This window comes from Methylosinus sp. LW3 (genome assembly GCF_000527115.1).
Classification (GTDB): domain Bacteria; phylum Pseudomonadota; class Alphaproteobacteria; order Rhizobiales; family Beijerinckiaceae; genus Methylosinus.
The window spans coordinates 115344-208830 of record NZ_AZUO01000005.1 but is presented as its reverse complement, the minus strand read 5'-3'; the positions used below and the strand labels follow the sequence as shown (position 1 = coordinate 208830).

Here is a 93487-nt window from a genome sequence, read left to right as displayed (position 1 = left end):
TACGCCCTGCATCCAGGGCGTAAACGCGGAGGAGAACAGATAGCGGCTCGTGCGCATAGGATGCAGCCATTCGAGCAGGGCTGCAGTCCACGGATTGGCGACGCCTCGAACGAGCGGGCTCGAGAAGGTCGAGTAGAGCCGCTCGTATATTTCTGACACCTGACGGACTCGCTCGAAAGCGTCATTGGCCGCCCGAAATCTCAAATCCTCGACCTTTCGCCTTTCGAAGCGAACCGAAAATTGCGGCTTGCGGCAATCGGGATCGCCCGAAGGATTGTCGATCTTCATTTCGTAAAGGCCGGGCGCGAGTGCGTCGAGCTCATGAAGGCTTTCGAGGATACCGCGGTGCTCGAGGCGCGCCACCTTTGCCGAGACGAAAATGCCGAGATGGCCGACATGCGGATTTGTCAGGTAGACGATCCTTTGTCCGGCCGCCTCGAGATCGCGGGTGTCCTTGTAAACCACCGGGATCCATCCCAACGCCTGATGCGGCGGAGTGATGTTGTCTCCGTAGGAGGCAAAGATCACGAGTGGGTTGCGAATACGGCGAAGATCAGCCACGCAGCCCTCGCAAACAGGAAATTTTCCTTCCTCGATCTTGTTGCCGATAAATAGATTATCGATGATGGCGATGATCTCTTCACGACTCAAGAAATAGAAGCCGTTCCACCAGCGCTCGAATTCGAGAAAGCGCTCGCGCTCGCCGTCGACATTCGAGAACAGGTTTGCATATTTTTCAAAGACAGCTTCAGGCTTCAAGTTCTCGAAATTCTGGACGAGCCAAGCGCCGTCGAAACGGCCGTTCCCGAGATCGGCCAGCAGATGGGCTGACCACGCGCCTCCGAGAAGGCCTCCGGCAAAGCGCATTGGGTTGACGCCCGATTCGCCCGCCCAATAAGAGAGCGGCGAGCCATTGAGCACGGCAGGACCGACTAGCCCTTCGCAATCGGCCGAGAGCAGGGTGATGGCCCAGCCCGCCTGGCAGTTGCCATAAAGGACGGGGGGCTTGCCGGGGTGGCGCTTGGCGACCTCCTCCACGAAGCGCCTCAACGCGTGCAGCACGTCGGCGAGCCTTTGATCGAGACAAGGCTCGGAAAAGAAGCTCACGAAATAGACTGCGTGGCCTTCGTGCATCGCCATGCCGATTTCAGAGTCGCGCTTGAAACCACCGATGCCGGGCCCGTGGCCGGCGCGCGGATCGAGGATAACGACCGGCGGCTTCGACTCGTCGAGACAGTTTTCGAGACAGGCGTCGCCGATACGGGTGATGCGCAAGAGTGCGTAATTGGCGGGCGTCTCGAAGCGGCGAGCGTCGAACAGCATCTCGTAATCGAAGTCGAGCAGAGGCGGCTTGCCCGCGCGCTCATGGGCGATCATGTTGTCTGCGCGCTGCCGTAACGTATCAAAGAACAGGATCGAGCGTTCGATCAGGTCACGCTGATAATCCAGCATCTCTTGCGCAAAGTTGGTAGCTCGCGCCCGAGGAGAGTCTCGCTGCAGCTGCTGCTCGGCGTGGCGCACGGCCTCCGGAACGGGCAGAGTATTGTGAGCCGATTTCACACTGGCGCTTGCCGATCCGAGAGTCGTTCGATCCACTTTTGGCCTCCAAGACTCGAACCGCGTGGCGAAGAAGTCGACCAGCGCAAGAAGGCTAGCGCTACGCGCCCTCGATAGCCAATCGGGGATTAGCCGGCGAACGGAGCGATTTTGTTCATGTCCCTGGCCTCTCGAGCTCTGCCGCGGGCGATTTATTGGCGCTTGAAAGAAAGCCTGATATGCGCTGGCTCGGATGAGGAGGGCATGTCGACGTTCACATCGATCAGATAGTTCGTCCTCGGAGCTATGGTGAAATAGTTTCCGTAGGTCAGGGCGCCTGCTACCGTGAAGGGCTCGAGCTTCTTCTGCTCTGCGGCTAAGCCTACCTCCGCGACTTTCGCGGTGACATCCGCATCAGTGATGCGACTGGATGTCGCAGCGTCGAAGAGTGCGACCGTCAAGTGATAGGCATTTTGCGACCGGGGCGGGCCGCCATGCATGGTCGCTTCTGGATGCTGCTTTTCGTGACCGCGAATGGTCGCGGCCGGGATGATCGCGTAATAGAACGTAATTCCATGGTCGGTCATATGGCCGGCGCCATCCTCCGCCAGCGAGCGAAACGAGATGAGCAGGGCAGTCAACGTCGCAACAACGAACGGGAAAAGGCGTTTATTTTCCTGCGTCTCCATGGCTCTCATCTCTCCAGAGGCATAAGCTTGTCGCATGCGCCCCTATTCGAATAGCTGTCGCGCGTGGTCGCCGATGCGCCCGTCGCGGTTTCGCAAGACGCGGGAAGTGTTTTTTTGGAGAAGTAGTTCGCATTTTTGGGCCGTCTACTCGCCGGGTAAACGTAAATTCAGGCCGGAAATCAATGACATTCGCGGCGGTCTCCCGCGCCCGTCCGGCCCCCTGCGCGCTTCGATCGAGCTCGAGCTTCTTGCGGCGGCCAAAACAGCGTATATTTCATACGGGCTGGAGAGCGTCGATGTTCCGCTGGCTGCGTCTCTTGATTTCCGTTCTGGCTCTCCTGGCTGTCACGGCCGGGGGAACAGGCGGCGCGACGGCCGCGTCGACCCATCACCATGATTGCGCTTTGATGGCCATGGACGATTCCCCGTGCGAGGGGGATATGGGTGTCCTGCCGCCGTGCCACGACTCGATGCTATGCGCTGGCCTGCAGATCCTGCCTCCTCCGCATTTCAGTATCTTGGATCGCGTGGTCGAGCTTCGCTTCGTATCGCAGGTGGAAGGCTTCTCTCGTCCTTCCGGTCTGCGCCCGACTCCGGACCTTAGACCTCCAATCGCCTGAAGCTTTCACCTTCGACCGAAGTCTGTGTCGCCGAGCGGCAGCTCGCGCGCGAGACACTAATGGCGCTCGCCGTCGTGTTGCGCCCTGTCGAAAAAGAACCGCTCGAAAATCATTGAGGTCGAACGAGCAAATCTGCGATTCCAAATCGCAGATAACGAGGACGCATGTCTTTACGATGTCCTTATAACACATTGATTATATTTGGTACTCCATCTTGAAGATGCGACTGTCGATGGCTACTTCGTAGTCGTTCGCCGGTTTCGATTTCTGAACATCGAAGAGGCGTCTCTTCCAAGATGCCGAATCGCGTAGGCAGCAATCCGATGAGGAGTGAAGCACATGATGAAAATCGTTAAGTCGCTGGCATTGGCGTTTGTCATTTCGGCGATCGTCCTCCCGCCAGTGGTCCGCCCCGCTTCGGCGCAGCAACTTGCGGCCCTGTCGACACAGGACTGGTATCAACGCATCGAGTCGACGCGAAAGAAAGCGCAGGGTCATCCCTGGGTCAGCGCGATCATCAAGAAGATCGACGTGGGCTCGGGGGAGTTGACGATCTCCCATGGAGCCATAGCTCACGCGAAGATGCCGGCTATGACCATGACGTTTCCGGTGCGAGACCCGTCCGATCTGACGGCCCACGAGACCGGCGATCACGTCCAGATCCAGGTCGCAGACGACGGCGGAGTCATCAAGATCGTGCATGTCAAAAGCGGCAAACGTCGCTGAGGTCTCGCACAGGCCCATTCCGTTTGGAGCGGGCCTGCTCTTCACAAAAGATCGCGAGAGAGGCCGTAAGGTCGGTGAGTTTCGACAGACACCAGGCTGGATTGCGGCGCAAGGGGAGGCAACGGTTTTTAAGCAAAATCCAGCTCTCTTGAAAATTGTTTCATCGGAAATGAATGCGAGAGGATCGCATGACTATCACACAAGTTTCCAAGGAGTCCTCGGCATCTGGCCGAACAGAGCCGATGATCAAAGGCGACCAGGAGAAAGCCGTGGCCACGTCGATCGTGCAATCCGAGCTCCCGAGACCGGCGAGTGGCGAAGCCGTCGCTATCCCTTCGACGCAACGTCTCGAGCTTCGCGTCGGCGGCATGACCTGCGATCATTGCGCTGCGACGGTGGAGAAGGCTCTGGCGAAGATCGCGGGCGTCGTCGCGGCTCGGGTGAACCTCGCGACCAAGCTCGCGCGGATCGATTACGAGCCGACGATCGCCAAGATTAGCGATATTCTGCAAGCAATTCGGTCCGCCGGCTATGTCCCGGACGCGGCGGTGGTGCGATTGCCGATAAGCAATATGCATTGCAGCTCGTGCGTGGTTCGGGTCGAGCTGGCGTTGCGCAACGTGCCCGGCGTCATTTGGGCGAGGGCGAATCTCGGCCCGAATGTCGTAGACGTCGAATATCGTCCAGACAGCGTCGATTTCTCGGCGCTACGCAAGGCGATCGAGTCGGCGGGCTATCGCGTGGCGGAGCCGAAAATCGAGCTCGGGAGCGAAGCGCTCGATCCGGCCGAAGCGGCGAACGAACAAGAATACCGCAGTCTGATGCGCAAATTCTGGTTCGCCGCCGTGATTTCGGTTCCTGTGATGGCGCTGAGCTACCCCGATCTCATCCCGGGCCTGCGCGAGTGGATGCCCATGGGGAGCGACACGCGGCGCATTGTCTGGGCGCTGCTGGGCGTTCTGAGCCTGCCAGTGCTCGTCTGGGCGGGATCACAATTCTTCACCGGAATGTGGGACGCGCTGAAACATCGCGCGGCCAATATGCATACGCTGATCGCGATAGGCATCAGCGCCGCCTACGCTTATTCGGTCGTCGCGATCGTGTGGCCTGGTTTCTTCCCCGAGATGAAGCTCGCGGAGGTATTCTGGGACGTGACCGATGTAGTCGTCGCGCTCGTCGTCCTCGGCTTGGCCCTCGAGATCAAGGCCAAGGGTCGAACCTCGCAAGCGATCAAAAAGCTCATCGGCCTTCAAGCAAAAACGGCGCGCGTGGTCCGCGACGGCGCGGAAGTCGATTTGCCGGTCGAAGAGGTCGTCGTCGGCGACACGGTCTTGGTACGACCGGGCGAGAAGATTCCGGTCGACGGCAAAGTCGCAGCCGGAGCGAGTGCGGTCGATGAATCGATGATCACCGGCGAATCGATGCCGATCGAAAAGCAGGTTGGTTCCGAAGTGATCGGCGGGACGCTCAACAAGACGGGGAGTTTCCGATTCGAGGCGACCAAGGTCGGCAAGGATACGGCGCTTGCCAACATCGTTCGAATGGTAAAGGATGCGCAAGGATCAAAGGCGCCCATTCAGCGCGTCGTCGATGCGGTGTCTGGCTATTTCGTGCCGAGCGTCATGATCCTCGCGATTCTCGCAGCGATCGTCTGGTACGACTTCGGGCCGGAGCCGCGCGTCATTTTCCCGATCGTCGTGCTCGTGACGACTCTGATCATCGCATGCCCCTGCGCATTGGGCCTCGCCACGCCGACGTCGCTCACTGTCGGCATCGGCAAAGGCGCCGAGAACGGCATTTTGATCCGTTCGGGGGATGCTCTTCAGGCATCCGAGAAACTCGACGCGATCATTCTCGACAAGACCGGGACGATCACCAAGGGCGAGCCGGCCTTGACCGACGTCGTCGTGACGCAAGGCCACGACGCCCCGACTGTTCTACGCCTGACGGCGTCGCTCGAGCGCGGCTCGGAGCACCCTCTGGGCGAAGCAATCGTCAAAGGGGCCGAGGCGCGCGATCTCGTTCTGTCTGAGACAGAGGGCTTCGCCGCCATTCCGGGTCGTGGGGTGAGCGGCCAGATCGATGGCCACGCCATTCTGTTCGGCAACGCCAAGCTGATGCGCGACCGGGGAGTGGCGATCGAGACGCTGCAGGTGGATTGGGAGCGTCTCGCGAGCGAGGGCAAGACCCCGATGTATGTGGCGATCGACGGCGCCGCAGGCGGTCTCATCGCCGTAGCCGACACCGTAAAGTCCGACTCCAAAGCAGCGATAGAGGCTTTGCAGCGGGCGGGCATCGAGGTCGTCATGCTCACGGGAGACAATGAGCGCACCGCTCGCGCCATGGCCCGGCAGGTGGGCATCGAGCGCGTCCTCTCCGAGGTCCTGCCCGACGACAAGGCGCATGAGGTGCAAAAGCTCCAGCTCGAAGGCAAATCCGTCGGCATGGTCGGCGACGGCGTCAACGACGCCCCGGCTCTGGCGCAAGCCGACGTCGGCTTCGCGATCGGCACAGGGACGGATGTCGCAATCGAAGCGAGCGACGTGACGCTGATCAAAGGCAGTCTGATGGGCGTGGTCACCGCGATCGAGATCAGTCGCGCGACAATGAGCAATGTGCGTCAGAATCTGTTCGGCGCATTCGGCTACAACGCGCTCGGCATTCCGGTGGCGATGGGGGTTCTTTATCCCTTCATTGGGCTTTTGCTGTCGCCGTTGATCGCCGCTGCGGCCATGGCGTTCAGCTCGGTGACGGTTGTCACGAACGCCAATCGCCTGCGTTTATTTCAACCGAAGAGGCTATGAGCCGTTCGCCCGTTTGCTGATTTGAATTCGGTTCGGCCACGAGGGGATGCGAGATGTTCGACATGAGGCGCCATCAGCGGTGTAGTGGCTGTTCTGGACGAGCGAGGGCGGGGGCAGTCGGCGTTCTGGCGAATGTCGTGCTCGCCGGAACTATGTATCTCGCTTCGGTCATTGGCGGGTTCGCAAAGGACGACTCGTGGACGAGATGTCGCCAGGGCGGCTTCGACGAACGCATCGCCGGCTGTTCAGAGGTGATCGTCAGCAAGAGTAAGGAAGCAAAGCGCAATCAGGCGATGGCCTATGCCTACCGAGGCGACGCGTATCGCGCCAAGGGCGAGTTGGATCGAGCAATTGCCGACTATGGCGCAGCCATCGCGGCCAAGCCGAACACCGCTTCCATCTTTCTGGGTCGAGGCGAGGCTTATCTGGCGAAAGGAGAGTTCGATCGTGCGATCGCCGATTTCGACAGGGCCTTGACGCTCGACGGCGATCTGGTCGCCGCTTATCTGGGTCGCGCCAAGGCTCACCGAGCCGAGCGCGATTTCGACAAGGCCATATCCGATTTCGATGAGGCGATAAGGTTGGAGCCGAACGCCGCCGCGATCTATCTGGATCGGGGCGACGCTCATCGAGCCAAAGGCGAGTTGGACGGAGCTCTCGCCGACTACGACCGCGCGATAGAGCGCAATCCGGAGACCGCAGCCGCTTTCCTGAGTCGGGCGGACATCTACCGAGAAAGGGGCGATCTCGAGCGCGCGAGGGGCGACCTCGAAGCCGCTTTGAAGCTCGACCCGCAACTCGATCGCGCGAAAAAAGAGCGCGAGGACATCGATGCGCTCATTGCTCGGCGGTCGGTTCCCGCTCCGACTCGGGCCGAGCCGGCCACTCCTCCCGCGTCCGTTCCGCCGACACGCATGAGCGCGGATCGCTGGATCGTGACCTCGCTCGGCGTGGCGCTCATAGGCTTCATCGTGTGGTTCTTCTGGCTGAAGCGGACCAGAGGCGTCCGTTCGTCCGAGACGACGGGCGGCTATCAAGAAGCGATGATCCTGGTCAAGGGCGGCTATACGCCGGACACGATCATTGTCACGCATGGCCGTCCCGTGCGCCTGAATTTCCGCAGAGAGGAGACGGCGTCGTGCTCCGACAAAGTGATCTTCGCGGATTTCCAGAAGAGCGCCGACCTGCCGACGGGACAAACGGTCTCTGTAGAGCTGCTCCCGAAGGAGCCGGGTGAATTCGGCTTCGGATGCCCGATGGGCATGTTCCGCGGCCGCCTGATAGTCGAATAGGGGGAAAAGATGTCACACGATCATTGGCAGCATGGAAATTCGAGTGGCGACCAATCCGGCGGGGGGCTGTTGCGATCACGCGCGGGCTTTGTCCTGATCGGGTTTCTGTTGATCGGGGGCTTTCTACTATTCACCGAGCATCGAGCGCATGTGCTCGGCTTGCTGGTCTGGCTCCCCGTGCTCGCTTGTCCCCTCATGCATCTCTTCATGCACGGGGGACATGGCGGTCACGGCGGTCACGACGATCATGGCCCGCGCGAGCAGTGAGAGGAGGGCGCCGATGCATTCCGATACTCCTGCCTACGGCTTGTGGGGCCTCGCGTTCATCAACTCGGTCGTGTTCATCATGTTCGCCTACAGCTTCTTCAAGCCACGCACGAGCCGCGACTGGCGGTCGTTCGGCGCGTTCAGCGCGTTTCTCGTTGCGCTTTTCACGGAGATGTACGGCTTTCCGCTGACCATCTATGTTCTCTCGGGATGGCTGCAGAGCCGTTTTCCCGACGTCGACTGGTTCTCGCACGATGCCGGCCACCTGCTGGAAATGTTGTTCGGATGGCGCGTAAATCCGCATTTTGGGCCATTCCACATTCTGAGCTTCGTTTTGGTCGGAGGAGGATTCATACTCATCTCCACTGCATGGAGCGTGCTCTACCGGGCGCAGAAGCGCGGCTCGATCGCGGTCAGCGGCCCTTACAGCTACGTGCGGCATCCGCAATATGTCGGATTCATACTCGTCATGCTGGGTTTCCTGCTGCAATGGCCGACGTTGCTCACGCTCGCCATGTTTCCCGTGCTCGTCGTCATGTATGTGAAGCTCGCCAGGGCCGAGGAGCGCGAAGCGCTCGCGGAGTTCGGCGAGACATATCGATACTACATGTCGGGAACGCCCGCCTTTTTCCCGCGTCTCGATCGGTTGTTCGGTGGCCGCTCTCGGGACGACAGGATCGGATGACGCCACGACGATCGAATGGCTGGCGGTCGTGGGACGCGGTCGAAGCGGTGGGCTTCGACCGTCCGGCTATAGGTCTCGGCGGATCGACGCCGCGGCGGAAGGGAAAGGGCGCATCCTTTCGCACAGTAGCCGTGAGACTTGATGGCCAAGGGGTCCGAAGCCAAGGGGCGCGAGCTCCTCGCGCATAATCCGATTTCGGCGCTCGGATGAGCAGTGACCGAGCGTTTCAATGTGAAGCCGGACGCCGGTTTGGCGAGCCTCGCTTCCGGAGCGAATGAAATGCTCAGGCGAAGCGCGACATTTAGCGGCGGCGCCGCAATCCTCAATTCGCTAATCGTCGTAAGATCACGCCCCCTTTTTGTCAGGCGGTCTAGCGGGCCTTGCTGCGTGGTCCAGCCGCCGGATTCCCGGCTGGACGCCTTTGCGGGTTGCTTCAGCTTCGCCGGGGAATCGTCCGAAGACGATAATCCATAGCCAGTTCAGAGGACATGCGAGCATGGCGACGATCAAGATGATGTCCCACCATGTGACGCCGAAGGCGAATAAAATCAGCCCGGCAAGGAGGATGGTCGCTACTGGGCAGAGCCACGCGTGCTCGCGGAGAAAATCTTTCATCATGTCGTTCGCCCTTCTCTCCTCGGTTACGCCCGCGAAAACCGAATGAAATGGCAAGGCCGACACTCTTCGGGAGGTGATTTGCTCCCAGGGACAATCGACGTTCGCCGTCGATCTGGCGCGTGCCATCAGTTGGCTTTCACGCCGGCTATTTCAAGTCGCAACGACGCCGTTCGTCAGAAGAAGCTTGTCGAATAGAAATACTTGATTGGGGTCAGGAAATTCACCGTGTCCGGATTTCCCATGGTATTCACAGCGTGATAAAATGTCTCGAATAATATTGAGACGCGCCGCCTTTTTATCGTCGGCCTTCACGACGATCCAAGGAGCGAACACGCTGTGGGTTCTCAGCAGCATCTCGTTGCGGGCTTCGGAATAATCCTGCCAACGATTCAAGGCCTTTTCGTCGACAGGGCTGATCTTCCATTGACGCAGCGGGTCTTCCCGTCGGCGTTGCAGCCGTTTTTCTTGCTCATCGCGCGAGATGTCGAGATAATACTTGATGATTTTGACGCCGCAATGCACGAGCAATTGCTCGAACATCGGCGCGGTCTGCATGAACTGTTCATATTCCTCGTTGGTGCAGAAACCCATGACGCGTTCGACGCCGGCGCGATTGTACCAGCTGCGATTAAAAATCACGGTTTCGCCACTGCTCGGCAGATGCGCCACATAACGTTGGAAATACCATGATGCCCGATCATGGTCCGATGGCTTGCCGAGCGCGACGATCCGCGATTCGCGTGGGCTGAGGTGCTCGGTGATGCGCTTGGCCGCCCCGTCCTTGCCGGCGGCGTCCCGACCTTCCAAAATGACCAGGATCTTCTGCTCTAACTTGATCACATGTCTTTGGAATCTCACGAGCTCGACCTGAGCGGCGTGCAGCGCCTCGCGGTAGGCGTCATTTCCGAATTCGGTTTCACTGTTGTTCGGTTTCATTGAATACTCCTATGCCCTCGCATTGCGGGAGGATTCACGGTGAAGTCGCAGGCGCGACCGTCCTTGGCTCGTTTAGGAGGCAATGGCCTCATATTTGTACATGAGGCTGCTGCTCTCCAGCGGCATGACGCCCGAGGTTAGCTTTGCGACGAAACGACACCGCCCACAGCGCCGGTCTTGTCGAGCCAAAAGATGCGCGGTCTCGCGAACAGGAAGCGCAGGTCCGAGCCCCGAACCAGCCAGAACAGCGCAAGCGATCCGATCACTCCAGCGACAGTGACAATGAGCGACATCAGCCCGACGTTCGTGACGAGCCCAAAATGGACCAGCGCAAGGCGACTTGCGGCCATTGGCAGAAAGAAACCGAGGTAGATAACAATTGAATTGCGGCCGCAATAGCGAAGCGGGGAGAAGAACTCATACGTTGCCATCAGCGCGGACACGCCAACGACCGCGCAGGCGCCGGAGAGCCCAAGCGCAAGCGAGACGAAAGGCCGCGCCGAATGCCCGTCGAACACGAGGAAGCCGTTGACTAGCGCCCATAGAGTGAGTGCGGCGGTCGCGGAGAGTGGTCTTAGCTGGACAGTGCTCGCGAGCCCAAAGATTCGTGATGCGAGCAGATAGCCTGAATAGAAATAAACGAAACGGCTCGCAAACTCGTCCACGATCAAGATACCCGTGTCGGGACTTGAAATTTCGAGGGCTGCAGCGATCGTCAAAATGACCCGGGGAGGAACTCGCCGGAAAAGCTTCGTGAGGACGAAGAACACCGGGAGCAGATAGACGAACCACAGCGTGCCGAAGGGTTGGATAAAAATCAGGAGATATTCCTGCAAAATCTCGCGCGGTCTGAATTCGGAGACGAGCGACGGGACCTTGACGACGAATTGAATGCTCGCCCAGAGCACATAAAAGTACACGAAATGCGCGACCTTACGGTCGAGATAGATCTTCCAGTCACGGTCGATGACGTTCGCGAGAAATAATCCCGAAATCAAGAAAAAGCCTGGAATCCGAAAGGGTTTGGCGAAGAGGACCAGATAGTGCATGAAGCCTTCTCTCCCGACCGCTGCCTCGACGCCGAGAGTGGAGTGCATCATTACTACGAAAATTATGCAGAACCCTTTGGCATAATCGACCCAATCGACTCGTTCCCTAACGGGGCTCATGGAGTTGATCCGTTCCTGACTCTGAGCGCCTGCCGCACCAGCGCTTCGTTCCAATATAGTGCAGCGCCTTAGCCAGTGGCTCCGTCGCCAACAAGGTCACGACCTTTGGATATCGCTCGGGGACGACCGGCGAGTGCGTCCTTGCTTCCAGACCGATGCGGCTTCGTGTTCGAAATCCGCATCGAGTTCGATTCTCCTTTCGTCCAATATGACGTATTTCAGTCACCAAACGGTTGACTGCCCTATCAAGGCGGCAGAAAACAATCGAACGATATCGAGCCTCTCGTTCGCTTTCACTTTCAGAACTGCGAACCCATTCTCCTCTTTGTGAAAAGTCACTCGTTCGACCGAGCCGACGAGCGTTTTCCGCGGAGAGGCGGTTTCCGATGCCGTTTCAGACTTCGAGGCGAGGCCCTGCCGCTTCGAATTTCTTTGGGCCGCTCGATATTCTGACCGTTGCTAGAAGAGGCAACGCCGCCGGCGACGCGTCGACGACGCGATACTCGACGCCACAGCGCGGAACGGCGCCTTTCCGACGGCGCAGCCCGTCGCGCACATAGGCGCGCGCCTCGTCCTCCGATCCGAATTCGCGCGCGAATGTTCGCCCCCGACAGCCGATCCGGCCGAAGGAGACGCGCACGATCCATGCTCCGAACAAATCGCGCCCTGCCTCGACGCGCCACGAACGATGGCGGTTCGCCTCCGGATTTCGGCCCTGCAACGCAATCGCGATCTCGTCCATCGCCGCCATGCCGGCCCTCCACGCTGCCGCTTCGCATTCGCACACGAATGAATCACGAATGGGAATCCGGAGCAAAGGGAGAGGGGACATGGCTACCGCTAGCGCCGTCCGCGCCGACAAGGGTGCGTCGCCGAGGCTCCCGCGCGTTCCGCGCGCCCTTGCGGCCCGGCCGTCTCGCGGTCGGCCGACGGCGTTTTGGGAAAGGAGAAGGAGAAATCGAGCTCTCCGCTCCGCCCGCCCCGAGAAAGGGACGGAACGCCATGAGCCATGACCCGGAAATCGAACAGCTGCGGGCGAAGACCAATTGCGCCGCGCTGCTGGAGCGCTCGACGCCGCCCTGGCGGCTCGATCGCCGAGAGAGCACGAAGAATTGCCTCAAATATCGACGCGGACAGGGAGAAATCCTGATCGTCAATCACGAGGGCCGCGGCTGGTGGGATCCACAGAGCGACGCGAAGGGCGACGTCTTCGATCTCGTTCAGCATCTCGATCCCGCCCTGAATTTCGGCGAGGTCCGCAAGGTGCTGCGCCGTTTCACCGGAATTCGGCCGATTTTTCCCGCCGCCGATATCGAGAGAAGACGCTCGCGCGGCGAGAAAGCCGCGCCTCTCGCGATACCGGTCAGATGGGCGCGGCGGCCCCGGCTGCGGCGCGGCTCGCCGGTCTGGCGATATCTCACCGAGGAGCGTCGCCTTCCCCCGAGCGTCCTGGCCCGAGCCGTCGCCGCCGATGCGGTCCGAGAAGGACCCTATGGCAGCGCCTGGTTCGCGCATCGCGACCATGAGGGAAACGTCAGCCATATCGAAATCCGCGGCCCCGACTTCAAAGGGTCGGTGACGGGCGGCGACAAGATCCTGTTCCGCTTGCCCGGCGGTTCCGAGCCGCCGACGCGCTTCGCCCTCGCCGAGGCGCCGATCGACGCGCTCAGCCTCGCCGCCTTGGAGAACATTCGCGCCGACACGCTGTATGCGGCGACCGGCGGCGGCATGGGTCCGAAAACGATCTCTGAGATCGAGGCGATCGTCGCGCGCCTCGCGCGCATCCCGGGCTCGCGCTTCTGCAGCGCGGCCGACGCCAATCCCGCCGGCGACCGCTACGCGGCCCGCCACCAGCAGATCGCTGCAGCCGCCGGCGTCCCCTTCGAGCGACTGCGTCCGCCCGTCGAGGACAGCGACTGGAACGACATGCTCGCCCAGAGAGAAAGGACCACGCCATGACATTGCACCGCGCCTGGATGCTGCTCAAATCGGGCGGCCGGCTCGACCTGCTCGATCCGAAGCCGGACGCCTGGACCGACGAGGATCTGGCGATCGGGCTGTCGCGCACCTATCGCTGGGGCGGATATTCGGCATGGGACCTGCCGCTCAGCGTCGCCCAGCACAGCCTCGCCGTTCTGGCCTTGCGCGAACGCGAAGGAAAGCTCACCCCCCGTGAGTCTCTGCGCGAGCTATTTCATGATGCGACCGAGGCTTTGGTCGGTGGATTCGACCCAATCAGCCCATTGCGGCCGCATCTCGGCGAGGGCTTCGCACGGCTCGATCGGCGGCTGCAACAAGCGGTCGATCGACGCTATCGCCTGCCGCAGTGGACCGACGAGAGCTACGCCCTCCATAAACGCGCAGACCGACAGGCGGCGGCGAATGAAGCCTATCATGTCGTCGGCTGGAGCCGCGACGACATCAGATCGAGCCTGCAGATCACGCTCGATCCGCTCGACGACGACCCCTTGCCCCTGCCGCCCGGCGTGGCGCCCTGGGAGCCGTGGCCGCCGAAGCTCGCCAGCGCACTATTCCTTCAAAGGCTCGGTGAGATCGGCGACGCGATCGACGTCGCCGACGCCGTCGACGAATTCGCGATGGACGACACGCTCGCGCAACTGGCCGAAGCCTTCTTCCAGCTGCCCGAGGCGACGCGCCGTCATTGCCGACACATCCCGACCGGCAAACGGGACCTGGACACGCTCGTTCAGGTCGAAGCCGACGACGGCTCGCAATCCGTCGAGGGCGTCGTCGTCGACGGCGAACGCAACGACACGGGCGCCTTCTACTTCGACGATCACTTCGTCGTCTTCACCACCATCGACACACAACGCGGAGAACTCATCCGCTGCAATGGAGCGAACTGCCATGTCGAGATACTCTGACATCGATCCGCTCGCCGGCATGGAGGAGTGGGACCGCTTCGAACCTTGCTTCGACGAGCCCTCGGAGCCGCAGCCGCCCGCCGACGCCTTCGACAAGGCGGCGGCGACGCTCACGCCCGCGCAAGCGCAGGCCGCCGCGCATTTCGGACCGATCCTCGTCCTCGCGGGAGCCGGCACCGGAAAGACCTCGACGCTGACGGCGGCGGTCGTGCATCGCATCGCCGTCGAGCGCATTCCGGCTTCGCGCATCCTCGCCGTCACCTTCACCAACAAGGCCGCCGCCGAAATGGCGTCGCGCATCCGCGCCGCGCTCGACGGCCTGGCGGCTCCTTCCTGGCTCGGCACCTATCACGGGCTGGCGGCCCGTCAGCTCCGCGATGCGCCGGAGATCGCCGAGCTTCGGCCGAATTTCGACATCGTCGACGCCGACGACAGCCGCCGTTTCGTCAAGCGCGTCATGAAGGCGCAAGGCCTCGATGGCGAGGAGAGCGGCGACGCCAATGCACGCGATCCTCTGAAGATCATGTGCAACCGCGTCGCGAAGTTCAAAGACAATCTGATCACGCCGGCCGGCGCCGCCGCCTGGGTCGAAGCCAAGATCGCCAAAAGCGATCGTTCCCGCGAGCCGGTCGATCCCCATACATTGCGCGCCGCCGCGCGCGTCTACGCCGATTATCAGCGCGCCCTGCGCGAGGCGAACGCCGCGGATTTCGGCGACTTGCTACTCTGGCCGACCCTCGCGATGCGCAAGGACGACGCCTATCGCGCCCGCTGGGCGTCGCGCTTCGATTGGCTCGCCGCGGACGAATATCAGGACGTCAATTTCGCGCAATACAGTTGGCTGAAGTCTTTCGCCGCCCTGCACGGACGTATATTCTGCGTTGGCGACGATGATCAGGCCATTTACGGCTGGCGAGGCTCAGACATAGTGTATATCAGGCGGTTTCACCAAGACTTCCCGAGCGCTTTGCAGGTCCGTCTCGAAGAGAACTTTCGATCGACCGGACACATACTCGCCGCGGCAAATGCGGTCATCGCACGGGACAAGAAACGCCTCGGCAAGACACTCTACACACAAAAGGAGCAGGGCGACAAGATCGAGATCGTCGCCTACCGCGACGCCCAGGCCGAGGCCGCCGGCGTCGTCGAGGAGATGCTCGCCCGCCACGCCGAGGGAACGCCCTGGCAGGATATCGCCATCCTCTATCGCGCCTCCTTCCTGTCGCGCGGCTTCGAAGAAGCCTTGATGCGGGCTCGCATACCGCATGTGATCGTCGGCGACGTCGGCTTCTATCAGCGCGCCGAGATCAAAGATGCCCTCGCGCTCCTCCGTCTCGCGGCGACGCCCGACGATCGCCAATCGGACGAGGCCTTCCGCCGCGTCATCAACGAGCCGCGCCGCGGCTTCGGCGCGAAGGCCATGGAGACGGTCGAGGCGGAAGCCTCGTTCCGAAATGTTTCGCTGCTGCGCGCCCTGGACACCGCCGAGCTGCCGACGAAATGCCGCGCGGCCGGGTTGCAGTTCGCCGACCAGTTGCGCCGCATTGGCGAGGATCGCTCTCACACGCTCGCCGATCAGATCTCGCTGCTGCTCGACGCCACCGGCTATCGCGCCATGCTGCGCGACAGCAAGGCCGAGAGTTCGGAAGATCGGCTCGAGAACCTGCAAGAGCTGATCTCGCTCGCCGGCGAGTTCCACACGGCGCGCGAACTCCTCGACCATGCGGCGCTCGCCACCAGCCGCCCCGGCGAGGACGAAACCGACCGCGTGCGCCTGATGACTCTGCACAAGGCGAAGGGCCTCGAGTTCCCGCATGTGTTTCTCCCCGCTTGGGAGGCGGGGGTGTTTCCCTCGGATTACGGTGACGCCGATGAAGAGCGCCGGCTCGCGTACGTCGCGCTGACGCGCGGCATGCGGCGCGTCAGCATTTCCTACTGCGCTTTCCGGCGCGGCTTCGGAGCGCCGTCGCTATACGTCGATGACATACCCGACGAGCACTGCGTCAGAGGACGTCTGCGCGATGCAGAGCGGCGCCGCGGCGCACCACGCCAGCCAGTCGATTGGCGGAAGCTCCCGAGCCACCTGCGGCGGTCGTGAGCACAGTCCGCAAGAAGGAACGAGAACCAAAAATCATTGAAGACAGAAGTGCCGCCTGCGCGCCCATCGCCGCAAGGAGTTGTCGCCGAGGCTCCCGCGCGTTCCGCGCGCCCTTGCCCCGACGGGCGTGAGGCGGCCTTCGGGGACTGTATCGGAGAAAAGCATCCACGATCCGAGGAGCAAATCATGAATATGATATCCGCAACCCCATCGCCCCGGACAGGCGCGACGCTGCCGGCGATCTCGCAACAGATTTGGCACGAAAAATACAGGCTGAAGACACCCGCCGGAGAGCCGATCGACCTGACCGTCGAAGACAGCTGGCGCCGCGTCGCGCGCTCGCTCGCGAGCGTCGAGAACGATCCCGCACAATGGGAAGCAATCTTCGATTCGGCGCTGCAGGATTTCAAATTCCTGCCGGGCGGCCGCATCCTCGCCGGGGCAGGTGTCTCGCGCCGCGTGACCCTCTTCAACTGCTTCGTCATGGGAACGATCGAGGACGATCTCGACGCCATCTTCTCGCATCTGCGCGAGGCTGCGCTCACCATGCAGCACGGCGGCGGCATCGGCTATGACTTTTCAACGCTCCGCCCGAAGGGCGCGCTCGTCAAAGGCGTAGGGGCCGACGCCTCTGGCCCCTTGTCCTTCATGGATGTGTGGAATTCCATGTGCGGCACGATCATGTCGGCCGGCACGCGGCGCGGCGCCATGATGGGCGTGCTCCGCTGCGATCATCCCGATATCGAGGCGTTCATCGCCGCGAAAGCCGACAAGACTCGCCTGCGCAATTTCAATCTCTCCGTCCTCGTCACCGACGCCTTCATGGAGGCGGTCGACGCCGACAAGCATTGGCCGCTCGTGTTTGGCGGCGAGGTCTATCGCACAGTCTGGGCTCGCGACCTCTGGGACCAGATCATGCGCGCCAATTACAACTACGCCGATCCGGGCGTCATTTTCATCGACCGCATCAACGCCCGCAACAATCTCTATTATTGCGAGACGATCGCAGCGACCAATCCTTGCGGCGAGCAGCCGCTGCCGCCCTACGGCGCTTGCCTCCTCGGCTCGAACAATCTCGCCAAGCTCGTGCGTGACCCATTCACGGAACACGCCCATCTCGACGAGGGCAGTCTCGCACACCTCGCCAACGTCGCCGTGCGCATGCTCGACAATACGATCGACGTTTCGGAATTCGCACTCGCCGAGCAGCGTGAGGAAGCTATGGCGAAGCGGCGCATCGGTCTCGGCGTCACCGGCGTCGCCGACGCGCTGGCCATGTGCCGCTTGACCTACGGGACGCCGGAAGCGGCCCAGCAGGCGGCACACTGGAATCGTTTGCTCAATCGGCACGCCTATATCGCGTCGATTGGTCTCGCCAAAGAGAAGGGCGCCTTCCCGCTCTTCTATCGAGACGCCTATCTCGCTGGGGAGACGGTTCGCAATCTCGATGACGACATCAAAGCTGGCATCTTCGAGAATGGCATTCGCAACGCCTTGCTCACCTCGATCGCGCCGACGGGAACGATCTCGCTGTTCGCGGAAAATGTCTCCTCGGGGATCGAGCCGATATTTGATCTCACCTATCTCCGCAAGGTTCGCCAACCCGACAATTCGTTCGTCGAGCAGGAGGTCGAAGACTACGCTGTGCGGCTCTACCGCGAAAAATTCGGCGCTGATGCGCCGCTCCCGGAATATTTCGTCACCGCGCAGACCTTGACGCCCGCCGATCACATTCGCATGCAGGCCGCGATCCAGGAACACGTCGACGCTTCGATCTCGAAGACGGTGAATTGCCCCGTCGATATTTCTTTCGAAGACTTCAAGACGATCTACCTGGACGCCTATCGCTCCGGATGCAAGGGCTGCACGACCTATCGTCCGAACGAGATCACCGGCTCCATCCTGTCGACCACCACGCCAGCGGCGGTCGTTCCCGCGCCGCCGCATCCGGCGATCGCGCCGCGTCAGGAGAAGCTCGCCGGCGCCACGTACAAGCTGCGGTGGCCTGAGAGCGAGCACGCTCTCTATGTCACGATCAATGACGTCGAGGAGAATGGGGAAAGGCGCCCCTTTGAAATTTTCCTGAACTCCAAGGACATGCAGCATTACGCCTGGGTCGTCGCGCTGACGCGCATGATCAGCGCCGTGTTCCGTCGCGGCGGCGACGTCGCTTTCGTCGCCGAAGAGTTGAAGGCCGTGTTCGACCCGCGCGGCGGGCATTGGAGCGAGGGACGTTATGTCCCTTCCCTCATCGCCGCGATCGGCTCGATCATCGAACGCCACATGATCGACACCGGCTTTCTTTCCCCTTCCGAGCCGTTGGTCGCGCATGTGCTCGACGAACCTTCTGCCACCCGCCCGCTCGGTGCGCTCTGCCCGAAGTGCAGCCAGCCAGGTCTCGTAAAACAGGACGGCTGCATGACCTGTCGTCACTGCGGCTGGTCGAAATGTTCTGGCTGAGGTCTCCCCGCCGGCCTTATAGGGAGATGTCCCATGAACGACCCGATCCTGCGGCCGTCCTCGATCCTCGCCGATCGCGACAACCAGATCACACCAGCGCGGCGCAAGTCCCGCAGGGCGCAGCACGATCGGTGTGAGCCGGTCGAAATCGTCCCCGCCGTGCCCGATCGCGCGCTCAACGCCCATCTCTGGGTGCGGCATCCACTGGATTGGTACGTCGAGGAGAGTTGGGTCGATCATCGCTTCTTCGAAGAGGAGGGCTTCGAAGGTTCGATCTGCGATCCGGCCTGCGGACTCGGACGCGTCGTCGAAGCCGCGAGAGCCGCGGGCTACAATGACGTTTGGGGCGAGGACCTGGTATCTCGCTCCATGTTCTGTGACCGTGTCGCCGACTTTCTGTCCGACGAGCCGCCGGACCAGACGCCGGACAATATTTGTTGCAATCCGCCATTTCGAAAGTCGCGGGAGTTCGTCATTCGGGCGCGCGAGATCGCGAGACGCAAAGTCGCGATGATCCTGCCCCTCTCCTGGATCAGCGGCGACCGCCGCTCCAGATGGCTGGAGAGAACATTTCCACGGCGCGTGCTGATCATATCGCCGCGACCGTCCATGCCGCCGGGGCCGGTCATTCTCGCCGGCCTGAAAGCCCGCGGAGGACGAACGGATTTCGCGTGGTATATTTGGGAGAGGAACTATGTCGGTGAACCATCCTTCGGATGGCTGAGGCGAAAGCGATGAGCGAAACCGGCGGAAAGAAACGACACTCTCTCACCGCTTTTGCAGCGACGATCCGCGTCGTCCAGCAGCTCCTACGGACAGCCGGTCCGAGAAAATGCGGAAATGTGCGCCAATCCGAGTTCGACTCGGTGCTCGATCAGCTCGACGAACTGTGCGATCTGCTCCAATGGCTCGAACGCAACAAGGCGGACTTTCTCGCCTGGCGAGAAGCGAGACGAGACATCAAAAGCCAGTGAAGCAATGAGCTGCCCCTAGCGCGAGCGTCGCCGCAAGGGGCCGTCGCTACGCTCCCGCGCGTGCCGCGCGCCCTTGCCCCGACGTCCGCGAAGGGGCGTTTCTCCGCCTGTTTCGAACGAAGAATATCGCAAAAGAGTGTGTTGGCGACGCGACCAAAGCGGACGCCGCCACCATTCGGCGAAACTCGTTCGGCGCTCTGCATAGAAGGAGATCACTATGCTTTACGAAGCGACCATTCAGATTCTCGTCGATGTGAACGACGAGGCGGAAGCCTGCGATTGTATCGCCGAAGCGATGCGCCCGCTGCTCCGACAGTTCTCTCCCCGCTCTGGAGTCATCGATTGGCGCTACACCGCCGATGGAGCGCCCACTCCCGACGATGGGCGAGGCTTCGAATACGCGCTCCAGCGCGTCGAGACGTCTGGCTTCACGACCTCGCAACCCGCCGGAGAATCGGAGATCGCAAAATGAGGACTCGCTTCGTTCTGCAAGACGGCTCCGTGGCGATCTTCGAATGCGTCGCGCGTGATGGGAGAGCACGGGTGATCGTCGATAAGGGTCGCCTCGATCGAGTCGCTCATTACGCGCCCGGAATTTCCGATGAAGAGGCGATCGCGGCCGTCGACGCGTTTCGCGCGTGCGAATACGCAGAATTCCTGCAATGGGCGGCGCGTAACGAGATCGAGGTCGACGCCTCGCAATACCCGCCACCACGACCGATCGCTCTAGATCGCTGAACGATCGACCCCGCATCCGGGGCAACGCATTTCATGGACCCGGTCTCACGCCGGATCGCTTTCGCATTGTCAATTCAAAAAGGAGGTCACGATGGGCTGGCTCTATATGCGATCGCTCGAAGGGCACGACGGCCCCCGCGCATATCTCGACGCGCAGTTCACCTACGAGAGGCCGGAGGTGGTTTCCAAGGTGCTGAAATCGGCGTTCGTGACGCCGCGCGTCTATTACGCCGCGGTGGAGTGCTTCACCAGGTCGACGGGATCGCGCGTCGTCTGGGCCTTGGTCTGCCTCGTCCACTACAACCCCCGGGATCGAGAAGGTTTCATCTTTGGATACAAGGACGTCGATGAAACTATGGGGCCGTGCGAGACCGAATGTCCAGAGGCCATTCTCGATCTTCTGACGGAGACGGATAGCGAATACGCGCTCGATTGGCGCAAGTGCTGTCGAGAGCACGCCGCCGCGCGACGCGCGAAAGCCCAGAAGCCGGTCCCGCGCCCGGGACAAACGATCACTTTCGATGAGCCGGTGCGCTTCGCGGACGGGCTGAGCTTCACGACCATGAAAGTTGTCGCCAATCGTCCCGGCCGGCGTCCCGCGGTCCTCTACCAGGATCCGGAGAACGGCGGATACTACCACATCCGCAACATCAAAAACCTCAGTTACCGCCTTGGCGCGGCCGAGCAACGCGAGCAGCTGGAGATATTCTGATTGCGAGAAACGCAGCGCGAAGATTCGCGCTCGCCATTTCTAACGTCGATCCGACGAGAGATCACCCGCGACAAGCCCGGCGCCTTGCGCCGGGTTTTCGCATTTTGGAGGCGCCACAATGGCCGATTATCACACCCCGACAGTCATTCAGCAGAACATCCCGGACAAGGATATCTCGGCGTTCGAGCGTCTGCTCCTGGACGACATCTTCTCCGTCGAACGTCATGGCGACGAGCTGTATTTCTTCTCCGAAGACGGGCCTTCGACGTTCCTGACCGTCGAGCGAGTGACGCTCGAGGCCGCCCTCCTCGCGTCGCGAGATCGGCCGAGCTCGATCGCCGAAGAGATCAGCGCTCAGCTCGCCAAATGCCCGATCGAGGAACCTGTCGTAAAGCTCGATCTCAGCGCTGTCTCTTGGGAATTCATTTTGCAGGACATCGTTCGGCGCTCCGACGCTCTGTCCTATCTGACCGTCATCTCGTCCTTCACCTGCACAAAGATGCGCCGCGACGGCTTCGGCGGCATGGCTGTCCTCATCACCAAAGATGCCGTCGTCGGCAAGTCGACGCACGATATTCTCGACGATCTCGTCTTTGAAGCGGGGCTCGGTGTGGCGAGCCGACACGCTCCTGCGGCGAAGGAGAATTGTCATGACTGAACAATCATGGATAGGCGCCGTTACTCGTCGCCAACGCGTTCGTTTGTGGCGGCTTCGCGTGCGATCTCTCCTTCAGCGCCTCCATCGGGGACTTCTCTACGGCCTCGGGCGTCTCTCGAAAGAAGACGCCCAGCTGATCTTCATCGATTGTCAAAGGTTCGCCGGTTGGCATCCGCTTTTGATCCTTTCAGACGACGATGTCCTCAAAGAAATTAGCGAAGCTTTCGAGGACGACCCGTCCCTTGCCGACCTCGTCAGCGCCGCGTGCGCGCACGTCTCATACAAATGGGAGAGCGCCGGCGATGAACTGTATGAAGCCCGTCGATGGGCCAGGAACCTCGTCGAGGACTACGCGCGCGACAACGACATCGTGCTGCGCTCGCGAGAATCGAATTCCGACCAAGACGACGACGAGCAACTCGCGTGGTCGTGATGACAGTCGGCGGCGACGAGAGCGCGCCCCCTTTCTGCAATTGCTTTCTGCAATTTCATCCAAGGAGCATCCACCATGGCTATCCAGTATGCAAAAACCGGAAAGATCATCCCCAAGCGGTTCACCCTCGAAGAGATCGAGGAAGCGTCCGAGCTGATGCAGGGCTTTTGTGTCGCGTGCGGGGCGGTGAGAGAGTGCTGTGAGCCAGACGCGCGCCGGTATGAATGTGAGGATTGCGGCAAGCGGCACGTCTACGGCGCGGAAGAAATCATGCTCATGGGACTCGTGGTCGAGTCGTGATCGACGTCGGCCGCTCATGTGTCGAGGGCTCCTCGCTGCATGAGCGGATGACATAGCAGACGAGCGAGCGCCGCAACAAGAAAAGGAAGACGCCGAAAAGAGGAGATTTGAAGCCGCCATCCCGCATGCCCGTCCACCGCCGCAAGGGTCCGGCACGAGCGCCCGGGCCGAGGCCCGCCCTTGCCCCGGCGGCCGTGATGCGGGGCGTCGAGGTTCGTTCCGAGACCAGAATGGAAAGGACGAACCTAATGAACAATTTCAAGAAGCACAAAGCCCACGCGCCGACGCGTCGCGATCACTATCGAGAAGTGACGGACCGCATCGTCGCCGCTCTCGAAGCGGGCACGCCTCCCTGGCGCAGGCCCTGGGATCCCAGAAAATCGGGTGCGCCGCTCTCGCCGATCAACGCTGTAACGGGGCGTCGCTATCACGGGATCAACGTCCTCTTGCTCGGCATGTCGCAATTCTCCTTCGCGAACGGCGATCCTCGTTTTTGCAGCTACAAGCAGGCGAAGGACAGGGGCTGGCAGGTGCGCGCCGGCGAGAAGGGAACCACAATATACTTCTACAAGCAGCTCCAGGTCGAAGATCGCGACGCGCCTTCGGATGGAGAAGAGCACACGCGCAACATCCCGCTGCTTCGCTCCTTCACTGTTTTCAACGGCTCGCAGATAGACGGTATTCCGGCGTTTACGCCGCCCACGATCGAAGAGGCGCCATGGCGTCGATTCGACGCTGCTGACATTATCATGCGCAACAGCGGCGCCGTCATCCGTATCGGCGGTGATCGAGCCTTCTACCGTCCGGCTACTGATACCATTCATTTGCCGCCGAAAAACGCGTTCCGTTCGCCGGAAGGACTCGCGTCGGTCGAGATTCATGAGCTCGCCCACTGGAGTGGAGCCCGAAGCCGTCTGAACCGAGATCTGTCAGGAGAATTCGGCTCCGCGAAATACGCGTTCGAAGAGTTATCGGCCGATTTAGCAAGTTGTTTCGTCAACACGGAGCTCGGGCTGCCGACTGAAATCGAGAACCATGCGAGCTACGTGTCGTTCTGGCTGGAGCGTTTGAAGAGCGACAAGCGCGAAATCTTTCGCGCAGCCGCCGCGGCACAGAAGGCGGCGGATTTCTGCCTCGCCTTTCATCCAGACTTCGCTGAAAGCCACAGCGACTCGGATGAACAGGACGCCGCCGATAGCGACGCGCCCCTCGTCGAGGCCGCGTGATCGTCATGACACGCGCCATATCGACGAGCCCCGCAGGCGGCGAGCCTCCGCATGCTCGTTCTCGCCCCGAATCCTCCATTGCTCCTGATCTCAGGAGCTACGACCACATATTGATTGCGTTATCTGGAGGCAAAGATTCCGTAGGAACACTCCTTTATCTTATCGACGAAGGCGTCGATCCCACGCGGATCGAGCTGCATCATCATGACGTCGACGGTCGCGGGCCGCCGACGTTCGATTGGCCGATCACCGCAGGCTATTGCCGAGCGATCGCCGAGGCCTTCGGCGTTCCACTCTGCTTCTCATGGCGCGACGGTGGCCTGCGCCGCGAGATGTTGCGTGATCGCGAGCCCACCGGGTCGGTGATGTTCGAGACGCCGGAAGGAGGCGTCACGACGGTCGGCGGTCGCGGTGTTCCCGGCACACGTCTGCGGTTTCCGCAGGTGACGGGAGACTTGCGGCTACGCTGGTGTAGCCCCGTCGCGAAAATCGACGTGATGCGAAGCATGATCTGCAATTCGCCGCGCTTTCTCGGCAAGCGCACGCTCGTCGTCACCGGCGAACGCGCCGAGGAGAGCCCAGCGAGGGCGCGCTATCTGACGTTCGAGCCGCATCGCACCGACACACGCGGCGGTCCGCGCCGGCCTCGTCATGTCGACCACTGGCGTCCGATCCACGGCTTGGAGGAACGACAAGTCTGGGATCTGCTCCGGCGTCACGGCGTTATTCCGCACGTCGCCTATCAGCTCGGCTTCGGCCGCGTCTCATGCATGCACTGCATCTTCGCCTCGCCCGATCAGTTGGCGACGATCAGGTGGATGGAGCCGAAACGCTTCGAGACGATCGCCGAATACGAACGCCGCTTCGGCTGCACCGTCAAACGCGACGCTTCGATCCATGCCGTCGCCGATCGCGGCAGACCCTATCCGTCCGCGCTCGCTCGGTCAGACCTGGTCCAGCTCGCCATGTCCGAGCATTGGTCGCCACCGATACGCACATCCACCGAACGCTGGCGTCTGCCCGCCGGCGCCTTCGGCGACGCCGCCGGTCCCGGCTGACGCCCGCAGTTCTCGGCTTCCCTTTTTCCCAATCCGTTTCTCGCCTCCCAGAGGAGACATCGCCATGTCCCGCTCCTACACGCATGTATGGATGCCCCCGTTCGCGCAAGCAGTTTTCGAGCGGTTTGATCGCGTGATCGGGTGCGGTCATGTATCAGGCCTTCAGGTGCGGCCTGATATGGCCGCTGGCCGGTATGGAGATGCGCGGACCTGGCGCAGATCATTTTGACGGGCTCGTGGCCCTATGTGTGTATTTGCGTTTCCGGGTCCGGATCTGACCGATCATTTGACCTTACCGTTCGTCGTCCTCCTCACACGCCCGACGTTTCCCAAGCTGCTTCGTACGATCGTCGATCAGGACGCCGCAACCGCGGGAACTCGAAAATCTTGTCCTTTCGTCAACATGGCCCAGCTTGATCGGGCCATCTTATTGGCGAGCGCGATCGCCACCAGCATCTTTGGTTTGCGCGCCAGCATGCGCTGTAGCCAGCTTCCCTCCGGCGGCCCCTTTCGCAAGGCCGAGCAAACGACGGCCATCGCGCCGGTGATCAGCAGGCGCCGAATGTCGCGCTGGCCCATCTTCGAGATTTTTCCGAGAACCTGCTTGCCTCCGGTCGAATGTTGCCGAGGCACCAATCCGAGCCAGGCGGCGAAATCGCGCCCGCGTTTGAAGACATCCATCGGCGGCGCGAAGGTCTCGATCGCCAGGGCCGTGATGGGGCCGACGCCCGGCATCGTCTGCAGACGTCGTGTCGTTTCCCCACACGCAGCTTCGTGGATGGCCACCTTCTCGAGCTCGGAGATCCTTTTCGACAGCCCTTCAATCTGATCGAGGAAGACGCGCGCCAGCTCCACGACGAGAAGCGGAAGCGAAGTTTCTTGACCCTCGACGGCCTCCTCTAAAACTTTCAAATTCGCCGTTCCCTGCGCGGCAACGACGCCGTGCTCCGACAAATGGCCGCGGAGCGCGTTGATCAGCTGCGTACGCTGCCGCACCAAGAGATCCCGCGTGCGGAAAAGCATGGCGCGCGCCTGCTGTTCCTCGGATTTGACCGCGACGAAGTGCATGGTCGGTCGAACCGCAGCCTCGGCGATCGCTTCCGCATCGGCTGCGTCGTTCTTTTGGCGCTTCACGAACGGTTTGACATAGACGGGTGGGATCAACCGAACCTCGTGGCCAAGATCGCGGATGGCCCGTCCCCAGTGGTGCGCGCTCCCGCAGGCCTCCATGGCGACGACGCAGCGCGGCTGCTCGGCAAGGAAGCCGAGAACTTTCTCCCGGGAGAGTTTCTTGCGGAAAGCCACGCCGCCGTCGACGAGGGCGCCGTGCACTTGGAAGGACCGCTTTGCAAGGTCGAGACCGATCATGCTAGCCAGTTTCATGGATGCTCTCTCCGTTCGTGGGATGCGAAATCATTACCACCCTGGCACATTCGATGCCGTCAGGAGGGGGCATCCACTCCATCATTTTTCCTGCGTTCTTCCGCTCGGTCGCGCCGAATTTCTGCCATCGGCTCTCACTCTCTATGAGCGATATGCCGAGGAGCTCGACGCCAGATATGAGCGCATCTGCTTCACCGTGAAGGCCTGCGACCTCGATCGAGGAAGTCTTCGCATCGTCTCCGGCGAAGACGGCGATCCCGAACAGGTGATCGCATTCGTTCAGCGCTGCGCGAGGACGTTCGGACTGACCGGCCTATGGGGCTTCCACTGGAGTCAGGGCTGCGTGTTCCCCTCGTTCGACGCATTCGGCGGCGCGGCCTGCCTGCTCGATCTCGGCGAGCAGCGCGTCGTCGACAGAATCGACTGTCGACGCTGGCTCTCGGATCGTATCGCGCGCGACATGAAACCTGCGGCTCGCGTCGTCCGGCACCATTCGTGAGCCGGCGCAAATCATAGGCTCGAAAAGACGAAAAAAGAAAAGGAGGAACGAGAAAAGGAAGGCGTTACCGCGAACGAATGGCCGCCGCAAAGGGTGGGTCGCTCCGGCCGCTTCGCTGGGCCGGATCGATCCCGGCGCACGAGGCGCCGCCTTTGCCCCAGCCATTCGTCCTCGGTTCGGGATCGGGGTCTTCGAGAAGAAGATCGAGAGGAGACTCCGATGCAACAGTTCAGCACGACTGGATCCGAAATTCGCGACGCCGCCACTGCGGCGGCGTTCAGTCTCGACGCGTTCGATCACGAGGCCGCACGCCGCGACGGCTGGGTGATATCCGATTGCGGCAATTATCGCGACGACGCGCCGCACATCGAGCTGCAGAAGTTCGACAACCCGGAGCAAGGTCCGCCGAAATTTCACGACGACAGAGAGGCCTGGGCGCATGTCGTCGCGCGGGCGCGAGCAGGCTCCGCGCTGCATATCCGCGCCCTGGACCTCGTCGATCGACGCGAGCGCTTTGCCATCGAAGCCGCCTTCGGACCCTGGTGAGTCCGTCCCGAAGCTTCCCCTTCGCACATTCGTCCTTCTGCCCACGCCCGGCCGCCCATCGCGCGCCGGGCTTTTTCGTGCTCGCCGAAAGGTTTTCTCGCCATGGCAAAAGACAGCAATCAGTTGACGCTTTCTCTGTTCGATTCCACCAGCCTCTCCGGGGGATTGACGCTCGACGGCGGAAGTTTTCGCCCCTCGACCGATATCCCCGAAGAGAACGAAGCGCCGGCCGTCGCGGAGGCGCCTGCCATTCCCGCGCAGGACTTCGTGCTTCGCGGCGACCGCCAGCTCGCCCACGGCTGGAAGGCCCGCGCCGCCGACAATCTCGCCGCCATCCGGCTGGCGCTCGACATCGAGGCTGAAAAGCGGAATGCGACTTCGGAGGAGCAGGACGTCCTGAGCCGCTTCGTCGGCTTCGGCGCGCGCGACCTCGCCGACATGATGTTCCGCCGCGCCGGCGAGACCTTCGCTGAAGGCTGGGAGGATTTGGGCGAGGAGCTGGAGCGGCTCGTCCCGCGCGAAGAGCTGGCGAGCCTCGCCCGCGCCACGCAATATGCCCATTACACGCCGGAGTTCATCATCCGCGCCATCTGGCGCGCCGTCCAGCGCATGGGCTTTTGCGGCGGCTCGATCCTGGAGCCGGGATGCGGGACAGGGCTCTTCTTCTCCCTCATGCCGGAAGCGCTCGCCGGCAAATCGAGCCTCACCGGCGTCGAGATGGACGCCACCACCGCGCGCATCGCGGCTCAGCTGTTTCCGAACGCCTGGATCCGGCGCGAGGATTTTACCAAGGCCCGCCTCACCGAGAACTTCGACCTCGCCATCGGCAATCCGCCGTTCAGCGACCGACGCGCGCGAGTCGACGGAGCCGAGCGCCTCGACCTCTCGCTGCATGATTATTTCATCGCGCGGTCGATCGAGCGGTTGAAGCCGGGCGGCCTGGCGGCCTTCGTCACCAGCCGCTGGACCATGGACAAGGTCGACGACAAGGCGCGCGCCCATATCGCCGCCATGGCCGATCTCGTCGGCGCGATCCGGCTGCCCGAGGGAGCCATGAACGCCGCTGCCGGAACCGACGTCGTCGTCGACATTCTATTTCTGCATAAGCGCGCCCCCGAGCAGGAGCCCGCCGGCGCGCTTTGGGACGGCCTCGCCGAAGCGGTCCCCGCCGAGGATGGCGAGGAGGCTCTCTCGATCAATCGGTATTTCATCGAACATCCCGAGATGGTCATGGGGCTCCACGCCCGGACCAGCAGCGCCTATGGGCCGACCTACACCTGCCTGCGAAAAGACCCCGCCGCGCTCGCCGACGAGATCGACGCCGCCGTCTCGCGCCTGCCGCGCGGAATCCATCAGCCGAGCGAGCGATCGGCCGCATCCGCGCCGAACCGTCCCGCCCTTCGCGTCGGGACCGCGGCCGAAGGCGCGACGATCAAGGAGGGCAGCTTCGTCGTCGTCGACGACGCGCTGATGCAGATCATCGACGGCGCGCCGCGCAAGATCGAGGTGCGCGGCGGCAAGGGAGGCGAAGGCATTCCCGCAAAGCACGCCCGCATCATTCGCACCCTCATTCCGATCCGGGACGCCATCCGCGAGGTCCTGCGCGCCCAGGAGGCCAATGAGCCCTGGGGGCCGGCCCAGACGCGTCTGCGCATCGCCTACAACAGCTTCCTGCGCAATTTCGGTGCGATCAATCTCACCACCATCAGCGAGACGACGGATCCGAAGACCGGCGAGGCGCGCGAGACGCAGCGACGCCCCAATCTCCAGCCCTTCCTCGACGACCCCGACGTCTGGCTCGTCGCCTCCATCGAGGACTATGACGTCGAGACCGGAATCGCGAAGAAGGGGCCGATCTTTTCCGAGCGCGTTCTGCACCCGCCGGCGACGCCGACGATCGAGAGCGCGGCCGACGCCCTCGCCGTCACGCTGCACGAGCTCGGCCATGTCGATCTCGACCGCGCCGCCGAGTTGCTCGGCCGCTCGCGCGACGAAACCCTCGCCGAGCTCGGCGATCGCGTCTTCCTCGACCCGCAGACCACGATAGAGGGTTTCGAGAGCTGGCAGACCGCCGACGCCTATCTGTCCGGCCCGGTGCGCACCAAGCTCGCCGCCGCCATCGCCGCCGCCGCGGGAGACGCGCGCTATCGGCGCAATGTCGAGGCGCTCGGCCCGGTCCAGCCCGAGGATCTGAAACCGTCGGATATTTCTGCGCGGCTCGGCGCGCCCTGGATCCCGATCGACATCGTCATCGGCTTCGTCGCCGACGTCATCGGCGTGAAGGCGTCGATCCGCCACACCGTCGAGATCGCCTCCTGGACCGTCGAGCTCTCCGCCTTCTCCGGCCGCGCCGAGGCGACCTCCGAATGGGGCACGGCGCGCCGCAACGCCGGCCTGCTGCTCGGCGACGCGCTCAATTCGTCGATCCCGCAAATCTATGACGTCTGGAAAGAGGACGGCCGAGAGCGGCGCGAGCTGAACGCCGCCGAGACCGAGGCGGCCAAGGAGAAGCTCGCCAAGATCAAGACCGCCTTCGAGCGCTGGGTCTGGACGAATGTCGAGCGGGCCGAGCGGCTCACCCGCATCTACAACGACCAGTTCAACAATCTGGTCCCACGGCATTTCGACGGAGGCCATCTCCAACTTCCCGGCGCGAGCAGCGTCATCAAATTCTACGACCACCAGAAGCGCGCCATTTGGCGCATTATCAGCGCCGGCAAGACCTACATCGCCCATTCGGTCGGCGCCGGAAAGACCTTCACCATCGCCGCCGCCATCATGGAGCAGAAGCGGCTCGGCCTCGTCGCCAAGGCGATGCTGGTGGTTCCCGGCCATTGCTTGGCGCAGACCAGCCGCGAATTCCTCCTGCTCTATCCGAACGCGCGCATTCTGGTCGCCGACGAGACGAATTTCTCCAAGGACAAGCGCCAGCGCTTCCTCGCCCGCGCCGCCACGGCGCAGTGGGATTGCATCATCATCACCCACAGCGCCTTCAAATTCGTGCCGGCGCCCGCCGCCTTCGAGCAGTCGCTCATTCAGAACCACCTCGCCAGCTATTCCGAATTGCTCGAGAAGATCGACGGCGACGACCGCATCTCGCGCAAGCGCATCGAGCGCATGAAGGAAGGGCTGGAAGCCAAGCTCGAATCCTTGCAGAGCCGCAAGGACGATCTCCTGACCATCGGCGAGATGGGCGTCGACCAGCTGATCGTCGACGAGGCGCAGGAGTTTCGCAAGCTCTCCTTCGCCACCAATATGACGAGCCTGAAGGGCGTCGATCCCGACGGATCGCAGCGCGCCTGGGACCTCTTCGTCAAATCCCGCTTCGTCGACGAGAAGAATCCCGGCCGCGCCCTGCTGCTCGCCTCCGGCACGCCGATCACCAACACGCTCGGCGAAATGTTCACGCTGCAGCGCTTCATGCAGCCGGAAGCGCTCGAGGAACGAGGCATTCACGAATTCGACGCCTGGGCGGCGACCTTCGGCGAGACGCGCACAGAGCTCGAGCTGCAGCCGTCCGGTCTCTACAAGCCGGTCACGCGCTTCTCGGAATTCGTCAATGTCGCCGACCTCATGGCCATGTATCGCTCGGTCGCCGATGTCGTGCTCAAATCGGACCTACGCCATTATCTCCGCCTGCCGGCCATCAAAGGCGGCAAGCGCCAGATCGTCACGGCCGAGCCGAGCGCCGCCTTCAAGGCCTATCAGAAAATCCTCGCCGAGCGCATCGCCGTCATCGAGAAGCGCAAGACCAAGCCCGAGAAGGGCGACGACATTCTCCTCTCCGTCATCACCGACGGCCGCCACGCCGCCATCGATCTGCGCTTCGTCGTCCCCGGCCATGCCAATGAAAACGGCAACAAGCTCAACACGCTGATCGACAACGTCTATTCGATCTGGCGCGAGACGTCTGACCGCCGCTACACGAGGACCGACGGCGTCCCCTACCTCCTGCCGGGCGCCGCGCAGATGATCTTCTCCGATCTCGGCACGCTCAATGTCGAGGCGACGCGCGGCTTCTCGGCCTACCGCTGGATCAAATCCCGCCTCGTCGCGCTCGGCGTTCCGGCCGAGCAGATCGCCTTCATGCAGGATTTCAAGAAGTCGAGCGCCAAGCAGCGTCTCTTCCAGGACATCAACGCGGGCAAGATCCGCGTCATGATCGGATCGTCCGACACGATGGGCACCGGCGTCAACGCCCAGCGCCGCCTCATCGCCCTCCACCACCTCGACGTTCCCTGGCTCCCCTCCCACATCGAGCAGCGCGAAGGCCGCATCGAGCGGCAGGGCAATGAGAATGACGAAATCGGGCTCTACGCCTACGCCACCAAGGGCAGCGTCGACGCCACGGGCTGGCAATTGCTCGAACGGAAGGCGCGTTTCATCGAAATGGCCATGTCCGGCGACCGCAGCATCCGCCGGCTGGAGGACGCCGGCTCGCAGGTCAATCAATTCGCCATGGCGAAGGCCATTGCATCGGGCGACCCGAGGCTCATGCAGAAGGCCGGGCTCGAAGCCGAGATCGCTCGACTGGAACGTCTGCGGGACGCGCATTTCGACGATCAATACGCAGTCCGCCGCACGATCTCCTCGACCGAGGCCTCGCTCCGTCACGCCGAAAAGCGGATCGGCGAGATCGAGCAGGACATCGCCAAGCGCATCCCGACCCGCGGCGACGCCTTCCGAATGGAGGTGGACGGCCGCCAGTTCGTCGAACGCAAGGACGCGGGCGCCGCCCTGCTCAAAAGCATCCGCGCCAAGGAGTTCGAAGGCAAGGGCGGCGACTGGCGCGTGGCCAACGTCGGCGGCTTCGATTTGTCCGTAACCGCCAAACCTGTGGCGCGCCAGAAGCTCGCGGATGTCGAGTTGACGATGCAGCGCGCCGGCCAACATCTCGACATCGAATATTCGCATGATCTGACCGCGCTCGGCGTCATCTCCCGCCTCGAATATGCGCTGAGCCGCTTCGAAGTGGAGTTGGCCGAGCACAAGCGCACCATGCACGACGCCGCCGAACGCCTCCCGGCCTATCGCCGGCGCCTCGATGAAGCTTTCGCCTACGAAGACGAGCTCGACGCGAAACGCGACGAGATGGCGGCCCTCGACGCTTCGCTCGCGGCGAATGATGACGGAAACGCCGAAGCCAGCTCCGCGGCCTGACGCTCCCCGGCGGCTCGCGCAGGGCGCCCAGACCTCGCGACGATCACGATCGAGATGGAGCGACGCGCTCACCGTCGCGGCTTCACGGCCGCTCGCGGGCTCGGGCGGCGATGGTCCTGGTCCGAGCATCTCGGCGCCGGCGATCCGAAGGAGCCCGCATCCCCGCTCGCCGCGCCCGCCCCATTCCAATCAGGAGACCTTCGATGCTCCCGACCGCAATCATTCGATCTCTCAGAACACCGCAACTGACGGCCGCCGACTTCACGCCGACCAAGTTCCATTCGGCCGACGACAAGGCCTGGTTCACGAACGCGCTGCTGAAATTCCTCGCCGACGACTGTCCGAGGAGCGGCTTCACCGATCGACTCTATGTGCGCCTCTCCAACAGCTTCGGGCATATTGCCCATTATGACCGATCGGGCTTCTTCGAACACTTCTTTCCCGATCCCGAAAGAAGGATCGCATTCCTGGAAGAGACCCTGCAATGGCCCTCTTATGGCGCCGCGGATTACACATTTTGCGACGTCGAAATCCTCGTTCAATCTCGGGTATCGGCAGCGAATCTACTTTCGGTCGAAAGAGCGAGGCGCGATAGCGAGGTCACTCGTCGAGAGCGCGAGCTACTCGAGCGTCTGAAAGCCAAATACGAACCAATTTCCCGACCGGATTCGCCACCCGACCCGGCGCCGGCGACAGCGCCGATGCTCCGCCAAGGCTCGCTGTTCGATTTCTCCGCGTGATTTTCCGGTCGGATGAAAGGCCCCGGGCTCGCTCATAATGAAGTGAAGTCCTCGAAATATCTACAGAAGGTGGAAAGCTATCACGAGCGATCCGGGACGCAAGGGTCGAGACGTGCGCGCCTGCTCGTGTCGAGCATGCGCGCCCTTGCGTCCCGAACCGTCTCGTGAAGCTCGAATTCTCGATTTCGAAAGGAAATCAAAATCGAAAAGGAGACAAAACATGCGCGCCTTCCAGAACAACGTGGACCAATTGAATGCGACCGTTCGGCTCGCGCCTTCGAAGAGTGAAACACTGCGCCTGATCGAGACATTCGACATCGAACCGCTCGATCTCGACGAAATCGAAGACCAATCGAAGCGCTTTGTCGGATTCTTCGCCATGACATTCGCCGAAACGATGCCCGAACAAGAGTTCCATCAATTCCTCGAAGACATCGCGAATGCTATCTCGAAAGCCGCGATGAAGGCGGCTGAACGAAGCCATCGCGAAATGACCGCAGTCCCGAGCGACGATCCCGCGGTCTCGTTTCAGCGCGCCGTGGCCGCCGTCCTCGCCGGAGGTCTTCGAGTCGCAGCTGAAGCCGCCTCCGCCACATCACAAGTCTGGCGGCGCTGAATTTCTCGCGCCCGCTGGACCCGAAGTCCAGCGCAGATGGCGTAGGCGCCTTGCTCACCGCTACCGACGCTTCTGGCGCTCGCTCATCCCCGTTCGCGCCGAGCGCAGGAATAAGAAACAGGAAATCGAGAAGGCGATTTGCCCCATGCGCGGCCATCGCCGCAAGAGTTCGTCGCTCTGCTCCCGCGCGTGCCGCGCGCTCTTGCCCCGCCGTCCGCGATCGGGGCGTTCGATCCTCGTCTTCGAAAAGAAGACCGGCAATCCGAATTGAAAGAGGAGATCATCATCATGGCACAGCCTCACGTCGATGCTGGCTCTAAAGAGCCCAATTCCAACAAGCTCGGCCGCGTCGCTCCCAGCGAGCCTGCCGATCGCCAAATCGTCGCCGAAGTCGAGGCGGACGGCGGCGACAATCTCGGCACGGCGGCGGAGCACGCCCGCGTCCGTATGGAATTGCGTCACGTCGATCCACGCTCTCTCAAGCCCAATCCCAACAATCCGCGCCGCATCGCTCCCAGCGAGCATGCCGATCGGCAGATGATCGCCAATATCAAGGCGACCGGCATCACACAGCCGCCCGTGGTGCGGCCCGACGGCGACGATCTCGTCATCGTCGCCGGCCACGGGCGCGTGCGCGCCGCCATCGGGGCCGGCTTGAACGAGATTCTCGTCCTCGTCCGCGGCCCCGACGACGGCGCAGACAATCTCCGCGCGCTCTCCGAGAACGTCGTCCGCGTTCAGATGGGGCCGGTCGACCAGTGGCGCACCATCGAAGCGCTCACTTCCGCCAATTGGACGGAAGAGGCGATCGGCGACGCTCTCGCTTCGCCCGTGCGGACAATCAAGAAGTTGCGCCTGCTCGCCAACGTCCATCCGGCGATTCTCGACCAAATCGCCAAGGGCGACATGCCGGAGGAAAAGCTTTTGCGCACCATCGCCGCCGCTGGCGCCGACGAGCAGGCGTCCGTCTGGAAGAAGCACAAGCCCAAGAAGGGCCAGGATACCGTCACTTGGTGGGAGGTCGCTCGCGCGCTCGACAAACGGCGCATCTACGCCAAGAATGCGAAGTTCGGCCCGGACGAAGAGCAGGCTTTCGGCATCGTCTGGGAGGACGATCTGTTCGAGCAGGGCGATCAGGACAGTCGCTACACCACCCAAGTCGAGGCGTTCTTCGCCGCGCAAGCCGCATGGATCGAAGCCAATCTGCCGAAGAATGGCGTTCTCCTACAGATTGACGAATACGGCCAGGGCAAGCTGCCGCCGAAGGCCGAGCGGGTTTGGGGACAGCCGAGAAAGAGCGACACGATCGGCCGTTACGTCGACACACACGACGGATCGGTGAAGGAAATCACCTATCGCCTGCCGAAAGAGGAGCCGAAGAAGGGCAAGAATGCGGCCTCCGGCGGGACGTCCGAGACGCTCTCGGAGCCCGCTCGCACCCGTCCCGAGATCACGCAAAAAGGCCTCGCGATCATCGGCGATTTCCGCACCGACGCCCTCGTCAGAGCGCTCGCGGAAAACGAGATCGACGACTTCACTCTTCTCAGTCTGCTCGTCGTCGCCTTCGCCGCGGACAATGTCGATGTGAAAGCCAGCGGCTACTCCTCGCCTCTGCGTCGAGGCCTCGCGCATCGGCTCGCCAATGAGGGACGCATCACCCAGGACGCCGCCCTCGTTCGGAAGGCAGCGCGCGACATGCTGGCCCATGTTCTCAACTGCCGCCCCGGCTATCATTCGAGCGGCGCCGCCGCCCGCCTCGTCGGGGACGCGATCGGCGCGGATGCGCATCTACCCAATATGGCGACGGACGATTTTCTGTCGTCGCTTTCGAAGGCTGCGCTCGAAAAGGCCGCCGCGCAGCACTCCGTGCTGCCGCGTCCGCGCGCCAAGGAGACGCGCGCCGCCCTCATCGAGCACGTCTCCGGCGGAACATTCGTGCTTCCGGCCGCGCGTTTCGCCCTCTCCGAAGAGGAGCTCGCGAGCGAGCTCGCCCGGCGGACCGAACGCGCCGAGGAGGACGAAGGGAATGTAGACGGCCCGGATCCAGAGATCGGCGCCTCCGACGAGGACTCCGATCCCGAAGAGGATCACCAAGCGGAGGAATTGGCCTGAGCGCAGCGACGGCGCGGCCGGCTTCGAGCCGGCCGTGTTCACTCGGGCGCCAGCGCTCGAACCTCCCTCCGCGCGCCCGCCTATGGCTCCGTCGCCACGGCCGCGCACGGAGTCGGCGGCGAAGACAGGAGTTCCGACCATGTATTCCTTTCAATTCCAGGACGGAAGCTGGCGCATCGCGTCATTCACCAACAGCCGATCGCCTCGTCCGCAGCCGAGAACCGAGGCCTACGATCTCTTCGAGGCCCCGTACCGCAGCCGCCGCGACGCAGATGCTGCGATCGTGAAAATTCGCGCGCTCGTTGCCGACGACTCTCGTCGCATACACGAGGAGGCCCGATGAAATCGCAATTCATCACCGAACACGATCTCGCCACGCTCGCCAATATTTGCCGCGTCGCGGCGGAGCGTTTCAAGGATCATGAAGCGGAATTCCGCACGCTGGCGGCCGCTCCCCCGGCGCCGGAGACAAAATCGCTGCTCCCGACGGGAGACGCGGCATTGCGGCTCGCCGACCAATTCGCGCTTCAAGCCAGAGAAGCAGCCGCCTTCGCGAGTCTGTTCGACCGTAGCGAACCGTTCACAATTCGGCATTCCGGCGCCGAGGCCGAGGACTAACCGAAATCGAAGGAAGCCCCACGATGGATGCGATACTGCAAATTGCGTCGCGATGGCGCGCTCCACTTCTGAAACGCGTTCCCAAAACCGAGAGACCGATGAATGCGCAAGATTGCATTCGCGTCTATAAAGAGTCCCCGCATATCGTCGCCGTGCAATTTCGCTTCACCGACAGTTTCGGACACGCGAGTCTCACCTTCGACGAGACACGCAACCTCGTTCGCATTCTCACGGAAGCGACCGAGATCACGGCGCAAAGCCCCGCGCGTTCATAGCCTTTCAACCTATGGAGAGCCCGAATGCCGACCTACCGCATCCTTCTCGTCGAAGAGCAGGTCGAAAGCGACTGCGCAGAATTCCGCGTCACCGCTTCCACGGCCCGAGACGGCGCAAATATCCTCGTCGACGCCCACGCTCGCGCGCGGGAGAAATCGTCCAACTGGGTCTCTCTGCCCGACGGGCAGAGCGCCCGCATCGAACCCGACAATCTCGTTCGGACGCATGTCTATTGCGTCTTGCTCGACGATGACGGCAACGAAATCGAGGAGATCGATCTCGATATACCAGTCTCTCCCGCGCATCCGCCTTCCTAGATGCCGTAATGGGCCGGGCCTCGCGAGCATAGCCAGATGGGTGGCTGTCCCTCAGAATGATGGTGTTGAAACGGAGTCCGAGCGATCGGCTCCAAGCATCAAGTGAGGAACAGCCATGGAATATTATGCAGGAATCGACGTGTCGTTGAAAGACAGCAGCGTCTGTGTCGTGGACGGGGCGGGCCAGCTGATGCGTGAGGTCAAGGTCGCGAGTGAACCCGAGGCGCTCGTTCGGTTTTTTGACGAGCTTGGATTGCCGGTGAGCCGCATTGGGCTTGAGGCTGGCCCGTTATCGCTTTGGTTGCATGCGGGGCTTCTCGGGGCCGGACTCGATGCCGTGTTGCTGGAAACGCGACACGTGAAGGCGGCGCTCTCCGCCATGACGGTGAAGACCGACCGGAAGGACGCGCGGGGGATAGCCCAGTTGCTGCGAATGGGATGGTATCGACCGGTTCACGCCAAATCGGCGCCTTGCAAGGACACCCGTGCGCTTCTCGTTGGGCGCAAGCTCTTGCAAGGCAAGCTTCTCGATGTCGAACTGAGCATCCGAGGGATTCTGCGCGGGTATGGTTTGAAGGTCGGCGAAGTCAGTCGGGGGCGGTTCGAAGCCCGCATTCGGGAGCTGATAACCGGACACGCGATCTTGGAGACGGTGATCGGAGCGATGATGACCGCGCGGACGGCCTTGTGGAACGAGTTTACCAGGCTGCACCGCGAGATGCTGAAGATTGCGCGTGCCGACAGGATATGCCGCAGATTGATGAGCGCCCCGGGCGTCGGAGCGTTGGTCGCGCTGACGTATCGCTCGGCGGTGGACGATCCTTCTCGGTTCGGAAAGTCCGGCACGATCGGCGCGTATTTCGGGCTGACCCCGAAAAAATATCAGTCGGGCGAGACCGACCATGATGGTGGCGTCAGCAAGGTCGGCGACGCCATGGTCCGAACCGCGCTCTTTGAAGCGGCTCACACGATGCTGACGCGCGCAGTTAGCTTTTCGAGCTTGAAACGCTGGGCGCTCGACGTCGCAAAGCGGCGCGGCATGAAGCGCGCCAAGGTCGCTCTTGCGCGTAAGCTGGGCGTCGTCCTGCATCGCATGTGGGTGGACGCGACCGAGTTCCGTTGGAGCAATGCGGTTCCGGCCGCATAGGGGATAGGTAGAGTTTGGAGCGGGTCGAAACCGACCCCTTCTTCCGAGGTCCCGTCGCCGGGACGAAGGCCTGGCAAGGTCGTGCGTAATGCTGTGAATGCTACGGCACATCACGCGTCTTAGATTGACCTGCCGGCTTTGGATCTGATGGCATGGTGTGGCGGCCCTCGTGCCGACCACGGACAGAAGCATGATCCTGGCGACGAGATTTGTTCAGAGGGGACTTGACGGGGAACGGCCCATTACAGAAGAAGCATTACAGTTGCTTTGTGAGATGGGCTCGCCTTGCTTCGGCTTGGTGCGCTCGTCGCCATAACGACCATGCGATGACGAACTCGGGACGAATGCGTTTTCGTGCGAGGCGCGTGGCGATGCGTCGGATTTCCTGCATCGACCAGCGGATCAATTCGCCGTCGATCGAGGCCGCGCAGCTTTTGTCGTCATCGTGCGCCGGATCTTTTTGGGGGACGGCGTCGCCGGTCCATTGGCGTGAACACGTATCGTCGCCATCATGGCGAAGGCCAGCATGACGAGCGAGACATGACGTCGCCATCCGTGCCATGAACGCGTTTCGTTGTGATCGAGACCCAGCTCGTTCTTGGCGGTTTCGAAACTATCCTCGATCGCCCAACGATGGCCTTCGATTTTCGCCAGCGCTTCGATCGTCGTTCCGCTCGGAGCCCATGTCGTGAAGAAGGCGAGATCGCCGTCGACGATCTTGCGGCGGATCAGCAGTCCGCGTGTCCAGACCTGGCCGCCCTGCGCCTCATTGTAATCGCCGCCGGCGAGATCGGCGAGCTCGACATAGGCCCAATCATGCAGCCGCTCGCCTTTCGTTCCAGAGCCGGCCGAAAGACGTTTCCAAGCGGACAGCGGCAAGCGGTCGGCGATCTCTTTCGCCGTGCTCGCGACGGCGCTCGGCTTGCCCCAGGAGTAGAACGTGTCGTTGGACTTCGCGCCCAGCACATAGCCTTTGCCGGCGCGCCGCAGCGCCATCTCGATGTCGCCGACGCCATAGACCGTGTCGGCGGCGACGAAGGAGAAAGGGACATTCGCCGCAATGGCGCGCTCGATCATGGCGAGCGCCAACGCCGGCTTGGTGGCGAAGCCGCCATTGGCGCGATCGATCAGTTCCTGCGGGACATGCGCTTTCGCCATGCGCGCTTTGTCGTCCGTCCAGCTCTTGGGCAGATAGAGTTCGCGGTCGATGAAGGCATGGCCGTGACCCGACACATAGCAAGCGAAAACGCCGATCTGGCAGTTCGTGATCTTTCCCGCCGAGCCCGTGTATTGCCGTGAGACGCCGCAGGACGCCTTGCCTTGCTTCAGAAAGCCCGTCTCGTCGACGACAAAGACCGCATCGTCGTCGGCCAACGTCTCCAGCGCATAGTCGCGCACAATGTCACGCAGCGCATCCGCGTCCCAACGTCTGCGGCCCAGAATGGCCTGTTGTCGCCATGGCCCCGGATCGCCGGCGGCTTCCGCCCGCATCCAGCCTGTCTTGCGCCGCTCTTCTCCGAGTAGGCCGTCGAGGAAAGCTTCTGCCGATCGCGCCACGCGGTCTTGCGTGAACAGCGGATGCATCCGACGTTTCACATCACGCAACGACGACGCCCACAACTCCAGCGTCGTCTCGATCGAAGCTCCCGCCATCCCATGATCCCCGAACCGAATCATGGTGGCCTAGTGAGTCAGAAACCGCCTAATTACGCAACTGTAATGCTTCTGTAATGGGCCGTTCCCCGTCAAGTCCCCTCTGAACAAATCTCGTCGCCAGGATCATGCTTCTGTCCGTGGTCGGCACGAGGGCCGCCACACCATGCCATCAGATCCAAAGCCGGCAGGTCAATCTAAGACGCGTGATGTGCCGTAGCATTCACAGCATTACGCACGACCTTGCCAGGCCTTCGTCCCGGCGACGGGACCTCGGAAGAAGGGGTCGGTTTCGACCCGCTCCAAACTCTACCTATCCCCTATGCGGCCGGAACCGCATTGCTCCAACGGAACTCGGTCGCGTCCACCCACATGCGATGCAGGACGACGCCCAGCTTACGCGCAAGAGCGACCTTGGCGCGCTTCATGCCGCGCCGCTTTGCGACGTCGAGCGCCCAGCGTTTCAAGCTCGAAAAGCTAACTGCGCGCGTCAGCATCGTGTGAGCCGCTTCAAAGAGCGCGGTTCGGACCATGGCGTCGCCGACCTTGCTGACGCCACCATCATGGTCGGTCTCGCCCGACTGATATTTTTTCGGGGTCAGCCCGAAATACGCGCCGATCGTGCCGGACTTTCCGAACCGAGAAGGATCGTCCACCGCCGAGCGATACGTCAGCGCGACCAACGCTCCGACGCCCGGGGCGCTCATCAATCTGCGGCATATCCTGTCGGCACGCGCAATCTTCAGCATCTCGCGGTGCAGCCTGGTAAACTCGTTCCACAAGGCCGTCCGCGCGGTCATCATCGCTCCGATCACCGTCTCCAAGATCGCGTGTCCGGTTATCAGCTCCCGAATGCGGGCTTCGAACCGCCCCCGACTGACTTCGCCGACCTTCAAACCATACCCGCGCAGAATCCCTCGGATGCTCAGTTCGACATCGAGAAGCTTGCCTTGCAAGAGCTTGCGCCCAACGAGAAGCGCACGGGTGTCCTTGCAAGGCGCCGATTTGGCGTGAACCGGTCGATACCATCCCATTCGCAGCAACTGGGCTATCCCCCGCGCGTCCTTCCGGTCGGTCTTCACCGTCATGGCGGAGAGCGCCGCCTTCACGTGTCGCGTTTCCAGCAACACGGCATCGAGTCCGGCCCCGAGAAGCCCCGCATGCAACCAAAGCGATAACGGGCCAGCCTCAAGCCCAATGCGGCTCACCGGCAATCCAAGCTCGTCAAAAAACCGAACGAGCGCCTCGGGTTCACTCGCGACCTTGACCTCACGCATCAGCTGGCCCGCCCCGTCCACGACACAGACGCTGCTGTCTTTCAACGACACGTCGATTCCTGCATAATATTCCATGGCTGTTCCTCACTTGATGCTTGGAGCCGATCGCTCGGACTCCGTTTCAACACCATCATTCTGAGGGACAGCCACCCATCTGGCTATGCTCGCGAGGCCCGGCCCATTACGGCATCTAGGCGACACTAGAGCAGAATCGCCCATGTTGTGGCGTTGTCACGCCCGTCGTCAAATGCCCCGACGCCCTCTTCAGGGCCGCCGGATTGCGTCCGCGAGCCGACGTGGTGGTCGGTCTCGTTCTCGCAGCCGCGATGTGGACGTCGCGCCCTCGTCCCTTCCGCAGGCCGACCCCAGGAGGACCGAAGATGGCCAGAACGCACGTCGACATCACCACGGAGATCTTCGGCAGCGCCACCAGCATCGCGCATCTGGCGCAATTCGCATTCGACCGCGAAGACAGCCGAGAGATGACCGTCGAATACGCCATGAGTCTGATCCAAAGAGATTGGCCCTTCGAAATCGATCACGCGAAAACAGAAATCGAATGCGGCATCGGTATTCGAGTCGCTTTCAAAGACGGCTCCATTCTTCATGTCAGCGCTTGGGCGGACTGACACGGAACCTTCCCACCGGATGCCCTCACTAGGAAGTTGCGACATGATGCGGCAATATTATGCCCAACGCCGTCAAGGCGGCGACAATCCCAAAGGCGTCGGCGTCATCGCCGTCGGCTCCATCTACTATCTGCAGAACGACGGCTATTGGCGTGATCGATTTCGCGGGACGCCTGTGGGCCGCAATCCTTGGATCGTTCTCGCGTTTTTGAATGGCGTCGTCGCCGCTTCCCGTCGCAACGCCGCCGCAGGAAAATGGGAGGACGTCTATGTGAGCGGACGCTCCGATCTCGCCCTCGTGCGTTCCCTTCGGGATGGGCGCATCCGCAAGATCGCCGTCCGCACATTGATCCTCCACGACGATCTCGGCATGTGCAAAGAAGCGACGGCATATCCGACTCTTCCACGGCTCTCCGGTCGCAAATTGCCGCTCCCACCCGTCGCGGTGTAAACGAGGCGGTGGTAGAGCGCACTCACTCTCGACGCGGATGTGAAGCAGAGGGAGCCGAAGTGTGTCGGCAATGCCTCCCCTCGCAACTTTCGCCGATTTCGAGCGCCAGATAATCTCCGAGATCATTCCTCGTTCCGAAAAGGCGGGTGTGGAGCATCCGCTCTCGTCGCGACAGATTCACGCCGACAACATGGAAATCCGAAATCTCGCTTCGCTCGCTCGCGGTTCTTTCGAATAGACGCACCAAGTCATCGCTGACGCCCGGGGCAGGATGAATGAAGGACGCATCGACCATGCGCCCTCGGATCGCTGTCGGACCGTCCAGCACCAACACGACAATGCTGGTGACGGCCGCGCCCAGCGCGCCAGCCCCGACTGCTATCGACAGAGCGCCTGCGAGGAAGGCCGCGACGGATTTCGAAATCCAGCTTCCACAGGAATAAATATCTGACGACGATTCCTTATTCATGAAGGCCTCCGAAGCTGCACGCGGCGACACCACTATCGACCGCATCGCAACCCTCAGCTCGCTGTGCGCGGATATAAATGGAGGATCGAATGCCTGAGTCGCACCCGATCCTCATTCACAGTTCGATGTTGGCGCTCGCCGCTATTTGCACACCACGCGCCCAGGAGTGTACACGCATCGATCAATCGGACCTTTGAAGACAAAAGTTTCGTGCGTTCCATCCTTATATCGGCACACGAGTTTTAGCGGTTGATGCGCCTTTTTGAGATTGTGCCATCCTTGCTCCTTCAGAGAGCCGTCAGCCGTCAGCGATTCTGTGTCCGGCGTGAGTGTCCCCGGCGGGTCCGCTAATCCCGAAATGATCGTGATCCCCGATAGGTTATTCTTGCAAGGTTCGACGGCGAAGGCCGCCGAAGGAACCATCAGCATCAGTATGGTGAGCGCCTTAGTGCGATACGACATAAAATTTATCTCCCGCTTCATATTGATTGTTCCCTGTCCAATATATCGTCCGGTAATGGGCCGGCTGATTCAACCATTGGTCCATTACCTGTATGCCCTGATCGTTCTGACCGAGGTAAATCGCCGTGTGGCTCTGGCCCGGCGTGTTCGTGTATGTCCCGTCATCGCCAAAAGTCGCGATCACAGTTCCCGTTGCAATGTCGCTAGCGCCCTGAACGCGTTCGCCCGGAACCCAGGTCGACGTCAGGCCGACGTCGGATGTCGCCTGCGCCAGCGCGACGCATTGGCCACTTCCGACGCTCTGGCCGTTGTATTGACTGTAGTCGGTCGCGATCGTGCCGGCGCCAATTCCGCCGTCGCCATTGTAGCCGCCGCCTCCATTTCCCCCTCCTCCTCCTCCGTTCCCGCCACCCGTATCCGTTCCGCCCGTCGGATAGCTGAAATTAGGCGCGCCTTTCTCGCGATACGTCGGAATCTCCGTGGCCGGCAGTCCGCGTTCGACGACAGGGGTCGGGTCGGCTATCCCCGGGGTCGGCGCCCACAAAGCCGACCCCGCGCCCGCGGCCAGAGCCACCGCAATCAGTCGACATGAAACGACGAGTTGCCCTCGTCCGCCCCCATACCCTTCGCCTGCGGCGTCTGGAGGGGACATATTCATTTTGCGCAACATGAGACCTCCCTTTTTCAGAAGGCCCTCAACATTGCTCCCTTCGGCGCGAATGTGAAATTCTTGTCAACCACGAAATCATCGTCGCGGATCTTCCTGCCATGTCGTCGCCGCGCCTTTGGCAAATCCCTCATCTCTCCGGGCCTCCGGCGGCGGAGACCGGCGCTCATGCAGGCGCGCGCAGCGTCACGGTCGTTTCCGCCGCTGTGCGATGCGAGCGAGAAACCTCGAAGAAATAAGAATGAAGAATCGAAATCGAGCAAGAAGCCGCAAAGCCCGATTGCACGCCGGGCGTTCTACAGCCGTAGTCGATTCCTTCGGCTCCAGTCGCCGCAGAATTTTCCCCTGTCCGCGCCGCCCGCCCTACGGCGGGCTCCCGAGCGCGGACTTCCTCGCGCATCAAAATTCAGCGGCCCCAGGAGCTCAGCGCTGCGCTCGACCTCCGGCCTTCCGGCCGGAGGCTCCAGATCGCCTTTCCGGCTGTTCATGAACGCCGTGCAACGGGCTGCGGCCCCGCTCGGAGAAAAGATATGAAAAACATAGCAGAGTTTCAGCTGATTGGGCGCGTCGGCGCGGTCAAGAAGGTCGGCTCCACCACGCACGTCACCGTCGCGTCTAACTACTCCTACAAGGACGAGGGCGGTGAGTGGCGGGACGACCCGCATTGGAACGAGGTCGTCGTTTTCTCGACCGCCACGGCGCGGTACATCGAAAAATATATCGGCAAGGGCGATCTCGTTCACGCGCGCGGCCGCGTCCGCCAGAACAGCTACGAGCGCGACGATGGCGAGCGTGTCTTCACCGTCGATCTCATCTGCAATGATTTCTCGCGCCTCGCGCAGGCCGCCGACAATCGTGATGGAGAGTATCGCGACGCTGAGGGGCGAAATGAATCCATCGGGCGCGGGCAAAGGAGCGCGTCGTCCGCCACGGATGACGCCATTCCCTATTGATCGATTGGCCGCAGGGGAGGCTCTCGACGCCTCCCCTCGTCCCTATTTCGGTGCGCCCTTGATCGTGAGCGCTTCAACGATTCGACGATCTCGCTGCGACTTCGTCGATGCACATCGCGAGCCCTTCCGTGTGCAAGTCGAATGGCGCCCAGGTCTCGCCGCGCTTCGCGATCTCGATCGCGCGCGACGCGCCCGCTGCGCGCTGACACGCCACATGGGCGTCGACCAGCAATCGCGCGGCGTAGAAGGTCCGCGCCGACGCCCGCTCGCTGAGCGGCGTCAGCCAATAGCCGCCTTCCGACTGCGCCTCGACCACCAGGCGTTGCGCCTTCACCGCCGCCAATGACGCGTCATGCGCCTCACGGCACAGCGACACCGCGCGTTCGACAATCGGCTGCAGCAGCCGGTCGAGCTCCGCCCATCCCTTCGAGCCCGACAGGCGAGCCCTCTTCTGCGCAATGTAATCCGCCATGTCCTGGTCGGCCGCATCGCGAATGCCATCGATGTCGTCGTCGAATCGGAACGACTCGATCACCAATGAGACTTCTCGCGAATCCGGCGCGATCTCACGAACCACATCCATCGACGGCTTCGCCCTCCGCTCGATCGGAAAGCGCACGACATTCGTCAGGCCGGGCGTCAACTCGATATGCATCGGAAATCTCCTGTCTCGGACCGCTTCATCGAACCTGTGCGCCTTCGGAATGCGACGTAGCGCATTGAACGCGCGCAATAAACTACGCCGCCGCCTTTGTCGTCTTCGCCTTCCCCTTCGCGCCGACGCTCGTCGTCGGCGCGCTCGGATCGAAGCGGAAATAGCGGCCGCCGATCGCCCCTTCGAAAGCGGCGCCGTCACTCGACCGCCGCAACTGGAATTCCATGATCGTGCCCGGAACCGCCACGATCATCGTGCGCGCCTTCGATTCCACGACCTCGACCTCCAGTGGTTCGCGCGGGCGATCGATATCCGTCAATGTAATGCGGGCGTTCATCGGCACGTCTCTCCAAATGCTTATTATTGCTTCGACAATGGCCTCTGCTCAAAGGATGTCTGCGGCTCGTTCGCCGTCAACAGCTCAAGGCCGTCATTTCTTCGGGGCTCAGTCCGGTCGCGCCGCCGTCGATTTCGACCAGTCGGGTCCCGTCGACCAACACCAGCTTCGACCGCGCCGCGCGCGTCGCCCGCAACATCCATTCCTTCTGCCGCGCGCTCAAGCCTTTGGCGTCATTCACGACCAGCACGTCCGTCGACGCCAGGCGATCCTGCTTTTTCTGCCATCGCCCGAGAAGCCCGTGAACGCCGACGCTCTTGATGCCCGACTTTTTCTCGAACGCCTTCGCCGTCTCATATGTCAAGCCCACTCCGCGAAGCCGAAGGCCCGCGCTCTCCCATTGCGAGATCGCCTCCTTCAGCGTCCGGCTCGTCTCCGCCGCGTCGAGGCCGCCGGAAGCCACAGCAATGGCGCCGCTTTGGCTGGGTGCGCATTGCACTGTCGCGACCAGGCCCCGCGTGCTGAAACTCTCGCCGTCGGCGAGTCGGACCAGCTCGACCGAACATTCCACGCGCGCCCGCGCCGTCTCGAATTGCTCTTTTCCTGCAGTATTTTTGCTCACGAACGCGATCAATTCGCCGTACGTGAATGTCGCGCCCGCGCGTGTCAACGCACGCAGCGCCAGCTCGGGCTCACCGAGCAGGCGCTCGCCGTTGCGCCACGAGATTTCCATATTTTCCGCGCGCCGCTCGATCTGCTCATCCTCGAAAAATGGTTCCAACGCGCGCCCGCGAACAGCATCGGCTCCGGCGCGGATCAATTGACCGCAGCCTGCGGCGAGCAGATATTTGTTCGACAGAAGGGTCCAGCGCTCGCGCCACTTCGACAAGAGCTTGGCGTCTTTCCAATCCGTCCGCTTCTTTCCGAAGCCCTCCTCGACGATCTCCCGCATCGAGAAGAGCCCCTGCACGTAGGAGCGTTCGACGCCGTCCGCCCCTTCGGCGCGATGAATGTTCAGATCGACAATGATCCCCCTTTCGACGAATTGTTCCTCGAAGAATTCGCGCGCGAGCGCGACCCCGTCCGCTCTCGACAGATCGGACGGGATCGCGATCTCGACTTCCCGCGCGACCTGAGCGTCGTCGCGCTTTTCCACCGCCTCGACCTCGTTCCACAAAATCGCGCGATCCGACCACTCGGCCCGGGCGCCAATGGGAAGCAAGATCTCCGAATGCTCGATGTCGCCCAGGGCGGAAAAGTCCGCGACGGTCTCTCGCCGCGGATCTCGCAGTCGTGACCGCGAGCAATAGGCCGCCGCGACCACGGCGTTTCGTCCGACCGACCGGCTCACCGTGATGACATTGAGATAGAAGATCGCCATTTCGCAGTCCTCGCCGCGCGTCGCTCCGGCCCATGCCTGAATTCCGACGCGCCGCCGAGAGGCTCCGCAAAATCGGCGCGGATCTCGAAGCAAAAAAATCGAAATTCGAACTCGGCCGATCGGCGCCGCCGACCTCGACTCCTGATGCAGTCGGTCGTCCGCGCGCTACGCCGAGAACAATCGCCGAGCACGAAAGGACGTAATCATCTGAAGAAAAAAGGTGAAAGCTCGATTGCCACCATCGGCGCGCGGCCGCAAGGGCAAGTCGAGGCGCGCTATGCGCGCCCCTTGCCCCCGCGCGCCGGCGGCGGCTCAGCGGGAAAATGTTCGAGGAATAGTCCCGAACGAAACAGGAGACGCTTCGATTTTCGACAATCTCTCTCTGCAACCGCCGGAGCCCATCATGACCGTCAGCTTCTATCCCTACGTCTTCGACGCCGTTGCCAATCGGTACGTCTTTGTCGGAGCCGAGAACGAGACTTTCGAACTTTCCAGCGCCAACGCGTCCGATCTTCTCTCTATCTTGGGATTCGAAGACCTGTGGTCCGCGCCCCCGCAACCTATTGCCGCGTTCCTCGGCCGTCTCATCGCCGCTTTGCGGAATTCCACCGGACGCCCTTCCGTCGAAATTCCCGTGACAGTCGACCAAGCGCCCGGCCGACTCACAGTCATCGATTGCGGTCGCGCGGAAGGCTATCTCAATCGACGGCTCCACGAGCTCGCCATTCTCGTCCAGCAAAGCAGGGAAGCCGGAGCCACTCATGTCGGCTGGGGATAACCCCCACGACATCGCGGCCTCTGCGGCGTGAACTCCCTCACGCCCGGCCCTCGACTCCCCTCCCCTTCTCCCATCTCCAACTTCATGATAGGATTTAAACCATGAGCGCTGCTGCTATTCTCAAACTCCAGGCCTCCGGTTTCTCCGTCGAGCAAGTCTCGGCGCTCGCCGAATTGGTTGACACTCAGGCCGCGACCAAAGCCGATGTCGAAGCCGCTAAACACGAGCTCGAGCTCAAAATCGGCGAATTGAAGTCCGATCTCGAAGCCACAGAACACCGCCTCGATCAGAAAATCGACGGCGTCGAGCACCGCCTCGAGCTCAAAATCGGCGAGTTGAAAGCCGGCCTCGAGCTCAAAGTCGAAGGCCTCGATCGAAAAATTACCGAAGTAAACGCCAACACCCTCAAATGGGTCATCAGCGCAATCGGTTTCCAAACCCTCCTCATGATCGGAACCGTCGTCGGAGCCGTAGCGGCCCTCATGAAAGCCATCCCGCAGACCCCTCTCACCCATCCTTGAGGCGAATTCCGATAAATCGGAACCGCGCGCGACTCGCGCCGCGCGCGGCGCTCATCGAGCCGTCGCAAGCGGCAACTCGGCCGTCCAGGTCATGATCGCTTTCGCGCGAACCGATCCGATGCGCGAACAATCACTTCATTCCAAAGGCCTGACGACGGCTGTTGCTTCCCAGCGCGCTCCCGCGCGCGGACGAGTTTCCGCGCATGCCTCCGCATGCGGCTTTCTGAACGAAGCTTCGCTTCCCTCACGATGAAGAGGCGGGTGTGCGGAGAGGCGGGCGCCTTTCATTCCCGCCGCTCGGGCCGGGCGCCCGTTCGGTAGCGCGTCGGATTTGCGCTCGCCGCGATCTCGCGGCGCCTTGGGCGGCCAATCTCGCCGTTCTGATCGGCGAGACGGTCCCACGGCAGGCGGCAGGCGTAGCCCTGCATGGCTCGGCGCGAAGGTGAGCGCTGGTCCGAGGTCTCTCGCACAGCGGGGCGCGCCCTCGTCGCTGTCGATGGCGAGCGCGCTGTCGGGATTCAGAGCCCGGTCGCTGTCTCAGAGAAGCTGGCTCCCGGCAGGGCGCGCCTCGGTCCGTCCGATGCGCTGTTGTGCCGGGGCGGAGTCGTCGAGCGCCGGGCGGTTCGGTCTTGGCGCGCGTCATGGGCCGCGGGCGATCGTCGGAGGCGATCGAGGTCGAGGCCGCGGCTATCGACGGTTCGTCGCGCGCTTCAGCAGTCGTCGGCGCGCTCCCGGTCGATCGCAGGGCGGCGGGATGCGTCTCGCAGTCGCGGCGTTCGGGGAAACACGCTCGGTCTCGAAGATCGCATGATTTCTCTGGGGGCGTTTCGCTCGGCAGGCCCGATGCGTCGGTTTGCCCCCTCGGTTGTGTGCGTCCCTAAGCCTGGCCGACCGGACCAGCAAGGGCCGACGCCATTTTTTTTCCGCAGATGCCGGGGCGCTTCTTTTGTGTCCGGCGCAAGCGCCGGTCTCTTTTCCTCGCCCCGGACATCTTTGCATCGCGAACAAAAAAATTGTCGTCGGCCCTCCTCCGCTTTGCTACGGCCCGCGCCGACGCCCTACGGGCGACGGACGCGGGTGCAGGTCCGCTCTCAGGGCCAGGCTTTCAGGGATCGCACCGAGGGGAACAAACCGGCATCGGGCCGGCGAAACCCCCGGCCCAGAAAATCAGGATCACGATCATGACCAAGCGTCCCCAAACGTCCGCTGCGACACGCAATAAGCCCGCTCGCCCCCAGATCTCCCTCGAGGCCGCGCGCCTCCTCTGCCCAGACGACGCGATCGCGACGAACGTCGCCGCAGCCTTCGCCCTCTCCGTCCCCGACTTCTCCGGGATCCGCGAGGCCCACGACACGCTGCTCCGCAAGACCTGGACCGCCTTCGACGAGGCGCTCAACGAAACCGCCACCAAAATGCACTTTCAGCGCATCGTCGGGACCTACGTCGCTTCCGCCCAGGGAGCCGGACGCTTCTACTCCGAAAAGCTGACCGAGGCCCGAACCCTCACCGCAAAGCTCGCCAACGAGCCCCGCGACGAGGATCGCGACGCCCCCGCCGGCTTCGAGTCCAAGGCCCAGCGCGCTCGCCAGTTCGCAGCCGATCTCGCCATCCAGGCCTACGCCCTCCTCGCCGCCGCCGAGGGAGTCGTCCAGGCCTATCTCGAAATCACCGGCGAAGATTGGAAGCCCTACGTCGCCCCCAGCGAGACCGAAAACGTCGAGCGTAAGTCCGCCGCCGCCGAATTGGGAGCCTTCGGCTGAGCCCGAGCGGCGGGGAGCGAAAGATCCCCGCCGCCGCCCGCTCTCTCGAGGACGATCACGAGAGCGGCTCGACGGGCGCCGCTCTATGCGGCGTTCGGGTCAGTCGGCGCTTGCTCTGACGAGAGCATCTGTTCGGCCTGCTTGATCACGTCTGTATCGGGAACGTAGACGTTCTGACCCGAGGCTTTCGCGGCCGCATAATCCTTGAGGTAGGTGTAGAGATCGTCCACCGTGACCTCGCGACCTTTCTGCAGGCTCGGATCGCCTTGAGGGCCGCCACTGTCTCTCATCTCGGAAAGAGCGAAGGCCAGATCTGCTGCCGCCGTAGTTTCGCCTGCATCAGGTTCCAGCAGGTTCCCCTCGCTGTCGTAGTGAATGCCGACTTGGTTCCCCTCACTATCATAGTAGCTGCCGTCTTTTACCGTAACGCCCGTCGTGCGTTGGATCAGATCGATGTCGGACGCAGTCAGATAGGAAAGCGTGTTGATGACGTATTTTCCAGTCTCTGCGACCGAATCCAACGTGCTCCGAGAACGTCCAAAAAAGCCCGTTTGCAAATCGTGCTGGGTTGGCCCGCCACCTAAAAGCGCCGCGAACGAATCTTGATTATTGTCTCCTGATGAATTGCCACTCTTCGTCGAAGAGTCCTGTTTAAGAAAAGGATTTAGATTATTCGAGCTGGAGACCTGCATCGTATTCCAAAAGCTCCGTGCCGGCATAAGAAAGCATGACTATACGAAGGCGTTCTTGCTCGAGCATGATGTTCCGTCGGGCGCCTTATCCGCGGTTGATGGGAGCCGCAGAACAGGTTGTCTCCTCGTTCCGAGAGCGTTGACGAGCGGCCAGTGAATAATCGGAAGGGCGCTGCGCTCGACAATAGAATAACGGGCGAATTCCGATAAATCGGAACCGCGCTCTACTCGCGCCGCAAGCGGCGCTCACCGAGCCGTCGCGAGCGACGTCTCGGCCGTCCCGGTCACGATCGCTTTCGCGCGAGCCGGCCCTCCTCGCGAATAATCCTTAGCCTTCCAAAGGCCTGACGACGTTTTTCCCCTGCCCGCTCCCGCGCGCGGATGAGTTTCCCCGCATGCCTCCGCATGCCGGTCCCGAGAGACGCTGCGCCTCTCTCATGAAGAAGAAATCTCTTTTCCAGCCGACGCCGGGACTCCGCCCGGCCTCGGCCGTCTCTCTGGCGCACCCAGCCTCGCCGTCAAGAACGCTCGCCATGCTCGCCGTCCTCGCCTCCGGCTTCGGGCGGCTGTGCGTGGCTCCGCGCCGCAGAGCGGTCGCGCGAAGGCGCGCGATTCTTTGACCGCTCGGCTTAGGGCGCGCGGCATTGGCTCCCATGCCAATGCCAAGGCGCGGCCCTGAAGGGCCGGGCCTCGGCACTGGCAAGGGGCCAGTCCATTCGCAAAAAAGGAAATTCGTCATGGCTAATCGTTCTCAGAAGTCCGCCGCCGTCGCCGCCAAAGCCAACAAGAACGCGCGTCCCCCGCGTCCGCAAATCTCTTTCGAGGCCGCCCGCCTCCTCTGCCCCACCGACGCCCAGGCCGTCAGCATCGCCACCGCCTTCGGCCTCTCCACCCCGGACTATCTCGGCATCCGCGCGACACACGAAAAGCTCCTTCGTGAAGCCGCGCTCGCCTTCGACGACGCCCTCAATGACAAGGCCGCGCAAATGCACTTCCAGCGCGTCGTCGGAACCTTTGTCGCCTCCGCCCAGGGAGCCGGACGCTTCTATTCCGACAAGCTGACCGAAGCCCGCGCCCTCACCGCCAAGCTCGCCAACGATAGCCGCGACGAGGATCGCGACGCCCCCGCCGGCTTCGAGTCCAAGGCCCAGCGCGCCCGCCAGTTCGCCGCCGATCTCGCTATGCAGTCCTACGCCTTGTTCGCCGCCGCCCACGGCGCCATCGACGCCTACCTCGAAATCACCGGCGAGGATTGGAAGCCCTACGTCGCCCCGAGCGAAGCCGAGACCGTCGAGCGCAAGTCCGCCGCCGCCGAAATGGGCGCCTTCGGCTGAAGCCGCCGGGCGGGGAGCGAAAGCGCCTCGCCTCCCTCTCTCGCGATCTCGATGGAGAACGTCATGTTCGACTTCACCAAGCTCCGCCGCCCCAGCGCCGCCGAGCAGCGCGAGCAGGAACAGCGCCGCCGCGCCGACGCCATCGCCGCCGACCACACCCGTCGCCTCCTGCGATCCCGCGACGCCCTCCGCGTCACCCTCACCGATCACCCGGACGCCCGCTTCACCATCGCCGGCGATCGCGCCATCCATTTCTATGGCGACCAGCCGAACGGCCGCGAGGCCCGCGCCGTTTGGTACGCCCCCGATCACATGAGCCGCGACGAATTCGACGCGATCGTCGCCGGATATGCGATCGGCGCAACGCTGGACATGCGCGGCTATTGGAAGCCGTTCAATGGCAATTCGGGAACGAGTTTCACATTCGTCGCCCAGTTCGTGAAAGCCGCCGATCGCGCCGAGCCCGTCGAGCGCAAATCTCCCCAGGCCGAAATCGACGCCTTCGGCGCTTGACGAAAAACGTGCGGGAGCCGCAAGGCTTCCGCATTTTATCGACGTTCCGCCCGACGAGGAGAGCGCCCCAGGCAGCTCATGGCTCGCGTCGCTACCCCGAAAGTCATCGCTATGCCTCTCACCCGCCGGCCCATCGCCCGCCCGATCAACCAGGTCGCCCGCGCCCTGCGCCGACGCGCCGCCAACGCCGGCGCCGAGATCGCTCTCGACGCCCGCCCCAAAATCGTCGCGCCGAAAAAGGGCAAGGCCTCCTATCGCCGCGCCAAACAGCAGCCCCCTGACCCCGAATGACCGAGTGAACCGCGCTGGCCAAGCGCCGGCCCGGAAAAAGGAGAGGGGCAGACGCGCGCCGCGCATCCGCCCCACATCCGTTTCAGACCCGCCGGCGCGGCCTCATCCCGAAAACGGCCACCACGTCAGCCAGCGCCGTTTCAGCTCGTCCGGCAAATCGCGCCACTCCCGCGGAGCCAGCGTCTCCAGCTTGCACACCCAGTCGCCCGTCGGCTGACCCTGTATCGCCACACGCATCGGCGTCTTCGCGCAACGCGCCAGCGATTGCAGCGCCGGCTCATCTTGCAACACGCGAATCTGATAGCCGGACCAGAAGCTCACACTCAGCAGCGCCACCGCCGCCGCGCTCATCTTCATCGCGAAAATGCGCGTGCGACGACGGTGGATATTGTTCTCCGCCAGAACCAGCCATTGCTTCGACTCGCTCACCAGATTCTTCACCAGGTCCTTGCAGACATTGGTGACGATCGTCTCCTGAACCACTTCCGCCTGCCGGATCGTCAGCGCCGCAAGTCGCGTCGCCTCACGCAATCGCTCGATCTCCGTCTCGCCGAGCTCGTGAAGCGCGACGATCTGCTGTTGCTGCGCCTCCATCTTTCCCGACAAGGACGCATCGAACCGCTCGACCAGATCGGCCAGCTTCAAAAGCGCCCATTTGAACGCTCCGACGAAGCCGCCGAGAGGGCCGTTCGGCTCGATCCCCTCCGCCGCCGCCGCCGCTTCCGCCTGCCGCGCCGAATTCCGGACATCCTCGGCCACGCTCTCGATCGGATTTCCCGTTTCCTTCAGGGTCATGGCAGCCACTCCCGAAACTTGCCGGACGACAGCTGGGCATCCATTCGATCGAGCCACGTCTTGATCGAAAACCGCTTCAGCGGATCGAGCGGCTTCCCGTCTCGACCCGCCTTGCCCTCCGCAGCCTCGTAAAAGCCGAGCCCCGCCTTGCGGACCTCCGCGATGTGAATAATCCGCGGCATGACCAGGATTTCCGCGCCCGTCTCCATCAGCTCCAGTATTTCCGGCCTTTCCATTATCGCGTCGAACGCGCCCGCCGGCGTCTTGCCCGCCCGGACAAGGCTCTCGTTGAACACCAGCATCGAGCGTTCCGTCTCGAACACCTTCGACCGATGAATCGTCAGGATATGCTCGAAGTCCTCGATCTCCGGCCCCGTCATATAAATCGACAGAGGCGCGACACCGACCGACGCGCAGAATTCCGAAAGCGACAGCTCCCGGCAGAACTCCGCCAGCGCCTGATCGCCTCCGCCCAAATCGAAAATCAGCGAGCTTCGCTCCTCCACCATCTTGCCGACCAGCTGACCGATCCAGTCCTTCACATCGGGCGTCTGATCGCTCGGCGGTTGATGCGCCCCGCCCTCCGTGCCAGGCGGATAGAACCCGGCCAAGGTCGCGTTCCGACGATCGCCGTCCCCGACGATGATCTCCCGCCCCTCGCGCCGCGTTCGCTGAATCAGATAATCCGCGAACGTGCTCCCGCCCGTCCGCCCACGTCCGTGGCGAACCGCCAATACAAGCTGACGATCCTCGCCCGGCGAGTTCGTCTCCATATCCAACAGGGTCATTGCAATTCCCTTTCCGCCTATGGCGACGGAGCGGCTCTTCCCGCCCCATCGCTCGAAACGAGCGTCGCGCGACCCTGCGCGTATCTGAAGCTGTCAACCCCTCAAAATTCCGACATCGGCCTCAGCCCCGACAAACATTCCAGTTTTCGCCTCGCGTCCGCGACCTTTTCCTCCTTTCCCTTCTCCTTCTCCGCAGCCGCCGTTGTCGTCGCCACCGCCGTCTGAGCCGCGCCCACAGGCACGAGCGCTCGCCCCGTTGCCTCCACCATCGACGGCCCCGCCGCAGGTTGCCGCGACGGATAGTTGCGCCGGCGCTCGGCCAGCGCCTCACGCGCCGCCTGTTCGACAGCTTCGCGTTCTCGTTCGGCCGCCACGTCGCGACAAACGCGCTGCCAAACCTTCCAGATCGACCGCTCCGTCGGAGCAGCGCCGCGCGACCCCACGACCCCCTTCTCCCCCATCTTTTCCGCCACCGTCTTCCACGACGGTTTCCGCCCCTCGCGCCAAGCCTTCACGAATTCGTAATTCTCCCTCAGCCAACGGTAGACGTCGCCATGCCCACCATAGGGCTGACCCAAATCGCCCATATCGTCCCGCATCTGTGCCTCCCATTTCTTCCCAAACTCCCAAATCGAAAGAAGCCGCGCGCGTGTGCGAATAGGAAGTTGCGATCTCAGGGAGAGGGAGACGCCGACCCGAGAAGCTCACTCCGATCGGCTGCGGTAATTCGTCGCGTGGCGCTTGCGCGCCCCTCGGCTAGTATCTTGCTTGCGCACGAGATCATACGGCGAACGCCCTACGCCATCCTCACGCCATCTCTACGCCGTCCACTCCATCGCTACGCCATCCCGACGCCACTGCTACTCCACCAAAGCAGCCCGGGAATGGACCATTGCACCGTTGGTGCCGGACGCCCCTTCGGGGCGCTCAGAGCCGAACCGGCGAACATCACACGCAAGGCGCGCTGACGCGCAGAAAAATCCGCAAAAGTTGAATTCGAAGGGGCCGCCGGCGCGGAATTCGACGCGCGCGGCGCGGTCCGATAAATTTTTTTTGGCGCGAATTTCCGGCCGGCGCGGCGCTTCATATTCGCGCACAACCCCCGCAAGCTGATTCTCGTGGCGCTCGGGCGCAGCCCCTGGCGCAGAGCGGCTGTTTGGAAAACAGCTGATATTTCAATGCGGAGCAGAAAATGTCAGATCATCAAAACCACGATGCCGGCGCTCCGGCCGAAAACCTGCCGGTCGAAAGTCTCGTCTCCGTCGCCGAGGGGAGAGCCCTCGCCGACAGCCGCCAGGTCGCGAAGACGTTCGGGAAGGATCACAAGCACGTTCTTCGGGCCATAGATCAATTGGTCGCCCGTCTATCTCACCTGAAGGGCCCCATGGCCCAAAAATGGGCCATGGGTCTTATCGAGAGGCGCGACGGTCATCAAACGGTGCGCAACCGCGCGGATCGCTATTTCGAGTTGGACCGTAATGCCTTCTCCCTCCTCGCGATGGGCTTCACCGGGGACGAGGCTTTGCTGTGGAAGATCACGTATATAGACGCCTTCACCGCCATGGAGACCGAACTCGGTCTCCGGCGCGTCGGCTCCGAGGAGCCCGAATCCACGCCGGCGGAATTCGTCGAGCACTGCCGCCGGCGCTTCAAGGATATCTACTCCGGCGACTTCATCAGCCCGGACTACCTGCTCAAAATTCTGTTCGTGGGGAATATCCCCTACACCGGCGACAAGCGATTCCCGCTGCTCGCGAAAGAATCCTGCGAGGCGCTCGGGATCGGCAATAAGGACGCCGCGCTCGAACGTCTTCCCCCGCTGGCCAAAGGGTTCGTCACCGTCGATTTCGGCGGCGGGCCGATTGAGCGCGAAGCAATCACGGAAGCTGCTCTCTATGCGCTCGCGTTCGATCGTCGCCAGCTCAATACTGTATGGCCCGGCGGCCTCTTTCCCTACGACATCGCAGCGAAGAGCGACGCTATCGCCCTCTCCTATCAGATCAAGACGCTCGAGAGCTACTTTCGGTCCTTCCGAGAGTCGGTCTCGCCGGGAGCGGGTCTCGAGGAAATACCGGCGTTCCATAATTTCGAACGCGTGATATCAAGCGCGGCCCAAGCCGCGGATCAGCAGCTCACCGTCGGCTTGCCGCGCCGAGGACATTGATCTTTCGATAAAAGATCACGTCACGGAACCACAAGGGCGAGCAGCTCTCCGCAGCTTTCCAGCTTCTCGGCGCGCGAGCCAACTTTGTATCCGCGCTCCAATATCACTCCTGCACGTTCGCCCTGGCGGCTGCGTCGATCGTTTTTCGACGCAGCCGTCGGATGGGTCGAAATGCGTGTAAAAGTTTCGATTAGTGGAAGTCCCGGCTTCTCACTCTTATCGTGTCCCTGGACAAGTCGGGAAGAACGGAGCCGCGGCTACGGAGCTGGTCACCCCGGCCATGTGGGAGAGGAAACGCCGCTTCCCTGCTGCCCACACTGGCGAGGTCGGCCGATAGGTCCGTGATGCGCTGCGCGACCAGATGAACAACGTCGCCCTCGCGCTGGACGCGTCCGTGCGCCGCCATCATGCCGGCCGACAGGATGGCGCGCCGGTTCGCCTCGAGCACCTTCGCCCAGATCACGAGATTGGCGATGCCGGTCTCGTCCTCCAAGGTGACGAACATGACCCCTTTGGCGCTGCCCGGACGCTGCCGGACGAGGACCATGCCCGCGGCTTCCAACCAGCGGCCGTCGCGCGCAGCCATGGCGTTGGCGCAGGTGACGATGCGCCGCCGCCGGAGATCCTCGCGCAGGAAGCTGAGCGGGTGCGCCCTCAACGTCAGCCCGACATGGCCGTAATCCTCGACGACTTCGCCGCCTGCCGTCATCGGCCGCAATGCAACGGCCGGCTCGCTCACCTCGGGCACGAATTCCGCCCCCCGCGCGGAGGCGGCGGCGAAGAGAGGAAGCGGCTCGTCCCGAAGCGCCTTGATCGCCCACAAGGCCTCGCGGCGGGCGAGCCCCAGGGCCGGACGGAAGGCGTCGGCCTCGGCGAGATGGACCAGAGCCGCGGATGGGACGCCAACGCGGCGCCAGAGATCGTCGACCGAGGCGAAGGGCCGGTCGGCGCGTGCGGCGACGATGGCGCCGCCATGGGCGTTGGCGAGACCCCTGACCATGCGCAGGCCGAGGCGCACCGCGAAGCGGCTCTCGTCCTCGGTCGGCTCCAGCGCGCAGTCCCAGCGCGAGGCGTTGACGCAGACCGGCCGCACATCGACTCCATGCGCGACCGCATCCCTGACGATCTGGGCCGGCGCATAGAATCCCATGGGCTGAGCATTCAGCAACGCCGCGCAGAACACATCTGGATGCCAGCATTTCAGCCAGGCGCTGGCATAGGCGATGAGCGCAAAAGAGGCCGCGTGCGATTCCGGAAAGCCGTAAGAGCCGAAGCCTTCGAGCTGGCGGAACGTCTGCTCGGCGAAGTCGCGCTCATAGCCGCGGTCGACCATCCCTTCGATCAGCTTCTTCTTGAATCCCGAGACGCCGCCGGTGAATTTGAAAGTGGCCATGGATTTGCGCAGCATGTCGGCTTCGCCGGGCGTGAAGCCGGCGCATTCGATCGCCACGCGCATCGCCTGTTCCTGAAAGAGCGGGACGCCCAAGGTCTTGCCGAGCACTTTTTCGAGCTCCGGCTTCGGGAAGACGACGGGCTCCAGTCCTTCGCGGCGGCGCAGATAGGGGTGGACCATGTCGCCCTGGATCGGTCCCGGCCTGACGATCGCGACCTGTACGACGAGATCGTAGAAGGTCCGCGGCTTCAGCCGCGGCAACATCGACATCTGCGCGCGGGACTCGATCTGGAAGGTTCCGAGCGTGTCGGCGCGCCGGATCATCGCATAGGTTCGCGGGTCCTCGGCCGGGATGGCGGCGAGATCGAGATGGATTCCCTTGTGATCCGCGAGCATGTCGAGGCCGCGCTTCATGCAGCTCAGCATCCCCAGAGCCAGCACGTCGACCTTCATGAACTTCAAGGCGTCGATGTCGTCCTTGTCCCATTCGATCACTTGCCGCGCGTCCATTGCCGCCGGCTCGATCGGGACCAGTTCGTCGAGCCTGTCCTGGGTGAGCACGAATCCGCCGGGATGCTGCGACAGATGCCGGGGCGTCCCCATGAGCTGACGCGCGAGGTCGACCGCCAGGCGCAAGCGCCGGTCGCCGAGGGCGCCGACGTGTATGTCCTCGGCGCCCTCCGATCGTTCCCAGACCCGGCTCGACAGCGTCTCGACGATATCCTGAGTGAGGCCGAGAGCCTTGCCGACATCGCGCATCGCGCCCTTGGCCCGATAGCGGATCACGGTCGAGCAAAGCGCCGCGCGGTCGCGGCCATAGGTGTCGAACACCCACTGCATGACGATCTCGCGCCGTTCGTGCTCGAAATCGACATCGATGTCCGGCGGCTCGCGGCGCTCCTCGCTGACGAACCTTTCGAACAGGAGGTCGTTGCGGCCGGGATCGATCGAGGTGACGCCGAGCACGTAGCAGACGGCGGAATTGGCGGCTGATCCACGGCCCTGGCAGAGGATATCCCGGGAGCGGGCGAAGCGGACGATGCTGTTCACAGTGAGAAAATACGGCGCGTATCGAAGCTTCTCGATCAGACCCAGCTCGTGCCGCAGGGACGCCCGGACGCTCTCCGGCACGCCTTCGGGATAGCGCGATTCCGCGCCTTCCCAGACGAGCTTCTCCAGCGTCTCCTGCGGGGTGAGCGTCGGATCGTCACGCTCTTCCGGATATTGGTAGGAAAGCTCGCCGAGGTCGAAGCGGCAACGCGCCGCGATCTCGATCGTGCGCGCGACCGCCTCGGGATTGCGCGGGAACAGCCGGCGCATTTCCTCGGGCGGCTTCATGTAGCGGTCGCCGTGCTCGCGCCGATCGCCCAGCTCGTCGATGGTGACGCCGTGACGGATGCAGGTCACGACATCCTGCAGCATGCGCCGGTCGGGCGCGTGATAGAGCACGTCGTTGGTGACGACGCTCGGCACGCGCATCCGCGTGGCGATGGTCGACAGCTCGTGGATGCGAAGCTGGTCGTTGGGGCGCCGGCGAAGCGTCAATGCGAGATAGGCGCGGTCGCCGAAGGCGTCGCGCAGCCGGCGCAATCGCAGGCCGCAGGTCTCATCGGGCTCGTCTGGAACGAGGACGCCGATCAGGCCATCGCCGTAGGCGACGAGATCGGCCCATTCGAGAATGCATTTCGCCTTGCCGCCGCGCTTCTTGCCGAGCGACAGCAGCCGGCAGAGCCGACCATAGGCGGCGCGGTCGGTCGGATAGACCAGCACCGACATGCCGTCGACGAGATCGAGGCGACAGCCGACGATCAGGCGCACGCCGGTCGTCTTGGCGGCCTCGAATGCGCGCACGACGCCGGCCAGCGAGTTGCGGTCGACCACGGCGACCGCTTCGACGCCTTGAAGCGCCGCCTGGGCGAAAAGCTCATCGCAAGACGACGCGCCGCGCAGAAACGAAAAATGCGACGTGACCTGCAGCTCGGCGTAGCGGATTCGGCCGCTCATCCGAACACTCCGTGCAGGAACCAGCGCTGCGAGCCGCTATTGGGGTCCTCGCCATCGCCGGAACGGAAGATCCAATAGCGTTCGCCGGCGTCGTCCTCGACGCGGAAATAGTCGCGCACGGCGGTCAGCTCGGCGTCGCGCCGCCACCACTCGCCGCGGATGCGCTCGGGTCCGTCGGCCCGGCGGACGCGCCGCCGGACGCCGCGCCAGGTGAAGGCGACCGGCGGATGATCCGGCAGAGCGGCCAACGTCTCGATCGGTTCGGGTGATGGCAACAGCCGCGACGGCCGAGGCCAGCGCCCCTGCCATGTCTCGCCGGTGTCCGGCGCCATGGGCGGAATTCGGAGCACCGACCGCTCGGGCGTCTCGGTGGCGACCGGCGCAGCCCGGTAGAGGCGCTGCTCACCGACCCGATTGACGAGTGTGTCGACGAGATCGGAGACGTCCGGCGTTCCGTCATCGACCATCGTGGTCAGGGTCTGCTTTTCTGCGAGCGGCTCGGCCAGTGTCGCGGCGAGGCTGAGGGTTTCGATGCCGAATCCGGGCTCGATCGTCTCGATCTTGTCGGTCAGCAGCCGCGTGAGGCGCTTCACGTCGCGCACCGGCATGGCGACCCCGACACGGACCGCCTGCAGGCGATCGTCGACGCGGTGACAAATGAGGTCGAGGCGCTTGGCCCCCAGTCCCTCGGCCTCCAGTCCGGCGCAGAGCTGGACGACCAGCTCGCCGATATGGCGGGCGATGGTCTCGGCCGCGCCGATGGGCTCCGCGAAATTGCGCTTCACCTCGATCAGCTCGTCGGGTCGGATCGGGGCGATCGGCTCGCCGAGAATTCCCAGGGCCTGATCGATGCGGCGACCGAGCTGCGGCCCGAAGCGCAGAGTGAGTGGCGCGCGCGGCTGTGCGAGGAGATCGCCGATCCGTTCGAAGCCGAGAACATGGAGCGCCGCGACCATGTCGGCAGGCAGGCGAAGCGCGGCGAGAGGTAGGCCCGTCAGCACGGAGCCGCCATGGCCGCGCGGCGCGATCAGCAAAGGCCGCGCGGCATAGCGAGCCAAAGCGTGCGCCGCTCCCCAGCTGTCGGCGATCGCCGCGCGCGCGCGCACGCCGGACGATGAAAGCCTGTCGATCAGGCTGGCCAGCATGGCCGCTTCGCCGCCATGAAGATGATCGGCGCCGGTAGAGTCGATCACTACGCCGTCTGGTGGGTCGGCCGCGACGATCGGCGCATAGCGTCGGAGCGCCCATAGGGCGAGACGGTCGAGGCCCTGGGCGTCGGCCGCGGCGTCGTGATCTCGAACGACGAGACCCTGCACGAGAATCCGCGCTTTGGCGGCTGGCATTCCGACGCGCGCGCCCGCAGCCATGGCCGCCGCGTCCGCGGCCCGCACCACCTGTCTCCTCCCGTCGTGACCGATCAGGACGAGCGGCGTCTCAGCCGGCGGCTCCGCGTCGCCAGCCTGCCGTCGAAGCCGGTCCGTGGGCCAGCTCGGCAGGAACAGCGAGACGACCCGAGCCATCACACGCCTCCACCTCGAAATCCGCGCTTTCACCGGCGCGGACGCGGATCAGTTCCAGGAGCCAACGGTGGCGGCCGACGCCGGGGACCGGCAGAGCCGCCGAGGGCATGACCGAGACGCGCCATCTGGTCGCCGCGGCAGTCGGCTGACCGAAGTCGACGGCTTCGGATTGCCGGCGCCAGCGCCGCAACGCGAGACCGATCGAGCCGCTTCCCTCGGCGCAGAGCTGGAGACGCCGGGACGCGGTCATGTCGAGACGCGCGACTTCTCCGACGACCGCGCCGAGACCGCCGTGCCGCAAGCCTTCCTCGACACATGCGAGCACTGTCTTGTCGTTGCCGGCCTCGACATAGATCACGCGATCAGGCGCCAAGCCCGCCTGCGCCAGCGCCGGGGCGAAGAGGTCGGATCGCGTGATGACCCAGAGGATCTTGCCTTTCGTGCGGGTCGCGATCCCCGCGGCGAACAACGCCGCGGCCGCGCCGTCCACGGCGCCATTGCCGCCGCCAGCAATCTCATGGAGCGCGCCGAGGGGGAGACCACCGCCCGGAAGACGCGCGTCGATGTCCGCGATTCCGAACGGAAGGACCGATTTGACGCGCCGCGCTCGGCCTTCGATCTTCTCGATCTGCGCGCGCAACGACTCTATGGCGGGCTGGTGCCGCAAGCGCCTTCTCGACCTCTGGGTGTGGGCTCAATGTCATGTTCCCTAAATGTTCTTCTCTTCGAGGTCGGGAGTCAAGAGGACGCGCTTGCGGATATTTCTCCGCGCGGAAGGCCGCGAGAACGCTTCGTGGCGCCTCACGGAAATTCGAGGGGCCGCAGCTTCGATTTTCGAGATACGCCGCCATTGCGAACAAAACAAGAATTATGGTTCAGTCCGCGGACCCGCTCACCGTGCCGATTCGCCCATGACCGCCGTCGCCTATCTCGAAAAGCTCAACGCCGAACAACGCCGCGCCGTCGAGCACGGGCTCCACGACGGCCTGTCGGCCTCCGTTGGCGGCCCGCTGCTCATCATCGCTGGCGCGGGCTCCGGCAAGACGAACACGCTCGCCCATCGGGTCGCGCATCTCATCGTCCGGGGCGCCGATCCGCAGCGGATGCTGCTGATGACCTTCTCCCGCCGCGCCGCCGCCGAGATGACGCGGCGGGTCGAACGCATTTGCGCCGAGGCGCTGGGCGCCACAGGCGGCGGCGATGTCCTCGTCTGGGCCGGCACGTTTCACGCGATCGGCGCGAGGCTGCTGCGCGAATATGCCGGCGCCATCGGGCTCGATCCCGCCTTCACCATTCATGATCGCGAAGATTCCGCCGATCTGATGAATCTCCTCCGCCACGAGCTCGGATTCTCGAAGACCGAGAGCCGCTTCCCTGCCAAAGGCACATGCCTTTCGATCTACTCCCGCGCCGTGAACGCCGAAATCCCGCTCGAGCAGGCGCTGCTCGGCGCCTTCCCTTGGTGCGCCCGCTGGCATGACGAGCTGCGCCGATTGTTCACCGCCTATGTCGAGGCGAAGCAGGTGCAGAATGTGCTCGATTACGACGATCTCCTGCTCTACTGGGCGCAGATGATGCAGGACGAAGCGCTCGCCGAGGAGATCGGCGGCCGCTTCGATCACATTCTCGTCGACGAATATCAGGACACCAATCGCCTCCAGGCCTCCATCCTGCTCGCCTTGAAGCCGAAGGGCCTGGGGCTCACCGTCGTCGGCGACGATGCGCAATCCATCTATTCCTTCCGCGCCGCCACTGTGCGCAACATTCTGGAGTTTCCGAAGAGCTTCGCGCCGCCGGCGGAAATCGTCACGCTCGACCGCAATTATCGCTCGACCGAGCCGATCCTCGCCGCGGCCAACGCAGTGATCTCGCTCGCCGCCGAGCGCTACGCCAAGAACCTCTGGACAGAGCGCCGCTCCTCGGAGCGCCCGCAGCTCGTCACCGTGCGCGATGAGAGCGATCAGGCGCGTTTCATCGCCGAGCGCGTGCTGGAGTCGCGCGAAGCCGGCATGACGCTGAAGCAGCAGGCGGCGCTGTTCCGCGCCTCGCATCACAGCGCCATGTTGGAGCTGGAGCTCGCGCGCCGCAACATTCCCTTCGTGAAATTCGGCGGGTTGAAGTTCCTCGACAGCGCCCATGTGAAGGATCTTCTTGCTCTGCTGCGCTTCGCGCAGAACCCGCGCGATCGCGTTGCCGGCTTTCGCATTCTGCAAGTCCTGCCCGGCGTCGGCCCTTCCTCCGCGCAGAAGATTCTCGACTTCCTCATCGAGCGCCCGGACCCGCTCGCCAGCCTCGCCGAGGCGCCGCCGCCGCCGCGCGCTGGCGAGGAATGGCGCGGCCTCGTCGCGACGCTGCAAATGCTGCATGCGAGAGAGGGCTGGCCGGCGGAAATGGAAGCCGCGCGCCGTTGGTATGAGCCGCATCTCGAGCGCCTGCACGAGGACGCGCCGAGCCGCCTCGCCGATCTCGTGCAGCTCGAGCAGATCGCCGCCTGCTATCCCTCGCGCGAGCGCTTCCTCACCGAGCTGACGCTCGACCCGCCGGACGCGACCAGCGACGAGGCCGGCCCGCCTCTGCGCGACGAGGATTATCTCATCCTCTCGACGATCCATTCCGCCAAAGGGCAGGAGTGGAAGTCGGTCTTCGTGCTGAACGCCGTCGACGGCTGCATCCCCTCCGATCTCGCGACGGGAACGGCGGCGGAGATAGAGGAGGAACGCCGGCTGCTCTACGTCGCGATGACGCGCGCGAAGGACAGTCTGCGCCTGGTGACGCCGCAGCGATTTTTCGTCCATGGTCAGCCGGCCCAGGGCGACCGGCATGTCTATGCCGCGCGCACGCGCTTCATTCCCGCGGAGATGCTGCGGCATTTCGACTGCGTGAGCTGGCCGGCCGCGGCAGCGGTGGGCGAGCGTCTCGTCGGGGGTGGGCTGCGGGTCGATGTGCGGGCGAAGATGCGGGGGATGTGGGGATGAACGATGAAACGACGAAGCCGAAGGTGAAACGCGTGGTCTATGCCGCGCGCCACCCCACTCCTGAATGAAGCTCGGTTCAGGGAATGACATAGCCCGAAGGGAGCCAGAATACGTCTGTCTTTGACCCTGGCTGTGTGAAAACGTCGTTGATGCTATGATTTTCTAGTGATTTGCCGGGGGGTCTCATGAAGCGCTTTGTCGAAGGGGCGGATCGTGGGCAGGGCGCGCTTTTTCCGGAATGCCTCGATGATTGGATCGGCGAGGACAATCCCGTTCGTGTGATCGACGTTTTCGTCGACGAGCTCAATCTGGGTGCGCTCGGGTTCGGCGGGGTCGATCCCAAGGCGACGGGCCGGCCTTCCTATCATTCCTCCTGCCTGCTGAAGCTCTACATTTACGGCTACCTCAACCGGGTTCAATCGAGCCGCCGGCTGGAACGCGAGGCCGGACGCAACGTCGAGGTGATGTGGCTGACGCGGCGTCTGGCTCCTGATCACAAGACGATTGCCGATTTCCGCAAGAACAACGGTCTCGCCATCCGCCAGGTTTGCGCCCGCTTCGTCGCGCTGTGCCGCACGATGGGCCTGCTCACACAAGCCAGCATCGCGATCGATGGCAGCAAGTTCAAGGCCGTCAACAACCGGGACAAGAACTTTACGCGCGCCAAGATGGAGCGGCGCATGGCGCAGATCGAAGAGAGCGTCGCGCGCTATTTGCAGCAACTCGACAGCGCCGACCGACAGGAGCCGTCAGAGGCGCTGAAGATCAAAGCAGGCCGCCTCAAAGAGAAGATCGCGAAGCTGAAGGGCGAGATGCAGCGTCTCGAGGCGCTGGAGACGCAAATGCTCGATGCGCCGGACCAGCAGATTTCGTTGACGGATCCCGACGCCCGCTCGATGGCGACAAGCGGCCGCGGCTCCGGAGTAGTCGGTTACAATGTGCAAACGGCGGTCGACACGAGGCATCATTTGATCGTCACCCATGAGGTGACCAATGTCGGCACGGATCGATCTCAGCTCGCCAACATGGCCAAGCAAGCAAAGGCGACGCTGGAGACGGAGAGCCTCGACGTCGTCGCTGACCGCGGCTACTTCAACAGCGCGGAGATTTTGGCGTGCGCGCAGGCGGGCGTCACAGTCACCCTGCCCAAGCCGATGACCTCCGGGGCAAAGTCCGAAGGACGCTTCGGCAAGCAGGACTTTCGCTACGACGCGGAGCAAGACGTTTATATTTGCCCCGCTGGCGAACGCCTGATCTATCGGTTCACGCGCGAGGAAAACGGGCTCAATCTGCGCCGTTATTGGACCAGCGCCTGCGGCGCTTGCGCGATCAAGTCTCAGTGCACGCCGAGCGTGCAGCGGCGCGTCACCCGCTGGGAGCACGAGCATCTTCTCGAAGCTGTGCAACGCCGACTTGATGCAGACCCCGGGAAAATGCGCGTGCGACGCGAGACGGTCGAGCACCCCTTCGGCACGATCAAGGCGCGGATGGGGGCAACCCACTTCCTGATGAAAACTATGCCGAGCGTCGCCACGGAGATGGCGCTGCACGTGCTCGCCTACAATTTCACACGAGTCCTGAACATCATCGGCGTCAGGCCGCTGATGGCGGCGATACAGGGATAATCGCGGCCTTATGATCCTCGCTCCCGCCCCCTGAGCCTCCACAGAGCGGTTCATAGAAGCGGCTGACGCGCCGTCGGCCCGAAAAATAGCGAAAACTCGCCAAAGCGCAGGCGCCGGAGCGCGCTGCCATGGTATGGCGTTGTCCTGAATGGCGCGGCGCCGTTTTCACACAACCAAGACCCAAAGCCGTCATTCCCCGAGTGGGTCACCGTCTCGCCGGGGGTGGAGAGGAAAAGTTCAGTTCAATCATGGCAGCACAGGTCGAATTCTCGAAACTCACGAATTGCGACAAATCGCCGTCGATTTCAAATAAATCATGCACAGCAGTTTTTGGGCTAAATCGGCGGGGTTTTGAAAGGCGCTGCGGCAGCCGCTCGGTTTCCCTACGCCCAGTGGAGCGCCACTGGCGCCGACCTCGGGGGGGAGGCCTGCTGAACGCGCCGGTGTGCTAGCCGGTACTTACGACAACCGTCGCGGCCTCAAACCTTTCCAAAAGGATACGTCCAACCCCCGGCGACCGTATGCAGATGCCGATTTCCTGGCGCGGATTGTCGTCAGTCGCATCGGCAGAAAGCCAGTTTTGGCTTGTGATGACGGCAACATCGTCATCCCAGCTGAGGAACTTCGCGTGCAGCCGAGGCCGACAAACTGGCCGGATTCGAACCCCGACCTTGGCGGCCTCACTCGTCAGCCTGGCGATGTCGGTAGCCGTAATCGCGCCGCTGTCTTCTCCGTAGAAAAGTCTCACATCCAGATCGCGCGCTCGCTTCGATGCCGCAAAGACGGGCGCAAGGATCAAATTGTTCGCCGCTCCAGCGAATCTGTGACTGGCAATGACCAACGTCCGGTCTGCGGTATCCCTAGCCTCGCGGACAAGCTCGGCATGGTCCGATCCCAAGAGCACGCAGACGCTCGCCTTTCCTTCGTTCGCCGACTTCTGGCTGCGAAGATTAACGGCCCGGGCGACAAGCTCGCTGGTCAAATTCGTCCAATGGCCATTCCCACCACGCGAAAGCTCAGCGACCTGGTCAATGACATCGGCCACCAATTGGTAGTCGCGCAAGCGCACTGAGACTTCGAAGCTCGAGAATCCGCTGTATAGCCAGTTGCACGACCCAACCAAGGCTATCATCTTGTCGGGCGTGCCGTCATCCGCAAGCAAGATCTTGGCATGAGAGCCGGTCGAAAACGGGTGAACGGTCAGGCCTTCGAGGCCTTCCGAATCCAGTTCGGCTCGTAATTGCTGCACGACCTTCGCGGTGGACCGGCGCTCGTCCGCATTCTTGTCCTGCCCCCAAAGAATGTCGATCTTAACCCCGAGTGCGACGGCTTTCCGGAGCTCGGGCAGGAGCGCTGCGAAGCGGGGAGCGGAGATGAAGGTCGAATGGATCAGCAATCGGTGCCGCGCTCGACCGACCGCTCCCTTCAAGGCCGTCTCGTGATCGGCGCCCCCGGTGATGAGGTCGTTCGTCGTGAACGAGACCTTTCGGGTAGGCGGCGTGACCTGCGCACTCGGCGATCCTGCCAATAAGGTCCGCGTATACGTCCGCTGAGGGCCGCCAGCCGATTTCGACGACATGATGGCTGCCGCGCGCTTGATCTCCTCGACGAGTTTCGAGGGTGTGCGCGGGCTCAGGCCCTCGGGTTGACCATCTCTGACCGGAACGAGCGCCCAGCGCTTTGCAAGGCGGCTTCCGTAGGAATCTATGCCGGCGAACTTTTCGTCGGATTGAAACAACGCGTCCACGAGGGGACGAACCTCTTCGATCAGCTGCCTTGCCGGCCGCTCGATGCGGACGATCGGCTCGCCTTGTTCCTCCCTCTTGTCGACGACGTGCTCATGAACGAAGGGCAAGTCGCGGCTCCTAAACAGCGTCCCGGTGATCTGGTCAATGACGAAAGTCATGTTGCGGCTGAGGCGGCGCGGCGCCGTCGGCAATTGGTCGTAATCCTTGACGGCCCGCCCTTCCGGAGTGATTTGGAATTGAACGGCGGTCGGCGATTGCATCATCTCGACCCACCCAGCGCGCATGAGCCGAATGAGCGCTTCGATGATCACTCGCTCGGGAATGCAGGCTCGCTCTCGAAGTGTGTGCACAGAGGTCGGTCCACGATCAAGCTCATACAACAGCAATTGCTCCAGGACAGTCCAAGGCCTGCCCTTGTCGAAATGAAATTTGCGACGCCCCTGCAGGACGGGAATTGCGACCCGAATCAGGCTCATTTGCCACCGACCAGACGTTCTGAAGGGATGATCACCGCCTTGCCGTGCTGCCGCTGCGTTTCCAGGACATCCAGGAAACGGCCGAGAAACGCGGCTTCTTGAAGAGCATCAGTACCGGCGTTGGACGCGATCGTAGAACGGATGAACGCCAGCGAGCCGATGACGAAGAGGCACGATTTCGCTCGACTAAGGAGAACGTTCATTCGACGAGGGTCGCTGAGAAAGCCGAGCGCTCTGCGAAGAGATGCATGGTGATTGTTACGAACCAACGAGACGATGACCACATCGGCCTCGTTTCCTTGAAACGAGTCCACAGTTCCGCAGTAGCGGTCCGCGTCGACGGCGGGCGCCAAGTTCGACAGAACCGAAAAGTTGTCGCGGTCATCGTCGATCGCCGCCTTCAATCGTCGAACCTGTTCACTATAGGGCGAGAGAACCGCCAGCGTCGGCGGCTTTTCGAGACCTTCGCGCACCTTCAGCAGCGAAAGAACCCGTCGAACTGTATCTACCTCGGCCGGGCTGTGCCACCGTGGCCGGCATTCGGCGTCACCACCTTTCATACCGACAGTCGCCTGGACCCAAGGCATGTCGATGAAGATCAGCGGCCCATTCGGAAGGCGCTTACTATCTGTCGACGACACCGGAGGAGGCGCGCTTAAAATTCGTGCTGCTGCCTCCTCATGCGTTTTAAGCTCATTGTCGTAGAAGCTATGGGATACGACATCCGCCAGAGCAGGGTGCATGCGGTGCTGCAAGGTCAGCCGTTGGGCGAGCCGCCGGGCCTTCGGCTTGTTCTTGTGGACCTTGAACTCATCCTCGATCATGCGTTCGAAGAGAAGGATCTGGCCCAACGCCAAGGAGCACAGGGCGGGAAAATCGCTCTGGTCAGTGTCGACCTCGTCCAGCACCTCTTCAGTCGCAAGGTCGCGGAGCGTTCGACCGATGAACTCAGCACCAGCCTCAAGGGCTTGAGCAACCGCCGGGGGATTGGCGAGCAACTGCACAATGCGTTCCGAGCCGAAGGGTGCGAGCTGCTTATGGTCCCCGATCATCAGGCGTCGGTACGACAAGAGCAGGGGTGCGATGAGTTCGCCCCCGGTTGCTTTTCCGGCCTCCTCAACCATCACCCAGTCAAACTGGCCGCGCTCGTCGAGAAGACGCTCGAGCTCGGGTGAATTCGAGGTCGCAAACAGGAGGTTTGCCCCTCGCACCAAAAGCGATTCCATCGCTTGACGGCCTTGAGTAACGTTGGAGCGCTCTTCCTGTGACCCGGCGCCGGCGCTCGCTTGCAAGTCGCTTAGCTGCTTTTGCAGCCGCTGAGGAGCGTCAGCCACGAGTGGGCTTGCGGCGAGCTTCGCCATTAGCGTCTCGGTTTGTCTCACAACCTCGAAATCGCCGGCGTCATCTTTGTTGTCCTTGGATTGGCTTCGAACGATAACGGGTTCGCGCGGATGCCCCTCCAGAGCCTCTGCGAGCTCATCCATTAGGTGATTGACTGCGGCATTGCTCTGCGCTGTCAGAAGCAATCGTGCGGAGCTGTTGTCCGTTAACGTATCGAGCACGAGATCTCTGACCAGCCGGGTCTTTCCAACACCGGGCGGACCTTGGACCAGGAACAGCGGAATTGTGGAGATGATCGCGGCAAGAGCGGTCCGCTTTGACTCATCGAGCGCGGCAAAGCGCTCGTCCGACTTCGCGACCTCATGCGAATCCAGGATCCTCGACCGCGGATCGTCGAGCATCCTGAGCAGCTCGGAATGGTCGGCGAGCGCTCGGAGCGCCCTCAACCGACGCCGCAGCTGGATGTCTCGCCCCACGAAGTCTGCCGGCACTAACGCGGCGTCGCGAAGGGTCGCAGGCCTGTCGGAGCCGACAAAGATGTAGATCGGTTGTGAGGCCGCCAGCTGCTCCTTACGGCTGAACTTCCAGGAGGTGTCCGAAGATTCTCGATCGCCGATCTGGCGCGCCTCGGTCAGCACCCAGTCTTCGATGCGCGCGTCGCCCAGCATCACATCTTCGAACCGCTTCGCAGGCGGTCTCAGTCCAAGCGCGACGGAGAGCGCGTCACGCTCCGGGTCCTGGCGAGGCACCATGGCGACAGAAATTTCCTCGCCATCCGCGTTTGCGGCACCATGGGCATCCACGACTTCCCGAATGTCGACCGGATAGACGTCGGCGGCCGCATAGAGGGCCTCAAGAAATTGCGTGAGCGCCAGCGCCTGGTGGACGCGTTTCGCCCTGTCTGGCTTGGCCTGCTCCGCATCGAGCTCTTTCCGCAATTGCTCCCAGCTCGATAATTTGCCTCGCAGCCTGGGAAATCTCGCCCCCGCCTCTCTCTGGTCCATGATTTCCAGCGAGCGGGCCTCAAGCGGGATCTGCCCCAGAATATTCACTGCGGCCGCCTCGTTGGCCTCTGCTCGTTCGCAATACGCCATCTCCCACGTGCCAGGCATGCCAGGCTTCTGGATGTATTGAGACAGGGAGTAGGTGAGCAGCGTCCCGGAAAGGGTCAGTCGGAAGGGCAGCCCTTCGTTTTTAATCGCCAGCAGAAGCGGGGCATCACCGAGATCGGCACGGACGAACTCGAGCATGGCTTCGGTGTCGTTAACTTCGATGTCATTGCCCGAAGCCTCGCGGATGCGCTGGGCGAACGCTCCGGCAAAGCGGAAGACGAGATGGAACTTGGCTTCCCGGCCGGCGACACTCGCGCCGAGTTCGCGAAGAATCTCCTGAATACGCAGGCGCACGATCTCGCCGTCGAGCCGATCTAGGCGCTCGATGCGGATCAGCTGACGCAACAATCTCACTTCGGCGGCCGAGAGATGGTCCGCCACATCGGAGGGGACGATCCGCAGATCAACGACCCGCTTTACATCTGCTCCAAGCAACCCTGCCGCCAACTCTCCGAAGGCCCGCCAGTCTTCAACGAAGGAGGCTGGCGCACCGGTTTTTGTGCGCGTCGCAGTTGGAGCGTTGGCCGCGCCCGCGAGCCTTAGCGACCACTCGAATCCGGTCAGCTGAAAGTCGGGCTCGCTTCCGCCGGAAGCGAGGATCGACCATTGGTCAACATTCCGGTGCAGAAGCCCCTGATCGTGAAGGATCTCCAGCGCGACCGCGATCTGCGAGAGATTTTGCCAGAGAAGGAGTCGGTTGCGGGTGATGCGGGGGTTTTTCAGCCAATGGCCCGCCTGACGATGCTGGAGCAGCGTGGTTAGTGGTTCACGTTGTCCAAGATCGAGCACGAGGTAGAACCCCGCGTCGTCGAAGCCAGCTTGCAGCAGAGTAGCAATCGAGGTCGACGCGCCGGGATAGCCGCCCAGCCGATAGAGATGGCGGATTTCGTGCTGCCACAGCTCGCGAAGCTCGTCCTGGCCGTCCCCCGTTGTACGTGGCCACGATTTAATGAGAACGTGATTTCCGATCTCGTCGACGCCGAGTGTTAAAGCGGGCCGTCCCGACTTCCTATCCGCTCTCTGAAGGGCACAGTCCTGAAGCTTGTATGCAGCGAGAAACGCACCCTTGCGGTGCGATTTGCTTGTCATGCGAGATCCCCCAGGCGCGAACATAGTTGATATTTCGACGTGCGAACAGAGTGAGATGCGGCCATCAGCGTTCACCTCACGGTGTCGATAGGCAAAAGATCAGAGATGATCTTGCCATGTCGCCGCCTGAACGAGATTGCCGGAAAGCGGAGGTTCTACGAGTCGGCTAAGGTTCACGAATACGCGTTCGACCGATGCCCGCGAAAGTCCGCTGACGACGCCGCTCCGGCCATGCGAGAACAGCTTGAACGAAGTCCCGGCCGTACATTCCGCTTCCTCCGAAGGCGGGCAGAAGCGCAGGGTGCGTGTTCAGGACGCGGTTTTCGAATGCTCGAAGCGTCATTGGTCCGAGCTTCCGCAGGTACCCTAAGAGGATGACGAGGTTCGTGCCGGAGGCAAGCAACGCCTCGTACAGTAGCAGGTCTGCGCCAGCGGGGTCGCGAACCGTCGGTATTACACATGTCGGGATGCCGCCTTCTCGGGCAAATGAGATCGCTTGGGCTGAATCCTTGTTGCTCACGACCAGTACGGCTTGCGCGTCAAGTCGACCGATAGTGATGTCTTGAATGACCGCGCGCATGGCGGTCCCATTGTTTGATGCCAGAAAGCCTAGACGTAACATGAGGTCATTTCAGCATCGTCCTCTGACGGACGCAAGTCTCGAAGCGTGTCGGGGAATGACCGCTTCTGGCGCCAGTTCCCCCTTCCCGACAGCGAAGGAGGAACTGTGGCGCATCTGCGCCATAGGCGACCGGGAACTTGGGGCATTCAAGTCCCTCCGATCCGTCCGCAGGGATCGCGAACGAAAAACCACAGTGACAAAATGCCCAGCGTGGGCGGCGCTGGTCTCCCTCGTACCTGCGAGGTAGACATTCTCTAGCCGCATTGTGATTCGGGTTCCCGATGCGGACGACGCGGCGTGTTTTCGAGGGAACGGCGAACAGCCGGATGGGGTTTTGGACGCAGCTGTTTCCAGGAGCACGGTTACGCGTGATGACCTCGCGCACGCCATTTACGCACGCATACCCGGCCTCTCTCGCACGGACGCAAAAGCTCTACTCGATTGCGCGCTCGAGGAAATGCTGTCGGCCCTGGCCCGCGGAGAAGACCTAAGTCTCCGCCGTTTCGGCACTTTCCGAATCCGCTCCAAGAACGCTCGCCCGGCCCGCAATCCGAAAACTGGCGCTGCGGCTCTCGTCTCGCCGCGCCGGGTCGTGGTGTTCAAGGCCGCTCCCCTTCTCAGAGCAGCCGTGGCGGCGACGCGATCTGACCAGTCCGCCGACAACGCTCCATAGAGCGCGCGCCGCCAATCGACCGAGGAGCCGGCGCGCGCCCGGAGTCGCGTGAACGACCAGGGCGCGCGCACGAAAAGGCGCTCCCGGAGCGAGGATGTCGCGCGCCGATCGTCCGAGCAGCGGCCGCCGACGATGACGCGGCGCTGAATCTTTTGACGCCGATCGTTTTCATTCGCGCAGAGTCCGCCGACGCTTCGCTTTCGTCAGCGGAGGCGCAATCATGTCCAAGGAATTGAAAGAAGGGCTCGCCCGGGTCGAGCAGGAAAGCCACCAGATCGTCGAAGCGGTCGGCCTTCAAAACGAGCAGATCCGGATCTCCATCGCTCGCCTCGACGAGATCATCGCGCTGCTCACGCCGAAGGACGACGCCGGCGAGCCGAGCTTGAGCGATTTGCTCGCCCATCTGATCGCGCAGAACCGCGAGCAGCTCATTCTCACGCGAAAAGCCGTCGATCTCCTCGTCGACATGCAGAAAGACCTTCCGGACAAGATGGTCGAGGCGTTGGAACAGCGCTTTTCCTCCCTTGCGAAAGTCTGACCGATGATCACCTTCCGCAAGTTCGCCGCCGCTTCCGACGGCAAGCTCGTCCGCATGTATTTCACGGAAGCGAGGCTCGGCCCGCCGCCGCAAGAGCAGGCAACCGAGGCCCTCGGCCAGCAGCAGCTGGAGCCGGGGTCGCGCCTCACCAGCTACTATACCGGCCGCGACGCCGGACCGGCCTGGCGACCGGATATGCCTCTCTCCGTCGCCCGCGCGCTCGGCATCAATTCTCATCACGCGCCCAAGGACGACGAGCTCGACCGGCTCTTCGAGGGCAAGCGCGCCGACACGGGCGAGGCCTGGTCCAAGCACAAACGAGAGATCAGCGGTTACGATTTCACCTTCTCGCCTCACAAATCCGTGACGCTCGCCGCCGAATTCGCGCAGGATCCAGCGGAGGCCGCCGCCATCCGCAACGCCATCTATCGCGCCAATGACGCGGCGATGCGCTATATCGCCCGCGAAATCGGCTGGGCGCGTCGCGGACGCGCGGGCGAGAATGGGGCCGATCCCGGCGCGGTCGGGTGGGTGAGCTTCAAGCATTATATCGCCCGTCCGACACTGCCGGTCCAGGACGGCCGCGAGGGCGCGACCTATCTCCTCGAAGCGCCGATCGCCGGCGACCCGCACGACCACATCCACAATGCGCTGTTCAATCTGGTCGTCACCGGCGAGGGCCACATCGGATCGCTCGACACGCAGCGGCTCCACGCACGCGTCCATGAGTTCGGAGCCTTCGCCCAGGCCGTCCTCGCCGACGAGCTGCGCGCGCTCGGCATTCGCGTTGCCTATGATGACAAGGAACAGGCTGCCGTCATCCTCGCTATCCCGCAATTCGCCAATGAGGCCTTCAGCAAGAGCACGCATCAAGTCCTGCGCAACGCCAAGGCCTTCGCCGCTGGCCAAGGCCTCGATTGGGACGACATCTCCGCGGAAAAGAAAGCCGAAATCCTCCGCGAGGCGGCGGCGGCCGCGCGTCTCGCCAAGCATGGCGAGAAGACCGACCACAAAATCTGGCGCGACCAGGCGGAGGCGATGGGCTGGGAACACTCGACCGTCATGGAGGGCGCGAAGATCGCCGCGCGGTCGAACGATGAGCGGTTCGAGCGGGCCTACGCGTTCGCAGCGAAACATCTCGCCGAGGAATTCCACACGGCCGCCGTCATCGACCATGATCGTCTTCGCATCCACGCGGCGCGCGGATTGATCGGCGTGGGCGTCGCCGGCGGCGTCAAGGATATCGACCGGGTCGTCGAGCTGATCGAGCGCAAGGGAATCGATCTTCACGGCGAGCACGTCGATTTGGTTTCCGCGTGGGCGAAGCGCGAGAATGCCGAGGAGGAGCCGCGACAGGTTCTCCGCGTCACCAATTCCGCGCAGATCCGCGTCGAGGAAAACCTCCGCAGCCACGCCGCGCGCGCGGCGCTCGACACCTCGGGCGCGCTGGCCGTCGCCGATATCCGCCGCGCCATAGAGGCTTCCGGTCTCGATTTCGACAGCGAGCCGGAGCATGGAGCCGCTCAAAAGGCCGCGATCTATGCGCTCGGCCAGGGCGGCGCGCTGTCGCTCCTCACCGGCGTCGCCGGCGCGGGTAAATCCACGCTGCTCCGGCCTCTCGTCGCCGCCTGGAAAGCGGACAAGCGTTTCGACGCCTCGGGCCGCGAGCTCGTCGGCGTCTCGACTGCGTGGCGACAGGCCGACCAACTCCAGGACGCCGGCATCGAGCAGACCCGTGCGCTCGAACCTTTCCTCAAATCCGTCGAGGCCGGCGAGTTCATACCCACTCGCAACACGATCCTTGTCATCGACGAGATCAGCCAGATCGCGCCGCGGCCGATGCTGCGGCTGCTCGAGTTGCAGGCGGAGACCGGCATGACCATCAAGGCGCTGGGAGACCGCGAGCAGGCGCAGGCGATCGAAGCCGGCGACACGATCGAAATCCTGCGTCGCGCCCTGCCGAAATCAGCGCAGCCGGAACTCCTCACCGCCGTCCGTCAGGTCGATCGGCGAGACCGCCAGATCGCCGGCATGTTCCGCGACTCCGAGGCCCAATCCGCCCTCGCGATGAAGCGCGATGATGGAACAGCCATGCTGGTCGGCGGCGACTTCGATCAGGTCGCCGCAAAGATCGCCGATTTCTATCTCAGCCGACGCGACATTCTCGACGCCGCCGGCTCGAAGCGCGGGATCACGATTTCCACGCCGACCAATGAGGACGCGGCCGCGATCAGCATGGCGATCCGAAACCGGCTCAAAGCGCGCGGAGAGATCGGCGCCGACGAGACAGTTCACAAGGCGATCGCGCCGCGCGGCGCGAAGGAGCCGCACGCCTTCGACCTGCCGATCGCCACCGGCGACCATCTGCGCCTCTATCGCTACACCTGGGCGAAGATCGACGGCAAGGACGGCCCTATCGGCTATAACGGTCATGTCGTGAAGGTGATGGGCAAGACCGTCGGCGGCCTCCTGCTCCAGAACGCCAAGGGGCAGACCGGCGAGGTCGAATGGCGCCGTCTCACCGATCCCGTCACAAAACGGCTGATGCTCGGCTTCGGCCATGCGCTGACAATCGACGCCGCGCAAGGCGTCACCTCGGACGAACATATCGACGCGCTGCCGCGCGGCAGCGCGGGCGTCACGGCCTTCAAAGCCTATGTCGCGGAAAGCCGCGCCAGGGGCACGACCTGGACGATGATTTCCGAAGCGGCCGTCCATGAGGCCGAGAGGCGTAGCCGCGCGCTCGGCGACGCCAAGCCGATCGAGGCGGAAGATCTCTGGAAGCGCGTCGCGGCCGATATGGCCGCCAAGCCCTATAAATCCCTCGCGCTCGATCTCGTCGAGGCCTGCCGGCGCACGCGAGAGCGGTCGATCGATTCCTTCATCGCGCAGGGCCGCACGTTTCACAAACGGACCGCCGGCGCCGAGGATCCAGGCCGAAAGGCGCGGGAGCGCGTGCGCTCGAAGGTCGCCACACACGAGGTTGCGCCTCACATCGCGGATCTCTCGGCCGAGGTCGAGCGAAACGCCGCCCTATTGCGCGAGGCGAAGGAGAACGTCGAAGCTGGGCTGGCCGTTCAGCGCCCCGAGCGGTCCTCGCCTGCGCCGGCCCCTGTCCGCGGCTCCCCGTCGCCCGCCGGCTGACGATCCGTCCGCTCTTCACGACGCCCGCCGGGCGCACCGAGTATCGCCCGTGCGATACTCCTCCCGAATTCTTGTTGCAGCGCGTCTCTGTCGGAGCTCGCCAGATCGTGCATGACGAGCGGCGCGTCGCCATAGGCGGACTTCATGAAAGCGTGCGTTCGCTCCTTTCGCGCGCGATACTCCTCGTCGGCGAAGCCCATCGTCTCGACGATCACAGTTGCGCAGGCGACATTTGCGCTGGGCGTCACCCGCAGGATGAAATCTGGAATGTAGACGCCCCGGCCGACCGGACCCTCATCGCTCGCATCCAAGCCGATGTCGAACACCGGCTTCTCGATCTCCATCTCGATCCCGTGCTTTTTCAAAAACCATCCCTGGAGTCCGAGCAGCCGCTCCAGTGTCAGACGCTCGTAATTGCTGTCGACGAGCATCAGATGGTTCTTCGCCGCGCAGGGATGCACATAGGCCGACAGGGCCTCGATCGGGCCGTTCTCCGTGGCGCGCCCGACGACGCAAGCGGCGAGATAAGGCGCGCGAGCCCCAATCGCGCTGCGATCCGCCCCGGGCGCCTTCTCGCCGAACACCGATATGCGGCCTCGAACGGGGATCGGAGGGCTGGAGAATGGCAGCAGCTCGCCCTCGCGAACGGCTTCGAGCGTCGTGATCAGCACGCCGTGCGGTCGATTTCTCGTGAAGAGGCCGGGTCTCGCCGTGTCGATCCGCGAGACGAGGTTGCCGAGCGCCTTCGGATAGGTCGTCGAAAAATCCCTCAGTCGCGCCCGACTGTCGAGAAAAGCGCCTTCCGAGGCATGTCGAATGGCCGCGAATTGATCGGAGAGCGAGCCAACGCGGACCCCCGGCGAGATCGTCTGCAATCCGGCCAGATCGACCAGCAACGCCAACAGCTTCGCGAGCCCGGGCCGCGAGCGGATCCTGGAGGCTCCGGTAAACCCTCGCTCCAGAGCCGGTCGCGCCTCGCCGAACGGTCCCACGAGGCGCAACGTGTTGGCGGCGACGACCCGCGTATAGGATTTCACGATCTGACATTGTTCAGCTGGGTCGCGATAGAAATCGCATGTTTCATCGTGCTCGGGCCAGCTGTCGCTTTGTCCGCGCCGGATATAGGATCGCGCGACCGGAACCAGCCGCCCGCGCCGCCCGTCCGGACGACAGCCACAGGCGAACCACATCCCGGCGCCCATTTGCTGGTAACGCGCCACGACGTCTGCGGCTCGGGCTCGTTCGGCGAGACCGCCGCCGTAGCGTCCGAAGGCCGCGCGCAACAGGCGATCGTCCTCTTCCGACAGAGCGACGCCTTCGTCTTCGGTGTCTTTTGGAACAGCATGAAGCAATGGCATGGCTTCCCTCACGAAATCAATCGACGCGCCCGTGTCTCCATCCCGCCGCGACGGCCTCCTGCTCCGAGCAGAACCACCGCTCTCCGGCGCTCTGGTCGATCTTGACGCGGTCGTAGAATGGTTCGCCGGGCTTGTGAAAAATCCGCTCGCCTCTGCGGCTGATGTTGCCTTTGATCGCGCAGCTCGTCGTCGGCGCCGCTGAATTCGCGGAAGCCGGAGCGACGAGTCGCGATGCGAAAGAAGGGCCTGGCGCGCCGATCGGCTTGGCGGCCGACCAGATTTGCGCGAAGCGCGCCTCGAAGGCCTGCACGGCGGCGGGATCACGAAGGACGAGAAGATCATTGTCTTGCTGCTTCAAACCCGACGCCGTCAGATTCGCCGAGCCCGACCGCAGCAACGCGCTGTCGACGGTATAGGATTTCAGGTGCATGAACGGTCCCGGTGGACTGATGCGAACGTCCGCAGCGATCTCACGGAGGCGATCGAGATCGCTCCTCTCGCTGGGATCGAGAACGATCCGGACCGCGACGCCCCGCCGATGCGCGTCGATCAACGCGCCGATGATCGGCCAGTCCGTCAGCACGTAAGCCGCGAGGTCGATCTTGGCGCGCGCTGCGCGGAGAAGCCCCACATCGACGCGTTCCAGATTCTCGACCGGCGCGTAATGGATTTCGGGCGGTTCGGCCGCGAAGACGGATGGCAACTGCGTGAAAGCGAAAACGCCGGCGAGAAGAGAAAGGCGAAAGGACATCGGATGCTACTCCCGTGAATCGAAGACCGGCACAATCCGCCCGCCTCATAGCTTCGACAGCTCGTCATGCACGCTGTCTCGGTGTTTGACGGAGACGTACCAGCCATAGGTCTGTGGATCCCAACGCGCCCGCCCACGAAGCACGTCCGCCGCCGCGTCGCCGACGCGAGCGTTGTGCGGCCACCACACACGCATTTCGCCGTTCTCCAGCAGGGTCACCCAAATTTTTCCCAATGAGGTTTCGATCATTTCTTTCATGATGCGAAATCCAATTCGATATTGCTCGAAGCCGCCGATCAAACGCAGCTCGCGACGAGCGCAATTCTCATTTTCACGCAATCGTTCGAAGACCAGAACGAGAAGTTGTAATCACGCCAGCTTCTCGCAGCAACGTCTCGAGCGCCGCCACGGAGTAAGCCCGGCGTGCTCTCGCCCGCAGTAGCGGGATCCCGATCTCGCTGAACACCGCGTCGACGAAAATGTCCCGTTCCCTCCGATGCGGCAGCGCATGCGTCCTGTCGTCCAGCTCGATGGCGGCAATCGGCTCCAGGCTGGCGGCGTCACAGATGAGGTAATCGAGGCTCTTGCCGAACACCTTGTTCATCGCGGCTCGTCGCTTCGAATTGCTCGCCCTCGAATCGACGTCGACCAGCTCGGCGAGCCGCACCTGCACAAAAACGCGATAGCCCTCCCCGAGCGCCTTATCCAAAACGGCGAGGAAGCGCTTTTCATTGGGCGTCAGAAAGCGCCCGCGCCTATAGGCGGGTCGGCGCGCGCCGAGGAACGCGACGACCGCGAGAATGAGAACACCGAGCAGCGCCAGAGGAGCGACATGCTCGATATCGATAAGCCGCATCGGCGCCATTATGGGGAAGCCTCCACTCGCCGTCGCGTCGCCGGCAGTTGCGCCGCCTCGGCGTGTGCTGCGATCATCGACGTGACCGCCGCTAGATCTTCCCGCAGCTTCTCCCGATTTTCCCGGCTGAGCCACGCCCCCTCTGTTTCCTTCGCCGCCGCCTCTATCTTGCCGAGAAGAACTGAAGCCCTCTCTCTGGCGGCCTCTCCGTCCTCGCCGATCGCCGCCTCGATCTCGACGATCCTTTCGAAAAGCGCTTTGTCGAAAGGTTCAGCTGGCCGAACGCCGCCCGAGGCCTCGCCTTCCGTTCCATGCACCGCCGATTCGAGCATGAGCAGAAGGCGCGCCGCCGGGCCCTGCCTCCCCTCACCCGGGGTAAAGGGAACGTCGCCCGCGGCCCGGATCGCCGCTTCGACGCATTCGTCCCTATCGCCTCCATTCGCCTTCGCGACACGAAAGGCTTCATATATCGCCTTCAGCGTCGGAGGCATGGGCTCGCGGCCGCCGGCGGCGACCATCCCATTCTCGATTCCGGCCGCGATCTCGCGAATCTCGCTGAGCCTCGCCTCCAGCGCGGGGCGGGCGGGAGGAACGAGGGCCGTCCGTTTGACGAGGGGCTTGGGACCCGCCTTGTCGACATTCGCATGAAACACCTTCGCATAGATGCGGCGGCCGCCGAACAGCATGATCGCCTCGCCCTCGATGAGGCTCTGCAGGTCGCGCCAGTTCACCCGCGACACCTGGCGCACATCGGCCTGGCGGGTGTCGTGATAAACGCCGATGTCGCCGCCGCGAAAGCTCGTCGCCTGCGCCACATCCGTCTTGCCCGAGGTCTCTTCGATCCATTCGCGCGTGCGATTGGCGTCCTGCTGGCGCATGGCCGCCGTCAGATTGGCGTTGCCGAGCAGTGTGTAGGTCTTCTCGCCGAGCCGCGCGAATATCCCGGAGACCTCCTGAAAGCCGAGCCAGAAGGCGATGTTGAGGCTGCGGCCCTGCGCCATCATCCGGTCGAGATCGCTCGTCGCATAGTAGGCGAGCTCGTCCAGCACGATATGATAGGGCGCGTCCATGCCGAGCTTCTCCTTCGGCATGCCGAGCATTTGCGCCATCATGCCGCGCAGCGACGTCACCACGATCTTGCCGAGCCCGGCCAATGTGTCGGAGGAGTTCTCCAGCGCCGGCAGAGAGACGACCAGAATGCGCCGGTTCAAGACCACGTCGCGCATGTCGATGTCGCCCTGCTCGATCTTGAATATGTGCCCGAGCGACACGCCGAGCTGCGTGAACATTTCGGTGAAGTAGAATCGCGCATAGCCATGCTGCTTGGACGGATCGTCGGACTTCTGCTTGTTGTAGTCGAGGTCCGTGTCATAGCCCGGAAGCTCGCCGAGATAGGCGAGCAGCGGGTAGACCACGTCCTGCGGCAGATCGAGAGCAATGTCCCTCGTCTTGCCGGTCGCGGGGTCGCGCAATTCATAGAGGCCCTTGACGGCGAGCTTCCAGATCACGCGCAGCTCGAGCGCGTCGCGGATCTTCTCGATGTCGATCGGAACGCCGGCGTGGTCTCTGATCCATGTTAGAACCGGAATCACGGCCCCTATCAAGGCGACGGCGCGGCTGCGGAAGACGCCATTCGAGTCATTGGCGGCCTGCTCGCCAAGCTGGCTCACGACCATTTCGCGGATGGCGTCGGCGTTGCCCGTAGCGAAGGGATTGAAGCTGTTGCTCTCTTTGCTCCCGCTGGCGACCAGGAGATTGAGATGCAGCACATCGTCCTCGCGGCCGAACCGCCTCGCGAGAGCCATCACCTCGCCGAACAATGTGTGATCGGCCTTGCCGTCGACGAGAACGAAGCCGCTCGCATGGGTCAGCGCATTGGAGACGAATCCCAAAATCGCGGTCGTCTTGCCGGCGCCGGTCGTCCCCGGAATGGTCGCATGTTGGCGGCCGTCCTCGGCGGTGATCCATAGTTCCCGGCCGGCGACGTCGCGGCCGAGATAGATGATGCCCGCCGCCATGCGCGGCGCGCGGTTCTTGGGGTCGGGGTAGTTCCAGTCGGCGACGCCGGCGCTCTTGGGAAGCCGCATCGGCAGCTCGACGCGCCTCGTCAGGACGAGGGCCGCATATCCGATCGCCGCGGGGACGATCAGGTCGACTGAAGCCGGTTCGAGCAGCATGAGCCCGGTGCCGACGCTGAGCATGGCGCCGGAAAACTCGCTCATCAGCGAGGCCCAGACGCGCGTCGACATCGGCCGCAGATCGCGCAGCGCTTGCGCGCCGGACCGCTCGAACCGCTCCTGCGGCCCGGAAATCTCGCGTGGGATCATGCCGCTCTCCCCGATTTCGGCGCTCGCGTCATTGCTGTAGGCCGAAGGCGGCCGGACCGGATCGGCCCGCGTCCGCCGGCGTCCCCGGAGCGGGCGTGATTTGCGGGGGCCGCTGCAGGTCGCGAGCGAGAGCGTCCGGCAATGGCGCGACCGACGACGCGGCGTCCGGCGAGGCGGCCACTCGGCTCGCGCCGAGCGGCTTTTGCTCGGAGGAGCCGCTCCCCGCCCGGAAGCCCAAAAAGGCGACCGCCGATACGGCGAATGCGACGACGAGCGTCGTGAGCAGAGAACGTCTCGTTCCGCCGGCCTCGACGGCGATCGGCGCTCGCCGGTACCCCGACGTCGCGACGCCTACCGGCCCGTCCAGATGCACATGCACGTCGATGTGAATGTGCGGCGTTTCGAAAATGTTTCTTTTCTCGTCTGTGGAAATCGCCTCGTCCATCATGATCTCCTCGGTTCTTCCTGAAACGCATGGTCGAGGCGCTCTGCGCGAATGAGAAGGAGGGTCAGACCTTCTGGATGGCCGCGAGCGCATTATCGATCGAGGCGACGCGCAATGGCGCGCCAGCGATCCGCTCCGCGGCCCAATGGTCACGCGCGCCGATCGCTTCGACGAGCGGCGTCGGGTGAAGGAGCGGGTCGAACATGTCGGCCGGAAAGCCCAGGGAGTGCAGCGCGTACCAGAGCCGCCGATCGACGAGCTTCAAGAATCCGAAGTCCGCAGGCGGGAGAACGCCGCCTTCCTCTCGCGCGGCGAGGAGGGCGCTCATCGTCGCCGTGGTCGTGAAGCCATGCGCCGATATCGTTTCCGCCAAAGGAAAGCGCAAATCTCGGTCGTCCAGCCAATGATCGGCTCGCTCGACGAGGGCGACCGGGAATGCGAGGGCGCGATCGGGGCCGGTCCGGCCTTCCTTGCTCGTCATCCCCAGCGCCGACGACAGATCGCCCAGATAGCGCCGCCCTTCATCGTGGCGCCGCGCCCGATGCAGGGCGAAGGCCGCCCATAGGCAGCGAATATGCGGCGGCGCCTTTGCCGGGTCGCGCATGGCCGAGCCGAGCTGACGCGTCAGCTCCGCCCGCGCCCCTGCCGCATTGAAAGCGCCCTTGTCGTCTGTCGCCCAGCGCTCGATCCACTCGGCGCGGGTCAGAGCGCGATCGGCGGGACGCGGCTTTCCCGGGTCGATGTCGACGAGCCCCAAATGTCTGCGCACGTAGGCGGCGGGCGTCCGAAAGGATCGAAGCTGCTCGCGCATCAAAGCTTCGAGATCGAGCGGCCGGGAAAAGCGCTTCGCCCCGGCGCGGCTCGCGCAAACGGCGGCGAGCGCCAGAACGACGCCGATCGAGGGCAGGAGAAAGAAGCGGCCGACCTCGCGGGCGAGGCGCAGCAGCTGCGGAAATTTCACCGTCGCGGGATTTGTCGCGAGAAGCTGGGCGTCGGCGACGTCATAGCGATCGGTGAACAGATGGATGAATCTCATCTGGCCGTGCAGGCCCTGCATGACGATCGCGCTGATCGCGGCGTGCTGCTCCTCCCAGAGATACCAGCCGCCGAAGCCGACACCGACGATGAAGACGGCGACGCTCATCAAAAAGGCGGCGCCGTCGCTCACATTGCCCTGTGACGCGTGCGAAACAGACATCACCTCCCCCCTCGGGTGAGGGCCGCGCCTCGCTCTGTCGAGCCCGTCTCTGCGACGGCCTCGCGTTGCAGACGTCGGCCTTGCGCCAGGACCAGGCGACGATAGGTGGCCTTGTGTCGTTCATTGTGCGAATGATAGAGCCCGATCCCCTCCCAGAGATCGCCATCCGCCTCGTCGAGCGCCTGCCGCAAGATCCAGGCTCCGCCTTCGACATTGGCGCAGAACTCGTCACGCAGAGCCCGATAGGTCGCTTCTCGCGACGCGCGCCAATGGGCGGCGAGCTTCGGCAACCAAATCTGGTTCACCTGCATCGGCCCGATGTCGACAGTGTCGTTCGTGTTCTGGCTCACTTTCCCGAGCCGCCCATTCTCGACATTCAGAAGGATCAGCAGGATCTCGGCGGGAATCGAATGCGTCTTCGAGGCGGCGTCGATGCACTCCTTGACGTAATTCCCTTTCGCCAGATCGTCGGCGGCCCGCGCCGGTCCGCTGACCGCGACGATGGAGATAGCGAGAATTGCGAAAAACTGTCTCATTGCCGCTGTTCCTTCCCTCGCCGATCGGTCTCTAAGCGCTCGTTCGAATCCGCCCAGACATCGCCGAGCTTCTCCACCACAATCCCGTTCGGCCCGCAGGCCTGCGAGATCGCCTCCATCGTCGCCAACATCGCCATTGTGAATGATCCGGCGTCGATCACGGCGAGGCGATAGCCGAGGAGAGCCCCGTCGTCGGGCTGCGTCGTCAGTCCGAAGCCCTCGCCCTTGACCTCGCGCCACAAGGCTTCGCCCGTCAGCAGGAACAGCGGCAGCAATCCATCCGCCGCGGCGGCGCTGTCGAAAGGGACGGTCACGCCCTCGAACACCACCGGCCGCCCGCCCATCCTCAGAAGCTTCTCGAACACAGCCTCCACATCACCTATATCCAGGATCATGCCGCCCTCCTGCGCTTCCAGGTCGGAACGGCGGTTCGGATCGGCCCGATCAGCATGCGCCGCAGCAGCCGCAAGACCGAGGACACGGTGAGGCCCGCCCAGCTGACGACGATGAAAAAAGTCATGCCGCCGATCGCAATGTAGAAAGTGAGCCAGCTCCAATAGACGACGAAAACCAGCAGGGGCAGGCAGGCTCGCCCGTCCAGAAACAAGATCCGCGTCGGCAGAGCGGTGTTCCGCCACATCAGCCTTCCTCCCTCAATTCGTGGGCCGCCGTCTCCTCGCTGATGCGGCCTTCCTGGAGAGCCTTGCCGATCGCCTGCGCGAACGACTGCCCCTGCTCGTCGATGGCGCGGCGCGTCAGGGCCGGCCATTGCGTCGGGTCTGTCTCCAAAAACCGATTGCGGAGCTTTCGATCGAACGCCAGGAACTCCCGCAGCGCCGTGCGCTTCCCGTCCAGGGACCGCGTCAGCTTCTGATTGACGACGAGCCGCAGCGATTGCGCCACGGCGCTGATCAAATTTTCGCGTTCGGCCAGGGGGCAGAGGCACGCAATGCGCTGCATCGTCAGCGCCGCGTCGTTGGCATGGATCGTCGTGGTCAGAGCGTGCCCGGAGATCGCCGCTTGAATGGCCGCGCTCATCGTCACCGAATCGCGGCACTCGCCGACGATGATGTCGGTCGGCTCGCGTCGCATGCAGCCGCGAATGAACTGTTCGAAAGTCGGAAGATCGCGGGGGATCTCGCTCTGATTGATCGTCGAGTTGGGGCTCTTGACGCGATCGAGCAAAAACTCGACCGGGGCGGCGCCTTCGATTATGTCGTAATGCCCGTTCGGCTCGAAAAGCTTAGCGACCGTCATGCCGGCGATCAGCGTGGACTTTCCCGAGCCGGTGCCGCCCGACACGATGACCATGCCGTTTCGCGGGCGGAACGCCTCCATGATGCCGGGCTCGACGAGCTGCTCCTCCAGGGATGGCGGCAATCCGGGGATCGGACGCAGCACGATATTGACGCCGGACCGCCGGCTGCTGCGCGTCGAGGTGACGTTGAGCCGGTAGCGAAGCCGCTCGGTGCGGCTCTCGGCGATCTCATAGGTCGTATCGAGCTCGCCGCCGCCCTGCATATGCGCCATGCCGTCGGCGCCATAGAGATGATTGACGATCTGCGCGATCTCCGCCTCGTCGACCGTCGTGTCGCCGATCACCTCGTCCTCGTGCGCCCTATCTCCGACCATGTGATTGTGGCCGTAGATCTTCACCCGAGGGCGATGCCCCGTCTGAAACGAGACTCTCGAAGCTCCCGAGCGATAGGCCCAGGTGAGCAGCGAATCCAAGGCCGGCGCGCTCTTTCGCGGATCCGCCACCCAGGAAAGTCCGCCGCGATCCCAACTTTGGTCAACCACAATGTCCTCCTGCTTCAGATCGTCGCGCGTCCGCTCGACATTCAAATCAACGCAGGAGGCTACTGCGGCGCCGAACCACCGAGGCCCGCCAGCGCACTCGGAAGCCGAGCATGTCGAGCACTTTCGCCATGTTCCCGGCTCCGACTTGTTCCGCCGCCCATTTGTCGGCGTCGAGTTCGTAGAGTTGATAAGCGACTTCCATCCAGAGGTACGCCGCCACGACGCCGAGTCCGATCGCGCCGGCTTCCCAGGCCAAGGCCAATATCGGGAACCCGCCGGCCCAAATGATCCAACGATAATGCTGGCGTGTATGGGCCACTTCGTGGGCGAGGACGGCCCGCGTAATGTCGGCGCCGGCGTCCAGGGCTCCTTGCGAGATCGTGATGACGATGGGCCACGGCCGGGGCCAAGGCGTGCAATGTCCGTCGAGGCCTTTGTTCTTGACGCTCACGGAGAGGCGATGCGCTCGCGTCACTCCCGCCTCGCGCATCAGATCTTCAAATTCAGAATGCAAAAGGACTTGATCGACAGCCATGGCGTTGCTCCTTCTCTACGAACCCAAATCAGTCGATGCGGCCGGAAACCACTACGTCCTCACTTCGGACACGGCCCGTGGCGCTTGGGCGCCCAGCGCCGCGCGTCGGCCTGCAGGCCGGGCTGATCGGTGATGCGGATGGTCCGATCGCCGGCGCGCAGCTCGTCGCGGCCGCCGTTGACGATGCTGTTCTGGAAGGCGACCTTTGGATGCTCGACCAGTCCAGCGCGCAGCAGCACGCGGAACCGCGCCATACCGACGATGTCGCGCTGCAGGCGACCAAGGTCGGAGAGAAAAATCTCCACCGCCTGCTTCTCGCCATGCGCCCATCCTTCGGCCACCCATTTATTCCAATAGGCGGCTTCCTGCTCGGTGCGCGGAAGCACGGCGTCATGAGGCCGCGTCGGCGCTTTCCAATTCCGCACGAGATAGGCGCGCCAATTCGGCGGGGCGGAGGCGAGCTGCGCTTCGCGCGTGATCTGATAGACGCAGTCCGTTTCGCGGGCGACCTGCGCATTGTCGCCGAGCGCGAAGGCGAGTTGTCCCTGGGTCACGACGGGAGGACGCAGCAGGGTCCGGCCGCCGCCGAGCGGCAGCACCACGGAGCCGAAATCATAGCTCTTGTCGAGCGTCGGCTCATAGCGGCGCAGCATATCGTTGATCGCGAAAGATCGCGCCGCCAGGCCGCCTTGCGCCCCGAAGCTCAGCGCCGCCTGATACAGCGTCTCTTCTCGCCCCGGCTCCAGCCCGAGCCCTGGATCGCCCCGCCCGGCGCGCACCGCCTGCAGCGCCTCGAGCGACGGCGGACGTTCGCCCCCGACGACCGCCGGCTCCTGCGCCGCTCCGGTGATCGGCTTGTTCAGCGGATTGCCGAGAACATGCGCCGCGGCGTCGATCTCCTCGGGCGAAGGAGCCGGAGGGACGGGATAGACCTTGATCCCGCCATCGGCGAAGGCGGACGAAGCCACAAGCGTCGAAGCCAGAAGCGTCGAGGCCAGGAGTGTCGGGACGAGCTTACGGAGCGGGAGCTTAGACATGATAAATCACCTCGATGCGATGATGCTGCGCGTCGACCTGAACGGTCGCGCGGTCGCCCGCGGCGCTGCCGATGGCCTGGAAAATGTCGTAGACGCGCCGAGGGCCGGATTTGATGCCGATCGACACCGACTGAACATTGAACGCAGAGTCGACGACGACGTCGTATCCGACTTCGCCAGCGAGCTTTTTCACCGCCCCTTCGATCGGTCCTTCCCATTCGAAGGCGACGATTTTTTGCAGCTCGGCGGGCACGACGGCCGGACCCTGGCGAGGAGCCGGCCGCATTCGACCGATCTCGCCCATCTCCTTGTCGACATGATCGACGCTTCGTCGAAGGGCGATCTCCGCATTCGGCATGCCGGCTGCGTCGACCGTCGTCGGAACATCATGCGCGCAGCCGCCCAGAAAGCCCGACGCCGACAGTAGGACGAGAACGCGACATGGATGGTTGGCGCTCATGTGATTTGCTCCTCAATCTTTGCGCGCTGACGCTATTCGGCGTCGGCGCGAATGACGATGCGGTCTCGGCCGCTTGTCGTGACCTTTGATGAGACGACGTAGCTCGGCCTCTTCGGCGATCGCGACGGATTCGGCGTTATCGATGTCGAGCGCGCTGCGATGCTCCATTCGAGCGACGTCGCGCGTTCCCGAGCCGAACATGACGATGCCGTTGGGGCGAAGCTGGATGCGAAAGCTGGGCATGGCGACGCTCCTCGATCACAAATTCTGGTCGAAACGATTCCCCTGCTCTGCGCGAGTTTCAATCGCTCCCGCGCGTGGAAAATATTTGCGCGACTCTATTGCGCCGCCGCCGCAGAGAACTCCGAGCCGCCATCGCCATATCGGAGCTTCGCGCCGATCCCCCGCGCATCGGCCAGCTCGTTCGCCAATTCGTCGACGACGCCGGTTTCCGCGCGCGCGTCGAGCTCTCCGCGTCGCATGCGCTTGGCCTTGCGTTCCTCGATCTCTTTTTCCGCCGATCCGCCCGGGAATATTCTCGCGAGACGCCGCAGCGCCTCTCGAAACCCGATGCGGTCATAGAGACGATTGCGCAGCGCCCTGTCGCCAGGGGTCGTCGACAGCGCCCACAGCTCGATCGGCCCGAGCGTGTTGACGAGCATCTGCTCATATTTGGCGTTGTCCGCTTGCAGCACTGCCAGGAACGGCGCCCCGGCGGGACCGGGTCCATGAAGGCGGTGGCGGACGATGTCGGCGCTCGCTTCGGAGAGATTGAAGCGCTGAACGATCTCTTCTGCTTCCGCGTCGTCGCCGGCCCGCAGCACGAAGCGGCCCGTCGATTGGCTGACGATCGCGTCGCCCATATCGCTCAGACGCTGACTGGCGAAGCCGAGCTGAACATTGTGCTTGGGGCCTTCGCGCACATCGAGCTCGGCTTGGGCGCGCACTTGCGGACTGCCTTGCGTGCGGTGCCATTCGTCATAGTCGAGCCGCTTCACCGATTCGTAGATTTCCTGGAAGCGGGGTTGGTGGAAACGCCGCGCCTCTTCCGGCACGAATGGCAGATAGTCGGGCTTGAGGAAGAAGTTGCGCGCGATGATGTGGCGAGCGAGCATATACATCATCTCGGTCTGGCGATTGGCCGCCGCCGAGCCGGTCGGCGCGACTTCGGCGAGATCCATGACGATGATCCGCGCCGCCCCGAAATCCAGCCGCGTCGGACTGTTCAAGGTCGGAAACTTGCGGATGACATCGTAGATGTAGCGCTCGAAGAGGTCCGAGGCCTGCTCCGCCGTCATGGCGATGGTGAGCTTGCCGAACATGTCCTTGACCTGATCGGTGCGCGCGGCTCCGACCAGATCTTGCAACAGCGGAACCGCATGCCGTTGCGCCACTTCCGCGAGACGATAATCCCCGACCGCGCAGAGGGCCTGCACCACGTCTCGCCAATGCGGCTCGTCATGATGCAATTCGACGCCGTGTCGGTCGATCGCCGCGTCGATGAGAGGCTCGACGCCACGCCGATAGCGCTTGGGCGACGCCCCTGGAACGTCGGTGCAGAGCCGATAGGCTTCGTCGATCACGATGCCGATCATCTGGTTCATGCCTTCGAAGGGCGTGCTCTGATCCGGCGGCAGCGTGATCAGCGCCAGAAAATTCTGCAAGAACGCCTTTTCGAGCGGCAGCGGATATGCGCAGCCGACCTGCAGATCGAAGACGTTGAACTCGAAGCCCGGCGCGAATTGCATGCGCGTGTAGATCGCCTCGTGCCGGCGCTGCGGTCCCAGGGCTTCTTGAATGAGCAGCACGAAGCCTTCCGCCGAATCGCCGATATCGACCTTGCCGATCAGAGGCAGCTTCGCCCCGACCGCCCCGAGCGCGACGGAGCTGAGGCAGAGGCCGAGGTTGATCGTATTGGCGAGCACCGATTTTCCCGAACGGGGCGGCGCGACGAATGTGTCGAGGACCTGTGGGCGTTTCGATCCGCCCGAGGGGTCATAGGGCCACATGGCGCCGTTCGGCTGGCGGAACAGCACGCTGCCTCGGTCCCAGGGCGAGGCGGTTCGTCCCCAGGGCAGCATCGCCAGCACGTCGCCGATCAGCGCCACCGACGGCGGCGCCGTGGACGCGAGCGCCAATCCCGGCACGCTGCCCATGACGCCTTCGAGCGGATCGCCGATGACGGTCGTGCCCCGGCAATTTCCCCAGGCCTCGAGGCGTTGCTTCAGCGTCGACAGTCGCAGCCGCAGCTTGCCCACTTCTCCGAACGGAGCCCAGGTCGCGAAGGACGCGCGCAGGCGTACGGCGATATGGTTGTTGTTTTCGCGCTCGCGCTTCAAATGCTCGAAGGCGCGGGTGATGTCCCGGTTGCCGGGAAACATCCACAAGAACTGCGCGCCGGCGCTCTTCAGGAGCATGTCCGAATTGCCGCCGCCCTCGATCACGAAGGATACGCGCCAAGGGACGCGATCCTGCCCGAGCCGCGATGACAGCTCGACGAAGGGCCGCGGATCCTCCGGCCCCATCGTCATATCGACGCAGCCGTAATCATAGAGGCCGATCTCCACGCGTTGCCCGTCATGGACGACCGCGTCGGCGTCGAAGAAGAGATCACGGATCGCCGGCCACATCAGCGTCTCCAGGATGGGACGCTCATCCTTCTCATCCGGCCAGCGCGGACGAAAAGCGTCGCCGACCAGGGTCGGACGCCAGCCGGAACCGACCGTCTCGCGATACATGGCCTCGCGAGCGACCACCAGAGCATCATGGGCGGATATCTCCGTCGCGGCGACGTCGAGCCCTTTCAACGACGACACGACGCGCGAGACGAAGCCGGTGTGCCGCGCCGCCATGACGTCGCTACGCAGATAGAATTTCTGGGCGTCGCCGATGTTCGGGCATTTCTTGGCGCTGGCGGCCTGCTCCTCTTTCATCTGCTTGCGCTCTTCCTTGGTGAGCGTCGTGGCGCGCGTCCACAAGATGAAATACGCCGCCTCCCAGCGCATCATGCCGGTCCAGAGCTTTTTGCGCTCCTCGAAAATATCGCCCAGCTCCAGCCCGATCTCCTTGGCGATCTCCCGGCAGGCCGACATGTTGACGCGCTCGATCTCGACCGCCGCGAGATCAGGGTCGGAGGCGTACCATCCGACGATCGCATGTCCCCTATTCTCCAGCGTTCCGGAGATATCGATGCGCATGGCGTTGGCCAGGCGATCGATGTCGGCCCGCGTCGACATGCGGCGCATGCCGCCGAGACGCAGGAAGCTCACATAATCGCCGTGCTTGGTGACGAGGGCGTCGCCATGCGCGGCTTCGATATCGCAAAAGCTCGCGAGGGGCTGCTTGGCCATCAACGACATTGCGGCGAGCCCGCGGGAAATCCAATGGAGCATTTTCTAACTCCTCAAAATCGATGCGAGCCTCTCCTTGACGAGCATGCGCGGATAAATGTCGCGGCCGTCGACAAAAAAGCGTCCGAGCGATAGCAAGCGCGCGCCGCCGAGCAGCTCGTTGCGACGGGCGTAAGAGCTCGGCGAGATAAACGACAGAGCTTCCGCGAGATCGCGTGGCGACGACGTGCCGAGGCGCTGCTTCGCGATCCGACTGCGCTCGACGAGAGCGGCATAGGCCGAGCTGGCGGCGAGCAGATCGTCGGGACTGTTCGCGGGAAGGGGATCGAGAGGCCACGACACGGATTTTCCGTGCCTCGCGAAAGACGAATGCACGCGATGCACGAGCGCATTGACGGCGCCTTGCGTGAACTCCGGCATCCAGATCAGCACCGCCTCGCGGTCGATCTCGGGTCGATCGAGGTTTTGAGCGAGGCAACACAGCGCGCAGCCACATGACTCATCGGAGGTTTCCGATCGCCCTTCGCTCCAGTTCGTGATTTCGCATCCGCAATGTGGGCGCCGATCGGCGAATTCTCGCGCACGCGGCTGCGCCACCTCGAAAGCGGGCCGTTCGCGATGGCTCATTGCCGATAGTGAAAGAGTGAGCATTGCGGCGCGCCTATTTCGAGATCGAAGCGTCCTCGCCGGCCTTCGGCTCTACGACCGAACGACCGGCGAGGACCTCTCTCTCCCCTGCCCGTCGCCGCGTTACGCCGGCGAGGAGCACGAAAGCATTTGGCGTCACTGGAAGGTGATGACGCCCGCCTGGTCGGTCACTTTCGCGCCGGCGCCGGTGGTGGTGTAGGAGGCCTTCTGGATCCACGAGCCGCCGGCGACGAACAGGCCGGTCAGCACGAGACCCGTCAGACCGGCCGCGACTTTCCCGCTCTCGCGATTTTCCGGCTGACGCGACTGCCACAGGAACCAGACGCCAGCGACGAAGGTCACCAGAGCGGCGACATACATAGCGGTCGAGCCGGCGAAGCCGCCGGCCGTCGAGAACTCCTTCGCAATGCTCTGCACCTGCGAGCCGAGCGTCTGGCCGGCCGCCTGAGCAAAGGCGCTCGTCGCTCCGAGTGAAACGGAGAGCGCCGCGCCGGCGAGCAACGACGATACATGGGATTTGATTTTGGCGATGGTCTGCAAGTTCATCTCCTTCGATTGAGAGAGCGGCTCACGCCCTCGAAAAAAAGATTCGGACGAAGTTGTGCGAATATCGAGCGTCGCGTTTGCGCGCCGAAAATATTTTTTTGTGCCTATCGCTGCCGAGCGCAGAGATAGGCGATCACGAACAGCCACACGCCGGGGTTTATCGCGATCCCCCAAAACAAACCCTTCGCGACCTTCTCGCAGATGGTTGTTCCGGGCGCCGCGAGGCGATGGAGGAACAGCCTCATCGCGAACCTCCGAGGAGAAACACGCTCATTCCGGCGAGGCCGACGCCCACCGCCGGAACCATTGCGATGTCGGCGAGCCCATATCGTCCGGCGTTGGCGAGAAAGAGCCGTCCCCAACGTACGACCGCGAAAAAGTAGACGACGCAGCTGACGAGTGTCGCCAGAACGAGATAGAAGCTCATCGTCGTCGTGAAGCGTTCGGCGAGCGCTTGCCGTTCAGCGAGATCGAACACGGTCGTGACCGACAATCCGAGCCCTGCGATCGAA

At 63.2% G+C, this 93487-nt stretch carries 87 protein-coding genes (1 of these 87 running past the window's edge); 45 read left to right on the top strand and 42 right to left on the bottom strand.

Going from position 1 to position 93487, the window contains the following annotated elements; all coding sequences use genetic code 11:
* Positions 1-1452: DUF3141 domain-containing protein (locus tag METLW3_RS0124910; protein ID WP_024882417.1), on the bottom strand; the 1452-nt coding region annotated here is incomplete at its 3' end.
* A gap of 296 nt (positions 1453-1748) precedes the next feature.
* A complete protein-coding gene (locus METLW3_RS0124905; protein ID WP_024882416.1) occupies positions 1749-2225 on the bottom strand; it encodes a hypothetical protein in 477 nt (158 codons plus the stop codon).
* A gap of 296 nt (positions 2226-2521) precedes the next feature.
* Here METLW3_RS0124905 and METLW3_RS26650 point away from each other — a divergent pair, with 296 nt between their 5' ends.
* The 6 genes from METLW3_RS26650 (at position 2522) to METLW3_RS0124880 (ending at position 8619) form a co-directional block, all read left to right on the top strand.
* Positions 2522-2845, top strand: a complete 324-nt coding sequence (locus METLW3_RS26650; RefSeq protein WP_036310487.1) for a hypothetical protein — start codon at positions 2522-2524, stop codon at positions 2843-2845.
* Between the two features lie 339 nt (positions 2846-3184).
* The gene (locus tag METLW3_RS27255; RefSeq protein ID WP_024882415.1) at positions 3185-3571 is read left to right on the top strand and encodes a copper-binding protein; all 387 of its coding nucleotides are present in this window, start codon (positions 3185-3187) and stop codon (positions 3569-3571) included.
* A 269-nt stretch (positions 3572-3840) separates the two neighbouring features.
* On the top strand, positions 3841-6375 hold the full coding sequence (locus METLW3_RS0124895) for a copper-translocating P-type ATPase (RefSeq protein ID WP_245267520.1): 2535 nt from the start codon (positions 3841-3843) through the stop codon (positions 6373-6375).
* 152 nt (positions 6376-6527) lie between these two features.
* Positions 6528-7667 carry a tetratricopeptide repeat protein gene (locus METLW3_RS27995; protein ID WP_198022928.1) on the top strand — a complete coding sequence of 380 codons (1140 nt, stop codon included), beginning with the start codon at positions 6528-6530 and terminating at the stop codon, positions 7665-7667.
* Positions 7668-7676: 9 nt separating this feature from the next.
* Positions 7677-7934 carry a DUF2933 domain-containing protein gene (locus METLW3_RS27990; RefSeq protein WP_084485014.1) on the top strand — a complete coding sequence of 86 codons (258 nt, stop codon included), beginning with the start codon at positions 7677-7679 and terminating at the stop codon, positions 7932-7934.
* Between the two features lie 13 nt (positions 7935-7947).
* Positions 7948-8619 (top strand): isoprenylcysteine carboxylmethyltransferase family protein, encoded by a 672-nt coding sequence (locus METLW3_RS0124880; RefSeq protein WP_024882412.1) that lies wholly within the window; start codon positions 7948-7950, stop codon positions 8617-8619.
* 345 nt (positions 8620-8964) lie between these two features.
* Here METLW3_RS0124880 and METLW3_RS0124875 read toward each other — a convergent pair whose 3' ends face one another.
* The 4 genes from METLW3_RS0124875 to METLW3_RS26640 form a co-directional block, all read right to left on the bottom strand.
* On the bottom strand, positions 8965-9237 hold the full coding sequence (locus METLW3_RS0124875; protein WP_024882411.1) for a hypothetical protein: 273 nt from the start codon (positions 9235-9237) through the stop codon (positions 8965-8967).
* A gap of 150 nt (positions 9238-9387) precedes the next feature.
* The gene (gene ppk2, locus METLW3_RS0124870) at positions 9388-10173 is read right to left on the bottom strand and encodes a polyphosphate kinase 2 (protein ID WP_024882410.1); all 786 of its coding nucleotides are present in this window, start codon (positions 10171-10173) and stop codon (positions 9388-9390) included.
* Between the two features lie 137 nt (positions 10174-10310).
* Positions 10311-11342, bottom strand: coding sequence for an acyltransferase family protein (locus METLW3_RS0124865; protein WP_024882409.1), 1032 nt, complete (start codon positions 11340-11342; stop codon positions 10311-10313).
* Between the two features lie 394 nt (positions 11343-11736).
* A complete protein-coding gene (locus METLW3_RS26640) occupies positions 11737-12204 on the bottom strand; it encodes a WGR domain-containing protein (RefSeq protein WP_157516700.1) in 468 nt (155 codons plus the stop codon).
* A 140-nt stretch (positions 12205-12344) separates the two neighbouring features.
* Between METLW3_RS26640 and METLW3_RS0124855 the strand changes: the two genes are divergently transcribed.
* The 14 genes from METLW3_RS0124855 to METLW3_RS0124790 all read left to right on the top strand — a co-directional run bounded on the left by METLW3_RS0124855 (position 12345) and on the right by METLW3_RS0124790 (position 24884).
* Positions 12345-13301, top strand: a complete 957-nt coding sequence (locus tag METLW3_RS0124855; protein ID WP_024882407.1) for a DUF3991 and TOPRIM domain-containing protein — start codon at positions 12345-12347, stop codon at positions 13299-13301.
* Entirely contained in the window at positions 13298-14227 is a 930-nt protein-coding gene (locus METLW3_RS29000) for a hypothetical protein (protein WP_024882406.1), read from the top strand. Before METLW3_RS0124855 ends, METLW3_RS29000 begins: the two co-directional genes overlap by 4 nt.
* Positions 14211-16325, top strand: a complete 2115-nt coding sequence (locus METLW3_RS0124845; protein WP_245267519.1) for a UvrD-helicase domain-containing protein — start codon at positions 14211-14213, stop codon at positions 16323-16325. The genes METLW3_RS29000 and METLW3_RS0124845 overlap by 17 nt, the downstream gene beginning before the upstream one ends.
* A gap of 186 nt (positions 16326-16511) precedes the next feature.
* Positions 16512-18785, top strand: a complete 2274-nt coding sequence (locus METLW3_RS0124840) for an adenosylcobalamin-dependent ribonucleoside-diphosphate reductase (protein WP_024882404.1) — start codon at positions 16512-16514, stop codon at positions 18783-18785.
* Positions 18786-18818: 33 nt separating this feature from the next.
* Positions 18819-19523, top strand: coding sequence for an SAM-dependent methyltransferase (locus METLW3_RS0124835; RefSeq protein WP_024882403.1), 705 nt, complete (start codon positions 18819-18821; stop codon positions 19521-19523).
* Entirely contained in the window at positions 19520-19759 is a 240-nt protein-coding gene (locus METLW3_RS0124830; protein ID WP_024882402.1) for a hypothetical protein, read from the top strand. The genes METLW3_RS0124835 and METLW3_RS0124830 overlap by 4 nt, the downstream gene beginning before the upstream one ends.
* Before the next feature lie 217 nt (positions 19760-19976).
* Positions 19977-20231, top strand: a complete 255-nt coding sequence (locus tag METLW3_RS0124825) for a hypothetical protein (RefSeq protein ID WP_024882401.1) — start codon at positions 19977-19979, stop codon at positions 20229-20231.
* A gap of 29 nt (positions 20232-20260) precedes the next feature.
* Entirely contained in the window at positions 20261-20497 is a 237-nt protein-coding gene (locus METLW3_RS0124820; protein WP_157516699.1) for a hypothetical protein, read from the top strand.
* A 91-nt stretch (positions 20498-20588) separates the two neighbouring features.
* Positions 20589-21209 (top strand): hypothetical protein, encoded by a 621-nt coding sequence (locus METLW3_RS0124815; protein ID WP_024882399.1) that lies wholly within the window; start codon positions 20589-20591, stop codon positions 21207-21209.
* A 118-nt stretch (positions 21210-21327) separates the two neighbouring features.
* Positions 21328-21867 (top strand): hypothetical protein, encoded by a 540-nt coding sequence (locus tag METLW3_RS0124810; RefSeq protein ID WP_024882398.1) that lies wholly within the window; start codon positions 21328-21330, stop codon positions 21865-21867.
* Positions 21860-22300, top strand: a complete 441-nt coding sequence (locus METLW3_RS0124805; RefSeq protein WP_157516698.1) for a hypothetical protein — start codon at positions 21860-21862, stop codon at positions 22298-22300. Before METLW3_RS0124810 ends, METLW3_RS0124805 begins: the two co-directional genes overlap by 8 nt.
* A 75-nt stretch (positions 22301-22375) precedes the next feature.
* Complete coding sequence (locus METLW3_RS0124800; RefSeq protein WP_024882396.1) at positions 22376-22600, top strand: hypothetical protein; 225 nt, start codon at positions 22376-22378, stop codon at positions 22598-22600.
* 248 nt (positions 22601-22848) lie between these two features.
* A complete protein-coding gene (locus METLW3_RS0124795; RefSeq protein ID WP_024882395.1) occupies positions 22849-23826 on the top strand; it encodes a zincin-like metallopeptidase domain-containing protein in 978 nt (325 codons plus the stop codon).
* 110 nt (positions 23827-23936) lie between these two features.
* Entirely contained in the window at positions 23937-24884 is a 948-nt protein-coding gene (locus METLW3_RS0124790; protein ID WP_245267518.1) for a phosphoadenosine phosphosulfate reductase family protein, read from the top strand.
* Between the two features lie 354 nt (positions 24885-25238).
* Here the strand turns inward: METLW3_RS0124790 and METLW3_RS0124780 are convergent, their stop codons facing one another.
* Positions 25239-26267, bottom strand: a complete 1029-nt coding sequence (locus METLW3_RS0124780; protein WP_024882393.1) for an IS110 family transposase — start codon at positions 26265-26267, stop codon at positions 25239-25241.
* Between METLW3_RS0124780 and METLW3_RS27250 the strand changes: the two genes are divergently transcribed.
* The 10 genes from METLW3_RS27250 to METLW3_RS0124720 all read left to right on the top strand — a co-directional run bounded on the left by METLW3_RS27250 (position 26251) and on the right by METLW3_RS0124720 (position 38298).
* On the top strand, positions 26251-26766 hold the full coding sequence (locus METLW3_RS27250) for a hypothetical protein (RefSeq protein ID WP_157516697.1): 516 nt from the start codon (positions 26251-26253) through the stop codon (positions 26764-26766). The two genes, METLW3_RS0124780 and METLW3_RS27250, sit on opposite strands and share 17 nt — an antisense overlap.
* Before the next feature lie 219 nt (positions 26767-26985).
* Positions 26986-27312, top strand: a complete 327-nt coding sequence (locus METLW3_RS0124770; RefSeq protein WP_024882391.1) for a hypothetical protein — start codon at positions 26986-26988, stop codon at positions 27310-27312.
* Between the two features lie 102 nt (positions 27313-27414).
* On the top strand, positions 27415-32472 hold the full coding sequence (locus tag METLW3_RS0124765; protein ID WP_024882390.1) for a DEAD/DEAH box helicase family protein: 5058 nt from the start codon (positions 27415-27417) through the stop codon (positions 32470-32472).
* 203 nt (positions 32473-32675) lie between these two features.
* Complete coding sequence (locus METLW3_RS27245; protein WP_024882389.1) at positions 32676-33212, top strand: hypothetical protein; 537 nt, start codon at positions 32676-32678, stop codon at positions 33210-33212.
* Between the two features lie 220 nt (positions 33213-33432).
* A complete protein-coding gene (locus METLW3_RS0124755) occupies positions 33433-33828 on the top strand; it encodes a hypothetical protein (protein ID WP_024882388.1) in 396 nt (131 codons plus the stop codon).
* A 288-nt stretch (positions 33829-34116) separates the two neighbouring features.
* Entirely contained in the window at positions 34117-35940 is a 1824-nt protein-coding gene (locus tag METLW3_RS0124745) for a ParB N-terminal domain-containing protein (protein ID WP_245267517.1), read from the top strand.
* A gap of 339 nt (positions 35941-36279) precedes the next feature.
* Positions 36280-36558, top strand: a complete 279-nt coding sequence (locus tag METLW3_RS0124735; protein ID WP_024882385.1) for a hypothetical protein — start codon at positions 36280-36282, stop codon at positions 36556-36558.
* A 98-nt stretch (positions 36559-36656) separates the two neighbouring features.
* A complete protein-coding gene (locus METLW3_RS0124730; RefSeq protein ID WP_157516696.1) occupies positions 36657-36833 on the top strand; it encodes a hypothetical protein in 177 nt (58 codons plus the stop codon).
* 24 nt (positions 36834-36857) lie between these two features.
* On the top strand, positions 36858-37151 hold the full coding sequence (locus METLW3_RS0124725) for a hypothetical protein (protein ID WP_024882383.1): 294 nt from the start codon (positions 36858-36860) through the stop codon (positions 37149-37151).
* Between the two features lie 115 nt (positions 37152-37266).
* On the top strand, positions 37267-38298 hold the full coding sequence (locus METLW3_RS0124720; protein WP_024882381.1) for an IS110 family transposase: 1032 nt from the start codon (positions 37267-37269) through the stop codon (positions 38296-38298).
* 402 nt (positions 38299-38700) lie between these two features.
* On the opposite strand, the gene METLW3_RS0124715 is transcribed toward METLW3_RS0124720, so the two are convergent.
* Together METLW3_RS0124715 and METLW3_RS0124710 are read right to left on the bottom strand one after the other, a co-directional pair.
* On the bottom strand, positions 38701-39951 hold the full coding sequence (locus tag METLW3_RS0124715; protein WP_024882382.1) for an IS701 family transposase: 1251 nt from the start codon (positions 39949-39951) through the stop codon (positions 38701-38703).
* A gap of 320 nt (positions 39952-40271) precedes the next feature.
* Positions 40272-41303: an IS110 family transposase gene (locus METLW3_RS0124710; protein ID WP_024882381.1), complete on the bottom strand. Its 1032-nt coding sequence runs from the start codon at positions 41301-41303 to the stop codon at positions 40272-40274.
* 305 nt (positions 41304-41608) lie between these two features.
* Here METLW3_RS0124710 and METLW3_RS0124705 point away from each other — a divergent pair, with 305 nt between their 5' ends.
* Both METLW3_RS0124705 and METLW3_RS0124700 read left to right on the top strand, forming a co-directional pair.
* On the top strand, positions 41609-41857 hold the full coding sequence (locus METLW3_RS0124705) for a hypothetical protein (RefSeq protein ID WP_024882380.1): 249 nt from the start codon (positions 41609-41611) through the stop codon (positions 41855-41857).
* Positions 41858-41900: 43 nt separating this feature from the next.
* Positions 41901-42308 carry a hypothetical protein gene (locus METLW3_RS0124700; protein WP_024882379.1) on the top strand — a complete coding sequence of 136 codons (408 nt, stop codon included), beginning with the start codon at positions 41901-41903 and terminating at the stop codon, positions 42306-42308.
* Positions 42309-42330: 22 nt separating this feature from the next.
* Here METLW3_RS0124700 and METLW3_RS28675 read toward each other — a convergent pair whose 3' ends face one another.
* Positions 42331-42810 carry a hypothetical protein gene (locus tag METLW3_RS28675; RefSeq protein ID WP_157516695.1) on the bottom strand — a complete coding sequence of 160 codons (480 nt, stop codon included), beginning with the start codon at positions 42808-42810 and terminating at the stop codon, positions 42331-42333.
* A 412-nt stretch (positions 42811-43222) separates the two neighbouring features.
* The gene (locus tag METLW3_RS28670; RefSeq protein ID WP_157516694.1) at positions 43223-43909 is read right to left on the bottom strand and encodes a BPSL0067 family protein; all 687 of its coding nucleotides are present in this window, start codon (positions 43907-43909) and stop codon (positions 43223-43225) included.
* A 527-nt stretch (positions 43910-44436) separates the two neighbouring features.
* Here METLW3_RS28670 and METLW3_RS26620 point away from each other — a divergent pair.
* Positions 44437-44859 (top strand): single-stranded DNA-binding protein, encoded by a 423-nt coding sequence (locus METLW3_RS26620; RefSeq protein WP_024882377.1) that lies wholly within the window; start codon positions 44437-44439, stop codon positions 44857-44859.
* Positions 44860-44932: 73 nt separating this feature from the next.
* Here METLW3_RS26620 and METLW3_RS0124670 read toward each other — a convergent pair whose 3' ends face one another.
* From METLW3_RS0124670 to METLW3_RS0124660, 3 genes are all read right to left on the bottom strand, one after another.
* The gene (locus METLW3_RS0124670; RefSeq protein WP_024882376.1) at positions 44933-45514 is read right to left on the bottom strand and encodes a hypothetical protein; all 582 of its coding nucleotides are present in this window, start codon (positions 45512-45514) and stop codon (positions 44933-44935) included.
* Positions 45515-45596: 82 nt separating this feature from the next.
* Entirely contained in the window at positions 45597-45851 is a 255-nt protein-coding gene (locus METLW3_RS0124665) for a hypothetical protein (RefSeq protein WP_024882375.1), read from the bottom strand.
* Between the two features lie 76 nt (positions 45852-45927).
* Positions 45928-47232: a MobA/MobL family protein gene (locus METLW3_RS0124660; protein WP_024882374.1), complete on the bottom strand. Its 1305-nt coding sequence runs from the start codon at positions 47230-47232 to the stop codon at positions 45928-45930.
* A 403-nt stretch (positions 47233-47635) separates the two neighbouring features.
* Between METLW3_RS0124660 and METLW3_RS0124650 the strand changes: the two genes are divergently transcribed.
* The 3 genes from METLW3_RS0124650 (at position 47636) to METLW3_RS0124635 (ending at position 50291) form a co-directional block, all read left to right on the top strand.
* Positions 47636-48010, top strand: coding sequence for a hypothetical protein (locus tag METLW3_RS0124650; protein WP_024882373.1), 375 nt, complete (start codon positions 47636-47638; stop codon positions 48008-48010).
* Positions 48011-48111: 101 nt separating this feature from the next.
* Positions 48112-48531: a hypothetical protein gene (locus METLW3_RS0124645; protein WP_024882372.1), complete on the top strand. Its 420-nt coding sequence runs from the start codon at positions 48112-48114 to the stop codon at positions 48529-48531.
* Between the two features lie 1181 nt (positions 48532-49712).
* Positions 49713-50291, top strand: a complete 579-nt coding sequence (locus METLW3_RS0124635; protein ID WP_024882371.1) for a hypothetical protein — start codon at positions 49713-49715, stop codon at positions 50289-50291.
* Between the two features lie 83 nt (positions 50292-50374).
* Here the strand turns inward: METLW3_RS0124635 and METLW3_RS0124630 are convergent, their stop codons facing one another.
* Positions 50375-50983, bottom strand: coding sequence for a hypothetical protein (locus METLW3_RS0124630; protein ID WP_157516693.1), 609 nt, complete (start codon positions 50981-50983; stop codon positions 50375-50377).
* A 737-nt stretch (positions 50984-51720) separates the two neighbouring features.
* Here METLW3_RS0124630 and METLW3_RS0124620 point away from each other — a divergent pair.
* The 3 genes from METLW3_RS0124620 (at position 51721) to METLW3_RS0124610 (ending at position 53121) form a co-directional block, all read left to right on the top strand.
* Positions 51721-52317, top strand: coding sequence for a hypothetical protein (locus tag METLW3_RS0124620; protein WP_024882368.1), 597 nt, complete (start codon positions 51721-51723; stop codon positions 52315-52317).
* 63 nt (positions 52318-52380) lie between these two features.
* Positions 52381-52830 carry a hypothetical protein gene (locus METLW3_RS0124615; protein ID WP_157516692.1) on the top strand — a complete coding sequence of 150 codons (450 nt, stop codon included), beginning with the start codon at positions 52381-52383 and terminating at the stop codon, positions 52828-52830.
* 78 nt (positions 52831-52908) lie between these two features.
* A complete protein-coding gene (locus METLW3_RS0124610; protein WP_198022918.1) occupies positions 52909-53121 on the top strand; it encodes a hypothetical protein in 213 nt (70 codons plus the stop codon).
* A 102-nt stretch (positions 53122-53223) separates the two neighbouring features.
* Here METLW3_RS0124610 and METLW3_RS0124605 read toward each other — a convergent pair whose 3' ends face one another.
* The 3 genes from METLW3_RS0124605 to METLW3_RS0124595 form a co-directional block, all read right to left on the bottom strand.
* On the bottom strand, positions 53224-53916 hold the full coding sequence (locus METLW3_RS0124605; RefSeq protein ID WP_024882365.1) for a hypothetical protein: 693 nt from the start codon (positions 53914-53916) through the stop codon (positions 53224-53226).
* A complete protein-coding gene (locus tag METLW3_RS0124600; protein WP_036310475.1) occupies positions 53913-54689 on the bottom strand; it encodes a hypothetical protein in 777 nt (258 codons plus the stop codon). The genes METLW3_RS0124605 and METLW3_RS0124600 overlap by 4 nt, the downstream gene beginning before the upstream one ends.
* A gap of 116 nt (positions 54690-54805) precedes the next feature.
* The gene (locus METLW3_RS0124595; RefSeq protein ID WP_024882363.1) at positions 54806-55303 is read right to left on the bottom strand and encodes a hypothetical protein; all 498 of its coding nucleotides are present in this window, start codon (positions 55301-55303) and stop codon (positions 54806-54808) included.
* A 593-nt stretch (positions 55304-55896) separates the two neighbouring features.
* On the opposite strand from METLW3_RS0124595, the gene METLW3_RS27240 reads away from it, so the two are divergent.
* On the top strand, positions 55897-56868 hold the full coding sequence (locus METLW3_RS27240) for a Rha family transcriptional regulator (protein ID WP_084485010.1): 972 nt from the start codon (positions 55897-55899) through the stop codon (positions 56866-56868).
* Between the two features lie 190 nt (positions 56869-57058).
* Here METLW3_RS27240 and METLW3_RS0124580 read toward each other — a convergent pair whose 3' ends face one another.
* Genes METLW3_RS0124580 through METLW3_RS0124570 form a run of 3 tightly spaced genes read right to left on the bottom strand, consistent with a single transcriptional unit; the run spans position 57059 to position 62452 of the window.
* Entirely contained in the window at positions 57059-60265 is a 3207-nt protein-coding gene (locus METLW3_RS0124580) for an error-prone DNA polymerase (RefSeq protein WP_024882361.1), read from the bottom strand.
* On the bottom strand, positions 60262-61785 hold the full coding sequence (locus METLW3_RS0124575) for a DNA polymerase Y family protein (protein ID WP_024882360.1): 1524 nt from the start codon (positions 61783-61785) through the stop codon (positions 60262-60264). Before METLW3_RS0124575 ends, METLW3_RS0124580 begins: the two co-directional genes overlap by 4 nt.
* On the bottom strand, positions 61700-62452 hold the full coding sequence (locus METLW3_RS0124570; RefSeq protein ID WP_024882359.1) for an ImuA family protein: 753 nt from the start codon (positions 62450-62452) through the stop codon (positions 61700-61702). Before METLW3_RS0124570 ends, METLW3_RS0124575 begins: the two co-directional genes overlap by 86 nt.
* 244 nt (positions 62453-62696) lie before the next feature.
* Between METLW3_RS0124570 and METLW3_RS0124565 the strand changes: the two genes are divergently transcribed.
* Complete coding sequence (locus METLW3_RS0124565) at positions 62697-64760, top strand: ATP-dependent helicase (protein ID WP_024882358.1); 2064 nt, start codon at positions 62697-62699, stop codon at positions 64758-64760.
* 185 nt (positions 64761-64945) lie between these two features.
* Entirely contained in the window at positions 64946-66385 is a 1440-nt protein-coding gene (locus tag METLW3_RS0124560; protein WP_024882357.1) for an IS1182 family transposase, read from the top strand.
* A 448-nt stretch (positions 66386-66833) separates the two neighbouring features.
* Here the strand turns inward: METLW3_RS0124560 and METLW3_RS0124555 are convergent, their stop codons facing one another.
* Entirely contained in the window at positions 66834-68609 is a 1776-nt protein-coding gene (locus METLW3_RS0124555; RefSeq protein WP_084485007.1) for a phospholipase D-like domain-containing protein, read from the bottom strand.
* A complete protein-coding gene (locus METLW3_RS0124550; protein ID WP_024882355.1) occupies positions 68606-72151 on the bottom strand; it encodes an AAA domain-containing protein in 3546 nt (1181 codons plus the stop codon). The genes METLW3_RS0124555 and METLW3_RS0124550 overlap by 4 nt, the downstream gene beginning before the upstream one ends.
* Positions 72152-73038: 887 nt before the next feature.
* On the opposite strand from METLW3_RS0124550, the gene METLW3_RS0124540 reads away from it, so the two are divergent.
* From METLW3_RS0124540 to mobF, 3 genes are all read left to right on the top strand, one after another.
* On the top strand, positions 73039-73446 hold the full coding sequence (locus METLW3_RS0124540; protein ID WP_245267516.1) for an integration host factor subunit alpha: 408 nt from the start codon (positions 73039-73041) through the stop codon (positions 73444-73446).
* Between the two features lie 220 nt (positions 73447-73666).
* Positions 73667-73984: a hypothetical protein gene (locus METLW3_RS0124535; protein ID WP_024882352.1), complete on the top strand. Its 318-nt coding sequence runs from the start codon at positions 73667-73669 to the stop codon at positions 73982-73984.
* Between the two features lie 3 nt (positions 73985-73987).
* A complete protein-coding gene (mobF, locus tag METLW3_RS0124530) occupies positions 73988-77128 on the top strand; it encodes a MobF family relaxase (RefSeq protein WP_024882351.1) in 3141 nt (1046 codons plus the stop codon).
* Here mobF and METLW3_RS0124525 read toward each other — a convergent pair.
* From METLW3_RS0124525 to METLW3_RS0124430, 19 genes are all read right to left on the bottom strand, one after another.
* Entirely contained in the window at positions 77062-78486 is a 1425-nt protein-coding gene (locus tag METLW3_RS0124525) for a hypothetical protein (protein WP_024882350.1), read from the bottom strand. The genes mobF and METLW3_RS0124525 overlap by 67 nt on opposite strands.
* 16 nt (positions 78487-78502) lie before the next feature.
* The gene (locus METLW3_RS0124520; protein ID WP_024882349.1) at positions 78503-79237 is read right to left on the bottom strand and encodes a phospholipase D-like domain-containing protein; all 735 of its coding nucleotides are present in this window, start codon (positions 79235-79237) and stop codon (positions 78503-78505) included.
* Between the two features lie 45 nt (positions 79238-79282).
* Positions 79283-79537 carry a hypothetical protein gene (locus tag METLW3_RS0124515; RefSeq protein WP_198022916.1) on the bottom strand — a complete coding sequence of 85 codons (255 nt, stop codon included), beginning with the start codon at positions 79535-79537 and terminating at the stop codon, positions 79283-79285.
* Between the two features lie 31 nt (positions 79538-79568).
* A complete protein-coding gene (locus METLW3_RS27235) occupies positions 79569-80102 on the bottom strand; it encodes a DUF2726 domain-containing protein (RefSeq protein ID WP_024882347.1) in 534 nt (177 codons plus the stop codon).
* Positions 80102-82420 carry a TraM recognition domain-containing protein gene (locus METLW3_RS0124505; RefSeq protein WP_024882346.1) on the bottom strand — a complete coding sequence of 773 codons (2319 nt, stop codon included), beginning with the start codon at positions 82418-82420 and terminating at the stop codon, positions 80102-80104. The genes METLW3_RS27235 and METLW3_RS0124505 overlap by 1 nt, the downstream gene beginning before the upstream one ends.
* Positions 82421-82448: 28 nt before the next feature.
* Positions 82449-82868 carry a hypothetical protein gene (locus METLW3_RS0124500; RefSeq protein WP_036310472.1) on the bottom strand — a complete coding sequence of 140 codons (420 nt, stop codon included), beginning with the start codon at positions 82866-82868 and terminating at the stop codon, positions 82449-82451.
* Positions 82869-82929: 61 nt separating this feature from the next.
* Positions 82930-84063: a hypothetical protein gene (locus METLW3_RS26600; protein WP_157516690.1), complete on the bottom strand. Its 1134-nt coding sequence runs from the start codon at positions 84061-84063 to the stop codon at positions 82930-82932.
* Complete coding sequence (locus METLW3_RS26595) at positions 84063-84599, bottom strand: lytic transglycosylase domain-containing protein (RefSeq protein WP_024882343.1); 537 nt, start codon at positions 84597-84599, stop codon at positions 84063-84065. Before METLW3_RS26595 ends, METLW3_RS26600 begins: the two co-directional genes overlap by 1 nt.
* Positions 84596-84994 (bottom strand): hypothetical protein, encoded by a 399-nt coding sequence (locus METLW3_RS0124485; RefSeq protein WP_024882342.1) that lies wholly within the window; start codon positions 84992-84994, stop codon positions 84596-84598. The genes METLW3_RS26595 and METLW3_RS0124485 overlap by 4 nt, the downstream gene beginning before the upstream one ends.
* Positions 84991-85239 (bottom strand): IcmT/TraK family protein, encoded by a 249-nt coding sequence (gene icmT / locus METLW3_RS0124480; protein ID WP_024882023.1) that lies wholly within the window; start codon positions 85237-85239, stop codon positions 84991-84993. The genes METLW3_RS0124485 and icmT overlap by 4 nt, the downstream gene beginning before the upstream one ends.
* Positions 85239-86399, bottom strand: coding sequence for an ATPase, T2SS/T4P/T4SS family (locus METLW3_RS0124475; RefSeq protein WP_036310549.1), 1161 nt, complete (start codon positions 86397-86399; stop codon positions 85239-85241). Before METLW3_RS0124475 ends, icmT begins: the two co-directional genes overlap by 1 nt.
* A gap of 46 nt (positions 86400-86445) precedes the next feature.
* A complete protein-coding gene (locus METLW3_RS0124470) occupies positions 86446-86934 on the bottom strand; it encodes a hypothetical protein (RefSeq protein ID WP_024882340.1) in 489 nt (162 codons plus the stop codon).
* Between the two features lie 59 nt (positions 86935-86993).
* On the bottom strand, positions 86994-87971 hold the full coding sequence (locus tag METLW3_RS0124465) for a type IV secretion system DotC family protein (RefSeq protein WP_084485000.1): 978 nt from the start codon (positions 87969-87971) through the stop codon (positions 86994-86996).
* Positions 87964-88431: a DotD/TraH family lipoprotein gene (locus METLW3_RS0124460; protein WP_024882338.1), complete on the bottom strand. Its 468-nt coding sequence runs from the start codon at positions 88429-88431 to the stop codon at positions 87964-87966. Before METLW3_RS0124460 ends, METLW3_RS0124465 begins: the two co-directional genes overlap by 8 nt.
* 12 nt (positions 88432-88443) lie before the next feature.
* A complete protein-coding gene (locus tag METLW3_RS0124455; protein WP_024882337.1) occupies positions 88444-88674 on the bottom strand; it encodes a hypothetical protein in 231 nt (76 codons plus the stop codon).
* A gap of 95 nt (positions 88675-88769) precedes the next feature.
* Positions 88770-91823 carry an ATP-binding protein gene (locus METLW3_RS0124450; RefSeq protein WP_024882336.1) on the bottom strand — a complete coding sequence of 1018 codons (3054 nt, stop codon included), beginning with the start codon at positions 91821-91823 and terminating at the stop codon, positions 88770-88772.
* A gap of 3 nt (positions 91824-91826) precedes the next feature.
* Positions 91827-92213, bottom strand: coding sequence for a hypothetical protein (locus METLW3_RS0124445; RefSeq protein ID WP_157516689.1), 387 nt, complete (start codon positions 92211-92213; stop codon positions 91827-91829).
* 351 nt (positions 92214-92564) lie between these two features.
* Positions 92565-92975: a hypothetical protein gene (locus METLW3_RS0124440; RefSeq protein ID WP_024882334.1), complete on the bottom strand. Its 411-nt coding sequence runs from the start codon at positions 92973-92975 to the stop codon at positions 92565-92567.
* A 241-nt stretch (positions 92976-93216) separates the two neighbouring features.
* A protein-coding gene (locus METLW3_RS0124430) for a hypothetical protein (protein ID WP_024882333.1) crosses the window boundary here: on the bottom strand, positions 93217-93487 show its 3' portion. 80 nt of this gene lie beyond the right edge of the window; 271 of the gene's 351 nt are visible here — the last part of the coding sequence; its start codon lies beyond the right edge, outside the window; the stop codon is at positions 93217-93219.

What these genes read in the sequence shown, in the direction of transcription:
- icmT (WP_024882023.1), bottom strand. Translation starts at nt 85,239, where the DNA reads ATGTGGCGGAACACCGCTCTGCCGACGCGGATCTTGTTTCTGGACGGG.
- METLW3_RS0124865 (WP_024882409.1), bottom strand. Translation starts at nt 11,342, where the DNA reads ATGAGCCCCGTTAGGGAACGAGTCGATTGGGTCGATTATGCCAAAGGG.
- METLW3_RS0124875 (WP_024882411.1), bottom strand. Translation starts at nt 9,237, where the DNA reads ATGATGAAAGATTTTCTCCGCGAGCACGCGTGGCTCTGCCCAGTAGCG.
- METLW3_RS0124630 (WP_157516693.1), bottom strand. Translation starts at nt 50,983, where the DNA reads ATGCAGGTCTCCAGCTCGAATAATCTAAATCCTTTTCTTAAACAGGAC.
- METLW3_RS0124555 (WP_084485007.1), bottom strand. Translation starts at nt 68,609, where the DNA reads ATGAGCCTGATTCGGGTCGCAATTCCCGTCCTGCAGGGGCGTCGCAAA.
- METLW3_RS0124835 (WP_024882403.1), top strand. Translation starts at nt 18,819, where the DNA reads ATGAACGACCCGATCCTGCGGCCGTCCTCGATCCTCGCCGATCGCGAC.
- METLW3_RS26650 (WP_036310487.1), top strand. Translation starts at nt 2,522, where the DNA reads ATGTTCCGCTGGCTGCGTCTCTTGATTTCCGTTCTGGCTCTCCTGGCT.
- METLW3_RS0124705 (WP_024882380.1), top strand. Translation starts at nt 41,609, where the DNA reads ATGGCCAGAACGCACGTCGACATCACCACGGAGATCTTCGGCAGCGCC.
- METLW3_RS0124535 (WP_024882352.1), top strand. Translation starts at nt 73,667, where the DNA reads ATGTCCAAGGAATTGAAAGAAGGGCTCGCCCGGGTCGAGCAGGAAAGC.
- METLW3_RS0124620 (WP_024882368.1), top strand. Translation starts at nt 51,721, where the DNA reads ATGGCTAATCGTTCTCAGAAGTCCGCCGCCGTCGCCGCCAAAGCCAAC.
- METLW3_RS27240 (WP_084485010.1), top strand. Translation starts at nt 55,897, where the DNA reads ATGTCAGATCATCAAAACCACGATGCCGGCGCTCCGGCCGAAAACCTG.
- METLW3_RS0124755 (WP_024882388.1), top strand. Translation starts at nt 33,433, where the DNA reads ATGCGCGCCTTCCAGAACAACGTGGACCAATTGAATGCGACCGTTCGG.
- METLW3_RS0124520 (WP_024882349.1), bottom strand. Translation starts at nt 79,237, where the DNA reads ATGTCCTTTCGCCTTTCTCTTCTCGCCGGCGTTTTCGCTTTCACGCAG.
- METLW3_RS0124460 (WP_024882338.1), bottom strand. Translation starts at nt 88,431, where the DNA reads ATGAGCGCCAACCATCCATGTCGCGTTCTCGTCCTACTGTCGGCGTCG.
- METLW3_RS0124720 (WP_024882381.1), top strand. Translation starts at nt 37,267, where the DNA reads ATGGAATATTATGCAGGAATCGACGTGTCGTTGAAAGACAGCAGCGTC.
- METLW3_RS0124560 (WP_024882357.1), top strand. Translation starts at nt 64,946, where the DNA reads ATGAAGCGCTTTGTCGAAGGGGCGGATCGTGGGCAGGGCGCGCTTTTT.
- METLW3_RS0124745 (WP_245267517.1), top strand. Translation starts at nt 34,117, where the DNA reads ATGGCACAGCCTCACGTCGATGCTGGCTCTAAAGAGCCCAATTCCAAC.
- METLW3_RS0124580 (WP_024882361.1), bottom strand. Translation starts at nt 60,265, where the DNA reads ATGAGCGGCCGAATCCGCTACGCCGAGCTGCAGGTCACGTCGCATTTT.
- METLW3_RS0124710 (WP_024882381.1), bottom strand. Translation starts at nt 41,303, where the DNA reads ATGGAATATTATGCAGGAATCGACGTGTCGTTGAAAGACAGCAGCGTC.
- METLW3_RS27235 (WP_024882347.1), bottom strand. Translation starts at nt 80,102, where the DNA reads ATGGCGCCGATGCGGCTTATCGATATCGAGCATGTCGCTCCTCTGGCG.
- METLW3_RS0124730 (WP_157516696.1), top strand. Translation starts at nt 36,657, where the DNA reads ATGAATGCGCAAGATTGCATTCGCGTCTATAAAGAGTCCCCGCATATC.
- METLW3_RS0124615 (WP_157516692.1), top strand. Translation starts at nt 52,381, where the DNA reads ATGTTCGACTTCACCAAGCTCCGCCGCCCCAGCGCCGCCGAGCAGCGC.
- METLW3_RS0124840 (WP_024882404.1), top strand. Translation starts at nt 16,512, where the DNA reads ATGAATATGATATCCGCAACCCCATCGCCCCGGACAGGCGCGACGCTG.
- METLW3_RS0124880 (WP_024882412.1), top strand. Translation starts at nt 7,948, where the DNA reads ATGCATTCCGATACTCCTGCCTACGGCTTGTGGGGCCTCGCGTTCATC.
- METLW3_RS27255 (WP_024882415.1), top strand. Translation starts at nt 3,185, where the DNA reads ATGATGAAAATCGTTAAGTCGCTGGCATTGGCGTTTGTCATTTCGGCG.
- METLW3_RS0124645 (WP_024882372.1), top strand. Translation starts at nt 48,112, where the DNA reads ATGAGCGCTGCTGCTATTCTCAAACTCCAGGCCTCCGGTTTCTCCGTC.
- METLW3_RS26620 (WP_024882377.1), top strand. Translation starts at nt 44,437, where the DNA reads ATGAAAAACATAGCAGAGTTTCAGCTGATTGGGCGCGTCGGCGCGGTC.
- METLW3_RS0124610 (WP_198022918.1), top strand. Translation starts at nt 52,909, where the DNA reads ATGGCTCGCGTCGCTACCCCGAAAGTCATCGCTATGCCTCTCACCCGC.
- METLW3_RS27245 (WP_024882389.1), top strand. Translation starts at nt 32,676, where the DNA reads ATGCTCCCGACCGCAATCATTCGATCTCTCAGAACACCGCAACTGACG.
- METLW3_RS28670 (WP_157516694.1), bottom strand. Translation starts at nt 43,909, where the DNA reads ATGTTGCGCAAAATGAATATGTCCCCTCCAGACGCCGCAGGCGAAGGG.
- METLW3_RS0124660 (WP_024882374.1), bottom strand. Translation starts at nt 47,232, where the DNA reads ATGGCGATCTTCTATCTCAATGTCATCACGGTGAGCCGGTCGGTCGGA.
- METLW3_RS0124600 (WP_036310475.1), bottom strand. Translation starts at nt 54,689, where the DNA reads ATGGAGACGAACTCGCCGGGCGAGGATCGTCAGCTTGTATTGGCGGTT.
- METLW3_RS0124815 (WP_024882399.1), top strand. Translation starts at nt 20,589, where the DNA reads ATGGGCTGGCTCTATATGCGATCGCTCGAAGGGCACGACGGCCCCCGC.
- METLW3_RS26595 (WP_024882343.1), bottom strand. Translation starts at nt 84,599, where the DNA reads ATGAGACAGTTTTTCGCAATTCTCGCTATCTCCATCGTCGCGGTCAGC.
- METLW3_RS0124670 (WP_024882376.1), bottom strand. Translation starts at nt 45,514, where the DNA reads ATGCATATCGAGTTGACGCCCGGCCTGACGAATGTCGTGCGCTTTCCG.
- METLW3_RS0124470 (WP_024882340.1), bottom strand. Translation starts at nt 86,934, where the DNA reads ATGGCTGTCGATCAAGTCCTTTTGCATTCTGAATTTGAAGATCTGATG.
- METLW3_RS0124780 (WP_024882393.1), bottom strand. Translation starts at nt 26,267, where the DNA reads ATGAAACTGGCTAGCATGATCGGTCTCGACCTTGCAAAGCGGTCCTTC.
- METLW3_RS0124595 (WP_024882363.1), bottom strand. Translation starts at nt 55,303, where the DNA reads ATGCGGGACGATATGGGCGATTTGGGTCAGCCCTATGGTGGGCATGGC.
- METLW3_RS0124605 (WP_024882365.1), bottom strand. Translation starts at nt 53,916, where the DNA reads ATGACCCTGAAGGAAACGGGAAATCCGATCGAGAGCGTGGCCGAGGAT.
- METLW3_RS29000 (WP_024882406.1), top strand. Translation starts at nt 13,298, where the DNA reads ATGACATTGCACCGCGCCTGGATGCTGCTCAAATCGGGCGGCCGGCTC.
- METLW3_RS0124485 (WP_024882342.1), bottom strand. Translation starts at nt 84,994, where the DNA reads ATGATCCTGGATATAGGTGATGTGGAGGCTGTGTTCGAGAAGCTTCTG.
- METLW3_RS0124635 (WP_024882371.1), top strand. Translation starts at nt 49,713, where the DNA reads ATGACCAAGCGTCCCCAAACGTCCGCTGCGACACGCAATAAGCCCGCT.
- ppk2 (WP_024882410.1), bottom strand. Translation starts at nt 10,173, where the DNA reads ATGAAACCGAACAACAGTGAAACCGAATTCGGAAATGACGCCTACCGC.
- METLW3_RS0124795 (WP_024882395.1), top strand. Translation starts at nt 22,849, where the DNA reads ATGAACAATTTCAAGAAGCACAAAGCCCACGCGCCGACGCGTCGCGAT.
- METLW3_RS27250 (WP_157516697.1), top strand. Translation starts at nt 26,251, where the DNA reads ATGCTAGCCAGTTTCATGGATGCTCTCTCCGTTCGTGGGATGCGAAAT.
- METLW3_RS0124830 (WP_024882402.1), top strand. Translation starts at nt 19,520, where the DNA reads ATGAGCGAAACCGGCGGAAAGAAACGACACTCTCTCACCGCTTTTGCA.
- METLW3_RS0124765 (WP_024882390.1), top strand. Translation starts at nt 27,415, where the DNA reads ATGGCAAAAGACAGCAATCAGTTGACGCTTTCTCTGTTCGATTCCACC.
- METLW3_RS0124665 (WP_024882375.1), bottom strand. Translation starts at nt 45,851, where the DNA reads ATGAACGCCCGCATTACATTGACGGATATCGATCGCCCGCGCGAACCA.
- METLW3_RS0124440 (WP_024882334.1), bottom strand. Translation starts at nt 92,975, where the DNA reads ATGAACTTGCAGACCATCGCCAAAATCAAATCCCATGTATCGTCGTTG.
- METLW3_RS0124905 (WP_024882416.1), bottom strand. Translation starts at nt 2,225, where the DNA reads ATGGAGACGCAGGAAAATAAACGCCTTTTCCCGTTCGTTGTTGCGACG.
- METLW3_RS0124725 (WP_024882383.1), top strand. Translation starts at nt 36,858, where the DNA reads ATGCCGACCTACCGCATCCTTCTCGTCGAAGAGCAGGTCGAAAGCGAC.
- METLW3_RS0124575 (WP_024882360.1), bottom strand. Translation starts at nt 61,785, where the DNA reads ATGGCTCGGGTCGTCTCGCTGTTCCTGCCGAGCTGGCCCACGGACCGG.
- METLW3_RS0124715 (WP_024882382.1), bottom strand. Translation starts at nt 39,951, where the DNA reads ATGGCGGGAGCTTCGATCGAGACGACGCTGGAGTTGTGGGCGTCGTCG.
- METLW3_RS0124565 (WP_024882358.1), top strand. Translation starts at nt 62,697, where the DNA reads ATGACCGCCGTCGCCTATCTCGAAAAGCTCAACGCCGAACAACGCCGC.
- METLW3_RS0124650 (WP_024882373.1), top strand. Translation starts at nt 47,636, where the DNA reads ATGACCGTCAGCTTCTATCCCTACGTCTTCGACGCCGTTGCCAATCGG.
- METLW3_RS0124550 (WP_024882355.1), bottom strand. Translation starts at nt 72,151, where the DNA reads ATGACAAGCAAATCGCACCGCAAGGGTGCGTTTCTCGCTGCATACAAG.
- METLW3_RS0124525 (WP_024882350.1), bottom strand. Translation starts at nt 78,486, where the DNA reads ATGCCATTGCTTCATGCTGTTCCAAAAGACACCGAAGACGAAGGCGTC.
- METLW3_RS0124465 (WP_084485000.1), bottom strand. Translation starts at nt 87,971, where the DNA reads ATGTCTAAGCTCCCGCTCCGTAAGCTCGTCCCGACACTCCTGGCCTCG.
- METLW3_RS0124800 (WP_024882396.1), top strand. Translation starts at nt 22,376, where the DNA reads ATGGCTATCCAGTATGCAAAAACCGGAAAGATCATCCCCAAGCGGTTC.
- METLW3_RS0124855 (WP_024882407.1), top strand. Translation starts at nt 12,345, where the DNA reads ATGAGCCATGACCCGGAAATCGAACAGCTGCGGGCGAAGACCAATTGC.
- METLW3_RS0124450 (WP_024882336.1), bottom strand. Translation starts at nt 91,823, where the DNA reads ATGCTCCATTGGATTTCCCGCGGGCTCGCCGCAATGTCGTTGATGGCC.
- METLW3_RS0124455 (WP_024882337.1), bottom strand. Translation starts at nt 88,674, where the DNA reads ATGCCCAGCTTTCGCATCCAGCTTCGCCCCAACGGCATCGTCATGTTC.
- METLW3_RS0124770 (WP_024882391.1), top strand. Translation starts at nt 26,986, where the DNA reads ATGCAACAGTTCAGCACGACTGGATCCGAAATTCGCGACGCCGCCACT.
- METLW3_RS0124810 (WP_024882398.1), top strand. Translation starts at nt 21,328, where the DNA reads ATGGCCGATTATCACACCCCGACAGTCATTCAGCAGAACATCCCGGAC.
- METLW3_RS27990 (WP_084485014.1), top strand. Translation starts at nt 7,677, where the DNA reads ATGTCACACGATCATTGGCAGCATGGAAATTCGAGTGGCGACCAATCC.
- METLW3_RS0124700 (WP_024882379.1), top strand. Translation starts at nt 41,901, where the DNA reads ATGATGCGGCAATATTATGCCCAACGCCGTCAAGGCGGCGACAATCCC.
- METLW3_RS0124805 (WP_157516698.1), top strand. Translation starts at nt 21,860, where the DNA reads ATGACTGAACAATCATGGATAGGCGCCGTTACTCGTCGCCAACGCGTT.
- mobF (WP_024882351.1), top strand. Translation starts at nt 73,988, where the DNA reads ATGATCACCTTCCGCAAGTTCGCCGCCGCTTCCGACGGCAAGCTCGTC.
- METLW3_RS27995 (WP_198022928.1), top strand. Translation starts at nt 6,528, where the DNA reads ATGTATCTCGCTTCGGTCATTGGCGGGTTCGCAAAGGACGACTCGTGG.
- METLW3_RS0124505 (WP_024882346.1), bottom strand. Translation starts at nt 82,420, where the DNA reads ATGATCCCACGCGAGATTTCCGGGCCGCAGGAGCGGTTCGAGCGGTCC.
- METLW3_RS0124845 (WP_245267519.1), top strand. Translation starts at nt 14,211, where the DNA reads ATGTCGAGATACTCTGACATCGATCCGCTCGCCGGCATGGAGGAGTGG.
- METLW3_RS0124735 (WP_024882385.1), top strand. Translation starts at nt 36,280, where the DNA reads ATGAAATCGCAATTCATCACCGAACACGATCTCGCCACGCTCGCCAAT.
- METLW3_RS0124500 (WP_036310472.1), bottom strand. Translation starts at nt 82,868, where the DNA reads ATGATGGACGAGGCGATTTCCACAGACGAGAAAAGAAACATTTTCGAA.
- METLW3_RS26600 (WP_157516690.1), bottom strand. Translation starts at nt 84,063, where the DNA reads ATGTCTGTTTCGCACGCGTCACAGGGCAATGTGAGCGACGGCGCCGCC.
- METLW3_RS0124825 (WP_024882401.1), top strand. Translation starts at nt 19,977, where the DNA reads ATGCTTTACGAAGCGACCATTCAGATTCTCGTCGATGTGAACGACGAG.